Source organism: Acidobacteriota bacterium, from assembly GCA_016712445.1.
Taxonomy (GTDB): Bacteria; Pseudomonadota; Alphaproteobacteria; order Caulobacterales; family Hyphomonadaceae; genus Hyphomonas.
In genome coordinates this window covers 2275358-2387829 of sequence record JADJRB010000001.1, presented here as the reverse complement: position 1 = coordinate 2387829, position 112472 = coordinate 2275358, and the positions used below count along the sequence as shown (strand labels likewise).

Genomic DNA, 112472 nt, shown 5'->3' with positions numbered 1-112472 from the left:
GACGATGGTGCTGTTCGCGACCGTGCGGGCGAATGGACAGGTGCTCTGGCCACTGATCATCCTGTTCGTGTCGATGTTCCCGGTGCGCCTCGGCTTTGCCTACGGCCTGCAGGCATGGCTGGGCGCGGATGCGATCTGGCTGAGCTTTCCGGCGGGCACGATCGCGACGATGGTGCTGGCGGCGCTGCTCTACACGTTCGGCGACTGGCGCGAGGAACGCGACATGCGCGTGCCGGACGGGGATTCGGCCGAGGCGTCCGCGCTGGCGGCCGCCGCCTCGGGCGAGACGGCGGGTGCGCCGGGGGCGACCGTGGCCAGCCCGGCCCGGCGGCGCGAGGACTAGGCGGGCACAAGGGGCCTTGTCCGCCCTCGCCCCGCCCCTTAAACCTTGCGCCAACAGGGACGGGTGAGGACTTCGCACAATGCCGGAATGGGCCATCTTTGCGCTTGCCTCGCTGGCCGGCTACCTCGCCGGTTCGATCCCGTTCGGGCTGGTCATTGTCCGGGCCGCCGGGCTCGGGGACATCCGTGACATCGGCTCGAAGAGCATCGGCGCGACCAACGTGCTGCGGACCGGGCGCAAGGATCTGGCGCTCGCCACGTTCCTGCTCGACAGCCTGAAGGCGGGCCTGGCAGCGCTCGGCTTTTCGATGATGGCCGGCCCCGAGGCCGGGGTCGTTGCTGGCGCCAGCGCATTCATCGGCCATTGCTATCCGCTCTGGCTGGGCTTCAAGGGCGGCAAGGGCGTTGCGACCTACGCAGGGCTGCTGATCTTCATCACGCCGCTGAAGGGGCTGCTGATCGGCGCGCCGGTCTGGCTTGGCGTGTTCGCGCTGACGCGGATTTCGTCGCTGTCCGCGCTGTGCGCGGCGGTGGCGGTGCCGCCGGGGGCGTATCTGCTGGGTGAACGCAATCCGGTTGTGCTCGGCGGGTTGGCCTTGCTCTCGGTGCTCGTGTTCTGGACGCACCGGGCGAACATCAGCCGCCTGCTCAACGGCACCGAGCCGCGCTTCGGATCTGCGAAAGCCAAACCGGACGCATGAGGCTGAAGCGGCTGAGCGACGCCGAACGGCGCGACTGGGTCCGCCTCGTCCGCACACCGAATATCGGCCCCCTCACCTTCGCGCGCCTGATCGAGCGTTTCGGAAATGCGACCGACGCGCTTGCGGCCCTGCCCGACATTGCAGGCCGCGTTGCCAAGGGGCGGCACATCGCGCTGCCGCCGGTTGCGGTGATCGAGGACGAGATCGCGGCCACGCAGCGCCTCGGCGCCCGGCTGATCGCCAGTTGCGAGCCGGACTTCCCGAAACTGCTCACGGCACTCGACCCGCCGCCGCCCCTGCTCGTGCTGCTGGGCGACGCGGCGCTGGCGCGGCCGGAATCGGTGGCGATTGTCGGCGCGCGCAATGCGTCGGCGGCAGGCCGGAAGATTGCACGCGACATGGCGGGCGAACTCGGGCGCGCGGGGCTGGTGGTGGTCTCGGGCCTCGCCCTGGGTATCGACGGCGAGGCGCATACGGCCAGCCTCGCGACGGGGACGGTGGCGGTGCTGGGCGGCGGAATCGACCACATCTACCCGCCCCAGCACGAGCGCCTCTACCGCGAGATCGCCGAACAGGGCCTGATCGTCTCGGAGAGCCCGGCGGGCTACAAGGCGCGGGCGCAGGATTTTCCGCGCCGCAATCGCATCATCACCGGGCTGGCGCGCGGCACGGTCGTGGTGGAGGCGGCGGAGCGCTCGGGCTCGCTGATTTCGGCGCGGATGGCCGGTGAACAGGGGCGCGAGATCATGGCGGTGCCGGGATCGCCGCTCGATCCGCGCGCCGCCGGCACCAACGGGCTGATCCGCCAGGGCGCGGTGCTGGTGCGCCATGCGGCCGACGTGCTGGAAGTGCTGGCGGGCCTGCCGGCGCTGCATGTGGCCGCCCCGCCCCCGCCGGCGTTCCATGCAGACGGGCCGGACGGAGCGCTGCCGGAGGACCAGGTCGCCCGGGTGAGGCAGGCCCTCAGCCCGCATCCGATGCCGATCGACGAGATTGCGCGCGCCGCGGGGCTTACGGCTGCGCAATGCAGCGCCGTGCTGATGGAGCTGGAACTGGCGGGCGAAGCGCTGTCGTATCCGGGCGGGCTGGTGGCGCGGGCGGTCTGACGGCCTGTGGCCCGCAAGCACCGGCCTTCCAGCCAAAAGCAGGCGCCGGTTGCGGGATGGCTGGACGGCCCGCAGGATCGACTTTAAGCCTTCGTGAAAGCCGCACGGTCCTGCAGGGGAGGCAGGCCGCGCCGAACGACGGCAGATTGAGGGTCTTACTTTTGGCATTCTGGTCCCAGTACGCCCTGCTCGCCGGATTTTCGGCCGTGCTGCCGCTTGCCGCGCAGGCACAGGAATCGAATCCCGCCGAGACTGCACCTGCCGCTGAAGCAGCAGATGAGCGCGTGATCCTCGAAGCGGACACCGTCTACGAACTGAGCGAAGAGAACAGCATTGTCGCGGAAGGCAATGTGCAGGCGCTGTACCAGGGCCGCACGCTGCGGGCGGACCGGCTTGTGTACAATCGCACGACGGAAAAAGTCCGCGCCAACGGCAACGTCGTCATCATCGACACCGACGGCTCGCAGCAATACGCGGATGAAGTCGAAGTCGGCTCGAACCTGTCGGACGGCTATGCGATCGGCTTCTCGGCGCGGCTGGCGCAAGGCGCGAGCGTCGCGGCCAATTCGGCGATCCGCCGGTCGGACGGCGTCAACTCGCTGGACCAGGTCGTCTACACGTCCTGCGAAGTCTGCGCCGAGGACCGCACGCCGACCTGGACGATCCGGGCGCGCCGGGCCGTGCTGGACCAGGAAAGCCAGATGATCTCCTACCGCGATGCGGTGGTCGAGGTGGCGGGCATCCCGGTCTTCTACCTGCCCTATTTGGCGCACCCTGACCCGAACTCCGACCGCCGGTCGGGCCTGCTGATTCCGAATGCCGGTGTCTCCTCGAAGCTCGGCGCCTTCTACAAACAGCCCTACTACTGGGCGATTTCGGACTACTCGGATCTCACCATCGCGCCGATGGTCTCGGCCAACGTGAACCCGCTGATTGGTCTTGAATACCGCAAGCGGTTCTATTCCGGCGCGCTGAAGATCGACGCCAGTTTCACGCAGGAAGCCGATTTCGACAGCGAAGGCGTGCTGTTCGGCGAGGAAAAGTTCCGCGGCCACGTCTACGCCAATGGTGCGTTTGCCCTGTCGCCGGAATGGCTCTGGGGCTTCGCGGTCGAGAGCCAGACCGACGACCTGTATGACCGGCGCTATGACATCGACGGGCAGACCGACAAGCGCGGGCTTTATTCGAACCAGCCCCGCCGGTTGCTGTCGCAGCTTTTCGCAGTGGGCCAGGGCGATGACTATTACGCGGACGTCGCGCTTCTGAATTTCCAGGGCCTGCGCGGGCAGGACGATGCCAGCCGCCTGCCAGTGGTTTCACCGCTGCTGTACGCCGAGAAGAACTTCGATCTTGGCGATTATGGCTTTGCCAATGTGAACGTGTCGTCCGCCGTGCTGACACGTGATGTCGGCGCCGACAGCCACCGAGTGAGCGCGGGGGCGGACTGGCGCGACTTCAACCTGCTGCCCGGCGGGGCGACTTTCGAGCCGTTCGTGGAAGTGCGCGGCGATTTCTATGCGCTCGACGAGGCGGTGAGCGGCAAGAGCGACGTCTCGCGCGCCGTGGGCAATGCGGGCGCCAAGATTGCCTATCCGATGATCCGGACCGGCGAGACGGTCGACCTGATGATCGAGCCCGCCGTGATGGCCGCCTGGGGCTTCTCCAACGTCAACGATCCGGCCATTCCGGTGGAAGACAGCCAGCTCTACGAATTTGACGAGTCGTCGCTCTACGACCCCAACGGGTTCGGCAACTTCGACCTTTACGAAGGCGACGGAAAGCTCAGCGCCGGCCTGACTGCGCGGGCGATCTGGAAGAACGGCACCGAGCTCAGCACGACGGTCGGGCGCCGCTGGCGTTCGCGGCCCGATGCGGCGTTCGACGTGGCGTCGAACCTGGACGGCACTTCTTCGGACTGGGTGGCGTCCAGCACGCTGGACCTTGGCCGGGCGCTGCAGCTGTCCGGCCGCGTGCGGCTGGACGACGATGACCTCGCCCTCAACCGCCTCGACATGCGGGTCTCGACCTCGTTCAGCCGTTTCCGGGCGGTCGGGCAATACTACAAGATCGACCCGCGAATCAGCCCGACGGGCGATCCGGACGAGGGTATCTATCTTCGCGGCGAGATGAAGATGACGGACTCGATTTCCGTGATTTTCGGCCAGTTGCGCGACATTGCCGACGATATCGATGCCCGGCAGGAAATCGGCCTCGCCTATACCGACGACTGTTCGCGCTTCGAGCTGGTCTACAGCCGCAACGAGCTGCGCGACCGGACTTTGGGGCCATCGGAGAACTTCCAGTTCAGGTTTACCCTGAAGTCGCTGGGGAACTTCGGATCGGGCGATTTTGACTGACCCCCGGCCCCGGATGGTCCTGAAAACTGCAACAATACAGGCATTACTGTGCTGGTGCGTTGCGCGGCGGGCGGGGATTTGTATGGTCGGGGCGAAACGGTAACAGGGGTCCGGCTTGGCGGGATCCACGGAGGACGTGAATGGTGCGCGCAGTCTTGATGGCAGCCCTGGTAGCCCTGAGCGCGCCGGTCGCGCTGGCCCAGGCGCAGGAAGAGAACCGCCTGCAGCTTGAGGGCATCGCAGCGGTCGTCAATGACAAGCCGATCTCCTATTCGGACGTGCGCCAGCGGGCCCGCCTCCTGCTGTTGACGCTTGGCCGCCAGCAGCCGACGCAGGAACAGGTCCAGCAGATCACCAGCCAGGCGCTGGAGCAGCTGATCGACGAGCGCCTGCAGCTCGACCGCGTGGCCGAGTATGAGGTGAAGGTCGAGCCGGCCGAGATTGACTCCGAGCTTGCCGACATGGCCGCCCAGTCGGGCATTGGCGCCGATGGCCTGCGCCAGCAGCTTGCCGCCGCTGGCGTGAACCCGGTCAGCCTGGAAGAGCAGATCCGCGCCGACATTGCATGGAACCGTCTGATGAGCGGCCTGTTCGGCACACGTATCCGGGTCTCCGACAACCAGGTCGATGACCATCTTGAGCGCCTGCGCGCGGCTTCGAAGAAGACCCAGTTCCGCGTAAGCGAAATTTTCCTCTACGCTCCGGATGCCGAAACGCGCGCCGAAGCGCTGACGGCTGCCGGTTCGATCGTGCAACAGCTCAGCGAAGGCGCAGACTTCCGCGTCGCGGCGCAGCGCATCTCGTCCGCGCCGACGGCGGCGACCGGCGGCGACATGGGCTGGGTGACGGCCGACGATCTCTCGCCGGCCCTGTCGCAAGCCGTGCTGGCAGCGGGCGAGGCACCGACGCTGCTGCCGCCCATCGAAGTGGAAAGCGGCGTCTACATCCTGTCCGTTGTCGCCAAGCGCGAGCCGAGCCAGCCGACGACCAAGGTGGACCTGAAGCGCCTCGTCGCGACCGATGGCAAGGAAGCGACCCTCACCGATGCGATGGCGAAAATCACCTCCTGTTCTGATGTCCAGTCCGTCGCCAACGCGAAGTCTGAACTGCGCGCACAGGACCTGACCGACATCGACGTTGTCGAACTGGGCGAGGAAGGCCGCGGCCTGGTGCTCGCCACCGAAGTGGGCTCGCCGACGGATATCTTCGCCGTGGGCAGCGGCCTGGCCGTGATGTACGTCTGCCGCCGTGAAGACGGCGCCGAGGCCCTGCCTTCGAAGGAAGACCTCAAGAACTCCATCAAGGCGCGCGAACTGAACATGATTTCGGAGCGCGAACTGCGCAATTCCCGCCGCGACGCGACCATCATCTACCGTTAACAGCGAGAATCGCGCTTGCCTGACAGGCGTTTAGGCGCGACATCGCCGTCGTGACCGAAGCTGTTTCCCCACCCCTGGCCCTGACGATGGGCGATCCGGCCGGCTGCGGCCCGGCGATCACGGCGGCTGCCTGGAGCGCGCTGCACCACGACAACGGAGTTGGCTTTTACCTGATCGGTGACCCGGCCCTCATCAAGGACGTGCCCACGAAGGTCATTTCGTCACCGCTAGAGGCGGCCAGCGCGTTCAACAGCGCCCTGCCCGTGATGGCGCTCGGCGATGTGCCGGCGATCTCGCCCGGAAAGCCGGACGCAGCCGCGGCGCCGGCGATCATCCGGTCAATCGAATCCGCGGTGGCGGATGCCCTGGCCGGTCGCGCGTCCGGTGTGGTGACCAACCCGATCAACAAGGCGCTGCTCTATGGCGCGGGATTCCGCTTTCCGGGACATACTGAATTTGTGGCGCACCTGTGCGAAGCTGCGGGCCAGCGCGCGGCCCCGGTGATGATGCTGACCGGGGGCGGCCTGCGCGTGGCGCTGGCGACCATCCATATGCCGCATGCGGACGTTCCGGCTGCGTTGGGCGACGGGCGGCTTGAGCGGATCGCGCGCGTAGTGAACGCCGCGCTGGTGCGCGATTTCGGCATCGCCGCGCCGAAGGTCGCATTCTCCGGCCTCAACCCGCACGCGGGAGAAGACGGCACGATCGGACGCGAGGAAGTTGAATTGATCAACCCGGCGGCAGACCGTCTGCAGGCGGAGGGTATCAATATCTGCCGTGCGCGGCCCGGCGACACCGTATTCGCCGAAGCCCTGGGCGGAGCATATGACGCCGTGATTGCCATGACGCACGATCAGGGCCTGATCCCGGTCAAGACCCTCGATTTCTGGGGCGGCGTGAACTCAACATTGGGCCTGCCCATCGTGCGCACCAGTCCGGATCATGGCACCGCCTATGACGCCGCTGCCGCTGGCACCTGCCGGCCGGACAGCCTGATTGCCGCGATCCGGCTTGCAGCCGAGTTCGCCGCCAACCGCCGGAAGGCCGATGCATGACTGACGACACACCGCCGCTGACCGAAGCGCCCGCCCGAAAGGCGCTGGGCCAGCATTTCCTGTTCGATCCGTCGATCCTGAAACGCGCCGCAAACGCCGCCGGCTCCCCGGCGGGCCGCACGGTCATCGAAGTCGGCCCCGGCCCCGGCGGGCTGACCCGCGCCATCCTGAATGAGAACCCGGCCAAGCTGATCGCGGTCGAGACCGACCCGCGCTTTTCCGAGGCCCTGCTCGAATGGCCGGAAGCGAAGAGCGGACAGCTTGTCGTCATCGCCAGGGATGCCCGGAAGGTCCGTTGGGAGAAGGCACTGCAGGAAGCGGGCGCGACCGGCCCCGCGATGATCATCGCCAACCTGCCCTACAATGTCGGCACGCCTCTGCTCGTCGACTGGCTGAAGGCGGGCGACTGGCGCGGCGAGATGGCGTTGATGTTCCAGAAGGAAGTCGCCGAGCGCATCTGCGCAAAGCCGGATACGGACGCCTACGGACGATTGGCAGTGCTCGCGCAAGCAGTGACGCGGCCGTATATTTCGTTCACGCTGCCGCCGGGCGCCTTCCGGCCGCCGCCGAAAGTGGACAGCGCGGTCGCCGTGTTTGAACCGCTGCCGCCGGACAAGCGCTTCGCGCACATCGACCTGCTGGAACAGATTGCCGGCGCGGCATTCGGCCAGCGCCGCAAGATGCTGCGCGCGGCCCTGAAACCGTTCGCCAAGAAGCGCGGCATGAAAGCCGAGGAATGGCTCGAAGGGTGCGGGATCGACCCGACCGCGCGGGCCGAAACGCTGACACAGGCCGAGTTCAGGACGTTGGCGTCGAGCCTCGCCTGACTCAGCTTTCGCGGAGCAGCATCCGCACGTGGTCCTCAAGGTCCAGCTGGCGCAGGCGCTTCAGGCGCTCGACCAGCAGGATGCGCTTGAGGCGCTGGTAGGCGATGTTCAGGTCTTCGTTGATGATGACGTAATCGTAGCGCCGCCAGTGCATGATTTCGGCCTTGGCGCTCAGCATGCGGCGCGCGACCATTTCCGGTGTCGAGCCCGGTCGGTTCGACAGGCGCTCCTCGAGCGAGCTGATGCTGGGCGGCAGGATGAATACCGAGACGACATCGTTCGGCATCTGGTCGTGCAGCGCGTCAGCGCCTTGCCAGTCGACATCGAAGAGGACGTCCTCGCCCGCCTCGAGCCTTGCTTCGGTGTCGGCTTTCGGGGTGCCGTAGCATTTGTCGAATACCTGCGCCCATTCGAGGAACTCGCGGCGCTCGGCCATTTCCTGAAAGGCCTTGAGCGAGCGGAAGTAATAGTCCTTGCCATCGACCTCATTCGGCCGGGGTTCGCGCGTGGTGACCGAGACCGAGAGCTTCACATCGTGGAACTCGTCCAGCAACATCCTGGAGAGCGTCGTCTTGCCGGCACCCGACGGGCTCGACAGCACGAGCATCAGCCCGCGCCGGTGGCCCGTGTCTTTCGGGTGTCCGCTATTCGACATTGGCCGACTGCTCCTTGAACTGGTCGATCACCCCTTTGAGGCTGAGCCCGGCATTCGTCAATTCAAGGCTGGCGGATTTCGAACAGAGCGTATTGGCCTCGCGGTTCAGCTCCTGCGCCAGGAAGTCCAGCTTGCGGCCAGCGGGCGAGCCTGCATTGAGCAACTCGCGGCCTGACCGCACGTGGGCGCCGAGGCGGTCCAGCTCCTCGCGCACGTCCGCCCGCGCCGCCGACAGGGCGGCCTCCGCCGCGAATCGCTCGGCGTCGACGCGGCCTTCACGGTCGAGCTCTTCGAGCTGTTTGACGAGCCGCGCCTTGATCAGGCCGGGCTGCGTTGCGGCGAGGGCGGACGCCTCTGCCGCCAGCGATTCGATCTCGTCGAGATGGCCTGACAGGACACCGGCGAGGTCGCGCCCCTCAGCGCGGCGGGCCACCAGCAATTGGTCCAGCGCAGTGCGCACGCCTGCAGACAGCACCGCCACGACCGCCTCGTCGCCCGCGAGTTCGCGGGTTGAAGCGCTGCCGGTTTCCACGACGCCCTTGAGACCCATCAGGGCCACCACGGATTCGGCATTCAGTTCGCCGCCATGCGCCTTGCGCGCCGCATCCATCAGCATGCCGAGCAGGGCGTGATCGACCACTGCGCCGCTGCCACCGGAGGCAAGATCAATCCGCAGGCTGACCTGCAGCGATCCGCGATTGAAACGCTCGCCGGCAAGCGCCTTCACGTCGCGCTCGAAGGCATCGAAGCCGGGCGGCGCATTGACCCGCACATCCAGCGAGCGGCCATTGACGCTCTTGGCCTCCCAGGCCCAGGTGCCCCAATCCGCTTCCCCGGTGACCCGCGCGAAGCCGGTCATCCCCGACAATACCCCCATCAATTCGCCCGTTCCTTCTGGATTTCGCCGCGCTCATAGGCGCGGTAGGCCGCGACGTTGCGCTCGTGTTCGGCGTTCGTCCTTGCAAACAGGTGGCCGCCTTTGCCGTCCGCGACGAAGAAGATATACTCCGTCTCCGGAGGATCGAGCACGGCTGCGATGGCGTCGCGGCCCGGATTGCAGATCGGCGTCTTTGGCAAGCCGTCCACCTGGTAGGTGTTCCACTCGGTATGCCGGTCGATTTCCGAACGGTAAAGCGTGCGGCGCTGGCCAGCCTTGTTGTAGAGGGGCTCGCCCTTTGAAATGCCGTAAATGATCGTCGGATCGCTTTGCAGGCGCATCCCGCGTTTCAGCCGCGTGGTGAACAGGGCCGCCACCTGGGGGCGCTCGTCAGCGCGGCCGGTTTCCTTTTCGACGACCGAGGCGAGGATCACAGCCTCGTAAGGCGATGCGATAGGCAGGCCTTCCTGGCGGGCGGGCCACAACTCGGCGAGCAGGTCGGCCTGCGCCTTCTGCGTCTTGGCGATCAGGTCGGCGCGCGTCATGCCCCGATGGTACATGTAGGTATCCGGCAGCATCGTGCCCTCTTCGGGCAGGACTTCCGGCATGTCGCCTTCCAGCACATCATCCTGCTCGATCAGCTTCAGCAGCTGCGCGGTGGTGCGCCCCTCCGGCAGGGTGATCCGGTGCAGCACCGACCGGCCTTCGATCAGTATGCTGAGCACTTGTTGCATCGTCGCGCGGGGCTCGATGATGTATTCGCCGGTCTTGAGGTCGAGCTCGGTCTTGTCGAGACGCGCCTTCAGGCGCAGCAGGCGGGCGTCCTTGATGATGCCATCCGATTCCAGACGCAGGGCCACGCCGGCAAGTCCTTCGCCCGGCTCGACCTTGAAGACGACTTCCTCGGCCAGCGGGCCGGGACGGGTCAGCTCATTGTTGAACCAGACCCAACCGGCGGCCGCGGCCGCGCCGCCAATGAAGGCGAGGAAGACCAGCCAGAAAACCAGCGCTCTCAGGGTTCGCATCGGGGCCTCTTTACCGTGTCGTGTTGCCGATGTTCTACCGTGCCAGCCCGGGCCCGGAAATCAATCGTCAGCAGTCAGACTGGCCTTGCGGGCCGCCCCGGCATTAAAGTCAGGTTACCTGTTTGAGGATCAGCGAGGCGTTGGTGCCGCCAAAGCCGAAACTGTTCGACATCGCGGCCCGGACCCGGCCCTTCTTGGCCTTGTGCGGGATCAGATCGATCACCGTCTCGAAGCTCGGATTGTCGAGGTTCAGCGTCGGCGGCATCACCTGGTCGCGGATCGCCAGGGCGCAGAACGCCGCCTCGATTGCGCCTGCGGCGCCCAGAAGGTGGCCGACAGCCGACTTTGTCGACGACATCGACAGGTTTTTCGCGTGGTCGCCGAACGCGCGCTCGACCGCCCCGGCTTCGCCTTCGTCGCCTTTCGGCGTCGAGGTGCCGTGAGCGTTCACGTAGTCAACCTCGGTGGGGTCGATGCCCGAATTCTTCAGCGCCATCTTCATGGCGCGGTAGCCGCCCTCGGCGCCTTCGGCGGGCGCCGTGATGTGGTAGGCATCGCCGGTCAGGCCGTAGCCGGCCACTTCGGCATAGATCTTCGCGCCGCGGGCCTTGGCATGCTCGTATTCCTCGAGCACCAGCACCGCCGCGCCTTCACCCATCACGAAGCCGTCGCGGTCCTTGTCATAAGGACGCGACGCCTTCTCGGGCGTGTCGTTGAAACTCGTCGACATGGCCTTGGCCGCGCAGAAGCCTGCGATGCCGAGCTTGCCGATCACGGCTTCAGCGCCGCCCGCCACCATGACGTCGGCATCGCCATACTTGATGAGGCGCGCCGAGTCGCCAATCGCGTGCGCGCCGGTCGCACAGGCGGTCACCACGGAATGGTTCGGCCCTTTCAATCCGTGGCGGATCGAGACTTGGCCGGACGCCAGGTTGATCAGCGACGCCGGAATGAAGAACGGACTGACTTTGCGGGGGCCCTGCTCGTGCAGGATGATCGCCGTCTCGTAGATCGTCTCGAGACCGCCGATGCCAGAGCCGATCAGGACGCCTGCGCGTTCCTTCTGCTCGTCGGTTTCCAGCGGCAGGGCGGCGTCGGCAATTGCCTCGTCCGCCGCTGCAATGGCGTAGACCACGAACTCGTCCGTCCGGCGCTGCTCCTTGGAGGACAGCACCTTGTCGGGATCGAAGGCGTGCTCGTCGCCGGCGCCGCCGCCCCGTCCCGAGGCGTAGGGCACCTGGAAGGCGATCTTGCAGGGAAGGTCCGAAGCATCGAAATTATCGATCGGGCCTGCACCGGACTTGCCGGCGATCAGGCGCTCCCACGTGGCCTCGCGCCCGTTCGCCAGCGGCGAGACGATGCCAATACCCGTGATGACTACGCGACGTTCGGACATCCCAGCCAACGCGCCCTAGATGTGCGCCTTGATGTGCGAGACAGCGTCACCGACCGAGCGGATCGACTCCTGCACGTCATCAGGGATCTCGATGTTGAATTCTTCTTCGAAAGCCATGACCAGCTCGACCAGGTCGAGGGAGTCTGCGCCGAGGTCGTCGATGAAGCTTGCGCCTTCGACCACTTTGTCGGCTTCAACGTCGAGGTTTTCCACGACAATCTTTTTCACGCGCTCAAGAACGTCAGACATGAATACCTCTCTCGATATGCCTGTAGACTGGCCCTTTTCGAACCATTGTGTTGCGCCTAGCACACACTTTGACGAAGCGCCAAGCCCTTGTCTCTTTAGCAGCTGTAGCCGCTCAGATCATCGCCATGCCGCCGTTTACGTGCAGGGTCTGCCCGGTCATGTAAGCCGCCTCGCTGGAGGCCAGATAGACCGCAGCTGCAGCAATGTCGCTGCCCTGCCCGAGGCGGCCTGAAGGAATCTGCCCCAACAAGGCTGTTTTCTGAGCTTCCGGCAGCACGTCGGTCATCGGCGATTCGATAAAGCCGGGGGCAATCGTGTTGGCCGTGATGCCCCGGCTGGCGACTTCCTGGGCGAGCGATTTGGTGAAACCGATCATGCCCGCCTTGGAGGCGCAGTAATTCGCCTGTCCGGGGTTTCCGGTGACGCCGACGATCGAGGTGATTCCTATGATGCGGCCGTGGCGGCGCTTCATCATTCCCCTCACGGCTGTTTTGGCGAGACGGAAATAGGAGCCGAGGTTGACGTTGATGACGGCGTCCCAGTCCTCGTCCTTCATCTGGATCAGCAGCTTGTCCTTGGTGATGCCGGCATTCGCCACGAGGATGTCGAGCGGGCCGAGGGCGGCTTCGGCCTGGCCGACGAGGGCGTCGACAGCGGCGGGATCCGACAAGTTGCAAGGCACGATGGCGCTTTCGCCCTTCAGGGTGGCGGCGACCTCCTGCAGGACCGCTTCGCGCGTGCCCGAGAGGGCGACCTTGGCGCCGGCCTCCGACAGGGCCTGTGCGATGGCGCGGCCAATGCCGCCTGAGGCGCCGGTGACGAGGGCGGTGCGGCCGGTGAGGTCGAACATGCGGGGGCTCCCTGAATGGTTTTGTGTTGGCGCGGGACTTACGGCAGGTGCGGGCGCTCCGTCAAACGACGGTGCATCGCAGATGACTGCGGTTGCGGCCATTTCGGGGGCGGACATATACTGTCTGGTGTAGTCAGGAGCCCCGCCGATGACCCTCCGCACTATCTTGGTGACCTTGGTCGCCGGTCTCGCGGCAGCTGGTCAGGCGTTGCCGGCAGATGCCCAGGAGACGCAGGAAGAAGTGCAGGCGATCCGTGCCGAGATCGAGGCCGAGACACACTGCTACGTGTCGCCGGGACCCGAGGGTGGTGGCCGGCGCGCGATCTGCGTGTGGCGTCCGGCGAATGCAGGGGCGGAGGACTTGCCGACGCTCTACATGGTCGACGGCATGATGGGGATCTACGTGGCCGCGATTCCCCTGAAGCGGGCGATGGAGGCGGGCACAGTCGCACCGATGATGGTCATCGGCCTCGACCCCCAGGCCGATCCCGAAGATCGCGCCGCCGAATATGTGAGGCACTTCCACGGGTCCAAGACCTATGAGGCGCACAACAAGTGGTTCGTCGAGTACGTGATCCCGTGGGCCGAATCGAAGCGCCATGCGGCGGCCGATCCGGCGAAACGCTTTGTCGGGGGTTTCTCCAACGGCGCCGACTGGGCGGTGACGACCGCGTCGGAAAATGCCCCGCTGTTCGCGGGCGTGCTCGTGCATTCGCCGATGATGACGAAGAACAAGGGCGCGAAATACTGGACCGAGTCCGGCGCGTCGAGATTGCGATGGGTGGTGAGCGGGGGCACGGAGGAAGTGAGCGGCACGATCAAGCCCAAGGCAGACCTGCCGAAGAAGCTCATCCGGTCGTTGACGGCCAGCGGCGCGCCGGTGCGCGCCTGCGTCGGCAAGTGGGAACACGAGCTGCGCGCCTGGCGGAAGATTTCGGCCGGCTCGATTGTCTGGATGGCCGGGCTCGGCGATCCGGCGCTGGTGGAGAGCGAGGACGAAATCCGCTGGTGCGAAACGCCGGCCTGACGCCGCTCAGGCTTCGCCGCGCAGCGCTTTCGCGAAGGCTTCGAGGTCTTCCGGCGTTCCGAGCAGGAGGCCGTTGAGCGACTTCTCGATGCGGCGCTGCATGACGGTGAGAACCTTGCCGTTGCCGACTTCGCCGGTCATCGTGACGCCCTGGGCGACCATATACTGGATGCTTTCGGTCCAGCGCACGCGGCCGGTGACCTGGGTGACGAGGTTCCGGCGGATCGTTTCGGGATCGGTGACGGCCGAAGCCGACACGTTCGCGACGAGCGGGACCGCCGGGGCGTTGATCGTGGTGGTGGCCAGCGCCTCGGCCATTGCATCCGCTGCCGGCTGCATCAGCGCGCAGTGGAACGGCGCGGAGACGTTCAGCGCCATCGCCTTCTTCACGCCGTTCGCCTGCGACCAGACCACGGCGGCGTCGATGGCGGCCTTGGTGCCGGAGATGACGAGCTGGCCGGGCGCATTGTCGTTGGCAATATCGCAGGCGCCGCCGGTTTCGCGGCCGGCGGCGCAGGCGGCTTCGGCCTGCGCATAGTCTGCGCCGAGCAGCGCCGCCATGGCGCCTTCGCCGGGCTTCACAGCAGACTGCATGGCGTTGCCCCGGATGCGCAGCAGGCGGGCCGTGTCGGCCAGGCTGATCGCGCCGGAGGCGGCCAGCGCCGAATACTCGCCCAGCGAATGGCCGGCGACGAAGGCGGCATCCTTCGCACTGATGCCGAAATTGGCTTCGAGTGCCCGGTAGGCGGCCAGGGAGTGGGCCATCAGGGCGGGCTGGGTATTTGAGGTGAGCGTGAGTTCGGCGAGGTCGCCGCCCCACATCAGGCCTGAGAGGTCCTGGCCGAGAGCCGCGTCGACTTCCTCGAACACCGCCCGGGCCGTCGGGAAGGCCTCGGCCAGCGCCTTGCCCATGCCGATTTCCTGGCTTCCCTGCCCGGGAAAGATCAATGCAAGCGTCATGGGTTAACCAAGCCTCCCTGTTTTGCGCGTGGGTAAAGCGCGTGTTCCAGCCATGCAACGCTTGAATTCTGCCGCCAGATAGGCTTTAGACCCGCTCTTCACAGCAAGGTGCGGTCCTCAAGTACCCGGAATGAGCCGGAAAAAGAGGGGCCATCGCTGGCAGGGCTTCCCTCCCTACGGCGCCGCACCTTCGAATTTTGGGAATGAAAACATGGCATTCTACGAGCACGTCGTGATTACACGACCTGACATCTCGCCGGCCCAGGTTGACACCTTCGTCGAAGAGATGAGCGCTTTCCTCAAGGAAAAAGGCGCAACGGTCGGTCGGACCGAATACTGGGGCCTCCGCAGCCTCGCTTACCCGATCAAGAAACAACGCAAGGGTCACTATTCCTGCATCAACATCGATGCACCGGCTGAAGCGATCCATGAACTCGAACGCCGCCAGCGCATCTCGGAAGACGTGATGCGCTACCTGACCGTCCGCGTCGAAGCGATGCCCGAGGAGCCGTCCGTGGTTCTCTCGCGCAAAGAACGCCGTCCGCGCGACTAAGGGGAAGGAACAGATCCAATGGCACAGAAAATCAACATCACGAACATTCCTGCCCGCCGCCCCTTCGGCCGTCGGCGCAAGGTCGACCCGTTCACGGGCGAGCATGCACAGGAAATCGACTACAAAGACGTGAAGCTGCTGCAGCGCTACATCTCTGAAAAAGGGAAAATCGTGCCGAGCCGCATCACCGCCGTGAACCTGAAAAACCAGCGCAAGCTGGCTCAGGCGATCAAGCGCGCCCGCATGCTGGCGCTCATTCCGTTCGCGATCTAAGGAGAGCCCCAGATGCAAGTCATTCTCCTTGAGCGTATCGAACGTCTCGGCAAGATCGGCGACGAAGTGCGCGTGAAGAACGGCTTCGGCCGTAACTTCCTGATCCCGCAAGGCAAGGCGCTGGTCGCCAACGACCGCAACCGCAAGCGCTTCGAGCATGAGCGTGAGGCCATCGAGGCCCGCAACGCCGCTGCCCGTGACGCCGCAAAGACCGAAGCCGAGAAGCTGGAAGGCGAAACCTTCGTGCTGATCCGTCAGGCCGGCGAAACCGGCCAGCTGTACGGTTCGGTCTCGGCTCGCGACGTGGCTGAAGCTGCCGAAGCAACCGGTCACTCGGTGCCGCGCAACTCGGTTCGCCTCGACAAGCCGATCAAGGCCATCGGCCTTTATGACGTGTCGATCCGCCTGCACGCCGAAGTCGCCGTGAAGGTCCAGGTCAACGTGGCCCGGTCGCCGGAAGAAGCTGAACGCCAGGCCAAGGGCGAGAACATCGCCGAGGCGCTGCAAGCTGCCAACGCGGCGTTTGCTGCCGAACAGGCCAGCGAACTCGCCGAAGCAGCAGCCGAGCGCGGCCCGGCCGGCGACGACGAATAGTCGTCACGCCTGTTGCACTGAAATCAGGGGCCGCGACTTTGTGAAGTCGCGGCCCTTTTTTTCTGTGATTCGTCAGGCGAAAGGGCCAGCCGTCCCTCGCGCATTAGGTTAATATACCGGCATGAACCAGCCGCTCACGCCCTCACAGACACCTGTTGTCTCGCCGCACAACCTCGCCGCGGAAGCCGCCGTGCTGGGCGCGATCCTGTTCGACAACAACGTCTATCAGTACATCGCCGACATCCTTCGCCCGCAGGACTTCTACGCCCCCGCCCACCAGCTGTTGTTCGAAGTCTCGTCGAACATGATCCAGACCGGCCGGGTGGCCGACGGCGTGACGTTGCGCGAGCATTTCGAGCAGAAGGAAAAGCTGACCGAAATCGGCGGCGGCAAGTACCTCGTCGACCTGCTCGACGCGGCCGCCTTCGGCCCCGAAGTGAAGGACTATGCGAGGATCATCCGTGACCTCGCGATCCGGCGCGAGCTGATCCGCGTAGGCGGCGGCATCCAGTCACAATCGCTGGCGCCGGAGGATGACGACACCGGCTCCACGCTGATCAACAAGGCGGAACGCGCGCTGTTCGAACTCGCCGAGCGCGGCAGTTCGGAGCGCGGCTTCTCGACCTTTGCCGATGCGCTTGCGGAATCTCTGGTCACCGCAGAAGCGGCGTTCAAGCGCGGCGGCAAGATCGCCGGCATCCCTACCCTGCTGCGCGATCTCGACGAGCAGCTCGGCGGCTTCCACCGCTCGGACCTTCTGATCCTTGCGGGACGCCCTTCGATGGGGAAGACCTCGCTTGCCACCAACATCGCCTACAACGTCGCGAAGTCCTATCGCTACGAGAAGCAGGAAGACGGCTCGCGCAAGACGATCGACGGCGGGATAGTCGCCTTCTTCTCGCTGGAGATGTCGAGCGAGCAGCTGGCAACACGTATCCTGGCGGAACGCACCGGCATCAACTCGCACGACATCCGGCAGGGCAAGCTGTCAAAGGCCGACTTTGAGCGTCTGTCTGAAGGCACGGCCGAGATGCAGAACCTGCCGCTCTACATCGACGATACGGGCGGCATCTCGATCAGTGAGCTGACGGCTCGGGCGAGACGCTTGAAGCGGTCCGAAGGGCTTGACCTGATTGTCATCGACTATCTGCAGCTGATCACGGCTTCCGGGTCCGGGTCCAACACGAACCGCGTTCAGGAAGTCACCCAGATCACCACCGCGCTGAAGGCGCTGGCGAAGGATCTTGCTGTCCCGGTCCTCGCGCTGTCGCAGCTTTCGCGCGCGGTGGAACAGCGCGACGACAAGCGCCCGCAACTCTCGGACCTGCGCGAATCCGGCTCGATCGAGCAGGACGCCGATATCGTGATGTTCGTGTTCCGCGAGGAATACTACCTTGCGCGGACCGAGCCGCCGGCAGACCCGAATGATCCGTCCTCGAACGAAAAGTGGAAAGCCTGGAGGCAACGGATGGACCAGGTGTTCGGGACGGCCGAAGTGATCGTCTCCAAGCAGCGCCACGGCCCCATCGGTACGGTGAAACTCGCGTTCGACGCGCGCCTTACGCGGTTTGGCGACCTTGCCTACGACGCCGCGAAGTCCGATCCGTTCGAGTAGGCGATGCAGCTCGTTTTCGTATACGGCCCGCCGGCTGCCGGGAAATATACGGTGTCAAAGCTGGTGGCCGCGCGCACCGGACTCGCGCTGTTCCACAACCATCTCATCGTCGATGCCGTGCACGCCGTTTTCCCGTTCGGCTCGCCGAGCTTCGTGCGGCTGCGCGAGCAGTTCTGGATGGACGTTGTCGGCGCCGCTTGCGCCGAAGATCGCTCGCTGATCTTCACGTTCCAGCCGGAAAGCTCTGTTTCACCTGATTTTGCGCAGTCGGTGATCGACCTTGTGCGGAGCAAGGGCGGCGATGTGCTGCTGGTCTATCTCAAACTTTCCAGCGAGGGTCAGTCCAGCCGGATCGCCAACGACGATCGCGCCCGGTTCGGAAAATTGCGCGACAAGAATTTGTTGCAGGCATTGCAGGCGGAATTTGCAGCCTGCGAAGCCGCGATGCCGGAGCCCGATCTGGTGATCGACACTGGGGCGGTATCGGCGGAAGCGGCGGCGAGCCAGATCGTCGCCCGGCTTGAGGGCTGAACGGGCTCAATCCAGCGCGGCGTGCAGGAACTCGAGGGCATCCCTCGCAAACAGGCGCATGTTTTCCGCGCGGTCGCTGAGACCGGTTTCAAGCGTACGGGACGCTTCGAATTTGCCGGGCCCTGCGAGCCCGACGCAGGTGTGCCCGGCGGCGTCGCCGTACGGATTGCCATCCGGGCCGGCCGCGCCCGTTTCGCTGAGCCCCCAGTGCGCATCGAGCTTGCCGCGGATCGTGCGGGCCAGCAGACGCGCGTAGGGCTCGGTCGACGAGCGCATGTCGCCGAGGTCTTCCTTGCCGAGGCCGAGCAGGCCGCGGAAGGCTTGCCGCGTGTAGATGACCCCGCCGCCGCGGTACCAGTTCGAGGCACCGGGCGCGGCGAGGATGGCGGCCGAAATCAGTCCGCCTGCGGAGGATTCCGAGATCGCCACGGTCTCGCCGCGCGCCTTGAGGCGCGCGCCGATCTCCGCAGCCAGGGGCAACAGGGACTGCATCCGCCTACTTGTTGCCGATCCATTCGAATTCCGGCTCGTCCCACCACGGGAAGAAGCCCGGCATGCCGTCAGACACCTTCACGGGATAGACCGGAGTGCGCTTCTCGAGGAAGCTCATCACACCTTCCTTGGCATCCGGTGTCTTGCCGCGCGTGTAGATGGCGGCGGAGTCGACGATGTGGGCTTCCATGGGGTGCGAGGCGCCGAGCATGCGCCACATCATCTGGCGCGTCAGGGCGTTGGAAACCGGAGCGGTGTTGTCGGCAATCTCCTTGGCGAGGGCGCGCGCCGCCGTCATCAGCTCCGCATGCGGAACGACCTTGCTCACCAGGCCGCCCTTGAGCGCCTCATCCGCCGGAAAGACGCGGCCGGTGTAACACCATTCGAGCGCCTGCTGGATGCCGACGAGGCGCGGCAGGAACCAGCTGGAAGCGGCCTCCGGGTTGATGCCGCGCTTGTTGAACACAAAGCCGAAGCGCGCCTTGTCGGACGCGATGCGGATGTCCATCGGCAGCTGCATCGTCACGCCGATGCCGACGGCCGCGCCGTTGATGGCGCCGATCACCGGCTTCAGGCTCTGGAAGATGCGCAAGGTGAGCCGGCCGCCGCCGTCGCGCTGGATGTCAATGCTCTCGGTGCGGCCCTTCTCGCCGTCGCCGGCGCGGGCGTCATAGTCGAACGTCTTGGCGCCTGCCGACAGGTCGGCGCCGGCGCAGAACGCACGGTCGCCGTGCCCGGTGACGATCACGGCCTTCACGCGGTCGTCGGCGTCGGTGATGTCGAACGCCTCGATCATCTCGTACATCATCACGCCGGTGAAGGCGTTCATGTTGTCCGGGCGGTGGAGGGTCAGCGTGGCAATGCCATCCTCGATGTCCAGAATGATTTCCTTGAACTCTTTCGGGCGGGCCATGCGTATCCTCCTGTGAATGACTAGCCCCGAGAACAAGCCCCTTCCCCGACGTCCGTCAAGCGTTGCCCGCGCGGCGGGTTGGGGGTGACGCGGCCGTCATTTTTCGCTAGCGATTCCGGTATGGACCTCGCCGAACTGCCTCCCGTCACAACCCTGGCCGCCCCTTTCTTCGTGGTGTCGGTGGCGCTGGAATGGTGGGCCGTGAAGTCCGGCCGCGCCAAGGGGCGCTACGAGACGAAGGATGCCTTCGCCTCCATGGCCATGGGGATCGGCAATGTCGTGGTGAACACCGCCACGGGCGTGATCGCGTTCTGGATGATGATGCTCGCCTGGCCCTACCGGATCGGCGAGATCCCGTTCACCTGGTGGAGTTTCCTCCTCGCCTTCGTGCTTTACGATTTCGTCTATTACTGGAAGCACCGCTTTGCGCACCGCATGCGCTGGTTCTGGATGGAGCATGTGACGCACCATTCGAGCGAGCATTACAACCTGACCACAGCGCTACGCCAACCCTGGTTCGGGCCGTTCACCGGGCTGATCCTGCTCGGCCTGCCGATGGTCTGGATCGGCTTCCACCCCTACATCATCGCCTTCGTCGGCGGACTCAACCTGCTCTACCAGTTTTGGATCCATACCGAGGCGATCGACAAGATGCCCCGCTGGTTCGAGGCGGTGTTCAACACGCCGAGCCATCACCGTGTGCACCACGCGACCAATCCGCGGTACCTCGACGCCAACTATGCCGGCGTGTTCATCACCTGGGACAAGATGTTCGGCAGCTTCGTGCCGGAACTGGAACGCGACAAGCCGGTCTATGGCATCGTCAAGCCGGTGGGCACGTATAACCCGTTCGTGATTGCCTTCCATGAGCTGGGCGGCCTGCTGCGCGATTGCGCGCGCGATGGCCTGCGGCCGTGGCGTTGGGTGGGCCGCGCGATCAATGCGCCGGGCTGGAGCCCGGACGGGCAGCACAACCGCTCGATCGAACTGAAGCGCGCCTTCGTGGCGCAGAACCCCGCCGAGGCGGGGCAAGCAGGACTGCCGAAATGAACACTTCCGACCTCATCACCCGTTACTACGCCGCCTTCAACGCGAAGGACTGGGCGAAGATGGCCGGCTGCGTGGCGGAGGACATCAACCACTTCGTCAACGAGGGCGACAAGCGCGGCGGCCGCAAGGCGTTCGCTGAGTTCATCGCGCATATGGATGATTGCTATGACGAGACGCTGACCGATATCGTCGTGATGCCGTCCGCAGACGGATCACGCGCGGCAGCCGAGTTCATCGTCAACGGCGTGTACAAGAAGACCGATGCTGGACTGCCCGAAGCGCGCGGCCAGACCTACAAGCTGCCGGCGGGTGCGTTTTTCGACGTCAGGGACGGCGCCATCCAGCGGGTGACGACCTACTACAATCTCAAGGAATGGATCCGGCAAGTCTCGTGAAGACACGGGCGCTGACCGGCGACGAACTCGAAGCGGCCCTGCCCGCGCTCGCAGCGCTGCGCATCGAGGTGTTCCGGGCGTTTCCGTATCTCTACGCCGGCTCCGAAGATTATGAACAGGGCTACCTGCGCGAGTTCGCTGGGGCGAAGGACAGTTTCATCATCGCCGCTGAAGCCGATGATGGCCGCATCGTCGGCTGCGCTACCGGCTCGGCGCTGACCGGCCATCACGGCGAGTTTGCTGCGCCGCTGGCCGAGGCCGGGTATGACCTTGCCTCGACGTTCTATTTTGGTGAGTCTGTCCTCCTGCCCGCCTATCGCGGTCACGGGCTGGGGCACGCCTTTTTCGACGCCCGTGAAGGCCACGCCCGCGCACGGGGTTATGCCCGCACCTGCTTTTGCGCCGTCGAACGAGCGCAAGACCATCCTGCCCGGCCGGCCGGCTATTCACCGCTCGACGCGTTCTGGGAAAAGCGGGGCTATCGCAAGCTGCCCGGCCTGGTAACGACCTTCAGCTGGCCGACAAAGCCAGGGGGACCAAGCGAAACGCACCAGATGGGCTGCTGGATGCGGGCCTTTTGACGCCTTCCCGCAAGGTCAAACGTGGACAGCGCGGCGGGCGGCGATAGAACTGGATTTCATTCCCGAACCTGCCTGGAGCTGCGCCCATGCCTTTCTCTCGTCTGGCCGTGTTCTGCCTCGCGGCCATGTGGCTCGCCGCCTGCACGCCCGCGCCTGAAGCGACGAAAGAGCTGCCGCCTCCCGACGCCGCGGCGATCGAGGCGCACATGGCCTATCTGGCATCAGATGAGCTGGAGGGACGCGAAGCGGGCACACCGGGTTACGATCTGGCGGCCGACTATGTCGCAAAGCAATTCACCGAGATGGGCCTTGCCCCGACAGGCAATGACGGCACCTATTTCCAGGACATCACGTTCCGCCGCTCGGTCCGCGAGGCTGACGGACGCGCATTTGAAGTGAAGGACGCAGCGGGCAATGTCCTGCCGCTGACCGAGAACGTGAATGCGGTCGTCTACAACTCGATCCAGGGAACCGAAGCCACCATCGAAGCTCCCGCAGTGTTTGTCGGCTTCGGGCTCGTTGCGCCCGAACTTGACCGAGACGACTTTGCCGGCGTCGACCTCACCGGCAAGATTGCGGTCGTGTTGGGCGGGACGCCGAAAGGCATCCAGAACGAAGAGCGCGCCTTTTACGGCAACCGCAAATACAAGAACCTGTCGGACCGCGGCGCGATCGGCGTCATTTCTGTTGAAACGCCGACGCGCAAGGCGATCTACTCGTTCCAGCGCCTGCTCGCTGAGGGCCGGCTGGAGGGCGCGAGCCTCGCATGGCTTCAGGAGGATGGTACGCCGTACACTGACGCGCCGGCCCTGGAAGCATATGCGGCGGTCTCGCTCGAAGGTGCGCCAGCGCTGTTTACCGGCGCGCCGGTCAGCTGGGCCGAGATCGAAACCGCGGCCGAAGCCGAAGGCGCCGCCGTGCCGAGTTTCGAGATGCCGATCACCATCAAGATCACGCAGCGGTCTGCGCACGACACGGTCAAATCGGCGAACGTGGTCGCAATGATCGAAGGCAGCGATCCGGACCTGAAAAACGAAGTGATCGTCATCAGCGCCCACCTCGACCATATCGGCATCTCCAAGACCATGGAGGACGACAAGATCAATAACGGCGCGCTGGACAACGCGGCCGGCGTCTCGACCATGCTCGACGCCGCCCGGATGCTCAAGAACGGCCCGCCGCTGAAACGCACCGTTGTCTTTATTGCGCTCACGGCCGAGGAGAAGGGCCTGCTCGGCGCGCAATACTTTGCCAAGAACCCGTCCGTGTCCGGAACGATTGTCGCCAACGTCAACCTGGACATGCCGGTGCTGACCTATGACTTCACGGACGTGATCGTCTACGGCGCGTTGCGCTCGACGATTGCTCCCAGCGTCGAGACGGCGCTGAAGGCCATGAACATAACGATGAGCCCCGACCCGGCGCCGGAACAAGGTATCTTCACGCGCTCTGACCATTTCCGTTTTGTCGAGGCCGGGATCCCATCCGTGTTCCTCGCGACCGGCTGGCAAAATGGCGGCGACAAGGCGATCGCCGAGCACCAGGCCAAGAACTATCACCGCCCCTCGGACGACATGTCCAACAATCTCAATTTCGATGCCGCCGCCCGGTTTGCCGAACTGAATGCGCGCATTGCCCTGACGCTCGCCAACGCAGACCAGCGTCCATTGTGGAAGAAGGACGACTTCTTCGCGCGCCAGTTCAACGGCCCAATGGAACCCTGAACCAAACACAAAATTCCCGGAGGAAACCATGCACCCCTTTCATCATGCAAAATCGCGCCCCGATACGCCGGCTATCATCATGGCCGGCTCGGGCGAAGTGATCACCTTCAAGCAACTCGATGACCGCTCCAACCAGATCGCGCAGGCGCTGCGCGCTGCAGGCTGCGCACCGGGCGACACGATCGCGATCTTTGCGGAGAACTCGCCGCGCTATTTCGAGATCTGCTGGGGCGCCCAGCGTGCCGGGCTCTACTACGTGGCGGTGTCGTCGCGCCTGACAACGCCGGAGGTCACCTACATCATCGAGGATTCCGGCGCGAAGCTGCTGATCGCCAGCGCCTCGAAGGGTACGATTGCGAAGGAAGTAAAAACCGCGACCGGCCTGAAGGATTGCTGGTCCATCGACGGCGCCATCGACGGCTTCACACCGCTCGAAGCCCATCGCGCCACGTTCCCGGCGACGCCGGTGGCGGACGAGATGGCGGGCACCGACATGCTCTATTCGTCCGGCACGACCGGGCGGCCGAAAGGCATTCGCCCGCCGCTCGAGCCCGGCCTGCCCATCGACGGCGACAATGCGCTGATCCAGATCGCGCGCGTGATGTCCGGCGCCACCGACACGTCGGTCTACCTGTCGCCGGCGCCGCTGTATCACGCCGCGCCGCTGCGCTGGTGCATGGCGTTCACGCGCATCGGCGCGACGCTGGTGATCATGGAGAAGTTCGATCCCGAGGCTTACCTCCAGCTGGTCGAGAAATACCAGGTCACCCATTCGCAGCTTGTGCCGACGATGTTCGTGAAGATGCTGAAGCTGCCTGAGGATGTGCGCAAGAAATACGACGTCTCGAGTATCAAGTTTGCGATCCATGCGGCTGCGCCCTGCCCGGTGCCGGTGAAGGAGCAGATGATCAACTGGTGGGGTCCGGTGATCGACGAGTATTACGCGGGCTCCGAAGGCAACGGCATGACGTGGGTGAAGAGCCCTGACTGGATGACCCACAAGGGCACCGTCGGCCGGCCAGTGCTGGGCGAACTGCACATCTGCAATGAAGAGGGCGATGAAGTGCCCGTCGGCGAAGAGGGGCAGGTGTATTTCGGAGGCACCACACCGCCGAATTATCACAACGCGCCGGAGAAGAACAAAGCGGCGCTGAACCCGAAGCATCCCGACTGGTCGTCGCTGGGCGATGTCGGCAAGGTTGACGCAGACGGCTTCCTCTACCTGACCGACCGCAAAGCCTTCATGATCATTTCGGGCGGCGTGAACATCTACCCGCAGGAAACCGAGAACATCCTGATCACCCACCCGAAAGTGGCCGATTGTGCCGTGATCGGCGTGCCGGACGAGGACTTTGGCGAGGCCGTGAAGGCCGTGGTGCAGCCTATGCCGGGTATCGCGCACTCACCGGAACTGGCCGCAGAGCTGATGGAATTCTGCCAGGCGAACCTTTCTAAGATCAAATGCCCGAAGAGCATCGACTTCGATCCCGAACTGCCGCGCCACCCGACCGGCAAGCTGTACAAGCGCCTTATCCGCGACCGGTACTGGGGCAACAAGGACAGCCGCATCGTCTAGGGCCTCACTGTTGCCAGCCCCACCCTAACCCTCCCCAAGATGGGGGGGGACAGGTCACTCTTCGGGGAGCGCAACCTCTGCAAAGCAGCGCTACAGGTCCCCTCCCCCTTGTGGGAAGGGTTAGAGTGGGGCCATGTCGCCTTGCGGCCCCGTCTCAGACATCGCATCCTTCCGCAAAACCCCCGGGAGGCCACCATGATCCGCCGCAGCGACTTTCCCACCGACTTCGTCTGGGGCGCCTCCACCGCGTCCTACCAGATCGAGGGGGCGCATGATGCGGACGGGCGGGCGCCCAGCATCTGGGACGCCTTCAGCGCAGAGCCCGGCCGGGTGAAGAATGGCGACACCGGAAATGTCGCCTGCGACCACTATCATCGGTACAAGGAAGACGTCGCGCTGATGAAGGCGGCGAATTTCAGCGCTTACCGGTTCTCCACTTCCTGGAGCCGGGTCTTGCCGGAGGGCCGCGGGCAACCGAATGAGGCGGGGCTCGACTTCTACGACCGCCTCGTCGACGAGCTTCTGCACAATGGCGTCGCGCCGTGGCTCTGCCTCTACCATTGGGACCTTCCCCTCGCCCTGCACAAGGCCGGGCTTAGCTGGACGAACCGCGAGATCGTTCCCCTGTTTGCGGACTATGCCGGGCTGCTCGCGCGCCGGCTGGGCGACCGGGTCACGCATTGGGCGACGTTCAACGAACCCAACATGTTCACCATGCTCGGCTATGGCGCAGGCGTGCACGCGCCCGGCATCCGCGACCGGGAGGCCTGGCTTGACGCGGTCCACCATGTGAACCTCGCGCATGGCGCCGCCGTACGGCGCCTGCGATCAGGCCTACCGGCTGGCGCGAGGATCGGATCGGTCCCGAACCTGCAGCCGGTTCGTCCGGCCACGGACAGCGACGCCGACCGCGAGGCCGCCGCAAGAATGGACGCCGCGATGAACCGGGCGACCGCTGATCCGGTATTTCTCGGGAAATACGATCCCATCACGCGCGGCTGGATGGGCGACCGGATCAAGCCCGGAGATGAAGCCGCAATCCATGCGCCGCTCGACTGGCTGGGGCTCAACCACTATTCGCCGCAGTATGCATCGGCGCGCGCGAGCGCCTGGGGCTATCGACCGGCGGCTCCGCCAGAGGGCGCGGAGAAGACCCTGATGGGCTGGCACGTCGATCCGGGCGCCTTCCGCGACATGCTGGTCGAGACATCCAGCCGCTACGGCCTGCCGGTCTATGTGACGGAGAACGGCATGGCCGACGATGTCGAGCCGGACGCCAGCGGCACGGTGAACGACGAAGCGCGCGTGTCCTACCTGCAGCGCTACCTGGGCGCCGTGAAGGACGCCCGGGAAGCGGGCGCGGACATTCGCGGTTACCTTGTCTGGTCGATGCTCGACAATTTCGAATGGGCGATGGGGTACGGGCCGCGCTTTGGAATTGTGCATGTCGACTACGCCACACAGAAGCGGACCCCCAAGGCCTCCTATCGCCTGCTCGCAGACCTCGCCGGGGCGGCGGCCACCGCATGACCCTCATCCCGGACCAGCGCCACCTTTTCGACATCCCGGACGACGTCGCCTACCTAAACGTCGCCACGATGGGTCCCCTGCCATTGGCCGCCTCCGAGGCAGGCCAGCGCGGGCTCGCGCGCAAGCTGCGACCCTGGAACATTCCGGATACGGACTTCTTCACCGACACGAAGCGTCTTCGCCCCTTGCTGGCCGAACTGATCGGCGCGGACGAAGCCGGCATCGCGTTCGTACCGTCCGTCAGCTACGCGCTGGCGACGGCAGCGCAGAACCTGCCCTTGGCGAAGGGACAATCGGTCCTCTTGCTGGAAGACCAGTTCCCGTCGAACGTTTACACATGGCGCGCGCACGCAGGCGCTGCCGGCGCACGGGTCATCACGGTCAAGGCGCACGGAAACGCTGACTTGTCTTCAGCCCTTCTCGACGCCATCGGGCCAGATACCGGCCTTGTCGCCTGCCCCCAGGTGCGTTGGACGGATGGCGCACGGATCGACCTTGTAGCGGTGGGCAAGCGGTGCCGCGACGTTGGCGCCGCCCTCGTGCTCGACCTGACGCAAAGTTGCGGCGCCATGCGCTTCGACGTGCGCGAAGTGCAGCCGGATTTTGTCGCCGTAGCAGGCTACAAATGGCTTCTCGGGCCCTACGCGATGGGCTTCCTTTATGCGGCGCCCCACCGGCGCAACGGCCGGCCGCTTGAGCAGAACTGGATCACCCGGAAGGGCGCCGACGACTTCTCCCGCCTAATCGACTATACGGATGAATTCGCTCCGGGTGCGGAACGTTACGACATGGGAGAAAGGTCGAACTTCGCGCTGCTTCCCGCCTTCGAGGCCTCCATCAGGCAGGTGCTCGACTGGGGCGTTGCCAATATCGAGGCGACCCTCGCGCACCGCAATCGAAGCCTGGCTGCGGAGTTGGAGAAGCGCGGCCTGCCGGTCATGCCGGAAGCGGAGCGCGGACCGCACTATCTCGGCGCCCTGCTGCCGGACACCGCGCCCGCGGACCTGACCGCGCGGCTCAAAGCGGAAGGCATCTATGTGTCAAAGCGCGGCAACCGCCTGCGGATCACGCCGCACCTGTTCACGCGAGACAAAGATATCGCGCGCTTCCTTGAGGCGCTGGACCGGCATCTCACCTGAGGCCGGTCAGAACAACCAGCTCTCCGGATTGTCGGGCGGCGCGTTCCGCGCCAGCGCCTGCAGGCCTTTGGTGATGCGCAGCATGTACCACACGATCGCCGCCATGATGATCAGCACGCCGAATAGGAAATAGGTCAGCACCAGCCCGATGAGCACGTAGACCACGCTCTTGGCAAAGATGTGCAGCTGGTTCTTCACATGCGCCTGGAAGAGCGCGTCGCCCGCATCCCGGGCAAGGTAGGCCACGACGGCAGCGACGACGTTCAAGCCGGGCACGAACAAGCCCAGCAGGAGGCCGGCATAGACCAACCGCGCATAGCCCGGCGTGCCCTTGCTGAACGAGAAGAGGGTCGAAATCGTCATGGCTGTCATGTTCGCGTGTCCACATGTCCAGATTGAGGCCGCGCGCGCGCCAGTCAAGCGGCCTACAATTGACGCGCCGTTACCCTTGCGGAAGCGCCGTGGCCGCGCCAGAACAGGCAAAAGCATTCAAGCCAATTCAAGGAGGACCGCATGGCCAATCCCCGCAAAATTTCTTACGCCGACCTGGAATCGCTCGCTGGCCAGGAAGTCGGCGTGTCCGACTGGCACACCATCGACCAGGACCGCGTCAACAAGTTTGCCGACGCGACCGGCGACCATCAGTGGATCCACGTCGACGTTGCCCGTGCTACGAAGGAAATCGGCGGCCCGATCGCCCACGGCTTCCTCACCCTGTCGCTGCTGCCAATGCTCGGTGCTGAAGTGCTTCGCGTGGAAGGCACGACCCGCGGCATCAACTATGGCTCGGACAAGGTGCGCTTCACCAACATGGTGCCGGTCGGCTCCAAGGTCCGCCTGCGCCAGAAGTGCCTGTCGGTCGAATCGAAGGCGGGCGGCAAGACCATGAAGATGGAAGCCACCGTCGAAATCGAAGGCAAGGACCGCCCCGCGCTCGTCGCTGAGTCGATCACGGTTCTCTACGGCTGATCCGGCACTATATTGGGGGCGAGCCACTGAATGGAGCGCCCCCGATGTCCAAAACCAAGATCAAACGCACCGATGCGGAATGGCAGGCTTTGCTTGACCCTGAAGCCTACCGCGTAGGCGTCAAGGAAGGCACCGAGCGCGCGTTCACGCCCGGCAATTTCCAGGACGAAAAGCGGCCCGGCATCTACTATTGCAAGGGCTGCGGCACCGCGCTCTGGTCGTCAGAGCACAAGTTCGAGTCCGGCACCGGATGGCCGAGCTACTGGCAGCCGGTCTCCCCGGATGTTGTGGCAACCAAAACCGACTTCAAGATGGTGATTCCGCGCACGGAATGTCACTGCGCCACCTGCGGCCTGCACCAGGGTCATGTGTTCCGCGACGGCCCGCCGCCGACAGGAGAACGCTGGTGCATCAACGGCGCCGTGCTGGATTTTCGCCCGGCCGAATAAGCGCTGGACAGTTCGCGCCGGGCTGCTCCACTATCGCACAAAGAGATTTGCGGAGCTCCCGATGCGCCTTGCTGCCCACTTCGCCGGCCTTGCGGCCGTCACAACGCTTTTTTCCGGATGCATGATGACCCCCGACGCGCCCCTGACTGACGCCCTGACGACCAGTGCAGCCCTGCCGCCGGCGCCTGTTGCTGCGCGCGTGGACCACGAGACGAACCAGCTCGGGCGCACCCGGAACGACCCGTACAACTGGCTGAAGGATGACAACTGGCAGGAAGTGATGCGTGAGCCGTCACTGCTCAAGCCGGATATCCGCGGCTACCTCGAAGCCGAGAACGCCTTCACCAAGGCCCGTCTCGAAGACACGACGGCGGCCCTGCGCGAAGAACTGTTCAACGAGATGCGCGGCCGCATCAAGGAGGACGACAGCTCGGTGCCGTCGATCCATGGCGGCTGGGCCTATTACACGCGCTTCCGCGAAGGCGGCGAATATGCGGTCTATGCCCGCCGCGCTGCGGCTGACGCATTCAATCCGGAGGGCGCGGAAACGATCCTGCTCGACGGTGACGCGATGGGCAAGGACCAGGACTATTTCGCTTTCGGCGAGGTCGATGCCTCCCCTGACCATACCCAGCTCGCCTACGGCACCGACACCAAGGGCAGCGAGTATTACGAAATCCGTGTAAAGAATATCGAGACAGATGCCGACACCGGCGTGCTGATCGAGAACGCCTACGGCGATTTCGAATGGAGCGCGACCGGCAAGGCGATCTTCTGGGTGTTCCGCGATGCGAATGGCCGGCCGAGCGCCGTCTACCAGCGCGACCTGGCGACCGGCGCGGACACGCTGGTCTATGAGGAAAAGGATCCCGGATTCTTCGTCGGCCTCAGCGCCAGCGAGAGCGAGGAAGTGATCTTCATTTCTGCTGGCGGCCACACGACTTCGGAAACCTACTGGTTCCCCGCCGGCGAGTTGAACCCGAAGCTGCGCCTCGTGGCGCCGCGGCTTGAAGACACCGAATATTCGGTCACCCATTGGGACGGTGCGTTCTACATTTCCACCAACTATGGCGGCGCGGTCGACTTCAAGCTGGTGAAGGCGCCCATGACGTCGTCGTCGCGCGACGACTGGGAAGATGTCATCCCCTATCGTCCGGGTACCTTGCTGCTGGGCGTGCATGCCCAGAAGGACTACCTCACCGTGATGGAGCGCGAAGGCGGCTTGCCGCGCATCGTGATCCACACGCGCGGCCTCGCCGAAAACCACACCATCAGGTTTGACGAAGCTGCCTACGATCTCGGCCTCGACGGCGGCTATGAATATGACGTGCCGGTCCTGCGGTTCGACTATGCGTCGCCCTCCACGCCCGACCAGGTCTATGACTACAATCTCGATACCCGCGAGCGCGTGCTGCGCAAGACCCGCGAAATTCCGTCCGGCCATAATCCGGCGGACTATGTGGTCGAACGCATCATGGCCCCGTCCTGGGACGGCGCGGAAGTGCCCGTCACCTTGCTGCGCCACAAGGACACGCCGGTCGACGGCACCGCGCCGGTCCTGCTTTACGGCTACGGCTCGTATGGCATCACGATTCCGGCAGACTTCCGCACGGGCCGCCTCAGCCTCGTGGACCGGGGCTTCATCTACGCCATCGTCAATCCGCGCGGCGAGATGGCCAAGGGCTACCAATGGTACCTCGATGGCAAGCTCGACAAGAAAACCAACACGTTCAAGGATTTCGTCGCCGCCGGCCAATACCTCGTCGACAAGGGATACACGAAGCGCGGCCACCTGATCGCGCAGGGCGGCTCCGCTGGCGGCCTGCTGATGGGCGCCGTGGCCAACATGGATCCGACGTTGTTCGGCGGCATCATTGCGGCCGTGCCCTTCGTCGATGTGCTCAACACGATGTCGGACGAGAGCCTGCCGCTGACGCCGCCGGAATGGCCAGAATGGGGCAATCCGCTCACGGACGAAGCGGCCTATGACACGATCCTCGCTTACAGCCCGTATGATAATGTCGGCGCACTGCAATACCCGCCGATGCTCATCACCGGCGGCGTGACGGATCCGCGCGTGACCTATTGGGAGCCGTCCAAATGGGCCGCGAAACTCCGCCATGAAGCGCCGGGCGCCGGCCCGTATTTCCTGCGCATCAATCTCGACTCCGGACACTTCGGCGCGTCTGGCCGGTTCGAGGGTCTGAAGGAAGTGGCGATCGAGTATGCCTTTGCGCTCGCGGCGGCCGGCAAGATCGACAGCGTGGAACTCACGCCGGGAGCGGGCGCGCCGGAGTAGCGCCGGTGCTCTATTTCCTCGACTGCGAGTTCAACGGCTTCGGCGGCGAACTGATCAGCCTCGCGCTCTCGGGCGAGACCGGTGAACTCTACCTGTCGCGGCCCGAGAGCGAACTGAACGCGCTCGCCGATCATGACTGGATCGCGGACCATGTGCTGCCTCACCTGTCGCTCCCGGATGCGCGGCCCGACATCATGCCGCTCGACCGCTTCGGCCGGGCCATCCAGGCTTTCCTGACGAATGATCCTGCGCCGGTCATCGTTGCAGACTGGCCGGAAGACCTGATGCACCTGATGCAATGCCTGATCATTGCGCCGGGACAGATGGTGCGGATCCCTGACCTCTCACTGCGCCTGCTCCATGCGTCGGCCTATCCGACCGACATGGAAGAAGCCGTGCAGCACAACGCGTTGTGGGACGCGCGGGCTCTGAGACGTGCCGTGATGGGGTGACGGAAATCCGGAGCTTGGGATTCATTGAATTCCTGAAATCGATCCCCCGGATCGATTTCTGCTGCGAAGCAGCACCAGAATTCAATGGTCGGAGCGGCGGGATTCGAACCCACGACCCCTAGTCCCCCAGACTAGTGCGCTAACCGGGCTGCGCCACGCTCCGACCGAACGCGCTGTATAGGCAAACCCCTATCCGGCTGCAACCGGGATAATCCCGGCGCCTGCTTTGCGTGCGGACCGCAAGAATCGGGTCGATCCGCGCCGCATCCCGGCGGAAACTGGCGCAAACCCGAAAGGCCTCCCAGATGTCATTCCGCATCCTTCCCCTGAACATGGCCGAGTTTGCGCCGCTGTTCCGCCTGAGCGACGAGGAACTGGCCGCCCGCCGCGCCCGGCGCATGGCCAAGGGCACCGGCATGCCCTGCCGCGTCAGCCTCGCCGACGCAGAAGAGGGCGAAACAGTCCTGCTGCTCAACTACACCCATCTTGACGTCGATACGCCCTACCGCGCCAGCCATGCCATCTGCGTGCGCGAAAACGCCCGCGAAGCAAACCTTGCCATTGACGAAGTACCGGCCGCCATCCGCCGGCGCCTGGTTTCCGCCCGTCTTTTTGACGAAGAGGGCAACATCGTCGGAAGTGACGTGTTCGAGGGAACTGAACTGGCCGGCTTCCTGACGCAAGGCTTCCAGCGCGCCGATGTCGGCTTTGCCCACATCCACTACGCCCGCAACGGCTGCTTTGCGGCGAAAGCCGTGCGCGCCTGATCAGGCGGCGCGGCGGGCCCGGGCGGCGTCGATACGGCTCTTGATATCGGTCAACTGGTTCAGCGCGCCCTCAAGACGAAGCTGCTGCGCGCCGGCGTCCGGCGACGCAGCGAAGGCGCGCGCGACGCTAGCCTGCAATTCGCGCGCGGGGCTTGAAACGGGTTCCAGCGCGGCAGCCGACAGCTTCGCTGATCCATCCAGCACGGCGTCGATGCCCTGCTCCGCCAGCATCGCCTTCGCGCCTTTCAGCGTCATGCCGCGCTCATGCACCAGCAGGCGGATCGCGCGCAGGGCATTCATGTCTTCCGGCCGGAACATGCGCCGGCCGTCATCGCGCTTGATCGGCCGCACGTCCTTCGGGAAACGGGTCTCCCAATAGCGCAGCACATGCGTTTCGAGACCAAGCTCGCTCGCAGCCTCACCAATCGACCTGAACGCAGCCTGGGATTTTTCGATCCGGGATCTGAGTGCGGTCATGCGGGCATCCTGTGCAGGTTCAGTCGCGTCCGACGAGCGTCTTCAGCATCGGCGAAGGGCGGAAGGTGACAACGCGGCGAGCGGCAATCGGCGCTTCTTCGCCGGTTTTGGGATTGCGGCCTTCGCGCGCAGATTTCGAACGGACGACGAAGTTGCCGAAACGGGCGAGCTTCACCTCTTCCTCGTGTTCGAGCGCTGCGCCGATGAGTTCGAGTGTGCGGTCCAGCAGGTCAGCCGATTCCTGACGTGTCACACCGACTTCGCGAACAATGGCGTCGGTAACTTCAGCCCGGGTAACGGTCGCGTTGCTCATTTGCCTGATCGCCTTTCGTCAAAGCCTAAGCCCGGTATCTTAACGAATTCCTAGCGGTCGCGTTAGTGAAATCTCGGGCAGGCTGCGGTCAAAGGCGGAAAAGGCTGGCGCCCCAGGAGAAGCCGCCCCCCATCGCTTCCGACAGGATCAGGTCGCCCTTCTTCGCGCGGCCGCTGCGCACCGCATGGTCCAGCGCGAGTGGAATCGAGGCCGCTGACGTATTGGCGTGCTGGTCGACCGTGATGACGACCTTTTCTTCAGGGATGTCCAGCTTCTTCGCGACGCCGTCCAGGATGCGCTTGTTGGCCTGGTGCGGCACGAACCAGTCAATGTCCGCCGAGGTGAGCCCTGTCTCGGCCAGCACCGCTTCGATTGCCGCCGAAATGTTGGCCACCGCGTGCTTGAACACCCGGTTCCCCTCCATCCGGACATGCCCGATGGTTCCAGTCGAGCTGACGCCCCCATCAACATAGAGCAAGTCGGATTTCGACCCGTCTGTGCGGATGTGGTGGGTGATGACGCCCTCGTCGGCCGCGAATTCGCCTTCGGCAGATTCCAGCACCACGGCTCCGCCGCCATCGCCGAATAGCACGCAGGTGCCCCGGTCAGACCAGTCGATGATGCGCGTGAACGTCTCAGCGCCGATGACCAGCGCGCGCTTGAACAGGCCCTGCTGCAACATCGAATCGGCTGTCGCGAGCGCGAACAGGAAACCGGAGCACACCGCCTGAACGTCAAACGCAGCACCCTGCGTGATGCCGAGTTTCGCCTGCACGGCGGTCGCCGTGGCAGGAAAGGTGCGATCCGGTGTGGTCGTCGCCAGCACGATCAGGTCGATCGAGGACGCGTCAATGCCGGCGGCCTCCAGCGCGCGGCGCGCGGCTGCCGTGGCGATGTCGGAGGTCAGCTCGCCATCGGCGGCAATGTGGCGCCGCTTGATGCCAGTGCGTTCCTGTATCCATTCGTCGGAGGTCTCGACCATCGACGACAACTCGGCGTTGGTCAGAACACGCTCGGGCAGGTAACTCCCGGTTCCGCGAATGAAACTGCGTCGCGCCATCCTCAATATCCTTTCCGACAAGCCAGCGCGCGGGATCAGGCCGCGACGCCGCCGGTTCCTATCCTTGCGAGGTTGGCCGCGATCTCGCCCTGGAAATCGCTCGCGGCAAGGTCTGCCGCCACTTCGCAAGCGCGTGCAAATCCGCGCGCATCGGCGCTGCCATGGCTCTTCACCGAAATGCCGCCAAGGCCGAGCAGCACGCCGCCGTTCACGTTGCTCGGGTCCATCAGCGACTTCAGTCGCTTCAGACCGCTCATCGCCAGCACAGCGCCGGCTTTCGACATCAGGCTTTCGGTGAACGCCTCGCGCATGTGGCTTGCCAGCATGCGTGCGACGCCCTCCCCGGTCTTCAGCGCCACGTTGCCGGTGAAACCGTCAGTGACCACGACATCGACCGCGCCGCTCGAAATGTCGTCGCCTTCGATAAAGCCGCGATAGTCGAGATCGAGCGCTGCGGCGCGGATCCACTCATGCGCTTCGCGCACTTCCTCATGGCCCTTCATTTCTTCCGAGCCGATGTTCAGCAGGCCGATCGTCGGCCGCGCGATACCGAGCGTGGCGCGGGCAAACGCCTCGCCCATGATCGCAAAGGTGACGAGCTGCTGCGCATCGGCTTCGACGTTCGCGCCGACATCCAGCACCACCGTGCGTCCGCGCAGCGTCGGCCATACCGCCGTCATCGCCGGGCGGTGGACACCTTCCATCTTGCGAAGGATCAGCATCGACAACGCCATCAGTGCGCCAGTATTTCCCGCCGACACGGAAGCGCCGGCCTTGCCATCCCTGATGGCCTCGACCGCATTCCACATGGAGCTGCCTTTGCCGCGGCGCAGGGCCTGGCTCGGTTTCATGTCGCTGGTGATCTTGGTGTCGGAGTGAACGATGGTCGCGCGGGCTTCCAGCACGCTGTTGCCGGCGACCATCGGAGCGAGCACGGCTTCATCGCCATGCAACAGCGCCCGCATGTCGGGGCGCCCGGCCAGGAACTGCGCCACGCCGTCGATGACCACGCGGGGCGCGTTGTCCCCGCCCATGGCATCGATCGACAGTGTCTGCGAGACTTGCATCCTGTCCTGCGCCTCTCTTGACTGGCCAGATTCTAGGTATTTTTGCGTGGTTTAAGCGTCGCCGGGGGGCAAGGCAACGGGCGACATGCGGCGGATATCAGCCTTGCAAGGGCGCAATGGCGCCCCAGTCGAACCGGCCTTCCAGTATCTCCTCGTCCGGTTGACGCGCCTGATCTGCCTGCAGGCGCAACAACAGCGCCGCCATATCGCCCTCGCGGCCCGCGGCCACAACGCCGTTGCGCCGCAGCACGTCGGTCAATTCCGCCACCGAATCTGGCGCCGAAAACGCCGCAAACAGGGCTTTCCCCAGCCCCGTATGCCCTTCCGCGAGCTTGCGCACCTTGCGCGCGATCGAGGCGTCGCCAACGCCCTTTTCCCGGTAAGCCGCGTCAAACCCGTCCAGCACCAGGCTGCCGAGCCGCTGGACCAGCCAGGCGGTGTCCTTGCCCGGGATCAGCGACCAGCGCACGCAGGCGAGGCTTGCGAGCACGGTCACCATCCGGGCCCGTCCCTCGAAAGTGTCGGGAACGCCGCCAGCCAGATAATGCACGGGCGCCAGCGCCTGTGCCAGCATCCCGCGATAGGCCTGCGAAGCCGCCTTGCGCCGCGCCGCGGCCCGCTGGAACCAGTTGCCCGAAAATGGCGCCAAGGGTGCACTCCCATGCTTGCCAAGCCCGGTTACCTGCCGCTACTTCGTTGGTCAAAGCCCAACTGGAGCGACTCCATGCGTAAAAGTGCCCTTCTGGCAGCCAGCCTCATCGCGCTGCCCTTGACCGCGTGCGTTACGCCGGCCCGTGACTTCCACGGCTATATTCCCGACGAAGTGCAGCCCTACGACATCAAGCCGGACGTCGACACCCGCTCGTCGGTGGTCGCCCAGCTCGGCTCGCCCTCGACCGAGGGCCTGTTCGACACCAATACCTGGTTCTACATTTCGGACGTTCAGGAGCGCTTCGCTTTCTACAATCCGAAAGTCGTCGACCGCAGCATCACTGCCATCCGGTTCGGCGAAGATGACAAGGTCGATGAAGTGCTGCGCTACACCGCCGCCGATGGCCAGGTGATCAGCTATTCCGCCCGCGAAACCGCCACGCGCGGCCGCGAACTCGGCCTGTGGGAACAGATATTCGGCACGGTTGGCAACGTCCGCCTGCCGAACTCCAACGAAGCCACGCCGGACAACCCGACGGGCCGCAACCGCTAGTCCGTTTCGGCGCCTCGAGCCGGAGAACAAAAAAAGCCCCGGAACCGAAGTTCCGGGGCTTCTGTTTGATCCGTATCCGGAGATTACATTCCGGCCAGCACGGCGAGCATCAGCAGCGCGACGATGTTGGTGATCTTGATCATCGGGTTCACGGCCGGGCCCGAGGTGTCCTTGTAGGGGTCACCGACGGTGTCGCCGGTTACGGCAGCCTTGTGGGCTTCCGAGCCCTTGCCGCCATGGTGGCCGTCTTCGATGTACTTCTTGGCGTTGTCCCATGCGCCGCCGCCCGAGGTCATCGAGATGGCAACGAACAGGCCGGTCACGATGACGCCGAGGAGCATGGCACCGACCGAAGCCAGCGCCGCGCCCGTGCCGGCGATCAGCCAGATGGCACCGAACAGAACGATCGGCGACAGCACCGGCAGAAGCGACGGCACGATCATTTCCTTGATCGCAGCCTGCGTGAGGATGTCCACGGCGCGGCCGTAGTCAGGCTTCACTTCGCCTTTCATGATGCCCGGCATTTCGCGGAACTGGCGGCGGACCTCTTCGACCACCGACTGAGCCGCGCGACCAACGGCCATCATCGACATGCCGCCGAACAGGAACGGCAGCAGGCCGCCGAACAGCAGGCCGACCACGACGTACGGGTTGGCGATCGAGAAATCGACCGTGACGTTGTAGAAGAACGACCCTTCGCTGGCCTTGCCCGCGAAGTATTTCAGGTCTTCCGAGTACGCCGCGAACAGCACCAGCGCGCCGAGACCGGCGGAGCCGATCGCGTAGCCCTTGGTCACCGCTTTCGTGGTGTTGCCGACAGCGTCCAGCGCGTCGGTCGTCTTGCGGACTTCCGACGGCAGTTCAGCCATCTCGGCAATACCGCCGGCATTGTCCGTCACCGGACCGAACGCGTCGAGCGCCACGATGATACCGGCAAGCGCCAGCATGGTCGTGGTGGCGATCGCGATGCCATAGAGGCCGGCGAGGTTGTAGGTCAGCAGGATGCCGCCGATGATAGTCAGGGCCGGCAGCGCGGTGGCTTCCAGCGAGACGGCGAGGCCCTGGATGACGTTCGTGCCGTGGCCCGACTCCGAGGCTTTCGCGACCGACCGCACCGGACGGTATTTCGTCTCGGTGTAGTAGGCCGTGATGACGACGATCAGCAGCGTGACGAACAGGCCCGCGATACCGCAGGCAAACAGCTTCCAGCCGGTGATGTCGGCCGCAGCGCCGGTGACCGGATCGACGAGGCCCAGAAGGGCGCCCGCGCCGTCCAGGGTGCCGGCGAGGCCGCCCGGGAGGACCGTCTCGATGGCAAGCGCAAGACCGCCGATCGACAGGACGCCGGTGACGATGAGCGCCTTGTAGAGCGCGCCCATGACATCGGTGGAGCCCTTCGACAGCGTGGCGAAGAAGGTGCCAACGATCGAGGTGACGATGCAGACTGCGCCAATGGCGAGCGGCAGCATCATGATCTCCCCGATATACGGCGTGGAGGCGAAGTAGATGCCGCCGAGCACCATGGTCGCGACGAGCGTCACCGCATAGGTCTCGAACAGGTCAGCCGCCATGCCGGCGCAGTCGCCGACGTTGTCGCCGACGTTGTCGGCAATCGTGGCAGCGTTGCGCGGATCATCTTCCGGAATGCCGGCTTCCACCTTGCCCACCATGTCGCCGCCGACATCCGCACCCTTGGTGAAGATACCGCCGCCGAGACGGGCGAAGATCGAGATCAGCGAAGCGCCGAAGCCGAGCGAGACCAGCGCGTCGATGATTTCACGCTTCTGGCCTTCGTCGGTGAGCGACAGGCCCATGACGTTCGTAAGCAGGCCGTAGTAGCCGACGATGCCGATCAGCGCGAGGCCGACCACGAGCATGCCGGTCACGGCGCCCGATTTGAACGCCATCTGCAGGCCTTCGTTGAGCCCTTTGCGGGACGCTTCAGTCGTACGCACGTTGGCGCGGACCGATACGAGCATGCCGATGAAACCGGCTGCGCCCGAGAGCACGGCGCCGATCACGAAGCCCAACGCAGCCTTCCAGCCGAGCAGGGCGAACAGCACGATGCCGACGCCCACGCCGACGATGCCGATGGTGCGATATTGGCGGCTCAGGTAGGCGTTGGCCCCTTCCTGGATGGCCTGCGAAATTTCAATCATCCGCGGGTTGCCCGCGGGCGCTTTCATGATCGAGTTGATCTGCCAGTAGCCATAGGCGACCGACAGGAAACCCGCTCCAAGTGCGAGTAGATACCAAGTCATTGGCAGTTCCTTCCTTTACCCCTTTTGCCAGACAGCCCCGCAAATGCAGGGCTGTGGCGGTCTTTTTCCGACGGTCCTGCCTGCCAGCCGCCCCCCGGGGGTGCAACCCGGCTCGCTTCAGGGGCGAGTCGCAGGCATTCCGATTCTGCCATGCTCGAAGGCGACGGTTTCCGGGAGGTTAACGGCTAGGTTATTTAGTGTTGCGGTCAGGCCCGCCGCCGCGCGGATTTCGCCGATCCGGGTGACCCTGACGCCCTCATTGCCTGCCGCTGCCAACAGGGCGTCGCGGCGCGCCGCCGGGGCCGTGAAGAGGATCTGGTAGTCGTCGCCCCAGGTCGAAAGTTCAATCATTTCAGCAAGATCCGCCGCCCCGCCCGCAAACGGCACGCGGCCGAGGTCGATGCTGACTCCCGCCCCAGAGGCTTCGGCGAGCGAGGCGGCATCGCCCAGCAGTCCGTCTGAGACGTCCATCGCCGCGGTTGCCGCCTCGGCCACAAGCTGAGCCGCCGCCAGCGGCGGAAGCCGGGGCACCCGCAGGGCGTCGGTCCACGCATTCTCGGTACCCTCAGCGCGCGCAGCGAAACCCCGCCGCGCCGCGCCGATCTCGCCGGTGACCCATACGTCGTCGCCCACACCTGCCCCGCCCCGCCGCACGGGCGCGGGTCCGGCGCACCGGCCTGTCAGGGTCATCGAGAGGAACAATCCACCCGGGCTGGAAACCGTATCCCCGCCAATCAGCGACGCGCCCCAAACCTCCAGCTCCTCGCCCAGCGCGGCGGCGAAAGCGGCAAGGTCTGCTTCCGGTCGCGCCGCCGGCCAGCCGAGAGTGAGCAGCGCTTCGGACGGCACAGCGCCGCTCGCAAGAATGTCGGACACATTCACCCGCACCAGTTTGCGGGCCACCGTCTCGATCGGATCGCTGGCGAGGAAATGCACGCCTTCAACTATGGCGTCCGTGGTGATGACAACGGGCTCGGTCGCGGGCGACAGCTCGGCCGTATCGTCCGTGAGATTGGCCGCACCGGGCGCGCGCGCCAGCGGCGCGAAGTAGGACCGTATCCATGTGCGCTCAGCCATTTTCCGGCTCCGCGCCTGCGGGCGCCTCAGACGCCTTCACGGCCGATGGCGTAGAATCGGTCGCGGCGCTGCCGGCGCAGTTCCGCCGGCGTCATGCCTTCGAGGTCGCGCAGCGCCGCGTCGAGCGCTTTTGCAGCCGAGGCCATTGCCCGCTGCGGATCGCGGTGCGCCCCGCCGACGGGCTCTTTCACAATGCCGTCGACAATCTTGTGCTTAAGCAGATCCGGCCCGGTGATCCCCATTGCTTCGGCCGCGTCCTTGGCCTTGGCCGAGTCGCGGTAGAGGATCGAAGCGCAGCCCTCCGGCGAGATCACCGAATAGATCGCATACTCCATCATCAGCACGCGGTTGGCCGCCGCGATGCCGATCGCGCCGCCGGACATGCCTTCACCGATCACCAGCGTCACGAACGGCACACCGAGCGACAAGCCGCGCTGGGTGCCGCGCGCGATTGCTTCGGCCTGTCCGCGCTCCTCGCCGCCCTTGCCGGGATAGGCGCCGGCAGTGTCCGGGAAGCTGAGCACCGGCATGCCGAACTTCTCGGCGAGGTCCATCAGGCGCACGGCCTTCCGGTAGCCTTCCGGGTGCGCCATGCCGAAATTGTGCTTCAGGCGCTTCTCGGTGGTGCGGCCCTTCTCGTGACCCATGATCACGACAGAGCGGCCGCGGAACCGGGCAAGGCCGCCGATGATCGCCTCGTCATTGCCGAAATGCCGATCGCCGGCGAGTTCCTCGAAATCCTCGAAGATGTTCGCGATGAAATCGGAGAAGTGCGGCCGCTCCGGGTGGCGGGCGACTTGCGTGATGCGCCAGGCGTCGAGATCGGAATAGATCTGCTTCAGCTGCTTGGCGGACTTTGTCTTCAGTTTCGTCAGCTCGTCGGTGATCGACGGGCCGTCCTTGCGGGCAGCGAGGGCTTCAAGCTCGGCGATCTTGGAATCAAGTTCGGCGATCGGCTTTTCGAATTCGAGATAGGTCGGCATGGGCGTTCCCTAGCAATCCGCTGCCGCTTCGCCTAGCCGGTTATGACGGAAGTGTCTTTCCGAGCATCACCACGGCCGGCAGCGTCAGCACGCCCAAAAGGACCGGAAACACGAAGAAAATCAAGGGCAATGTCAGCTTGGCCGGCAAAGCCATCGCCTTCTCTTCGGCGTAGAGGATGCGCCGCTGGCGCATGTCGGACGAGAAAACCCGCAAGGTCTGGCCGAGACTCGTGCCCATTTCCTCGGCCTGGCGCAGCATGGTGGCCAGCGATCCCGCCTCGTCCAGCGCCATCCGGTCAGCGAAGGCCCGCCACGCCGTCTTGCGCGCCCTGCCCGCCCGCAGCTCCAGCGACAGCGTGCGCATGTGGCCGGAAATGATCGGGTGGCGCAGCTCCAGTTCCTCGCCGACGCGCTGCACGGCGGCGTCGAGGCTGAGCCCCGCCTCCACGCAAGCGACCATCAGGTCCATCATGTCCGGAAAGCCCAGCGAGCAGGCCTGCTTGCGCTGGGTGATCCGCATGTCGAGATACTTGCCGGGCGCCGCGAGCCCGGCGAGGACCAGCAGGATCGACACGCCCACCGGCACGTATTTCGGATAGCCCGCAAGATAAGGCAGCGCAAAGAACAGCGCGACCTGCGGGACCACCACGCAGACGAAACGCGCCGCGAAGTACCGGGCCACCGCATTCTGCTGCGTGAACCCGGCGAGGTTCAGCTTTGCCCGCACGGCGTTGACTTCCTCGCCCTCGGTCGGTGCCGCGCTGTCGGCCAAGCCCATGACCGCCTTGCCGATCCGGCTCTCGTTCCGGCGCGGCGTCTCGGCCTCGTTGGGCGTGCGGCGCGTCAGGCGGCGGCTGACTTCATCCGCAGCCTGCCGGCTTCGCAGGAACGACACCAGGGGCGGAATCGCCGCGAGGACCGCGAGGAACACGAGCGCGGCAGGAATGATCGGGCCGGAGAGGAAAGACATGTCGATGATCGCCGCGCTACATCTTGAAATTGATCATCTTGTTCATGACGAGGTTGCCGATGCCCATCCACACCAGCAGCCCGCCGAACCCGTACCGGATGAGGGGTTCATCCATCACGTTGCCGTAGAATTCCGGGCGCATCAAGTGGATCGCAGCCATCACGAGGAAGGGCGCCGACGTCAGGATCATCGCCGACACCCGCCCCTCCGATGACGCGGCGCGCACCTTCAGGCGCATGATCTGCCGTCCACGGATCGTATCGGTATTCGATTTCAGAAGCTCGGTGAGGTTGCCGCCGGTCTTCTCCTGCAGGCGCACTGTGGCCGCAAACAGCTCTACGTCCGGATCGCCCGCGCGCTCGGCCATGCGCTGCACCGCATTGGTCAGCGACATGCCGTAGGACACCTCGTCCGCCGTCATCCCGAATTCGGTGCCGATCGGATCGGGCATCTCGCGCGCCACCAGCGACACCGCCGTGGCGACCGGGTGTCCCGCCTCGAGGCTGCGGCAAACGATCTGCAGCGCATCCGGCAACTGGCCGGCCATCTTCTTCGCCCGCGAACTGGCGAGATGCTTGATCACGCCCAGCGGCGCGACCAGGAAGACGACGAGATAGACCGGCACGGCAACCCAGATGCCACCTGCGTAGATATAGGCCGCGACCGCCGGCACCAGCGCGCCCACGGCCGACATCAGCGCCCACTTGGCCGGTTCGAACTTGAGGCCCGATCGCACGATCATCTGGTTGAGCCAGCGCAGCGACATTGCGAGGTTACCCTCCTTGTCGAGGCCCCGGCTCTTGCGCAGCTCGATCATCGCTTCGTTGTGCGTTGCGTAGCGTTCCTTGAACTGCAGGCGCCGGTTGACGATCTGCTGGGTGCGCGCGTTGGACACCAGTCCGAGCACGGACTGGATCGCCATGAAGATGGCGCCGATGGTCATCACTGCCGGGATCAGCAGCGTGGCATCCATTCCGGTCAGGTCGGGCAGCCCAGGCACGTCGCGCTTCCTGTCAGAACTTGGTCGATGGGTCGAACAGGCCGGGCGGCATGAACACCCCCTTGCGCTCCATTTCCTCGACGAATTTCGGCCTCAGGCCGGTCGCCACGAAATGCCCCTGCACCTTGCCATCCGGCGCGGTGCCGGTGCGCTCGAACTTGAAGATTTCCTGCAGCTGGACGACCGAGCCTTCCATACCGGTGATCTCGGCAATCGAGACCACCTTGCGCGAGCCGTCCGACAGGCGCGTTGCCTGCACGATGAAGTTCACGGCCGAAGCGATCTGCCCACGGATCGCCTCCTCCGAGATCTTCATGCCGCCCATCATCACCATCTGTTCCAGACGGGTGAGCGCATCGCGCGGATTGTTGGCGTGGATGGTCGCCATCGAGCCTTCGTGGCCCGTGTTCATCGCCTGCAGCATGTCGAACGCCTCTTCCGAGCGCACCTCGCCGAGGATCACCCGGTCAGGCCGCATCCGCAGCGCGTTTTTCACGAGTTCGCGCTGGCGGATCTCGCCCTTGCCCTCGATGTTCGGCGGGCGCGTCTCCATCCGCGCCACGTGCGGCTGTTGCAGCTGCAGCTCGGCCGCATCCTCGATGGTGATCATCCGCTCATCCGGGTTGATCGCCGACGAGAGCGCATTCAGCAGTGTCGTCTTGCCCGAACCCGTACCGCCCGAAATCACGGTCGAGGCCCGGCATTTCACGGCGCCGAGAATGAAATCCGCCACCGGGCGCGGAATGGCGCCGAACGCGACCAGCTTGTCCATCGTCAGCGGCGACTTGGAGAACTTCCGGATCGAAACCAGCGGCCCGTCGATCGCAATCGGTAGCACCGCCGCGTTCACCCGGCTGCCATCCAGCAGGCGCGCATCGACCAGCGGCTGGCTCTCGTCCACCCGGCGGCCGACGGCAGCCACGATGCGTTGCACGATGCGCAGGAGGTGGTCATTATCGGCGAAGCGCACCGGCGCAATCTGCAGCTTGCCGTGGCGCTCGACATAAACCTGATTGTAGCCGTTGATCAGGATGTCGGCGATCGAGTCGTCCTTCAGCAGCGGCTCGATCGGGCCGAGCCCGGTCATCTCGTCCATCACCGCGTCAGCAAACGAGGCCTCTTCGGCAGACGATAGCGCCATCTCTTCCTTCCGGATGATTTCGCCGATGATGCCGCGCACGCGCCGGCGCATCGTGTCGTCATCCATCTTGTCGAGTGCGGACAGGTCGAGTTCGTCGATCAGCTTTGCGTGCACACGCAGCTTGGCGTCGAGAAGGTCGAAGCCAGCCGGTTCAGGCTTGGCGCGCGGCGCCGGCGCCGACGCCTGCGCTGGAACAGGCGAGGCGGCGGGCGCCTCGGTCTTCACCGCGGGAGAAAATCCGAAACGGCTCATGCGCGTGCCTTCTTCCCGACCTTGCCGGACTGCGATGTCTCGATCATGCCTTCCGGCGCGAACTTGCGCACCAGCCCGTCAACGTCCTGCACCAGGGCGCTCTTCGGCTTCACGGTGGCGATGGGTTTGCCAAGGTTGACCGCGGTGCGCGCCGCATCCCAATCCGACGTCACCGTCACATCGATCTTGCGTTCGATGGCCTTCTCGGCCGTATCGACCGGGAAACCCGCCCGGAACTGCTTCTTCTGGAACATCCGGTTCAACACGAGGCGCGCCTTGGCGCCGTCCTTGCGCAGGGCGTCCACGTCCCGGCACATGTCGGCAGCGGCGTGAAGGCTGGGCACCGTCAGCTCACTGACGATAACCGCCTGATCGACGACCGCCATGACCGACTTCGTCCACGGCATCATGTGCCGCGGCATGTCGAGAATGACATAGGGAAAAGCCGCGCAGGTAACGTCCAGCAGGCGCAGGATCGCCGCTTCGCTCGCCAGGGCGTCGGCTTCCGGATTGCGCGGCGAGGCGATGATCGACACGCCCTCCTCATGCTGCCAGCACCAGGCCGCCAGCAGGCGCGCATCCAGCCGCTCCGGTTCATGCGAGAGCGCCGGCAGGTCGAGTTTCGGCACAGCTTCCAGGAAGGAGGCTGTCATGCCATCGGCGAGGTTCAGGTCAACCAGGCATACCTTGCCGGGTCCGACCAGCCGGGCCAGCGCGAACGAACTTTCGATCGCCAGCGTCGAGACACCCGCCCCGCCGACCGCGCCCCGGAAAGCCCAGCAGACCGACGTCGCCGGACTACCCTTGGTTTCGGTCCGCACGTCGCTCAGGCGCGCCGCCGTGTCCATCACGTCGGCAGCATCGGCCGCGACCGACAGCACGTCCCACGCCTCGAGTTTCATCAGGGCCCGGACCATGTGTGCCGGCAACTGGTCCGACACGACCACCAGCGCCGTGGCCGGGCGCTCGACCGCCAGCATCAGCAGCAACTGGTCCCATCCGGGCTGTCCCTGCTCCACGAGGATAAGCCCGCCGCCATGGCGCATGACGATATCGGGCGCGGACATCTGCGACAGGTCCTGCACGTCCGGGCAAACAGCCTTCAACGAAGCGATGCGCGCCTCTCCCGCGAGCACCGCGATCGACGGCACAGTACGCCCCGAAGGCGCGGGCGCCGGATCCGTCTGCATCTGAACAGCCGCCTGCATCACTCGGTGCCCCCGGTGGAGTTGTTCGCAAGCTCTTTCGTCTGGCCCTCGTTGAGTGCCTTCACGGCCGCAACGGCGCGCACGCCCGAGGTCGATTCCACCTTGCGGGCGTTAGGCACGTCGACCCCGCGCTCGGACTGCGCCGCAATATTAGCGCGGTTGGCCTCGCCCAGCACATACCGGTCCTGCGCGTCGAAGGAGGCACAGGCGGACAGCAGGCCGGCGGCCATCAGGATACTGACTTTTGCGGAGGTTCTCATGGCGTCTGTCCCTCATTCATGGCGATGGCACCGCCCGCCGTCTTGCCCAGCAGGAACAGCTCGCTTTCGGAGGGCTCGTCGAACGCGTCGAGCGGCGAAGCGAGCTGGTCCGGATGCGGCGCAGGCTGGACCAGACGCGGCGTGATGATGATAACGAGTTCGCTCTCGTTGCGCTGGAAGCGCTTGGACGAGAACAGCGATCCAAGGATCGGCACATTGCCGAGCCAGGGTGTCTGGCGCACGTCGTTGGAATAATTGTTCTGCAACAGGCCGGCCACGGCAAAGGCTTGTCCGTCATGCAGTTCCACGGTCGTGTCCGCGCGGCGCACAGAAATGCCGGGGATTTCGATATTGGACGCGCGGATGCCGTTCGCCCGGTCGAGCGCCGAGACCTCCGGGCGCACGCGCAGGTTCACGAGGCCATCGCCCAGCACCGTCGGCGTAAAATCCAGGCTGACGCCGAACTTCTTGAACTCGATGGTGATCTGGTTGTCCTTGCTGGCCACCGGGATCGGATACTCACCGCCCGCCAGGAAGCTCGCCGTATCGCCGGACAGCGCCACAAGGTTCGGTTCCGCCAGTGTACGGATCACCCCCTTCTCTTCCAGCGCCCGGATCTGCACGTCGATGTTCTCGCCGCCCACATTGGTGAACAGGGCTACCGTCTTCGCCGCAAGACCGGAAACCGTTCCGCTATCCGTCACGGTCTGGAAATCGTTCGCATCGATGCTGTTGCCAAAGCCGATCTCGCGCACCGCGCTGCGGCTCGCCTCGAGGAAGCGCACCTCCAGCAGCACCTGCTGGCTCTGGCCCACCGACAGGCCATTGGCGACGCCGCCCGGCACATACCGCTCGGCCACCTGCAGCGCCATTTCTGCCGCCGATGCCGTCGTCACGCGCCCGTCGAGGAACACCCCGTCATGCACCGGGTACACATCAATCGGCTCTCCCGGCAGCAAGCGCTTCAGGTCGGCGCGCAGCTCTTCGAGGCCGAGTTTCACCTCCACCTCGAACAATTCCGCAATCGCGCCGGCCGAGTTGTAGACTAGCACCGTCGTCGTGCCCGGCAGCTTGCCGCGCAGGAAGAACGACCGGTTGGACGTGGCCATCGCTTCGGCGATTTCGGGATCCGCCACCACGATCGTCGCGAAGGCGGCATCCGCCTCCACCACAGCCGACTGGCCGCGGCGCACTTCAAGGCGTTCCGCGCCCGGCGCGGCGGTCCGCTGCGTCCAGGCCGCCGCCGGCAGGGTCAGGCTGAGGCACACAAGTGCAGCCGCCGAAAAGATCCGTGCAAGGCGCATCAGCGTTTCTCCAGCTTCTTCGGTTCGGATTGGGAAATCGGCGCTGTCACGCTGACATCGCTCGCGCCATTGATCACGCGCACCGTGGTGTTCACCGCCGCGCGGCGTCCGGTTCCCGGCTGCACGACCTTCTTCACTTCAACCGGCGCCTCCGGCGTGATGGCGGCCACCATCGCCTCCTCGTCCCGGCTGATCAGCGCAAGGCCGAGCGCCGCGCGCTGGCTGGCTGCGCCCAACACCAGCGCATCCTCCGGCGAGACTTCCAGTGTCACGGTCTGGGACGGCACTGCGCCTTCCAGGTTCGGATCAAACGACTGGTCAACCGCCAGTACCTTGACATGCCGCAGGACCGGACGCGCGAGGATATTCGCCGACATCCGTCCGCCCTCGGAGCGTCCGCCGGAATCCTCGATGTCCATGAACTCGTTCACATCGACCCGGTCGCCCGGCAGCACGAAGCCTGAAACACCCGTATCGTTGCGCACAACAATCGACACCGCGCGCTTGCCCGGCGTGATCGCCGAGGCGAGTGTCAGCACTGAACCCGTCGTGTCGATCTTCGGCTCCAGCAGCGGCTCACCCGGCACCATCAGGCCGCGCGAATACGCCTTCGGCCCCAGTTCGGACACGTTGCGCAGCGCGCCTGCCGGCACAGCCCGCTCGGGCCATTCCGCTTCCTTGACGAATTTCGGGTCGATCACCGCGCCCGGCTCGACGGTCGATGTCATCACGAGAACGGTCGTCATCGCCACCGCTGGCGCGGCGCTTGCATGCGCGTCGGGTGCCTTGTCGGACATGAACGTCCGGCCGAAGAAGATGGCGCCCGCGCCAAGGGCGACAGAGACGCCAAGGCTGATCAGCGGTGCAGCTTTCATTCTGAATGCCCTCCAGCAGACAGCATTCGGCTGTCTTCAGGCTGCAGGCTAAACTGCAGGGTGATAAGGGCGCTTGAAGGTTAGCGGGCGAATCTCGTCCGGGGACGGAAGGCCATGTTAACCAAGCAGAAAGGCCGGGTTTCCGCTTGGTTGACGCGCCCTTTACAAACCCGCCGGAAATCTTCGCATTCAGGCGTGGAAGAACAGATCCGGCTCACCCGGCCGCAGGATCACCGCCGTCAACCGCCCGCCATACACCGCGCCGGTGTCGATATTCAGCCGGCGTCCATCCCCGGAAGCATCCGGCCTGGAATCGCGGGTCGGCGTGTGCCCGTGTACCACGCGCACGCTGCGGAGGTCCGGCGCGGTCCAGCAGCGCGTGTCCATGAACTCGCGCCGCCGCGTCCACAGCCGCACCTGGTCGCCGCAGGCCGGGAACCGGTCAGGATCGATCCCCGCATGCACGAACACCAGCCCCGCCTCCGGCGCGCGGTAGATCGTCGGGCATTGCGCCAGCCAGTCGAGGTGCCGGTCGAGCACGTCCGCCGGCCTGCGCGCATAGCTCTCCAGCGTCGTATCGCCGCCGTTCGAGCACCAGATGCGCCTGTCCACGCCCGCTCCGTCGCCGTCATACGCATTCAGCATCATCTGTTCGTGATTGCCGCGCAGCGTCACCGGCTTCGGCGAGACCGCCGTTTCAAACGCCATCAGATACTCGACCACACCGCAAGACTCCGGTCCCCGGTCGACCAGGTCGCCGAGGTGCACGAAGCGGATGTCCGCCTGCGGAAAAAAATCGCGCGCATGGCGGCGCACCTGCTGGTGCAGGTCCTTCAGGCGCTCAAGCTCGCCATGTATGTCGCCGATGGCGCAGTGGATGGTAGTGGTCATCTTGCTGACTTAAGGCGCGAAACCGGCGGATTTCAGGCCAGCGTCAGCTGGCCGCACCAAGAATCGCGGCGAACTCCGCCGCATCCACGTTTCCGCCCGTCACCAGCACGCCGACACGCTTGCCTTTCAGGCCCGCCGGCAGCCGGAATGCAGCCGCCGCCAACGCGGCCGCCCCGCCCGGCTCCGCCACGATCTTCAGGTGCCGGAACGCCAGCCGCATCGCGGCGCGCACCTCGTCGTCGCTCACGCGCAGGCCGCCCGCGAACAGGCGCTGACCGATGGCAAAGGTCAGCTTGCCCGGCTGCGGCGTCAGGATCGCATCACAGATCGAGCGCGTGCCCGGCGCGTTCGCCACGACCTTGCCGCCCTCCAGCGAGCGCGCCCAGTCATCATGCGCCTCCGGCTCAGCCGTCCAGATCGCCGTCTGCGGCGAAAGCCGCTCGAAGGCGAGCGCGATGCCGGAAATCAGCCCGCCGCCGCCCGTGCAGCAAACCAGCGCGTCCAGCGTCACGCCCGCCGCCTGCATCTGGCGCGCAAATTCCAGCCCTGCCGTGCCCTGCCCGGCGATGATGTCGCGGTCGTCATAGCTCGGCACCACGACCGCGCCCCGCTCGGCGGCGATCCGCGCGCAGATCGCCTCGCGGTCCTCGGTGTTGCGGTCATACAGCACCACCTCGCCGCCATCCGCCTCAACCCCGGCGATCTTCACCTTCGGCGCATCCGACGGCATCACGATCACCGCCGGCATGCCCATCAGCCGGGCCGCCCGCGCCACACCCTGTGCGTGGTTGCCGGACGAGAACGCGACGACACCCGCTTTGCGCCCCTCCGGCGATATCTGCGCCAGCCGGTTCGATGCGCCGCGCATCTTGAAACTGCCGGTCACCTGCAGGCATTCCGCCTTCACGAACACCTGCGCGCCGGCCGCCGCATCGATCGCACCATGCGTCAGCACCGGCGTCTCGCGCACATAGCCGCGCACGCGCTCGGCCGCCGCGCTCACATCGTCAAATCCGGGAAGGGAAACCGTCTCAGTCATGCGCGCCAGTTAATCCGCGCGCCGGACGCACACAATCGCGAAATCGCGCCGCCAGGTCACGCTTTGCGACGAATTGCGATAACGGTCGCGGGGCACAAAAAAGCGGCCACTCGCAGGGAGTGGCCGCAGATCCTGGGTATCAGTTGGCGAAAGGGTCAGGCGGCCGCGCTGACGGCGTCCTCCGAGGCTTCGTAGAGTTCGCCGTGCACCACATCGTCCGGCTCGGCGGCGAGACGCGCGATGATGTCCTTGCCTTCGGCTTCGCCCTCGGCGTCTTCCCATTCCATCTTCGCGGCTTCCGACATCCACTCAATCTCGACCAGCGCATAGCCCTGCTCTTCGAAATCAGCTTCGATCTTCGTCACGGCTTCCTCGTCGCTGGACGCGTTCACGCCCACCACCATGAAGGCGCGTTCCAGACCGGCCAGGGCGCCATCGCTCCCCTCGCCGCACAGCACTTCGCACGAAACCAGATAAGCAGTTTTCGACACAGACATTCTCCAAAAATTTGATTGCGGGGTGCCAGCCCTCCGCGCGGATTTCGCCGGGTGAAGCGAAACCCGTCAGCAAGCCAACGGTAATCCTCGCAGGACGCGGCATAGCCATATAGAACCGGCCAGGCATGCGCGCCAGACCACCCGTTTCCGCATGCTTCCTGCTGTCTGTGAAAGTCGCAGGACTCTGTTAAGGACCCGCTAATTCCTTAAGGGTCCCCGCCGCATTTTCGGGCGAATCCGGGCCAAAAGTCTTAACAAACGCGCTTTTTTCTGCCGGCCCGCAGTGCGGCGGTCAGAGCTTGCCGGCGGCCCGCTTCACCAGCTCACGCGCGAAGCTGGCGGTATCCGGATTGTCGAGCGCGTGGGCCAGCACCGCTTCGAAGTATCCGGTCTTGTTGCCGCAATCATGCACCGTGCCTTCGAACTCATATGCATAGAACGGCTGCAGCTCCATCAGCCGCGCCATCGCATCGGTCAGCTGGATCTCGCCGCCTGCGCCCGCGCCCTGCTTTTCCAGCAGGCCGAAGATTTCCGGCTGCAGGATGTAGCGGCCCGTGATCGCCAGGTTCGACGGCGCCGTCGCCCGCGGCGGCTTTTCCACCATGCCCGACATCGCGATCAGCCGCCCGTCGCGCGACTTCGGCGCGATCACACCGTACGACGACACGCGCTCTTCCGGCACTGGATCGACCGCAATGATATTGCCGCCCACCTTGCCGAACGCATCCGCCATCTGCTTCAGGCTCGACGGCTTGCCCTTCACGATCACGTCCGGCAGCAGCACCGCGAACGGCTCGTTGCCGATCACGTCGCGCGCACACCAGACGGCGTGGCCCAGCCCCAACGGCGCCTGCTGGCGCACGAAGCTCGCGGCCCCCGCCGGCAGGCGCGAGGCCTCGACAGCGGCGAGGATGTCGCCCTTGTTCTTTGCCTTCAGCTGGGTTTCCAGCTCATAGGCGTGATCGAAATAGTCCTCGATCGCGCCCTTGCCCCGGCCAGTCACGAAGATGATGTGCTCAATCCCCGCTTCCAGGGCCTCATCCACCACGTATTGGATCACCGGCCGGTCCACGACCGGCAGCAGTTCCTTCGGAATGGCCTTCGTGGCGGGCAAGACCCGTGTGCCAAGCCCGGCCACCGGCAAGACGGCTTTCCTGATACGCATCAAATCGCTCCTGATTGGCGCGGGGCTATAGCGGCTGTTGACGGTGTCTGGCAATTCACCTGCCAGCTGGCGCGGCGCCTGCCCACTTAAAGAGAGGCGTTAAGTATCACGCCTGCCGCCCAAAGCGACAACAGCAACACCAGAACCAGCCCGGTCGAATGCCACAGCCACGGCTTGCGCGCCCGCGTCAGCTCGCGCAGCAGCCGGGCCTGCAGCGCCCGGGCGGGCGAGGCATGCGCGTCCCGTTCAAGATCGGCCTGCACCGCAACTCCCTGCGCCGCCGGCGCGGCCGCCGGTGCGGCTGGCGTTTCGCCCTCACTGGGCTTCGGATTGGCTTGCATGGCAAAAACCTCGATTTCTGCCGCCAGTCCTAGCGCAGCCATTCCTAAACCTTGACTAACGCGGCTGAAATCGGCCTACCGCGACCGCTGCAGCGCCCCGCCCGGCCCGCGCGCCACGCCGAACACGGTGTCCAGCGTTGCGGCCGACAGGGCCACTTCCGGCGCGGCGTCCGCCACCACGCGCCCCTCGTTCATCACGATCACCCGTCCGCAAGCGCGTGCCGCCAGTTCGAGGTCGTGCAATACCACGATCACCGCGCGGCCCGCCCGGGCCTCCGCCGCCAGCGTCTCCATCAGCGACAGCTGGTGGGCAATGTCGAGCGCCGCGCAAGGCTCGTCCAGCAACAGGCACGGCGCCGGGCTCGCCAGCAGCCGCGCCAGGTGCACCCGCGCCTGTTCGCCGCCCGACAGCGCCTGGAAATCCCGCCCCGCAAGGTGGGCCGCATCCGCCTTCCTGAGCGCCGCATCCACCGCCCGGCGCCCGTCGGCGCCCATCCGGTCATACGCCGCCGGCGCTTCGGCAAACCGGCCCAGCGCCACGACATCCTCGACCCGCAGGTTCCACGCCACCGGCCGCGTCTGCGGCAACCATGCAAGCCGCCGCGCCCGCGCCGCCGCCGTGAGGTCCGCCGCGCGCGCGCCGCCTATCTCGATCTCGCCAGCCTCGATCGGCACGACACCCGCCATCGCCTTCAGCGCCGTACTCTTGCCCGCCCCGTTCGGTCCGGTCAGCGCCGCAAACTCGCCCGCCGCCACCGAAAACGTGACGCCGTCCACCACTCGCCGCCCTGCCAGCGACACCGAGAGGTCGCGCACCGCAATCATGTGCCCGCCCGCCCGAGCCGCGCGGCGATCCAGATGAACACCGGCCCGCCGACCAGCGCCGCCGCCACGCCCAGCTTCAGTTCCTGCTGGAAAGGTAGCACGCGCACCGCGAGGTCCGCCGCCAGCAACACGATCCCCGCCAGCAGCGCCGAAGGCACCAATAGCCGCTGCGGGTCATGCCGCACGAATGGCCGCACCACATGCGGCGCCACGATCCCGACAAACCCGATCGCGCCCGCCGACGCGACACTCACCCCCGCCAGCAGCGAGGTGCCAGCGATCACCAGCAGCCGCGTGCGCTTCGGGTCTGCGCCGAGGCTCGCCGCCGTCTCCTCACCAAGGCTCAGCGCGCGCAGGCCCGGCCCCGCCACCAACACCAGCGCCGCGCCAATGGCGAAGCCCGGCGCCGCCAGCCACACGTCCGCCCACGAACGATTGGCCACCGAGCCCATCATCCAGTTCACGAGGTCCGACAGGCTGTAGGGGTTCGGCGCCATGTTCATCGCCAGCGACATCAGCGCCCCGGCAAAACTCGAGAGGCCGATACCGATCAGCAGCAACGTCACGCTGCCCGCGCCGCGCACCGCCGCCACGGCGAGCAACAGCGTGGCAACGCCTGCGCCGAGAATCGCCGCCAGCGGCACGGCAAAACTGCTCACCGTCGCAAGGCCGAAGAAAATTGCGACCACCGCCCCCAGCGCCGCAAAGGCCGACACCCCCAGCACGCCGGGCTCCGCCAGCGGGTTCTGCAACAGCCCCTGCAACCCCGCGCCGGCGAGCCCGAGCGCCGCGCCCACCAGGAAAGCCGCCGCCGCCCGCGGCAGGCGGATTTCCCAGACAATCGTGCGCGCCGCCGCCTCGCCCTGCCCTGCCAGCGCCGCCAACGCATCGCCAAGTGGCAAGGGCGCCGTGCCCGCCAGCGCCGACAACGCGAACAGCATCACCGCCGCCGCAACCAGCCCGCCCGTCACCCGGCTCATCGCGCCGCCTCCAGCGCGGCCGCAATCGCCGCGCCCTCGTCCGCCACCAGCCAGGCCGCACACGAGACGCGCGACTCGTCCATCGCAATCACCTCAGCTTCGCGCATCAGCCGCTGCATCACCGGATGGCGCGACACCGACCAGCGATCCGTCGCATCGTCGTCAAACCCGAAAAACGCTGTCAACATCAGCGACGGCGGCGCCCGCACCAGCTGCTCGAGCGGCAACCCGGTCCAGCCTACGCCCGGATTGGCATTGGTGAGACCGGCCTGCCGGAAGATCGCGTCGATCATCGTGCCCTTGCCCGCGCTGACGCCGCCCGGCGTCACGTAGAGCGCGCTGCGGCCCGTCGCCGGCGCCGGCTTCGGCATCGCGGCGATCAGCGCCTCGCCCCGCGCCGCCTGCCCGATCTCGGCCGCGACCGCCCGGGTCACATCCGCCGTACCCTGAATATCGTCCGCATAGCCGAGCTGCACGGTGCGGATGCCGAAACGCTCATAGAAAGCCAGCGCCCGCGCGTCCCCGCCCCAGCTGCGCACTACCACGTCCGGGCCGAGCGCAATCACGTCTTCCGCCGCGGCGCGCACCTTGGGCAGGCCCGCTGCCTTCGCCCGCAGGTGACTGAACTGGCGTTCTGCATCCTTCGAGACCGCCAGGATCTGGTCGCGGTCGGCCAGCGCCAGCACGAACTGGTCCGCACAATAGTCCAGCGACACAACGGTCGGCCTCGCCGGCCCTGCGAATGCAGGACCGGCCAGAACCATCATCCACAGGCAGAGAAGCCCTCGCTTCACTTCACCTTCAACCCCACGAACACGCCGGCGCCCGGCCCGGTATAGCCGAACACGTCCACCGCTGTCTCGTCCAGCAGGTTCTCCCCCCGCAGGGTCAGTGCCACACGGTCCGTGAGCGGATATTCAACCGTCAGGGAAGCCAGCGTATAGGCATCCAGCGCAACCAGTTGTGCCGGGAATGGCCCGAAATTGAAATCACCCTGTGCGCCGACATAGTCCAGCGCCGCGCCGAGGCGCAGCCCGTCCTCGCGCACCCGCCAGTCAACGCTCAGCGAGGCCGTCTCTTCCGGCACGCGGATTTCGTCCGCGCCGGCATCGTCCTGCGAGTCGAACACGCTCGCCTGCCCGGCCAGGGCAAGTCTTTCCAGCACCTGCCAGCGTGCTGCTAGTTCAACGCCCATCCGCTCGCTCTTGCCGGCGCGGTTCAGCGCGGTGGAGGTGAAGTCCGGATTGAACGCGGTGTAGATCTCGTTCTCGAGATCCGCCTCGAAATACGTCGCCGACCAGCTGAAGTCGCCGATCGTCTGGTCCCAGCCAACCTCCCAGCTGGTGGACTCTTCCGGTTTGAGGTCCGGGTTGCCGACGAAACTGCCTGGGAAGAATCCGAAAAGCTCCGTGAACGTTGGATTCTTAACACCGGTGCCCACCGACGCACGCACCCGTCCGCCGACCGGCGCAATCGCGTATCCGGCACCAAGGCGCCAGGTGTCTGCATCCGCAAACCGCCCCTTGTTGTCGTCATGCCGGGCCGAGGCGGCAAAATCGAACGCGCCCAGCGCCAGCCGGTATTCGCCCGCCAGCCCCAGCGACTCGAATGCCTCGGACGCATCCGTCAGTCCGCCATACTGAATGTCCGAACGCTCATAAGTCTCGCGCTCGAAGTCCACGAGACCGGTCACCGAGTGACCGCCCGCGACAAAGCCCGGCGACCAGCTGAGCTTGGTGCGCCGCCCGGTATAATCGTCCGAGAGCGAACCATCCGCGAAATTGTCACGCTGCACCTCGCTGAAGCTCGCCTTTACCACATGGTCGAGCGGCCCGAGCGCGCCAGTGAGCGCCGCGCCCGCAACGCGCTGCTCGGCCTCTGTGCGCCGGTCCTCATCGTCCAGCAGGCCGTCGAAATCCGTATCCGCATCAAAGTCGGCGTCCGCCTTGCGCGCCAGCCCCACCAGCGACAGCGACCAGTCCGCCCCCAGATCAAAATTCGCCGTCAGCAAGCCTGACAACGCGTCCGATCCATCCTTCGCGCCGCCGGTGCCTGACGTGTCGACGCCCTCGGTCGTGAACCCGTTCACGGCCGCGCCGAAGCGCTCGCCGCGCCAGCCGGCGCCGCCGTTCAGTGTTTCAAGGCTGCCCGTCTCCGCAAAGGCGGACATGCCGCGCGTATCGCCTGCCGAAATCGACACAACCCCGCCGATCGGGTCCGATCCATGGATCGCCGAGGCCGCGCCGCGGAGCACCTCGATCCGCCCCGCCGGCAAGGCGGTCAGCAGGCCGAAATCGGTATCGCCCGTCACCGGGTCGGACACTTCGATTCCCTCGAACAGCACCAGCGTATGGTTCGCCTCCGCGCCGCGTAGGCGCACCTGCGTCAGCCCGCCGACGCTGCCGGAGCGCGATACCGCCACGCCGGGCACCGCGCGCAGCTGGTCAGCCGGGTTCGGCGACAGGCGAACCGCCAGATCGTCCGGCGTCAGCACGGACACCGACACCGTTGCCTTGCCGGCCTCCACAGGGCGCAGCCCGGTCACTTCGACCGGATCGAGCACGCGCGCGTCTTCAGCGTGGGCGAGGGATGAATTGAGTGCCAGCGCGGAGGCGCTCAGCAAAGTCAGTCTGAGGATCATGTCCACAGCTCCTTCAAATGCCGGGGCATGGCCCGCGGCGGGTTCATGACATGTCGCATGAACGGAAGGATGCCTTCCGCAGCCCTACGCCTGGTCCCGGGCGGCGAGCTCACGACGGCGACAGGCAGGTCTCCTGGCTTTGCGGATCGAGGCCGGTGCGAGCTGCCTTCCCGGTTTCCCAGTGGCGTATGGCTCGCGCGGCTCCCCGCTGACAGTTACGGGCATAGCGCCGGATTCCCACCGGCTTCCCTTTTCACCCGGGCTGTTGACCCGGGCACCTTTCGCGTACTGCTCGTCTAGAGCCTCTTTCAGGCGGCGGCAAGCGCCTTCGCGGGTTTCGCGCCGGGGCGGACTTACGCAACGCTTTTGCCCCCTCCCGAAAACAAAATAGCTAAGCGCGCCAGCGGGTTATAAAATAGTTGTCCAAAACTTACGCCACCCCTCCGCACGCGGAGTTATACTGCGCGGCATGTACTCCATCGCCCGCCTTCGCAGCCACCCGCACTTCGCGCCCTTCTTCGCGCATGTGCATCCGCTGTGCTGGCTGATCCTCTGGTGGGAACTGAACCGCCTGATGCGCTGGTTCAAAGCACACGGAATCGGCAACGCGCTCTATTCAGTCAACGAATGGGGCTTCGTCGACATCCACTGTGTCGTCGCCAAGCCAGACCCCAACGCCTATAAGCCCGCCCAGAGAACCTTCCGTCCCCTGACGGACCCCTCGTGGGAGTCTGCCGTTCCGGCCTGCCTCGACCTTGAGGCGCTCGCTGCCGCCATTCTCCCCCGCACTTCGGGCGAAGTGTCACCGAAGGTGACGGAGGGGACTTGTGCCCTCGTCACGCCCAACACCTCCTAGACGCCGCTCATCCCGACGAAAGCCGGGACCCAGTGCATCAATCTGCACCCTCTCCGCAGATGCCTGCGAAGGCAGGCATCCAGACTTCGCCTCCGCCGCAAGAACTGGCCCCCTGCCTGCGCAGGGGTCTGCGGAGAGCTCAACCAGAAACCGGCCGGCTCACCCCCGCGTCCGGCCGCACGTGCTTGCCCTAAAGCGGGATCAGCAAATGCCCGCCGTCGACCACCAGGGTTGAGCCCGTCATGTAGCTGCCCGCGTCCGACGCCAGCAGCAGCAGCGCCCCGTCGAGTTCCTTGTACTCCCCGAACCGCCGCATCGGCACGCGCTTGCGCATCGCCTCACCCGCCTCCGAGTCGAGATACTCGTCATTGATCGCCGTCTTGTAATAGCCCGGCGAGATTGCGTTGACCCGGATGCCATAGCGCGCGCTCTCCAGCGCCATGTGCCGCGTCAGATGGTCGACCCCCGCCTTCGACACGCAATACGCGGTCGTCATCAGTTGCGTCCGGTGCGCGGTGATGGAGGCGATGTTGATGATCGACCCCTTCACCTTGGCATCGATCATGGCATTGGTCGCATGCTTGCCGACCCGCCAGACGCCGGTCAGGTTCGTCTCGATCACCGCGTCCCAGTCTTCCTCGCTCTGCTCGCGGAACCAGCCCTCGCGCGACATGCCGGAATTGTTGACGAGGATGTCGCACGGCCGCCCAAGCGCTTCCTTGATCGAATCGAACGCCGCCACGACGCTGCCCTCGTCCGTCACGTCCATCTCGACCGGAAGGGCCTGCCCGCCGGCCCGCGAGATCGCCTCGGCAACGCCTTCCAGCCTGTCCATCCGCCGCGCCGCCAGCACGACCGTGGCACCGGCCCCGGCCAGCACATGCGCAAAATGTTCGCCAAGGCCGCTTGACGCGCCCGTCACGAGGGCTGTCCTGTTAGCCAGACTAAACAAGCTCATGCCCCAAACCTCCAAAATAACGGTTGCACTGCGCAACGTTTAACCTAATCCAAGGCGCCATGAAGATATCAGTGCTCAAAGAACGGCGACCCGGCGAAACCCGCGTGGCGGCAACCCCGGAGACAGTCAAGAAGCTTGTGGGTCTCGGCCACACGATCACGGTGGAATCCGGGGCCGGCACGGTCGCCGGTTTTCCTGATCCGGCCTTCACGGATGCCGGCGCGGCCATCGCCGCCTCACCGGCCGAGGCCGCCAAGGGCGCCGATATCGTCTTTAAGGTGCGCCGGCCCGAGCCGGGCGAGATCGATGCCCTGCCCGAAGGGTCGGCCCTGATCGCCCTGATGGAGCCGTTCGCCTACCCGGCCGGCGAAGTCGCCGCGCTGAACGCCCGGAAGATCGCCGCGCTCTCTATGGAATTCACCCCGCGCATCACCCGCGCCCAGTCGATGGACGCCCTCTCGTCCCAGTCCAACCTCGCCGGCTACCGCGCCGTCATCGAAGGCGCTCAGATCTATGGCCGCGCCATGCCGATGATGATGACCGCCGCAGGCACCGTCGCCCCGGCCAAGGTCTTCGTCATGGGCGCCGGTGTGGCCGGCCTCCAGGCCATCGCCACCGCCCGCCGCCTCGGCGCGGTCGTCACCGCCAACGATGTCCGCCCCGCCGCCAAGGAACAGGTCGCCTCGCTCGGCGCCAAATTCATCGCGGTCGAGGATGACGAGTTCAAGGCCGCCGAAACCGCCGCTGGCTACGCCAAGGAAATGTCGGCCGAGTACCAGGCGAAACAGGCCGCGCTCACCGCCAGCCACATCGCCAAGCAGGATATTGTCATCACCACCGCCCTGATCCCCGGCCGCGCCGCGCCCGTCCTGATCACGGAGGAAATGGTGAAATCGATGAAGCCGGGCTCGGTGATCGTCGACATGGCGGTCAGCCAGGGCGGCAACTGCCCGCTCTCGAAGGCGGACGAGATCGTCGACGTGAACGGCGTCAAGGTCGCCGGCTTCTCGAACCTGCCCGGCCGCCTGCCGGCTGATTCGTCCTCGCTGTTTGCGAAGAACCTCCTGTCCTTCCTTCCGCTGATCACAGCCGAGGGCGGCGCGCTCAATCTCGATACGGACGACGAGATCGTCAAAGCCATGCTGCTCACCCGCAATGGCGCCACCGTCAGCGAAAGGCTCAAGTGATGAAACGCGCCCTGTCCATCCTCGCCCTCGCGGCGCTCGCCCTCCCCGCCTATGCTGACGCGGGCGGCATCAACTCCACGGTCTTCCTCGCGGCCATCTTCGCGCTCGCCTGCTTCGTCGGCTATTACGTCGTCTGGTCGGTCACGCCTGCCCTGCACACGCCGCTGATGGCCGTCACCAACGCCATCTCCTCGGTCATCGTCGTCGGCGCGCTCGTCGCCGCCGCCGCCCACGGTCTCTCGTCGGAAGGCTGGATCGCCAAGATCCTCGGCGCGGTCGCCGTGATGCTGGCCAGCGTCAACATCTTCGGCGGCTTCCTCGTCACCCAGCGCATGCTGGCCATGTACAAGAAGAAGGGGCAGTAGCCTTGGAACAGTTCCATTCGACCTGGGCGCCCCTGCTTTATCTCGCCTCGGGCATCCTCTTCATCCTGGCGCTGCGCGGCCTCTCCAGCCCCGCGACCAGCCAGAAGGGCAACCGCAATGGCATGATCGGCATGGCCATCGCGGTGGCCACCTCCATCGTCCTCATCTGGGACCAGCTTGATCCGACCACGTGGGCGCTGATCCTCGGCGCCGTCGCCATCGGCGGCACCATCGGCGCCTACATCGCCCGCAAGATCCCGATGACCGACATGCCGCAGCTCGTCGCGGCCTTCCACTCGCTCGTCGGCCTCGCCGCCGTGCTCGTCGCCTCCGCCGCGCTCTACGCGCCGGAAAGCTTCGGCATCATGGGCATTACCGGTATCAAGTCGGCCTCGCTGATCGAACTCGGCCTCGGCTCCGCCATCGGCGCCCTCACCTTCACCGGCTCGATCATCGCCTTCGCGAAACTCAACGGCAACATGAGCGGCGCGCCGATCCTGCTGCCCGCCCGCCACCTGCTGAACCTCGCCCTCGCAGGCGGTGTTGTCGCGCTGACGGTCATCCTGATCATGTCCGGCGGCCAGGCCCACTGGGCCTTCTGGGGCCTCACCGTCCTCGCGCTGATCCTCGGCATCACGCTGATCATCCCCATCGGCGGCGCCGACATGCCGGTCGTCGTGTCGATGCTGAACTCCTATTCCGGCTGGGCCGCTGCCGCCCTCGGCTTCACGCTCGGCAATTTCGCGCTGATCATCACCGGCGCGCTCGTCGGCTCGTCCGGCGCGATCCTTTCGTACATCATGTGCAAAGGCATGAACCGCTCCTTCATCTCGGTGATCCTCGGCGGCTTCGGCGGCGAAGATGCCGCCGCCGCTGCCGGCGGCGCGAAGGTGGATCGTCCGTACAAGAAGGGTTCTGCCGAAGACGCCGCCTTCATCATGAAGAACGCCTCCAAGGTCATCATCGTCCCCGGCTACGGCATGGCCGTCGCCCAGGCCCAGCACGCGCTGAAGGAGATGGCCGAGAAGCTGAAGGAAGAAGGCGTCGAAGTGAAATACGCCATCCACCCCGTCGCGGGCCGGATGCCGGGTCACATGAACGTCCTCCTCGCCGAAGCGCAGGTGCCGTATGATGAAGTCTTCGAACTCGAAGACATCAACTCGGAATTCTCCGCCTCGGACGTCGCCTTCGTCATCGGCGCCAATGACGTGACGAACCCGGCGGCCAAAACCGACAAGACCTCGCCGATCTACGGCATGCCCATCCTCGACGTCGAGAACGCCCGCACGGTGCTGTTCATCAAGCGCTCGATGGGCTCGGGCTATGCCGGCATCGAGAACGAACTCTTCTTCCACGACAACACGATGATGCTGCTCGCGGACGCCAAGAAGATGGTCGAGGACATCGTCAAGAACTTTTAGGGCCTCGTAGGGTGGGTTAGCCGAAGGCGTAACCCACCACTCAGCCCTCCGCATACGCACTACCCCTAACCTGTCATCCCGGCGAAAGCCGGGACCCAGTGAAGTCGCTTTGCTGCAAAGATGGGTCCCGGCTTTCGCCGGGATGACAAGGTTGGTCAGGTGAGGATCACACCCCCACACCCCGCTCCCCGAACACCACAATCTTGTTTTCCACATCGTGGCCGATATCCGCGCGACCGAGATAGGCAATGCCGCCCCGCGCGCACCAGTCCCGCACGATCTCCTCCTCGTCCCGGCCAAAGTCGATATCGTTCACCGGGATCGCCCCGCACCGCCCCAGCCGGATGCCGGCGACCTTGCGCACTTCCGGGTTAGACGTGATGGTGAACATCATCCGGTCCAGCCGGTAATGATACTCGCCCACATCCTCCAGCATCAGCACATGGCCCGTAAGGTCCGGCAGCCAGCCGGTGCCGATCAGGCTCGCGAACACCGAAATGTTGAACGCCGCATACTTGCCCGGCGCCAGCGTCACAGGGTCAATCCCTGCACCATCATCCGTACCCGTCAGAAAGCCGAGCGACCGGCGCACCGCCGCCTCGCCGCCCTCGCGCAGGATATCCGCCGGCATCGGCCCATGCGCCACCCGCCCGATCCCGTCGCGCGCCAGCCGCGCGAGCAGGTTGCCCGCATCGCTATAGCCCAGATAGGTCTTGCGCCGCGCCGCATCGCCGAGATTGCCAAAGGCGCGGTCAAGGATCCGGCAGGCGCCATAACCGCCACGCGCAAACCAGACCGCATCGAGCGAGGACTCGTTCGCAAACTCCTCGAACGCTGCCGCCCGCGCCTCGTCAGGCCCCGCGAAATGGCCCTGCCGCAGGAAACATTGCGGGTGCCAGACCAGCTCCGCCGCCTGCCCCGCCAGCGCGGTCACCCGGTCCGCCAGCGACCGATCAACCGCCCGCCCGGGCCCGACAATCCCGATCCGTGTCACCTTCGCGCCCATGTCACTCTCCCGGAATTGCCGATGCACTTAAAGCGGCATTCTCGAATATTGGAAACAAGGGCTGAATGACTTGTCTGAGGATCAGAACGCAGGAATTCACGCCCCAATCCACCACCCAATCCGGGCGCTAGACGAGCATCAACAAGCGGCCAGATATCACCAGCATCGCAGCAACGGCGAAGTTTGCGACGTTACCATCGATACTGCCGAGCCGCGTTCCGGCAAATCCCTGCCGGGCATTCACCTCCCCGCCAAACCGCCGGGATGTCAAAGCACTGACGAAGAAACCGCCGAGGACGATGCCGCTGACGATCATGGCAATACAGGCGCCAAGATCTCTTTCCACTCTCCCCGACCAAAGAAAGAACAGGGCGGCGGCGCCCAACGCCGAAGTCGTCAGGACCTGGGTCACAACGTGGAACCTCGCATGAGGAGGCCAGTCCGGATTGAGAGCGTGGGTCCTGTTCAGATCGGCAACCGGCGGAATGACCGTGAACTGGAGTATTCCGATCGTCATCAGCACGAGTCCCAGATCCGGCATCTCGCAATCCTCCAAAGTCGTCGTCTCAAGTCAGCATACGCCTGAAAACAAGCGAAGCAACTAACGACCGGAGCCGCTGTGAATCCGAACATTCCCCGCTAAGGAAAATACGACATACATCGACGCAGATATTGGCCTTCGTGCGATTCAATCCCCCTGCTATAGAACGCCCACCATGACCAACAAGACTCGCTACTTCTTCTGCGGCATCGGCGGCTCCGGCATGTTGCCGTTGGCGTTGATCCTTCTTGACCAGGGCCACATTATCGAGGGCTCGGACCGGTCGCTAGACCAGGGCCGCACGCCCGCGAAGTTTGACTATCTCCGCAGCAAGGGCATCCGCCTCTTCCCGCAGGATGGCAGCGGCGTGACGAGCTCCGAGCAGATCGTCGTCGCCTCCGCCGCCGTGGAGGACACTGTGCCGGATATTGCCGCCGCGATCCGCGTGGGCGCGCAGCGGATGAGCCGGGCGGACATGCTCTCGGCGCTGTTCAATGCCGCGCCCTTTGCAATTGGCGTGGCGGGCACCAGCGGCAAGTCGACCGTTACCGGCATGATCGCCTGGATCCTGCACCGCACCGGCAAGAGCCCGACCGTGATGAACGGCGCGGTGATGAAGAATTTCCGCACGCCCGAGGCGCTGTTCTCCAGCTCGCTTGTTGGCACCAGCGGAATCTTCGTCTCGGAGGTCGATGAGAGCGATGGCTCCATCGCCGCCTACAATCCCCGCGTGGCTGTGCTGATGAACATCGCGCTCGACCACAAGACGATGGAGGAGCTGCGCGCCCTGTTCGGCGGCTTTGCGGGCCGCGCGCAGACGCAAGTGCTGAACCTCGACAATGGCGAAACCGCGCGCCTTGCCGAAGGCTTCCCCGCCGCGATCACCTACAGTCTCGACAACCCGGCCGCGCAGCTGACAGCCAGCAGCATCTGGCCAGGCCCCACGATGATCAAATTCTCCGTACACGACAGGAAATCCGGCGAGACGGCGGCAATTCGGCTGGCGACGCCCGGCCTGCACAATGTGTCGAACGCGCTCGCCGCGATTGCTGCGGCGATGACCTGCGGCGTGCGCCTTGGCGAGGCCGCCGCTGCGCTGGGCGAGTTTCAAGGCATTGCCCGGCGTTTCGACATTGTCGGCACGGCGGGCGATATCGCTGTGATCGACGATTTCGGGCACAACCCGGACAAGATCGCCGCGACGCTGCGCACGGTGAAACAATATCCCGGCCGGGTGCTGGTGATGTTCCAGCCGCACGGTTTCGGGCCGATCAAGAAGATGCGCCGCGAGTTTGCCGAGTGTTTTGCGGATAATCTGGCTGCGGAGGATATCCTCCTGATGCCGGAACCCGCCTATTTCGGCGGCACGGTGGACCGCTCCGTCGGCAGCGCAGACCTCGCCGCCGATATCCGCGCGCTCGGCCGCAGCGCAGAAGCGCTGGGCGACCGGGCCGCCTGCGGCGCGCGCCTGCTGGAACTGGCAAGGCCGGGCGACACGATACTGGTGATGGGCGCGCGGGACGATACGCTGACGCTGTTTGCGCAGGCAATCCTGGCCAGCCTCAAGGCGCGCTGAGCAGGGCCTGCACACGCGCTGATTCCGGCTCATCCCATTCGCACAGGTCGTCCGCTCCGAGCTCGACAGCGTGCTCGGCAATTGTCCGCTCGCCGACAATCCAGTCCGGCACAAGGTCGGCCAGCGGTGCCAAAACGAAGCGCCGCTGCAGCATGCGCGGATGCGGCAGGGTGAGTTCAGGTGTCTGCATCTCCACATCTGCGACGAGCAGCACATCCACGTCGATCTCGCGCGGGCCCCAGCGCTCGCGCGCCTGCCGGCCCATTGCCGCCTCCACCGCCTTGCAGGCGGCCAGCAGCGCTGGCGGTGAAAGCTCCGTCTCGATCCGTACGCAGAGGTTCAGGAAATCCGGCTGGTCTTCCACGCCCCAGGGCGCGGTGCGGTAGACCGGCGAGACCGCCAGTAGACGTATCCCCTCGACGGCATCGAGGCGCAGCAGCGCCTCGGCCAGTTGCGCCGCCCGGTCGCCGAGGTTGGCGCCGAGCCCGAGGCAGGCTTCAGTCATCCCGGCTGCGCACAATCGACACGCCGACATGATCGACAAAGTGCCGGATCGGCGCCGAGGGCTTGCGCACGGTGATCGACACACGCGCGACCAGCGGCTGGGTGTCGAGCACGGCCTGCGCGATACGCTCGGCGAAGGTTTCGATCAGGTTGAACACCGTCTCGGCCGACAGTTTTTCGGCAAGGTCGCACAGCGCGCCATAGTCGACTGCGTCGCGCATCAGATCGGTGCGCGTCGCCTTGGCGGCGAGTTCGCAGTCGATGTCGATGTAGAATTTCTGGCCAAGATTCTTTTCCGCCGTGTGCACGCCGTGAAAGCCGTGCAGGCAGAGGTTCGAGACGAAAACACGGTCAGCCATCAGAAATTCGCCAGTTCCGAATACATGTCGAGCGCGTCGCGGTGATGGGCCACATCGTGAACGCGCAGAACCTTTGCGCCCATCTGGACCGTTTTCAGGCCGACCGCCAGCGTGCCGGACAGCCGGTCCTCGACCGGTCGGCCCGTGAGACGCCCGATGAAGGACTTGCGCGACACGCCCACGAGGACGGGCCGGCCCGTATCGACGAGGACATCGAGGTTGGCGAGCGCTTCGAGGTTCTGCTGGTAGGACTTGCTGAAGCCGACGCCGGGATCGAACAGGATGTGCGTGTGCGGAATACCGGCAGCGTCGGCCCGGGCGTAGCTTTCGCTGACAAAGGCGGCGAGGTCGGCGCGCAGGTCGAGACCGTCGGTGATGGCGCCGCGATTGTAGGTGACCACCGCGAGGCTGCCGGTGTCGGCTATCGCGGCCGCCATGCCGGGATCGCGCGTCATGCCCCAGACATCGTTGATCATCACGGCGCCGGCCTCAGCGGCGCGCCGGGCGACGTCGGCCTTGTAGGTGTCGACCGAGACCGGCAGGCCGCCTTCCGCGGCCAGCGCCGACAGCGCGCCTTCAAGGCGGCGCCATTCTTCATGGCTTTCCACTTCCAGCGCGTCCGGCCGGGTCGACTCGCCGCCAATGTCGATGATGTCGGCGCCGTCCTCGTCCATCTTCGCGGCATGCGCGAGAGCGGCGTCGAGACGGTCGAACTTGCCGCCGTCCGAGAAGCTGTCCGGCGTGACGTTGAGGATGCCCATGACCAGCACGCGGGGACCCGCCAGCTGCTCCAGCAGGGCGTCGCGCATGCGTTCCCGCGCTTTCTGGTCCATGACTTCCCCCTCTGATAGCGCCCCTGTAGCAGCCCTCATCTTGCGGGAAAACCGCCCATGGCTACGGAAAGCTGTATCGGCCCGGATTGCTCATTTGTCGACAAAACTTGCCAGTATTTCAGCCTGAACGCGAAACGCTTCGGTGTCCGGAGCAACCAGTTCGATATGCCCGGTGGCCGGCAGCACGACCAGCGAGGCGGTATCGCCGGCCGCCTCGGCCTTGCGCGTCAGCGCATCGCCGAGCATGGGCGGGGCGATCCGGTCCTCGGCGCCATTGACGCTGACGACCGGCACCCCCGCCGGCAGCAGCCGGGCGGGAGACGTGTCAGACAGGGGATCCGGACGCTCGGGCGACGGCGGACCGGTCAGCTGGTCGTACACGGCGTCGAGGCAACTTGGCAGCGTGACCGGGCGCGAGGCCTCGAGGTCCGCCAGGCCGCCGGAGACGACGACGCCCCGGAAGGCCAGTGGATCGGAAACGGAAAGCGGGCTGCCTTCCGGCAGGCGGGACCGGGCCGCCAGCCAGAGGATCAGGTGGCCGCCGGCGGAATGGCCGATGCCGGTGATGCGCGCCAGGTCGAGATTGTATTCGGCGGCATGCAGCGTGAGCGCGTCCGTAGCCGCACCCGCATCGAGGAAAGTGCCCGGATAGCCACCGCCGGGCTCGTCGACGCCGCGATACTCGATGTTCCAGACGGCCCAGCCTTGCTGGCGCAAGGCGTCGGCCATCCAGTCCATGAGCGACTTATCGGCGATGGATTTCTGCCAGCATCCGCCATGCACCATCACGACAACGGGATGCGGTCCGGTGCCGTCCGGCAGCCAGAGGTCCACGACATCCGTGTCGCCCTCGCCCCATCGGACCTGGTGGGTCGGGACGGGATGGACGCGGCTGGTCAGGTCGTCCCAGGTCATGAGCGTCGCGGGCGCCACCTCAGCCGGCTCCGCGGCCGGAGCGGCGGCCTCTTCCCGTGCCGGGGCGCACGCCGCCAACAGGACAAGCGCGAGACAGGCCGGCTGAAATTTCCACACACCGTTCTCCCTTGCCGCGGTGACCTTCGGGCCTACTGTCGCAGTTTCCCTTGAAGAGGCAACCGTTCCGAATGACCGCTGTGCCCACCTCCCGCGCTGACGCGGAGCTGCTTGACCGCCAGGACCCGCTGGCGACGCGGCGCGGGCTGTTCGACCTGCCCGAAGCGGGGGCCTATCTGGTCGGTCACTCGCTTGGTCCGCCGCCGCGCAGTGCGCGTGCGCGGCTGGACGCGGCGGCGGCAGACTGGCACCGCGACCTCGTGCGGGCATGGAACACCGCCGGCTGGATCGACCTTGCCGAACGTGTCGGCGACCGCATCGCCGGGCTGATCGGCGTGGGCGCAGGCGAGGTAATTGTTGCCGACAGCGTGTCGGTGAACCTGTTCAAGCTGGCGGCCGCCGCGCTGCCGATGGCGCGGACTTATGCCTTGTTCGTCGAGGAGGACGAGTTTCCGACCGACCAGTATATCGCGGGCGGGCTGGGTGCGGTGTCTGGTGCCGAGGTGCGGCTGCTGGCACCGGGCGGCGCCTTTGACGCGCTGAAGGCGGGCGGTGTGGTGATCAAGAGCGCTGTGAACTATCGCTCGGCCGAGGTGGTGGACATTGCGGCGCACGAGCGCGAGGCGGCGCGGCACGGGGCGCTGATCGTCTGGGACCTCAGCCATGCGACCGGGGTGCTGAACCTCAATATGTCCGTTGACGGAGCAGTGCTGGCGGCGGGGTGCACCTACAAGTATCTGAATGGCGGCCCCGGCGCGCCGGCGTTCGCCTATGTTTCCGCGGCGATTGCGCCGAGGCTGCTTAATCCCCTGCCCGGATGGATGGGGCACGCCGCCCCGTTCGCCTTCGAATCCGCGTACGCCCCGCGCAGCGGCGCCGCGCGGTTTGCGAGCGGCACGCCGCCGGTGCTGTCGCTGGCGGCGCTCTGCGGCGCGCTGGACGCGCTGGACGGGGTGGACCTTGGCCAGCTGCAAGCCAAGGCGCGCGGGCTGGGCGCGCTGGCGATCGCCCGCGCGGCGGCTCTCGGCCTGGAGATCCTGTCGCCCGGGGACGATGCGCGGCGGGGCGGGCATGTCAGCCTGCGCATCGCGGAGGGCTATCCGGTGGTGCAGGCGCTGGCCGAACGCGGCGTGATGGCGGATTTCCGCGCGCCGGATACCGTGCGGCTGGGATTCTCGCCGCTGTTCCTGAGCCATGCGGCGGTCTGGGACGCGATGGACACCCTGCAAGACATCCTGGCCACGCGAAGCTGGGACGCGCCGCGTTTCCATGCGCGCGCCAAAGTAACCTGAGTACGCATTGACGAAACCATGTATTGGCACTAATCGTGCCAATTACAAGTTTCATCATGCCGGAGCCCGCCCCCTTGCAGACGCTGAGAACGCCCGACGACCAATTCGAAAACCTGTTTGAGTACGGATTTTCGCCGCACTATCTCGAGATCAAAGGCCCGGAGGGCGCACCGCTTCGGATGCACTATCTCGACGAGGGGCCGAGGGACGGCGAGCCGGTGCTTTGCCTGCATGGGCAACCTTCGTGGAGCTATCTCTACCGCAAGATGATCCCCCTGCTGACGAACGCCGGCTACCGGGTGTTGGCGCCGGACCTGATCGGTTTCGGCCGGTCAGACAAACCGGCCTCGATGGATGACTACACCTATTCCGGGCACGTGGACTGGCTGGGCCAGTGGCTGACGCAGCTGGACCTGTCCGGGCTGACCCTCGTTTGCCAGGACTGGGGCGGACTGGTCGGCCTGCGGGTGGCAGCCGGCCAGATCGAGCGGTTCAGGCGGATCGTGGTGGCGAATACCGGCCTGCCGAGCACGGCGATGATCTCTGACGAGATGTCTGCGTTCCTGGGGCAGATGTATCCTGCGGTGCCGGTGCCGGACGCCGCCATGGTGCGCGAACAGTTCCAGTCGGGCGGCCCCGGCGCATTCCTCTACTGGGTGAAGTATGCGAGCGAGTCGCCGTCCTTCTCGGTGCGCGACGTATTCGGCATGCTGTCGGGCGTGACGGACACGCGCGTGCTTGACGGCTATGTCGCGCCGTTCCCGGACGACCGCTACATTGCCGGGGCACGGAAGTTTCCCGCGCTGGTGCCGCTGCTGCCGCAGCACAAGGCTGAGCGGCTGGCGAACGACCGCGCCTGGGCGGTGCTGGAGGCCTTCAAGGGACGAACGCTGATTGCCTTCAGCGACAACGACCCCGTGACCAAGGGCGGCGACGCAATTTTCAAGGCGCGCATTCCTGGCGCTGATTGTGTGACCATCGAAAATGGCGGACACTTCCTGCAGGAAGACCAACCGGCCGCATTCGCTGGCGCGATCATCGCGTTCATGCGGCAGGGATAAAAAGAGGGGAGCAGACGATGAAACGGATTGCACTGATCATACTTGCACTCGTGCTCGGCGCGGGCGCGCTGGCGTATCTCAACCGGAAGGAAATCGTGCTGTTCCTAGCGACGCGCGCGGACCGGCCGGAGATTGCCCCGAACCATCCGATTGACTGGCAGCAGGGGCCGGCCGAAGCCTCGGTGCCGGCCAGCGAGCGGCCGCCGAACATCGTGTTCATCCTCGTGGACGACCTCGGCATCAATGACCTGTCGACCTTTGGCGGCGGTGTCGCGGGCGGACGGGTGCCCACGCCGAACATCGACGCACTGGCCGCGCGCGGCGCCATCTTCTCGACGGCCTATTCCGGCACCGGCACCTGCGCGCCGTCGCGCGCGATGCTGCTGACCGGACGGTATCCGACGCGCACGGGGTTCGAGTTCACGCCGACGCCGAACGGCATGGGCCGGATCGTCTCGATGTTTGCCAATGACGAAGACAATGGCCTGCCGGACGTGCATTATGACCGCAAGGCCGCCGCCGCGGCGCCGGACTTCGAAGACCAGGGCCTGCCGGGTTCGGAAGTGACGATTGCCGAAATGCTGAAGGGCGCAGGCTATCACACCGTGCATATCGGCAAATGGCACCTCGGCAATACGGGCGAGTTTCACCCCAACGCCCAGGGCTTTGACGAGAGCCTGCTGATGACCGGACTACTTCATCTGCCTGCGGATGACCCGGATGTGGTCAATGCCAAGCTGGACTTCGACCCGATCGACAAGTTCCTCTGGGCGCGCGGCGATTTCTCGACATCGTACAACGGCAGCGACGTGTTCGCGCCGGGCGGGTATCTCGCGGACTACTGGACGCAGGAATCGCTGAAAGTGATCGAAGCCAACAAGAACCGGCCATTCTTCCTCTACCTCGCTCATTGGGGCGTGCACACCCCGATGCAGGCGACGAAGGAAGATTATGAGGCGGTGGGCGATATCGAGCCGCATCACCTGCGCGTCTATGCGGCGATGCTGCACGCGCTGGACCGGAGCGTGGGTGAAATCGTCGCCAAGCTGGAAGAGGAAGGCCTGGCGGACAATACGCTGATCGTGTTCTCGAGCGACAATGGCGGCGCCGGTTATATCGGACTGCCGGGGATCAATGATCCCTATCGCGGCTGGAAGATCACCCTGTTTGAAGGCGGCATCCGTGTACCGATGTTTGTCAGCTGGCCGGCGCGGATTGCCCCGGGCACGGCGGTCGACACACCGGTGGCGCATATTGACGTGATGCCGACCTTGGCATCGGCGGCCGGCGTGCCGCTGCCGGAGGGCGTGATCATCGACGGGCGTGACATGCTTCCGCTGGCAGACGGCAGCGGCGGCCTGGAGCGCGAGGATGACGCGATCTTCTGGCAGAGCGGGTATTATCATGTGGTGCGCGCCGGCGGCTGGAAGCTGCAGGTCGACGGCAAGCAGGGCAATGACTGGCTGTTCAACCTGAACACCGACCCGACGGAGGAGACAAACCTTGCTGCCACGCAGCCTGAGAAACTGGCCGAGCTGAAAGCCCTGCTCGAGAAACACCAGGCCGGTGCGCGCGCGCCGCTCTACGCCTCGACGACCGACATTCCGATTGCCATCGACAAGACGGGCGCGGACAAGGTGGGGCCGGAGGACGAATACGTCTGGTGGCCCAACTGACGGGTCAGCCGGGCGACGGCAGGTCGCGCACGATCCGGAAGCCGATATGGCTGGAGGAGAAGTCGCGTTCCTGCGGTTGGCGGGCGGCGGGCCGGTAGCGGCGGCAGAAATTGTCCGCACACAGATAGGAACCGCCCTTGATGGTCTGCATGGCCGGATTGTAGGGCGTATCGGTCCACTCCCAGACGTTGCCGATCATGTCATAGAGACCGATCTCGCTGGGCGCGAAGCAGCCGACCGGGGCGCGTCCGGCGAAGCCGTCGGCCGCCTCGTTCACGAGCGGGAAGATGCCCTGCCAGGTGTTTGCGCGCGGGGCGCCGCTCGCGCCATAAGCCCCGGATTGCGGGTCTGCCGGATTCGGCAGGCCGATGGCGGCGGCATATTCCCATTCTTCCTCGGTCGGCAGGCGCCCGCCGGCCCATTCAGCATAGGCGCGCGCATCTTCCAGCGCCACATGCACCACCGGCCGGGCCGACTGGCCGTCCACGGACGATCCCTTGCCGTTCGGTGTGCGCCAGTTTGCACCGGGATCGAAGCGCCAGACTTCGGCAGGATTGGAGCGGTCTTCCGGCATGTCGAACACGGCAGACCCGCCGCCGCGCTCGGCCAGTGTCACGTAGCCGGTGGCGTCAACGAAGGCAGCAAATTCGCTATTCGTGACTTCGTGCGCCAGCATCCGGAAAGGCTGCACGTGGATGATGCCGCCCGCCGTCTCCTCCGGGTAGACGGGATAGGCGCCCTTCAGGAACTGGCCGCCCGGCACGTCGACGAACGTACCGATGGCGTCGTCCGGCAAGCCGCACGAAGCGGCTGCTTCATCTGCAGGCGGACGAACAGGCTCGCCGCCGCAGGCCGCCAGGAGGCAGGCCGCCAGCAACGGGGCGGGCCACTTCATGGTCCGACGATGCGCTCCAGCATCAGGCGGAAGACCTCGGCGGCCTCTTCCACCGGCAGGTCGGAATCCTGACGCAGACGGCGCCAGGTCTGGAAGCTGGCCGTCGTCTCGATCGCGGCGAAGAGTTTTGCATTCTCGACGATCTCCGCCGGCAGCACGGCCTTCAGGCTTGAGCGCTCGATCAGCAGGTTGCGGCGGTATTCCTCCATGAGGAAGCGCGACTGGAACCGGCGCAGGTTCGCTGAAACGCGCACCGGCATGATGTATTCATAGATCTCGATCCGGCGATCGAGGTGTTCGAAGAAGCGGCCGCGCCAGTCGCGCGCCTCGAACGGGGCCAGCACTTTCGGCATGACTTCGCTGGAGATCCGCTCAGCCATCTCGACATAGAGACTGTCCATGTCCTCGAAGTGGCGGAAGACCGTGCGCAGCCCGACCTTCGCCTGATCGGCCACCTTGGCTGCGCTCGGGCTCATGTCGCCTTCCCGGATCAGTTCGAACATCGCCTCGATGATCTGGGCGCGGCTGCGCTCGCTGCGCTGGCGGCGGCCGTCCGAAGGCTCGCCAGCCTGCAGGGACACAACTTTCGACTCACTCATTCAGAAGGCCTTTTCAACATCAATGGACCGGCTGCCGGCCGGCAGGGAGTAGATGAGGCCATCTTCTGCAACCTCCATCGGCCCGTCAAACATTCCTTTCGCATCCTTCATGAACAGCGCGTTGAGCATGGGCGACGGCATGGGTGGGATCGTATGGTAAAAAACGAGCTGCGAAACGCCGGCTTCAGAGGCCGCGCGCGCCGCATCTTCGGGAGTCGCATGGTAATCGAGGATGTCGTGCAGGATCTGCGCGATGCCTGTGCGGCCAGCGGCAGCGGCGGCTTCGCGCATCTTGTCGACCATTTGCACATTCAGCGCGTCATGCAGCAGAAGGTCGGCGCCCTTGGACGCAGCGACGAGATTGGGGTTGTAAACCGTGTCGCCACTGAGCACGACCGAGCGGTCCTTGTAGTCGATGCGGTAACCATAGGCGTTTTCGACCGGGTGATGGTCGACCCGGAACGCGGTCACCGTGACACCCCCGGACTCGTAGACGACGGCCTGGCCGCCCGGCCCGGCGGCCATCTGGATGGGCTGCGGCGCCCCGCCCCGGCCTTCCGGATTGGCGATATCCAGCCCGTGATGGGCCGCGCGATAGGTCGAGTCGATCCGATAGGCCGCGTTGAAGCCTGACACGAGTTCGTCGACCCCGGGCGGGCCATAGACGGGCATCGGCACGTCGCGGCCGCCCGTGACCCAGGCTTGCATCAGCAGCTCGCCGAGTCCGTCCATGTGGTCCGAGTGCAGGTGAGTGAGGAAGACGGCGTCAATGTCGCCGACCGGATAGGTCATGCGCGTCAGCGTGCGCGCGCCGCCCGAGCCGGCATCGAAGACGAGGTGTTGCTCGCCCGCGATGACCGCGACGCAGGGGCCATTGCGCAACGGATCCGGCAGCGGCGTGCCCGCGCCGCAAACATAGACGTGCAGACCGTCGGGAAGCGCAGCGGCGGTATCCCGGCTGAAATTCTGCTTCACGGCGCGGTCGAACACGAACTGGGCGATCTGCACACGCAGCAGGCTGCCGGCGATGAAGACGCTCGCCGCAATCAGGACGACCAGCAGAACGGACCAGCGAAGCACGCGCACCGGCTCAGCCTCCGGCCTGGGTGATGAGGTCGCGAAACACCGTCGAGCCAGCCGTCTGCGGCATGACGGTTTCGATATTCAGCTGGCCCTTCAGCCCGGCCGAGCGGTGGACGGCGATGGCGCGCCACTCTTCCGAAAGCGACATGCGCACCATCGCGGCGCGGTCCGGGTACATTGCAATCGCGACTTCGTCCCAGAGTTCCTCGACCTGGCCCAGCGCGAGGAAGGTCACGTCGCCGGCAAACAGCGCGCGACCCTCGAACTTCGGCAATAGCTCGGCGACCGCGCGGCCATAGATCATGTATGCATCCCGGCCCGAAAGGTCGGTCGGACGGCCATCGTCATACTCGGCCTTGTCCTTGAACTTCAGCAGATTGACCATGAAGATCGGGCCGTCCGGCCCCTTCTCCATCATCTGCTGGAGGCGGGCGGGATCCTGCGGAAAAACTTCATTGGTGACCTGCATCGTACACACTCCGTATCCTGATCAAGTGGTCTGCCGTTTGAGTTCGTCTTCGATGACCCAGAGGCGGTCCTGCCCCCAGGTGATGACGTCGCCGACGCGGAAGCTGGGCACGCCCCAGACGCCGAGCTGCATCATTTCGGCGCGGTTGGCTTCCGCCTCGGCGCGCCAGCTATCTGTTTCAAGCTGCGCGCGGGCGCCGTCCCAATCGAGGCCGGCTGCCTCGACGATCTGCCTGAGGCCGGCATCGCTGCCCGCATCGATGCCCTGCGACCAGACGCCGGCGAGAAAGGCGTGGCAGAATTCGTAGCCCCGCCCCTGCGCGCGCGCCCAGGGCAGGATGGAATAACCCCGCTCCACCGGCTTGCCGACTGGATCGGCGATCTTTCCGAAGGGTACGCCAATGCGGCGCGCTTCCCGGGCCGTGTCGAGCGTGATGTAGCGCCCCTTCATGCGTGGGACCGGCAGGCCGCGCATCACCATCGGCAGGACGAAGCGCAGCTTCAATTCGGCGCCGTAAGCTTCGGCCAGCGCTTTCGCGCGCTCGGCGACAATGTATGTGTACGGACTTCTGAACGAGAGATAGTAGTGCAGTTCCAGACCGGGCCTGCCGCTGGCGCGACCGGCCGGTGCGACCGGCGGGGGAAAGATATACGCGCTGGCGGCGCCATCCTTGCGCGCGCCCAGTTCGGCGAGGCGTGCCTCCAGATAGTGAAGCCGGTCGACGCCCCAATACCATTCGCCGGCATAGTGGAACATGCCGCCGAGATAGTGGCCGAGCTCTTCGCGCCGGGCGCTGCCTGCGGCGAGGCGTGCATCGAGCTGGTCCTCACGGGCCGCCTGCCCGGCCGGCGTGCCGCGCCACAGGGCCTCACTGATGGCAGGCGCGTCAGAAACAAAAGTGCCTGCGTCAATGGCGGCTGCGAGACGGGCCGCGGCCTGCCGCGCGTCTGTCTCGGTGGGCTGGCGGGCATCGGCCGGGAAGCTGAGCCCGGCCTTGGCAGCGAGCCGGGCGGCATCCTCCCGCGCGTAGGCCTGCAGGCGGCCGCGTTCCGGCGCGGCCCAGTCCGGCGGCGGGGCGACGAGGTTCACGGACAGGGCGATGTCGTAGCGTGCAGCGAGGTCGGCGAGCACCTGGACGCAGAGGTGGGAATACGGGTCCGTGACGTCGTGGAAATAGTCGACGGTATGCGGCGCGGCGGAGGCGGCCCGGCGGGTTTCCTGCATTTTGCGTTTCCGGTTCAATCGCGATTCACTGGTGATAAGGGCCGCGATCCGCGAGACCAGGAAGGACTTCAGGGACATGCGGCCGCGAGCTCCTCTCCGGGCTGAACGCTGATTATGGCACGTTATGTGTCATATTATTCCGCCCGCCTCAAGCCTTGCGTTTCCGGCGGCGCCACAGCGCGATGACCAACACGATCATGGCGAGCAGGCCTGCCCCGGCAGCGAGCAAGTAAGGCCCATATTGCTTGCGCTGGCGTTCCAGCGTGTGGCGGGTGATCTCGTCCAGCGAGTTGTAGCCTTCCGGCACTTCAAGCACGCCGACCCGCGCGCTGTAGGCGGCGTACTCGGACATCAGGTCGTCGTAGATCTCGGGGAAAGCGGCGCTCAGGTCTTCCGTCTCGCCGGGGTCTTTCGAAAGGTCGTAGAGACGCCAGCGCGCGTCGCCGTGCGGTTTCTGGTTCCGGGTCAGCTTGTAGTCGCCCTTGATGACGCCGGTATTGCCGGACACTTCGATGACGATGGCATCGTCGGGCCCGTAGATCGCGTCCGTCTCGCCGCGCAGCAGCGGAAGGAGATTGCGACCGCTCATCGGCTTGGCGCCCTGCAGCGATTGCGGCGCGCCCGCGAGCGCCAGCAGGGTTGGCGCGATGTCGGTGACGTGCGCCCGCGCGTCGATGCGCTCGCCGCTGGCGAGGCCCGCGCCGGCCATGATGAAGGGGACGCGGATGCCGCCTTCGGAGCCGAGGAACTTGAACATGGCATGCGGCGACGCGGCGGCCATCGCCCATTCCGGCCCGATGAAGGCCCAGCTGCCCTTCTCGCCGATACCTTCCGCATCCAGATGGTATCCGTTCATCTGCATCCAGAACTTCAGCCGGTCGTCAGTGTCGCCGCGCGACGGCTCCGGACCGTTGTCGGAGGTGACGACGAAGACCGTGTTCTCGTACTGGCCGGTCGCCTTCAGATGCTCGATCAGGCGGCCGACATGGAAGTCCATGGCTTCCAGCATGCCGGCATTGGCCTGCATGCGCGCGGCATAGACACGCTGGTCTTCAGGCGTCAGCGACTCCCATTTGCGCAGGTGCGGCGGTAGCGGCGCAAGGGCGGCGCCTTCGGGCACGAAGCCCTTGGCCTGCGCCCGCTCCCAGCGGGCCGTGCGCACCGCGTCCCATCCGGCATCGTAGACGCCGGCATAGTTGGCGGTGAATTCCGGAGGCGCCTGAACCGGGATATGCACCGCCATGAACGCGAGGTACGCGAAGAACGGCTCGTCGGCCGGGCCTTCGTCCATATAGTCGATCATCTTGTCGACGATGAAGCGCGAGGAATAGAAGTCGTCCGGCAGCTTTGCCCGCTCGCCGTCTTCGTACCAGGGCGCGAAGGCGTAGAAGGGCATGTAGGGCTTGTCTTCCCAGTTGTCGGCGCCGGACGCGTCCAGCGCGAAGGAATGATCGAACCCGTGCGCATTCGGCAAATCGCCATGCTCGCTGCCGAGGTGCCATTTCCCGGTCATCAGTGTACGGTATCCCAGCGGCTTCAGGCGATCCGCAAGGGTCGCCACACCGGGCTCGAGGCTCATCGTGTAGCCAGGTTGGCCCTCGTGCGCCTTGGGCAGCACTTCGGGAATCGTCGACACGCCAGTCTGGTGATTGTCGAGGCCTGTCAGCAACATAGCCCGCGACGGCGAGCAGAGGGGCGATGTATAGTAGTGCGTCAGCAGCGCGCCCCGGGCCGCGAGCGCGTCGATGTTCGGCGTACGCGCTTCGCCGCCATAGACGCCGAGGTCCATGAAGGCGGCGTCGTCGATCAGCATGACGACGAAGTTCGGCTTCGACGGCGTCTCTGGTGTTTCCTGCGCTTGTGCGAGGGCCGGCGTGCCCGAGACAATTGCGGCTATGAGCAGCGCGGCTGCGGTACGAAACATGATTGCCCTCCCGGCGGAGCCTTCTTGACGCACGAACAGCAACTCGGGCCGGACACGGCTGAAGACTTTGGTTCGCTATCGAATGGGACGGAATGAACCGGCGATCAAGGGGCTGCCGGGGCGCCGCGGCGCGCGCCACACGCCGGCACGCGTCGGCGCATCGCTGGCGAGGCAGCGAGCATGACCTTGAAAAAGCTTGAAAGAATTGGTGTGCCCAACAGGGTTCGAACCTGTGACCTACTGATTAAAAGTCAGTTGCTCTACCAGCTGAGCTATGGGCACCACCGGACGGCCTGAATCGACCGAAGCGGCCATTTAGGCTGCGCGAAGGGGCCGGTCAACCGCTACCTGCATGGCAATGCTTGATGGCGCGCGCTTTTTGTCGTTCCCTTTGGCCATGAAGGTATTTTTCGCTTCCGCCCTGCTGTTTCTGGCTGTTTCCGCCTGCGCCAGCCGCGACAAACCGGAGCCGGCGAAGGCCGAAGGGTCATTGTCGCAAAACGTTGGAGAGGCCGCCGGAAGCACCGTGACCCAGACGCGGGACGGGCTTGCGGACGCGGCGCTGTCGCCGCTGGAGGACCTGAACCTGCGCCGTGAGGAAATCCCGCCGCTGCTTGCCGGCATGAAGACCCCCTATGACCTGAAACCGGACCTCACCTGCGAGGAAATCGCGGCCATGGTCGGCGAACTCGACGCCGTGCTCGGACCCGACTGGGACACCGCCTCCCCAGACGAGCGGCTGAACACTGAAAAGCTGGCAGACGAGGCGGCAGATGCGGCGCTCGGCGCGGTCGAATCCGGTGTCACGGGCTGGATCCCGTACCGCGGCCTGCTGCGCGAAGCGACCGGCGCGGCCGCCCACCAGCGCAAGTACAACCAGGCCTACAAGATCGGGGCGCAGCGGCGCACCTACCTGAAGGGCTATGGCCTCGCGATGCAGTGCGAGCCCCCTGCCCGGCCCAATCCGGCGCCGCCGGAAGACGAGACGATCGTCTACAAGTGATCAAGCTTCGCGCGGGCTCGACCGCGTGCCCGCCCATGCAGCGGCCAGGCGCATGCGCAGCGCATCGAACCGGCCTTCAGCAATCGCCGAGCGGATTTCCGCCATCAGCGCCTGGAAGAAGGCGGTGTTGTGCCAGGAGAGCACCATCGGCCCGAGATACTCACCAGCCTTGAACAGGTGGTGCAGGTAGGCGCGCGAATACTCGCGGCTGGCGGGGCAATCGACCGCTTCGTCCAGCGGCGAGAGGTCTTCGGCGAACTTCGCGTTCGACACGTTGATCGGGCCGCTCCACGTCCAGGCTTGTCCATGACGGCCGGAGCGCGTGGGCAGGACGCAGTCGAACATGTCGATACCGCGCGCAACGCTCTCGACGAGATCAATCGGCTTGCCGACGCCCATCACGTAACGTGGCAGGTGGGCCGGAAGGTGCGGGACGGTGAAATCGATCGTGTCACACATCTGCTGGTGGCCTTCGCCGACAGCGAGGCCGCCGAGCGCAATACCGCCGAAGCCTTGCGCAACGACGCCCCTCGCAGACCGCTCACGCAAGGCCGGGAAGTTCGAACCCTGCACGATGCCGAACAGGGTTTGCGTCTCACGCGCGCCAAACGCGTCGAGGCTGCGTTCGCCCCAGCGCAGGGAGAGCTGGAGGCTGCGTTCGGCTTCTTCAGCTGTGCAGGGGAAATTGGTGCATTCGTCGAGCTGCATCGAGATGTCGGCGCCGAGGAGGTCGGCCTGGATCTCGATGGAGCGGGCGGGTGTCAGGCGGTGGATTGAGCCGTCGATATGGCTCTGGAAGGTGACGCCGTCGGGGTCCATCTTGCGCAGCTGAGCGAGTGACCAGACCTGGAAGCCGCCCGAGTCGGTCAGCATCGGGCCAGACCATTTGGCGAACTTGTGCAGCCCGCCGAGCGCCTTCACGCGCTCGGCGCCGGGGCGCAGCATCAGGTGGTAGGTGTTGCCGAGGATGATGTCGGCGCCGGTGGACGCGACCTGATCCATGTAGAGCGCCTTGACCGTGCCGGCGGTGCCGACCGGCATGAAGGCCGGCGTGCGGATTTCGCCGCGCGGCGTGCGCAGGCGCCCGGTGCGGGCGGCCCCCTCTGTGGCGGTGATTTCGAACGGGAAAGTGGTCATGCGCGGGCCTATAGGGGGCCAGCCCGCGCAAGCCAAGCGCCGCGTATCAGGCGGCCATTGCGCCCCAGGCCGCCATCAGGATGGCGAAGGCGCGCATATCGCCTGTTGTCGTGGGCGCCATCTTGTTCATGGCGTAGGCGTAGGTGGCACGGGCGTCCATGTCGCTGACGACGAGCGAGCCACCATAGCCGCCCCAGTAGATCGTGTTCGGATTGGGGAACGGCACCATGCCGCCGGACAGGCCGAAGCCGAGACCGTAGCGCACCGGAATGCCGAGGATCAGGTCGGTGCCCTCGATCTGGAGTTCGAGTGCCTTGCGGCAACCGCCTTCGGACAGGATCTGCTTTCCGCTCATCGCGCCGCCATTCGCGAGCAGCGACTGGACGAGCGCAACCGAGCGGGCATTGCCTGTGCCGCCAGCCGCCGGAATTTCGGCGCCGCGCCAGGCGCGGGTGCGGGTGTCGAGCGGGTTGAGCGGCGGATTGTTCGACATGTTGGCGACCAGTTCGTCGGTCGTGCCCTGTCCCAGACCCGCACCGGGCGGCGGCGGCGTCAGGTCCGCAACCCGGTGGTCTTCCGTAGACGGAAGGCCGATATGGAAATCGGCGCCCAGCGGCTCGGCAATCTGCTTGCGGAAGACGGTGCCGACGGTGTCACCCGCGACGCGGCGGATCACTTCGCCGACAAGGTAGCCCTGCGTCATCGCGTGATAGCCGGGCGCCGTGCCGGGCTTCCAGTAAGGCGCCTGCGCGGCGAGGAGGCTCGTTGCCTTCTCCCAGTCATAGAGGTCTTCGCGCACCAGCGGCTCTTTCCAGCCGGACAGGCCGGCCGAGTGGCTCATCAGGTGGGCGACCGTGACATCCGCCTTCCCGTTGGCCGCAAACTCGGGCCAGTATTTCGAGACCGGCGCGGCAAAGTCGAGCGCGCCCTTGTCGGCGAGGTAGAGTGCGGTCAGCGCCGTCATGGTCTTGGTGGTCGAATAGACGTTGACGATGGTGTCGCGTTCCCAGGGCCTCGTCTGCGCTTCGTCGGCGTAGCCGCCCCAGATGTCGACGACGGTCTTGCCGTCGACCGTCATGCAGAAGCCTGCGCCGTTTTCCTGGCCGCTCGTGAAGTTCGACTCGAACGCCTCTTTGACCGGCGCAAACCGGTCATCCACGAATCCGTTGATCTTGACGCTGCTCATTCTTTCCTCCCGCCCCGCCCGCGTCCGGTTTTCCGGCATCTGTCGAACAGGATCGGCAAGGCTTTACGCAGGGGCCATGCGCCTGACAATACCTTCCGCAGGGGCGGCCGGGCCGCGCGGTCAGAACGGGATTTCGACGCCTGCCAGTTCGGGCAGCTGCAGCACGATGACAAGGTCACGCAGTTCCTGGCGCGCGGCCTTGTGGCTCATCGTAAAGGCGACGTTGGCGGACGTCTCCGTCAGGTCGAGCAGCGTCAGGCCAGCGGGGAAGAGTTCGCGGTAGATGACGCGCTCCGACAAGCCAGGCGCGAGGCGGAAGCCGATACGTTTCGAGAGGTTTTCAAGCGCACCGCCGACGCGTTCCTTGTTGCGGGCCGCCAGCGGCGACATGCGGTTGCGCATGACTACCCAGTCGATCGGCCGGCGCGAGGTCTGGGCCTTCTTCTTGCGGCAGTTCCAGACCATTTCGGAATAGAAGCTTGGGCGCAGCACTTCCAGCGTCTGCGGGTTCACATCGCCCAGGAGATCGAAGTCCACGAAGCTGTCGTTCAGCGGCGTGATCAGCGTGTCGGCATACATGTGCGCGAGGCGCGACAGGAAGGTGTCGCCGCCGGGGGCATCGATGATGATGAAATCGCAGTCGCGCTTCAGGCGCGCCAGCGAGGAAAGAAAGCGCTGGCTCTCTTCGGCCTCGGCCTTGTCGAGGTCGCGTTCCTGGCTCGCTTCGACGCGCACGATCTCGGGCATCGCGAGCTTCGCGTCCGTGTTCTGCATCCAGCGGGTGCGGTTTTCGAGATAGCGGGTCAGCGAGCGCTGGCGCACATCAAGATCGATGACGCCGACTTTCTTGCCGATGCAGAGAAGCGCGACGCTGAGGTGGATCGAGACGGTGGACTTGCCTGCCCCGCCCTTCTCGTTGCCGATGACAATGACGCGCGCCTCGGCAACTTGCTGGGAGATGTCAGCCAAGCCCGTCCGGCTCAAGGAAGACACCCCATCGGCGGGCATGCAGTCTACTCCACACTCTGCGCGGCCTCAGGCCGGCGAATCCAACACATCACGCAACGCGTGAGAGTGATTCAATAGACGCGGAGGGTTTCTGAAGTGTTAGGCTGCTTTCGATGAACAGGTCATCTTCATCGAATGCCACAACGTTTGTGAGAACTGGAACCGGCGCGGCCACTTCTTCGAACAGCATCGGATCGAACGAGACCGCCGGCGTGGCTGCCGCCATCGGCACGTAGGGTTCGTCGACCGCGAGCGGCATCTTGGTGAGGTTCGACAGCACGGCGCGCAGACCAGCCAGGGCGCCGGAGACACGTCCGTATTCCTGGTCCAGCATGTAGGCTTCAGACGAGACGGCCCCGCCGGCACGATCGAACATCCAGCTGTCGTTAACATCTTCCGGCTCGGCGCTGCTGCGCCTCGGATCCGGCTCGCGTACGCTGATGCGGGCCTGACGCAGACCCAGCGAAACGGCCCCATACATGGCCAGCGAACGAACAGTGTTAACGATGCGATGTGTCATGGCTATGAAATTCCGGCGTATGAGTTAACAACCCGTTTACTTCAGCCTGATGCGGGACCGGATCAAAGTGAATTTCAAGACAGGAAAGGCGCCCCTGGTGGTGCGCTCGCGTGTGGCCTTGCAGCAACAGGTGGCGGCATGGAAACGCGACGGTGAGACGGTCGGATTCGTGCCCACGATGGGGGCGCTGCATGCGGGTCATATCTCGCTCGTTGAAAAGGCGAAGGAAAACGCCGCGCGCACCGTGACGAGCATATTTGTTAACCCGGCGCAGTTCGCGCCCGGCGAAGACTTCGACACCTATCCGCGCCGCGAGGAAGAGGATCTGGCGCTGCTCGGCGCCGCCGGATGCGATGTCGTTTATTTGCCCACTGTTGCAGAAATGTATCCCGATGGTTCGGTCACGGACGTTCGGGTGAATGGCCTGTCCGACCTGCTCGACGGACTCTACCGGCCGCACTTCTTCTATGGAGTCGCAACGGTGGTCGCGCGCCTGTTCCTGCATGCCCAGCCGGATGTCGCTGTCTTCGGGGAGAAAGATTACCAACAGCTGCAGGTCATCCGCCGCATGGTGCGCGATCTCGGCTTCCCCATTCGAATCATTGGCGGCGAAACCCGCCGTGATCACGACGGGCTCGCGCAGTCTTCCCGCAATCTTTATCTTTCAACGGATGAACGCCGCGCCGCCGGCGCGCTTTACGCCGCGTTGCACCGCGCCTCCGTACGCCTGTCGGTTGGCGCCTTGCCTGCGGACGTGCGGGCCGAAGCCCATGCCCTGCTGATGGCGGCGGGCTTCAAAAGCGTGGATTACATTGCCCTGGTGGATCCGGACACGCTCGCCGCCCTGCCCGACGATGCGCCGATGGCACCGGGGACCGCCCGCCTGCTTGGCGCCGCCTGGCTTGGCCGCACGCGGCTGATCGACAATATCAGCGTGTCGCGGTGAAAGCCTTCAGGGCGTCGAGGCAGCGTGTATTGTCGCCGGCGCTGCCCACCGTGATGCGCAGCTTCGTCGGCAGGCCGTAGCCGGCGATCGCTCGCACGAGGATCGACTGGTCCTTGAGGTACTGGAACGCGGCCGCTGCGCGCTCCGCGGTGCCGAACTCGGTGACCACGAAGTTCGCGTGAGACGGGGGCGTGGCGAGCCCCATGGCGTTCAGCGCCTCCGTCAGGATAGCGCGCCATTCGGTGTTGTGGTCGCGCGACATCTTCAGGAACGCCGTGTCGCCGACACTTGCAATGCCGGCCTCAGCCGCCAGCGTGCTGACATTGAACGGGCCGCGGATGCGCTGGAAGGTGCCGGCAATCGCAGCCGGCATGTAGGCCCAGCCGAGCCGCACTGCCGCAAGGCCATATATCTTGGAGAACGTGCGCATCATGACCGTCGTGTCGCGCCGGTCGACCAGGTCGCGCAATTCAGCCTCGTAATCCGGGCCGAGGTATTCCGAGTACGCACCATCCACCACAAACAATACATGCGGCGGGAGTGCGTCCTGCAGGGCTTTCAGCGCTTCGACGGACATCATGGTGCCCGTGGGATTGTTCGGGTTCGCGAGGAACAGGATTTTCGTCCGCGGCGAGACCGCGCCGAGGATGGCATTGACGCCGGCGGTCATGTCGGTTTCCGGCGCCTTGACGGCCGCCGCGCCATGCGCGCGCGCCGAGACTTCGTACATGGAGAAGGCGTGCTCGGTGAACAGCACTTCATCGCCGGGTCCGGCATAGCACTGGGTGAGCACGTGGATGATCTCGTCGGAGCCTGCCGACGTGACCACACGGGACGGGTCTGCGATCCCCTTGGCGGCTGCAATCGCCGCGCGCAGGGCGCCGTAATCAGGATCGGGATAGACCTGCAGACCGCCGCCGGCCGCGTTGCGGATCGCTTCGATCGCCCGCAGGCTCGGACCGAACGGATTTTCGTTCGACGCCAGCATGGCCGGCGTGCCCACCGCGCCATGCAACTTGCCGCCGGGCACATAGGGTTTCGTGTTCGAGATATGGTCGAGCGGCTTGATCGTGTTCATGTTTCGCGCGCTTACACCAAACGCGGGAGGCCGGGAATGCCCTGCCCGGCCTGTATCAGGGCTTTTTCCGGCCCGTGCTTTCGCGCGTCACCAACTTGTAGGGCAGCACGAGGGCAGAGCTCGCCCCGCTGTCCGTCCGGTCGAACAGCATCCCTGCGGCCGCCGCCGCTATTTCGCGGATCGGCTGATAGATCGTGGTCAGCGACGGCGACACGGCCGACGCGAGCGGCGTGTCATCGAAACCGGCCACCGACAGGTCATCGGGAACGCGCAGGCCTTTCCGGTAAGCTGCGGCCAATACGCCTGCCGCCATGTCGTCATTGCTCGCAAAGATTGCGGTGGGTGGCTCGGCGAGCGCCAGCAGCCGCTCCGCTTCGCGGCGTCCGAATTCGACCTGGAAATTGCCCCCGGCCATAAGGGCAGGATCCGGCGCGATACCGTGGCGCGCCAGCGCGCTGCGGAACCCCGCTTCCCGCAGGCGCGCTTGGGGGTGGTCCCGGTCGCCCGCGATGAACCCGATGCGGCGATGGCCAAGCGAGATCAGGTAGCTCGTCAGTTCATCGGCGGCCCGTTCGTCGTCCATGCTCACATTGCCGGTTTCCCCGTCGACGGACGACTGTGCGAGGCGGACGAACGGGATGCCGGCTGTCCTGAGGCGATCAAGCAAGGCGGCGTCCTCGGTCAGCGGCGGAACAAGGATTACACCCGCAAGGGAGGGCTCGCCCCGCAGCGAGACGAGGCTTTCGAGCCCGCCAGTCGCGTGTTCGAAGATCGCATTGAAGCCTTCGGCGTTGCACCGTTCCAGTACGCCGACCTGCAATTCGGCCGTGTAGTTGCGCGACGGATTGGAAAAATAAACCGCAATCAGGCGGCTCTGCGTAGCGCGCAGGTTGCGTGCATACGGATTGGCGCGGTAACCGAGCGCGCGCACAGCCTCCATAACACGCGCGCGGGTGGGCTCGCGCACATTCGGTTCGCCGTTCAGAACCCGGCTGACGGTCTTGAACGACACGCCCGCCTCGCGCGCGACGTCGACAATCGTGGCAGGCCGGCGGTCATGCGTGTCTATGGTCAGTCCCCGTATCGGTCAGCTCCGGTCGCGCGCGCCACGACATCGTTGACACTACCATATGGAGACTGCCGGGCGCCGCAAGACTGCCGTGCCGGAAACGGCTACTTGTCGCGCCGCACCTGCGGGCGAAGCTCGCGCACCTTTTCCAGATAATCGCGCGGATGCACGAACTCGTCTGAAAACCAGATTGCCTCGGGCATATCGAACAGCTTGCGCAGCCAGTCGATCAGCAACTTGCCTTGCGGCAAGCGGCGCACGCGCTCGGTATAATTGATCCAGAACTTGACCGGCGCGGTCTCCGGCAGGTCCAGCGCCACCAGACGGGGATCCAGGACGGCCATGTAAGATGGAAGGATCCCGATGCCGCCGCCGCGCGCGCAGGATTCGGCGATTGCGGTGCCGGAATTGGTCACGAAGGCGAAATCGACCATCTTGCGCATTTCCGACATGCGCGGCGCCCAGCGCTCGACCTGGTTCACATACGACGTGTGCAGGATGCACCGGTGCTTGTGGTATTCGTAAAGGCTTTCCGGCCGTCCGTGATCGTCGAGATAGGACTGTGAGGCGAAGGCCACATAGTGCTGGACGCCCAGCTTGTGTGCGATCACGCCGGGCTGGCGATTGTCGACGAAAGAAATCGCGATATCGGATTCGCCTGCGTCGAGGTCCGGCACGTGCTCACCGACCACCAGCTTTACCTGAACCTTGGGGTGTTCCCGATGAAACTGGTACAGGCGCGGCGCCACGTAGTACGGACCAAGGCCATCACCCGTGCTCAGCGTGATGGTGCCACTGACGGGCGCGCCGGCGTCGGAGGTTTCCCGCCGAAGGGTTTCGGCCGCATCGGCCATGGAATGGACGTGCCTCAACACCTGCTTGCCGATATCGGTCAGTTCGACGCCGCGCGTCGAGCGCAGGAATACCTGCGTGCCGAGCGACTTCTCGAGTTCGTCGATCTTCCGGCCAATCGTCGGGGGCGACTCCCCAAGCCGCGCTGCGGCCGCGCTCATGCTCGAAAGCTCAGCCACGACGCGGAAGACGCGCAGCGTGTCCCAATCAAGGCGATCGATCGACATTGAAGCCCACTCATCAGGCCGGCCCGACGGCGCGCCTGTAGGTAGTCAGGTCTGACCTTATCCCGTTAGACGGTCAACTCAAAAATGCAGAGATCTTGTAGACATCGACTTCCGGTTGACTTTTTTAGACCTTTCGAGGGCCTATTCGGCCGCCATCTTGCCGGCGAGCATGCCATCGAAATAGGCAATGGTCTTGGTCAGGCCGTCGCGCAGCTGCACGCGCGGCTCCCAGCCCAGCACCTGCTGCGCCTTGTCGATGATCGGCTTGCGCTGTTTCGGGTCGTCCTGCGGCAGCGGCATGAAGACGAGTTTCGACTTCGAGCCAGTCAGGTCGATCACTTGTTCAGCCAGCTGGCGGATCGTGAACTCACCCGGGTTGCCGATGTTGATCGGCCCCGTGACGTGGTCCGGCGAGTCCATAAGGGCCATCAGGCCGCGCACCAGGTCGTCGACATAGCAGAAGCTGCGCGTCTGCTGGCCGTCGCCGTAGAGGGTGATGTCTTCGCCCTTCAGCGCCTGGACGATAAAGTTCGAGACCACCCGGCCGTCATTGGGATGCATGCGGGGGCCGTAGGTGTTGAAAATACGGGCGACCTTGATGCGCAGGTTGTGCTGGCGGTGATAGTCGAAGAACAGGGTTTCGGCGCAGCGCTTGCCTTCGTCATAGCAGGAGCGCGGGCCGATCGGGTTGACGTTGCCCCAGTATTCTTCCGGCTGCGGGTGGACCGCCGGGTCGCCGTAGACTTCCGAAGTCGAGGCCTGGAGGATCTTCGCTTTCACGCGCTTGGCGAGGCCCAGCATGTTGATGGCGCCGTGAACCGAGGTCTTGGTCGTCTGGACGGGGTCGAACTGGTAGTGGATCGGGCTTGCCGGGCACGCCATGTTGTAGATCTCGTCGACCTCGACATAGAGCGGGAAGCAGACGTCGTGGCGCATAAGCTCGAAGCGCGGATGGTTCATCAGGTGCGCCACGTTGGTGCGCGTGCCAGTGAAGAAGTTGTCGGCGCAGATGACGTTGGCGCCCGCCTCGAGCAGGCGCTCGCAGAGGAACGAGCCGATGAAGCCGGCTCCGCCGGTGATGAGAATGCGACGCTCGAGGTGCATGACAATTGTCCTTTAACTATACGGGCGGCTTCCAGCGCCCTGCCGCGCCAAATTCTGCAAGTTCCGTGCAAGCCGGAGCCAAACTTCGCCTGACAGCGTGTGAACCACAACTTGATGGCGAGTGAAACAGGCAGCCAGCCGCAAACCGCAGCCGTTTCCGGTGGCGCCTGTGGGCGGAGGTAGCGACGCTGGCAGCGGCCCGTACTGCTACATCTGCGCCAGTCTGGGTCGGTCGGGTGCGGCAGCCTCCCCTACGCGCGCCGGCATTCGTTAACCCTGTTCCGGGCAGGTCAGCTCGCCCCGCCGGGGAAGATGCCCTTCGCCCTGCCCCAACCGGCGATCAGGTCTGGCCAGAGTGCCAGCGGCGTTCCGGCAATGCCGCGAAGGCCGAACCCGTGTCCGCCCGTCTCAAACAGATGCATGGCCGCCGGCACCTCGGCGGAGCGCAGGGCGGCGTAAACCATGAGCGCATTTTCGACCGGGACGGCCGGGTCATCTTCAGCGTGCATCAGGAAAACGGGCGGCATGCCGGCATGCACCCGCGACTCGATCGACCAGCGTTTCACCGCATCCACGGAGGGATCAGCCCCGACGAGGCAGAGACGCGAGCCCTCATGGGCGAAAGGCCGCGTCATGGTGGCGACGGGATAGATGAGGGCGGCGGCATCCGGCCGCGCCGAAAATGCGTCTGCGGCATCGACAGACTCGTAGACCTTCGCGTCGAACCCCGTCGCGAGGTTGCCTGCCAGATGCCCCCCGGCCGAGAAGCCCATGACCATGACCCGGCCCGGGTCGATGCCGTCAGCGGCAGAACGTGAACGGATGAGGCGTATCGCCCGCTGTGCGTCCTGGAGCGGCGCTTCAGAGCCGGCAACCCATCCCTGGTGCGGGAGGCGGTAGCGGAGCACGTACACGCAGGCGCCGCGCGCGCTGAACAGGCGGGCGCCTTCGTAGCCTTCCTTGTCGATGACAACCCATTTGTAGCCGCCGCCGGGTATGATCAGGATCGCCGATCCGTCCGGCTCGGCCGGGCGGAACATGGACAGGATAGGCGTGGTGACATCATGTGCGGCTCGGTCGAGCAGGCCGAACGGATTGTCGCGCAGGACGATGGACTCCGCGAGGCCCGCCGGAACGCCGCCGGGCACACCCTTTGGCCAGAGCGGCAGGTCAAGGTTCGGATCGCGCGGATCTGGCGCCGCATCACCAGCCGGCAGGCTCACCGAACTCGCGCAGGCGGCCAGCGGCAGGCTGGCTAGCAGCGCCATGAGATCACGTCGGGACGGCATGATCAGGTCATCCGTTTACGGAGCAACTAGGCGTCACTTGAAAAGACCCGGCAGCGAGAGGGACAAGGCAGGAATGTACGTGATCAGCAGCAACGCACCGATCAGGGCGAGGTAGAATGGCCAGATCGTCTTCACTGCCTTCTCGACTGACAGGCCGCCGACCGCCGCGCCAACGAACAGCACCGAGCCGACCGGCGGCGTTACGAGGCCGATGCCAAGGTTCAGCATCATGATGATGCCAAAGTGGACCGGGTCGACGCCGACTTCCATCACCACCGGAAGCAGGATGGGCGTCGTGATGACGATCAGCGGCGACATGTCCATGAACGTGCCGAGCACGAGCAGCATGACGTTGATGATGAGCAGGACCAGCAAGGGATTGCGCGTGATCGACGTGATCAGCTCCGCAAGCTGCGACGGCGCCTCGAGCACAGCGAGCGCGTAGCCGAACGCGGTCGCCGCGCCGATGATCAGCAGCACCATCGCGGTGACCTTCACCGATTGCATCGACGCTTCGACAAACCGGCTCCAGCCCAGCGAGCGGTAAACGAAAGCACCGACCAGGATTGTGTAGATGACCGCGATGGCTGACGATTCAGTCGCGGTAAAGATGCCGGACAGGATGCCGCCCATGATGATGACCGCCGCCATGAGGCCGGGAATGGCGACCAGCAGCGCCCGCGCGAAGGCGCGCCAGCCGGGGAATGAACCGGCTGCGTATCCCCGCTTCACGGCCACCAGCCACGTAACGACCATCAGGATCGCCGCCGTCACGAGCCCCGGCACCACGCCGGCCAGGAACAGGTCGCCGATCGGCACGCCGATACCGGACGCGGCCGAGTAGATGATCATGTTGTGCGAAGGCGGAATGAGAAGGCCGACGATGGCAGACGTCACGGTGACGTTCACGGCATAGTCGGCGTCATACCCCTTCTGCTTCATCAGGGGCATCAGCGTTGACCCCATCGCCGACGCGCTGGCGATGGCGGATCCCGAGACCGCGCCGAACATGGTGGACGCGCCGACATTGACGAGGCCCAGCCCGCCGCGCGTGCGCCCGAGCATGGCTTCGGCGACTTCCACCAGCTTCTGCGCGATGCCGGACCGGTACATGAGGTCGCCCGCAAAGATGAAGAACGGGATGGCCATGAGCGTAAAGACGCTGACGCCCGCCGCAAGGCGCTGGAAGACGACCACCAGCGGAATGTCCATCGCCAGGAAAGTCGCGATCGACGCGCCGAGCAGCGAATAGGCCACCGGCACGCCGAGCGCGAGCAGCACGAACAATGTTCCCATGAGGATGATCAGTTCCATCGCGGGTCTTCCTCATCCTTGAGCGGTTTGGCCGCGAGCACTTCCAGCGTCCGCTCCAGCGCAAACAGCGCCATCAGTGCGCCGGCAATCGGCAGACCGAGGTAGGCGAGGCCGCGCGAGATGCCGAGCGAGGGAATAACGTGGTCCCACGTGAGCATCACCAGCTCCCCGCCCCAGACCAGCATGGCAAGACCGCAGGCGCCGACGACGATGTTCGAGAAGACCTGCATCGCCTTGCGCACCGGGGGCGGCACCGCCTCTTCCAGCGCCACGATGCGAATGTGGAAGCCCTGGCGCACACCGGCGGCGGCCGCGAGCGACACATACCAGATCATCAGCGTCAGCGCCGCCTGCTCCGACCAGGACGGCGTCGAGTTCAGCACGTAGCGCCCGAACACCTGCCAGCCGACGATCGCGGTCATCAGTACAAGGCCGAACGCCGCGACCTTCACGAGGCCATCGGCAATCACGTGCGTGATGCGCGACAAGCTTTCCATCAGCCGGCCTCCGCCATTGCTTCAATCTCGCGCACGAGGCGCTTCTGCTCGTCCGTCACGACATACTTGTCCCAGACCGGCCGCATGGCCGCCGCGAACTCGGCAGGATCGTTGATCTCGTTGACCTTAACGCCGGCCGCCAGGATCTTCGCGCGCGACTCGTCCACGCGCGCGTCCCATTGTGCACGCATGAACGGCACCGAGTCCTTCGCCGCCTGCCGAACAAGGTCGCGATCGCCTGCATCCAGTTTCTCCCAGCGGCGGCGAGACATCACCAGCACTTCCGGTGCGATCACGTGGCGGGTCAGGCTGTAATAGTTGGCGACCTCGAAATGCCGGCCGCTCTCGTAGGACGGCCAGTTGTTCTCGGCGCCATCGATGACGCCCTGCACCAGCGCCTGGTAGACTTCGGCAATACTCATCGGTGTCGCGTCGGCACCGAGCGCCTTGATCATCGAGACATAGAGGTCGGAGTTCGGTACACGGATCTTCAGGCCCTTCATGTCGGCGGGCGTGAAGATCGGACGCTTGGTATTGTAGAAATTGCGGTCGCCGCTGTCATAGAAACAGAGACCGATCAGGTTATGCTTGGTCAGCGACTGGAGGATCTCGTCCCCGATGGCACTGTCGAGCGCACGCCGCATGTGTTCGTTCGAGCGAAACAGGAAGGGCAAGGCCGGGATCGTGGTGACGGGCTCGATCGCGTTCAGCGGCGCGAGGTTCACCCGGTTCAGGTCAAGCCCGCCGAAGATGGTGATCTCGAGCGTGTCGCGCTCCGAACCGAGCTGGCCGCCGGCATAGGTCTTGATGTCCAGCCGCCCGTCCGTCCGCTCACGGAGGAGACGCGCCATTTCGTCCACAGCAGTGACGGTGGGGTAGTCGGCGGGATGGGTATCGGAAGAAAGAAAGGCGCGCCCGCTGCGCTGGCCGCAAGCCGCCAGCAAGCCGGATGCCACGCCGGCGGCCAGCACGCTGCGGCGGCTCAGCCCCTTGCGAGGGTTCTCGGGCGCGATCCTCATGTCCGTTTCCCTACTCCGGCCTTGTGGCTGCCAGAGCTCCGACTTGTTCTTCTTGTCGGCCCATACTCACGCTATGGTAACCGGTGTCAATACTAATCTGGTGCGCACCGGTCAGCGCCGGACGTCCAGGCTGCCCCCGGCCATCGCGCTCTCAACTTCGGCAACTGAAACACGGTTGAAGTCACCCGGTATCGAGTGTTTCAGGGCGCCGGCGGCGACGGCAAAATCGATGATGTACTGGGGATCGCGCCCGGTCAGGATCGCGTGCAGCGCGCCCGCCGCAAACGCATCGCCTCCCCCAATCCGGTCGACCACGCCCGGAAGGTCGTGGACGGGAGACACCCAGCGCCCTGCGCGCGTGACGAATTCGCCCGCAATCGCCTGGTCGTCCACCGACGCCTGCTGGCGGGTGGTCGCGGCAATCTGCTTGAGACGCGGGAAAGCCTCGAAAGCCGCCGCATACGCTTCGGCGCGCGAAGCGAAGCTGCGCCCGAGGATCAGCGCGAGATCGCGTTCGTTGATGAAGGCCGTGCTTGCAGCCGACAGGATTTCTCTCAGGATGTCCGGTCCATTGCCTCTCCACGCCTCCCAGAGCAATGCCCGGTAGTTGCCATCGAACGACACCGAGACGCCGGCCGCATTGGCCGCCTTCACGGCCCGGATCGCAGCGTCTGCGCCATTCCGGCCGATGGCCGGCGTGACGCCGGAAATGTGGAGGAGATCCGTCCCCGGAAGGATTTCGTCCCAGTCGAGACAATCCGGAGCTGTCTGCGCGAAGGCCGAGCCTGCCCGGTCATAGGTGATGCCCGACGGCCGGCGCACCGCGCCCGGTTCGAGGAAATAGAGGCCCATCCGCTCCGGCCCGCGGCGTACATCGCCGGTGCCGACATTGTGCCGGCGCAGCTCGCCGAGCGCAGACGAGCCGAGCGGATTGTCCGCCACCACGCTCGCAAAGCGAACATCATGGCCGAAATTTGCCAGCGAAACGGCAACGTTCGCCTCGGCGCCGCCGACGCAGACCTCCAGCGTGTGGGATTGCAGCAGGCGTTCGCTGCCCGGCGCCGTAAGGCGCAGCAGCAACTCGCCGAAACAGACTACCCGAGCACCCATCCCGCGATTCTCCCCCTGCCCTGCCTACCGCGCGAGCCAGCCGCCGTCCACGGCGAGCACCGTGCCATGGACATAGTCGGCGGCCGACGAAGACAGGAATACCGCGGCGCCCGCAAGGTCCGACGGACGGCCCCATCGACCGGCCGGAATACGGCCGAGGATTTCGGTGTTGCGCTTTTCATCCGCCCGCAGAGCATCGGTGTTGTTGGTTTCGAAATAGCCCGGCGCAATGGCGTTTACGTTGATACCGTGCTTGGCCCATTCGTTTGCAAGGATGCGGGTCATGCCGACGATGCCGCTCTTGGATGAGGTATAGGACGGCACGCGGATGCCGCCCTGATAGGAGAGCATAGACGCGATGTTGATGATCTTGCCGCCCTTGCCCGCATCGATCATCGCGCGGGCCGCTTTCTGGCTGAGGAAGAAAGGCGTGCGCAGGTTGGTGTTCATCACGCTGTCCCACTCCTCGACGGTGAAATCGATCGAGTCGTTGCGCTTGATGATGCCGGCATTGTTGACGAGGATGTCGATGCCGCCGAGCGCCTCGCGGGTTTCGTCCACAATCGCGTCAACCCGTTCCAGGCTGCCGAGATCGGCCATGATGACATGCGCCTTGCGGCCCGCTTTCTTCACAAGCTCAACCGTCTCCTCGGGCGAGGACCGTCCAACAAGCGCGAGGTTGGCGCCGGCTTCCGCAAGCGCTACGGCGATGCCCTGCCCGAGGCCCGTATTGGCGCCGGTGACGATCGCGGCCTTGCCTGCAAGACTGAACGAATTGAGGCTCATGGATTCCTCCGGAACATTGTTTCGATCCCGCGGGCTCACGCCCTGCTTCAGGACGCAAGCACGCCCTTCACATAGTCTGAGATCGCCGCATCCTGCGAGTTCGCGAAAAAATACTCCTGGAACTTCTCCCCGGAGATCGCGGTCTTCAGCAATTCCTGGTCGATGGTCTTCAGTACCGTGAGCATATCGTGGCAAGACGCCTTCTTCAGATCACTGAGGATACCGCGGTTCTTGGCCATGACGGCCGCGCGCTCTTTCGGGTAACCGACACCGCGCTCGACCTCGAACAGCTTGCGATAGCAATCCTGCAGGTTCAGCTCAGCCGCCCAACCGAAGCCCTTGGCATAAGGCATGGAAATGGCGTTGCCGTCATTGATCTGGCCGAACAGGTAGGCATCCGTCGGATCGATCACGAGACCGCAGAAGATGCCCGGCATCGAGTTGCAGGCGAGGTTCGAGCCCATGCCCGTGCCGCAGCCGGTCACGATGAAGTCGGCGGCTTTCGAATTGATCAGGATGCCGGCAAGGATGCCGATCATCGGATAGGTCAGGTGCGCTTTGTCCTCTGGCGTGTACATGCCGTAGTGGAACACCTGGTTGCCAAGCGGTTCGGCAACCGTCGTGAGCGCCTCATGGACGAGGCTGCTTTTCGCGGCCTGGCTGTTCTCGATGATGAGCGCGATTTTCATGGTGGCGTCCTCCGCAGTGTCTCATTTGGTAACCGGTGTCATATCAACCCGACCGCGGGTCCGCAAGTGGTTCGCGGCGGCGGGATGGATCAATTCGCCGGCGGCGGCGCTGTCGACTCGCGCACCACGATCTCGGGCTGGAAACTGATGATTTCCTTGGGCTCCTTCCCGGCCGCCTGGTCGAGCAGCAGCTGCGCGGCGGCGCGCCCCATGTCGCGGATCGGCAGGCGCACGGTTGTCAGTCCTGGCCAGAGCCGCCCCGCAATCGGCGTGTCGTCGAAACCGACAATCGAAATGTCTTCCGGGATGCGGAGCCCAGCCTTGCGCACGGCGACATAGGCGCCGGTCGCCATCTCGTCGTTGCCCGCGAACACAGCCGTGGGCCGCCGTTTGGCATAGAGAAGGCGCTCCATCGCCTGCAGGCCCGAATCGAATGTGTAACCGGCTTCGGCGATCATCGCCGGCGGCAGGCTCCGGCCAGCCTCCACGAGGCCGCGCACGAATCCTGCCCGGCGCTCATGCGCCGAGCGGAAGGTTTCCGGCCCCTGGATGTGGGCGATGTCAACGTGCCCCTGTGAACAAAGGTGCCGCGCGGCCTGGGCCGCGCCTTCCGCGTCATGCGTGCGGATCATCCGCCCCGGCGTGTCCAGTTCCACCGACGCGATGCGCACATAATCGACCTCATGCTCGCGCAGCATGTCGACCAGTTCTTCATCCTCGGAGACCGATGGCGGCAGGATCAGGCCGAACGGCTTGTGCTGCTGGATGAAGGTGCGCAGGCGGTGCCAGTAATTGGCGTCTCCCCGGTTCACCGGCCGCAGCACCAGCTGGAAGTCGGTATCCTCCAGCCCGTCGAGGATGCCCCGCTGCATGTTCACCACGTATTGCGGGCTGGGATTGTCATACACCATGCCGACGAGGAACGACCGGCGCAGCGCCAGTGCCCGCGCCTGCGGGTCAGGCGTGAAGCCAAGCTCGGCGATGATCGCCTTGACGAGGTGCCGGGTACGCGGCTTGACCAGCGGACTCTCGTTGATCACCCGCGACACGGTCTTCTTGGACACCTTCGCAATACGAGCGATGTCGTTGATGGTGGCCCGGCCCGTCGCCCTGAAAGCCGCCGCCTCGCGCAAGGCGTCTGCGATTTCGGCTTCATGCTCGGAGTCGGGAATGTCGGTCACTGAAAGCCCTTGATGCAACGCGGAAACTTGCCAAAAGCCTGTCTCGCGCGGCGACCGGCTTTTGGCAAGTTCTGCCCGCGATCACCCGGCGATCAGGTGCCCCGGCCCTTCTGGCTCGAATCGAGCGCGTCGGGCGATGTCGGCAGCATGGTGTTTAGATCCCAGAGTGCCGGATCGAACGGCCGCGCCGTGGGCTCCACCTTTGGATAGCCGCCCACTTCGGACTGGCTGTCGATGATCTCGCCGCGCCCTTCGGCCGCGTTTGCGAGCACCCGCACATCGTGGCCGTCGCGGTCCCATGGCCGGGCGCCGGCATTGGCGAGCACGAACTTCTCAACATCGGTGGCCGCCAGCACCGGCAAGCCTTCCGGAAGCGGAAGCGGCGCACTTGCGTCAACGATCTTCGCCCGGCCGGTGGTATAGCGTCCCCGCTCAGGCAGCGCGTCGCCCTTCCAGTCGACCGCGATGTTGTCGCGCGCATAAAGCTCAAGGTCGCCGTCGCCGCCAATCATCACGAGCGGAAGACCCTGGTGGGTCGACTGGCCGCCGCGCATGACGTTTCCGATCAGGTCCATCCGCCCCACTTCATAAGGCACTGCGCCCCATTCGAGACCTTGCAGGTTGTAGTGCACCGCGCGCTGGCCGGGATCATAGATGAAGTTGTTGACGATCTGTCCGTGTACGCCCCCCTTGAACAGCGGATTGCGCTCGTAATTGTGCGCATACAGATTGGCGTAGATGAGGATGCCGCTGACATTGTCATGGATCAGCGACCCTTTGGAATGCTCGAATTTCGGGTGCGTGGCGTCTGCCAGGCCTTCGGCCACGAGGTTGTGGCTGTAGAGAATGTTGTGCGAGGTGCCGGCCCGCCAGTCGTCGGGCGTCTCGCCGGTGAAGCGCGGGCCGGACGCCGACATGTTTTCGTCAACCGCCCAGGTCAGCGAACAATGGTCGAGAATGAGGTTATAAGCGCTGGCCGTCGAGATCGAGTCCTCCGCAAAGCCGCTGCCGCGCGCTTCGCCGTTGTCTCCCGGCCGCACGCGCAGGTGCTGGATGATCACATCGTGGGTCTTTACGTCGATGCCGCCGCGGATCAGCGTGATGCCGGGTGACGGCGCTGTCTGCCCGGCGATCGTGACATCCGGGCTCGAGACCACCAACGTTTCCTTGCCGAGATCGATCACGCCGCCCACTTCAAACACGATGATCCGCGCGCCCGGCTTCGCCACCGCTTCGCGCAGCGAGCCGGGGCCCTCATTCGCCAATGTCGTTACACGGACGATCTCGCCGCCCCGGCCGCCATCGGTGATGGCCTGCCAGTCGATGGCGGGAAAAAACCATTCCGGCCCAGCCGCCGGCGCGGCCCTGGACGCGGCCTCGGCCACCGACTCCGCTTCGCCAGCGCCCGCCGGTGTCGCGCAGCCCGCCATCGGCAGGCAAACCGCGATCACCAAAGCTGCCGCAACCCTCTGGAGTTGTCCCGTCATGCATTCCTCCCGATTTCCGATTTTCGTCATTTTCTGAGCTGAGGCGACGAGAAACTGATTGACACGTCGCCAATTCGCAAGATTATGACACCGGTTTCCAAAGGTGTCTACCAGACCTTGGAAGAAAACAATTCGGCAGGCGGGCCCGCGACGGTCACGCCGCCATCAGGGGTCGAGACGGCATGGCGGATACGAATTCTCCCGGAAGGACCGGCTCGCCGGCAGCCGACGCGCGCGCTTCCGCGTTCGTCGGCGCGCGCCGTGCCGGCGCCTCGCTTCCGGCCTATCCCGGGTCCCTGCCCTCGACGATGGCGGAGGCGTATGCCGTCCAGACACAGGCCATCAGCCTGTGGCCCGACCGGATCGCCGGATGGAAGGTCGGCCGCATCAATGCGCCCTGGGACGCACAATACGGCACCGACCGCCTCGCCGGCCCGATCTTCGCCGGCCAGCTTGCAAAGGCCGGTGACGCCCCGAGCCCCATCCACCTCTTCGCAGGCGGGTTCGGCGCCGTAGAAGGCGAGATCGTTATCGAGGTCGGACAGGACGCGCCCGCATCCAAACTGGAATGGACCCTCACCGAAGCCGCTGAAATCGCAGGCGTTTTCCGCCTGGGTATGGAGATCGCGTCCAGCCCGTTTGCTGGCATCAACGATTTCGGTCCGCTCGTGACCGTGTCGGATTTCGGCAACAATAACGGTTTGATCCTCGGCGAAGAAATTCGTGAATGGCGCGCCGCCTCGCCGACCGAATGGCGCCTGCGCACCCTCATTGACGGCGTTGAAGTCGGCCAGGCCGACGCCGCCTCGATCCCCGGCGGCCCCCTCGAATCCTTCCGCGCCGTGCTCGAAATCTGCGCCCGGATCGGCCATCCGCTGCGGCGCGGCATGCAGATCACGACCGGCGCCGTGACCGGCGTTCACCCTCTTCGTCCGGGCCAGACCGCCTCCGTTGAAATGGCGGGGCTTGCTCCCATCACCTGCAGCGCCGCGCGCGCGCCCAGCTCACAGAACCAGTCGAATCCGGCCTGAGCCGCGAGACGAAAATGCAACACATGTCGGGAATGGACCACAAGATGACAGGATCGACATATTAAGAATTGCTACCGGTAGCACAAACAATTATGCTACCGGTGACATAACGAGTGGCTTCCCTTGGAGGAGGCGACCAATGACAAACGCTCAATCCTGGGAGGAGAGCAATGATGCGTTTCAAGGACACCCCCTTCAACTTCCGGCTGCTCATGGGCGCAGCTGCGGTCAGCCTGATTGCAAGCGGCGCATCCGCACAGGAACAGGAAGCTCCGGACGACAATGAAAGCCGTCAGGAAACGGTCGTCGTGACTGGCTTCCGCCAAAGCCTCCAGCAGGCCATCGCGATCAAGCGCAATGAGTCGGCCATCGTCGATGCGATCAGCGCGGAAGACATCGCCGACTTCCCCGATCTCAACCTCGCCGAATCCCTGCAGCGCATCCCCGGCGTGTCGATCGACCGCGTCGGCGGCGAAGGCCGCCAGATTACGGTGCGCGGCCTCGGCGCCGACTTCACCCGCATACGGATCAACGGCATGGAAGCCCTCGCCACAAGCGGCGCTTCCGATGCCTCCGGCGGCTCGAACCGCGGCCGTGGCTTCGACTTCAACACCTTCGCCTCGGACCTCTTCAACGAGCTGAAGGTCACCAAGACCTCGTCCGCCTCGATCGACGAAGGCTCGCTCGGCGCAACAGTCGACCTGCGCACCGCCCAACCGTTCGACTATGACCCGGGCATGACCGCCGCGGGCTCGGTCCAGCTCGGTTACAATGACCTCTCGGAAGAATCGAGCCCACGTTATGCCGGCCTCCTCTCCTGGAAAAACGACTCGGGCACCTTCGGCGCGCTCGTCTCGGTCGCCTATTCCGACCGGACGATCATCGAAGAGGGCTTCTCCACGGTGCGGTGGCAGGACGCGAACTTCGCAGCCGTCAACGGCGCCGCCTGCCCGGCCGGCCCGGACTGCTCGCTGATCGACGTCAACTCGAGCATCTACCACCCGCGCATCCCGCGCTATGGCCGCCTGACCCACGAACAGGAGCGTCTCGGCATCACCGGCTCGCTGCAGTTCCGTCCGACCGACGCGACCACCGTCTCGCTCGACGTCCTGCACTCCGACTTCGAAGGCACACGCGAGGAATCCTACCTCGAAGTGTTCATGCGGAGCCAGGAGAACCGGTTCTCGGTAACCGATTTCTCGATCAACCCGAACAACAACACGATGGATTACGGCGTCTTCGACGTGACGCCATTGGCGAACGGCACACACCCCATCCGTTCGGAAAACCGGTTTGACGAACTGCAAACCACGTTCACTCAGTATACGGTCGATGTGGATCACGAATTCACCGATCGCCTGCGCGGCGACTTCGTCGCCGGACAGGTCATCTCCGAATTCGACAACCCCGTCCAGACGACGATGTTCTTCGATGCGCTCGGCACGGTCACCGGCTACTCGTATGACTTCCGCGGCAATTCCGAAACGCCGTTCATCGATTTCGGTTCGCTCGACGTCACCGATCCGACCGAGTTCGCGCTGACCGAATACCGCGACCGTCCGCAATACGTCGACAACAAGTTCGAAACGGTTGCCGGCTCGCTCGCCTACGATCTGAACGACAGCCTGACGCTGCAGGGCGGCGCCAGCCTCAAGCAGTTCGAATTCCGCACGACCGAGTACCGCCGTGAATCGACTTTCGGCTCGCTCGTCTGCGGCCTCCCGACCGTGTCTTGTCCGGTCGGCGCAGTCGGCCTGCCGATCACGCCGGATCTCGTCACGCTCGTCAGCGGCTTCGGAAGCGGCCTCGGCGCACCCGGCGGCATCGACACGAGCTGGATTGCACCGGACGTTCTCGCGGCTGCCGACCTGCTTGGCATCTACAGCATTCCCGGCGTCCTGCAGGCCGGCAACGACCGCAAGGTTGAAGAAGAAGATCTGGGCGCATTCGCCCAGCTCGACTTCCGCACCGAACTGGGCACCATCCCGGTTCGCGGAAACGTCGGTGTACGGTATGTCGAAACGACCACGACCTCCACGGGTCAGGTCAGCGGCACGCCGGTCACGGTCGAGCGCACCTATGAAGATACGCTGCCGTCCGCGAACGTGACCTTCGAACTGCGCGACGACTTCCTGCTCCGCGTTGCGGCCGCCAAGGTGATGGCACGTCCGTCCCTCGGCAACCTGACGCCGGGCGGCTCGCTCGACAGCTTCAACGGCCCTCCCTACCGCTACAACTCGGGCAACCCTGCCCTCGATCCGTTCCGCGCAACCACCTACGATGCTTCGTTCGAGTGGTACTTCCAAGATGAAGGCCTGCTTGCCCTTGGCCTGCCCCTCAGCAGTGGTCCGCCAGATTTGTTAGCCCGGCGGTTTCACGGTAGCGGCGTTCATGCTGCCACCTCCCCATAGTAAGGCGGCATGAACGCCGCGGGCAAGATGGCTTTTGGGGCGGGTGGTTTGTAGCCGAGGGACGAGTGCGGCCGGGCGGTGTTGTAGTGTTGCCGCCACGCTTCGATCAGGATCTTTGCCTCGCGCAGATCGAAGAAGATTTCCCTCGCCAGCAACTCGTCGCGCAGCTTGCTGTTGAAGCTTTCGCAATAGCCGTTTTCCCATGGGCTGCCAGGCTCGATGTAAAGCGTCTTCACGCCGATGCGTTCGAGCCATTCGCGCAGAGCTTTAGCAATGAACTCGGGGCCGTTGTCGGATCGTATGTGCTCGGGTGCCCCGTGATGAACGAACAGCTCGCCCAGCGTGTCGAGGACATCCCTGGAGGAGAGCTTGCGCTCAACCCGGATAGCGAGGCACTCGCGTGTGTACTCGTCGATCACGCACAGCATACGGAACACCCTTCCATCGTGGGTGCGGTCCTGGACGAAGTCATAGGACCAGACATGGCCTTTGTGCGCCGGCCGCAGCCGCACACACGAGCCATCATTCAGCCAGAGACGGCCGCGTTTTGGTTGTTTCATCGGTACTTTCAGCCCCTCTCGCCGCCAGATGCGGTAAACCCGCTTCTCGTTCACATGCCAGCCATCGTCCCTGAGCAGGGCCGTGATCCGCCGGTAGCCGTACCGACCAAACCGCTCTGCCAGGCGAGTGATCGCCGTTGTCACGGCGTCTTCATCGTCTCGCCGGATGTGCGGCTTACGCTGGGTCGAACGATGCTGGCCGATCACGCGGCACGCCCGGCGCTCAGTCACGCCAAGCTCTTCCACCACATGATCGACCGCAGCGCGCTTGCGGGAGGGGCTCAGAACTTTCCCTGAGCAACCTCCTTGAGGATCTGGTTATCAAGCGTGAGGTCGGAGACCGCCCGGCGCAGACGCTGGTTCTCCTTCTCAAGGTCCTTCATGCGCTTCGCCTGGTCGACCTGCAGGCCACCATACTCTTTGCGCCAGCGGTAATAGCTCTGCTCCGTCACACCCACGGCACGCGCCGCCGCAGCAGCTGTCTCACCGCGGGCAAGGCGAACCTCCACCTCCCGCAGCTTCGCAATGATCTCTTCAGGCTTGGCTCTCTTGCCCATGTCTCAACTCCATAATCGGAGCCGGGACTAACTCAAATACTGGACCACTTTGCGGGAGGCAGACCAAGGTAGAGGCTGAGATAAAGGAGCGGTTCGTCGAGGATTCCCTGCTCGCAGAGATACAGCGTGATCAGCAGGCGCCCGAGCCTGCCATTGCCATCGAGGAACGGATGGATCGTTTCGAACTGAACATGCGCGAGGCCCGCCTTGATTAGAGGCGGCAGGCCGGAGTCCGTTTCGTGCAGGAAAGCCTCGAGATTGCTCATGAGATCCAGCACATGTTGCGGCGGCGGCGGCACGAACAGGGCGTTTCCGGGCCGTGTCCCGCCGATCCAGTTCTGCGAGCGGCGGAACTCGCCTGGCTGCTTCGTGCTTCCCCTGCCCGACGACAGGAGGATGGCGTGCATTTCCTTCAGCAGGCGGAGCGATAGCGGGAACGCTCCGCGGATGCGGTCGAGGCCATGCGTCAGCGCCGCCACATAGGTCGAGACTTCCTCGACGTCATCGAGCGGTACGCCGGGAGCGGCCTCATCTTCGTAGAGGAGCAGGTCCGACAGCGAAGACTGCGTCCCTTCGATCTGGGATGAAAGCAGCGCTTCCTTGCGCACGTACATGTAGAGGAAGAGAGAGGTGTCGGGCGCAACGCTGCGCACGCCGTCCAGCCGGCCGAGGGCAAGCATGGCCTCGCTGGCGAGGACCGACAGGCCGGCCATGTCGATCGGGGGCCGCGGCGGCAAGTCCGGCGGCAGGAAGGCGCGCACGGTCTCGCCGGTGACGGTGCTCGTCACCCATTTGCCTTTCCGGCCGGAGTCCTGCGGTGCTGCCATGATTCATCCTTTAATAGCGCCCAATCGTTATTAAAGGATAACTCTGTACGCTTTAATAGTCCGCAGGTGCAGCTAAAGGCTCGCGCCTTGTCGGGCAACGAGAAAATCGCCGAGTTCAGCCCATACCGCTAGGCGAAAAGCTTTAGCGTCCCAATAAGCCGGGCCCAGATCTTAAAGACTCGCGCCCGTTGCCCGAATCTTTCCATGACGGATGTGTCATGGCGCTACATATCCGCGATTTCCGTCAAAGCGACGCGGCCGGGCTCTCCCGGCTGAGCGAGACCGGGCACCTGCTCGGCGCCTTGCCCGCACCTGACGCCGAACTGCGTATCCTCGCAGGCCTCCGCGACAGCCAACTCGCAAGCGCGATCTGGCTCAGCCTGGATGCCGACACGGGCATCATCCCAGCCATCCTTGTGGACCACACTGCCGGTTGGCAATCGGACGTGCGCGAGCTCGCCGCAGAAGCAAGCCTCTGGCTTGCGTCGCGCGGCGCAGCCCGAATTGAGTTCCGGATCATCCCGCGAGACGAGGACCTGCTAGCCGGGCTGCTCGATATGCAGTTCAAGGCCGACGACCGCGCCGGGATCATGCAGCGGACAATGCGGGTTCGCAGCGCCGCCTGAACCCGGCTTCCGATCAAGCGCCCGCGACCCCTCTGGCCGCAATCGCTTCAGACGCCCTCGATCCAGAACACACTCGCGGCCAGTGGGAAGCGCGCGGCGCGCGCGTCCGCCGGCGAGTCCCAGCCCTAGGCCTGCAGACGGGCAACCGGATCCTCAGTGAGCCTCGCCGGGCAGGCCGCCAGGCCGGACAGACCCGCGCGACCGCGCGGGCGGACCGCGAAGAAGCTGGGCCTCTTCAGGCCAGGATACGCTGTGGCCCGACGTTCGCGCCAAGAAGTTCCATCAGGTATCCGCCATCCTTCAGGGCCTCAGCCTTGCGGACCAGATACCTGAGCGTGTCCTTCATCGAGCCCCGGTCGTCATTCCATTGCTCCGCGACCTTTTCCCGGCCGTAGATGGTCTCTGCAATCTCGCGCCGGTTCATACCGCAGGCGATGCCATCGAGTGCGATGAGACCGTCGCGCAGGATCTGGGTCGTCTTGGTCCAGAGGGGTTGGGAGAGATCAGGCCCGTCGCCATAGATCTCAAGCGCCGCTTTCTGGACCTTGAGCTTGCGCTCGTAGGCCGTGATGTCGGAGATTGTCAGTTTCATGCGCACAGGCTCGAGCCCGATCAGCGACATACCGGTACACCTGACCTGCACAACGCAGCCCTTGCCGCGCGTGAGCAGAAACTCCCGGCCCTGATGATCACTGATATGGGTCATCTGGCAGAAGGGCATGCTCCGCTCCCAGATATCGCAGGTCTGGTCGGCGGCGCGCGGGCTACAATTGATTTCGACCTGGTCCGGGAAGGCTGCGCGGTTCCAGACGACATCGGCGTCAAAGCCATTCTTGCTGGGGTCCGGCATCAGGACCAGTCCCCAGCGCTCAGCGAGCGTCTGGCTGGTTCGTGCCTTCAGCATACGGATGGGTGCGCATGGCGCCATGCGCTCGGAAATGTCATCGTTGCTGCGCACGGATGCATCCCGGCGGAACTCTTCATTGCGCCGCAGATATTCCCAGGCCCATCGATCCATAGAGAGCCGCGAGAGATAGTCGTAGTCCGCCAGAATTCCTGAGGATTCGAGAGTGAAAATTTTCATCGGCATTGCCTCCACGGCGCATGCCAAGCAAATATGATTCCACTTAAGCGATTTACTATTGCTCTCCAAGGAAGTTAACATCGATTGCTGATTTGTTAAGGCTTGAGCCGTTTGGGATCATCTTCGCCCTTCAGTGTTCATCAAGACAACCATTTTGCACCCGTATTCCGCGCATAGCGCCCGGCTGCATAATATGGCCCGCGCTCCAACTCCCCAAAAGCGTCCGTTCCCGGAACAATAGAGCCTGGAATTGAAGCCAAGGTTTGATCCAATGACGGACACATATGAGACAGAAAGCACCCGGCGCCGCCTGAGCGCGATGCTGCGAACGGCTTTTTGCCCTGTCGTGCGCGCAGCTCTTGAATCTGATGCGACGATCGAAGTCATGGTCAATCCCGACGGGTCTGTCTGGATTGAAGAAGCCGGACGCGGCCTCATCCCGACGGCGCATGTCCTTTCGGCCGGCGACCGCGAACGGGTGATCCGGCTTGTCGCGTCCAGCGTTGGTGCTGGGAATTCCCCGACCGCGTCAATTGTCTCGGCCGAGCTTCCAGGGACCGGCGAGCGCTTTGAAGGCGTCCTGCCGCCTGTGTCTGCGGCGCCTTGCTATTCGATCCGAAAACTCGCCTGCACGCCGTTCACGCTTGCGGACTATGTGCGGCAGGGCGCGCTGTCGCCGGCGCTTGCGGGCGCGCTCAAGGCGCTGGTCGCGGAACGTGCCAATATCGTCATCGCGGGCGGCACCTCTTCGGGCAAAACGAGCTTTGCCAACGCCCTGCTGGCGGAGGGTGGCTTTAGCGGCGAGCGGATCGTCATCCTCGAAGATACACGCGAACTCGCCTGCTCTGCCGCCAATCTGGTTGCCCTGCGCACGCAGGAAGCCCGTGTATCGCTGCGCGACCTCGTGCGCTCGACACTTCGTCTGCGCCCTGACCGAATCATTGTCGGCGAAGTACGCGGGGCCGAAGCGCTCGATCTCCTAAAAGCCTGGAACACCGGCCATCCGGGCGGTCTTACAACGCTCCATGCAAATTCTGCCCTCGGCGCGCTCAGCCGTCTCGAGCAGCTCGTCAGCGAAGCGACAGCGCGCGCGCCATTTGAGCTGATCGCGGAAGCCGTCGACGTGATCGTGTTCATGTCCCGCGCCGGCGGCCAACGCCGCGTCGAAGACGCGGTTCGCGTGCTTGAGTTCACGGGAGACGGCTACCGCACCGAGCCTGTGCTTTGCCGCTCCCTATCCCTCGTCAGCCAAGGAGATGCCTCATGACGCTTTCTCGTTCACCGACCCTGTCCCGGAGGGGCATTCAGGCCCTCAGCCTCGCGCTCGCACTTGGGCTCGCCCTGCCGGCGCATGCCGCTGGCACCGGCATGCCCTGGGAAGGACCACTCGACCAGATCCTCTCCTCAATCGAGGGACCCGTTGCCCGTATCGTGGCGGTGATCATCATCACGATTACCGGCCTTACACTTGCCTTCGGCGAGACGTCCGGCGGCTTCCGCAAGCTTATCCAGATCGTGTTCGGCCTGTCGATCGCGTTCGCGGCGACGAGCTTCTTCCTGACCTTCTTTTCGTTTGGCGGCGGGGCGCTGATCCAGTGACAGAGGGGTTCGAGATTCCGCTGCACCGCTCGCTGACCGAGCCCGTCCTGTTGGCCGGCGCCCCGCGCAGTCTCGCGATCTCGATCGGCACGCTCGCGGCCGCTGTAGGTCTCGGTCTGCAGCTCTGGATCCCCGGCCTCCTCATCTGGCTCCTCGGGCATTCGGCGGCTGTCTTCCTCGCCCGGCACGACCCGGACTTCATGGCGACGCTCATCCGCGCGCTCCGGCACAAGGAACACCTCTCATGCTGAACCTGCGCGAATACGCTGCTGCGCCGCGCCTCCTGGCCGACTACCTCCCCTGGGCGGCGCTTGTCGCGCCGGGCGTTGTCCTCAACAAGGACGGCGCCTTCCAGACGACGTTCCGCTATCGCGGCCCCGACCTTGAAAGCTCAACGGGATCCGAACTCGTCGCCGTCATGGCACGGGTCAACAATGCGCTGCGCCGGTTTGGCTCCGGCTGGGCCCTCTTCTTTGAAGCGGTAAGAGAGGAAGCCGGCGATTATCCGTCCTCGGATTTCCCGGATCCTGTCTCCTGGCTGATTGATGAGGAGCGCGCCGTCGCCGCCGAGGAAGCAGGCACAAGATTTGAGAGCGCTTACTATCTGACTCTGCTTTGGCTGCCGCCGCCGGACAGCAATGCGCGCGCCGAGAAGGCGCTGATCGAGCGCCCTGAGCGCCCGGAAGGCGCAGGCTGGCGCGAACGCCTCCTCGTGTTCCAGCAACAAGGGGAGCGCACCTTTGATCTCCTGTCGATGGCGCTTGCCGAGATTGCGCCGCTCTCGGACGGCGAGACGCTGACCTATCTTCACGCCTGCATTTCGAGCCGGCGGCACACGGTCGCCGCGCCGGAAATCCCCGTCTTCCTGGACGCGGTCCTCGCCGATGAGCCGTTCACGGGCGGGCTCGAACCTATGATCGGGGATACACACCTCCGCGTCCTGACAATCCTCGGCTTTCCCGGATCGACGGTGCCGGGGTTACTCGACGAGCTGAACCGCCAGGGTTTCGCCTATCGCTGGGCGACGCGGTTCATCGCCATGGACAAGGCAGAGGCCGAAAAAGTCCTCGGGCGCAAACGCCGGCACTGGTTTGCCAAGCGCAAGTCGGTGGCCGCCATCCTGCGCGAGACCATGTTCAACGAACCATCAGCGCTGCTCGACAGTGACGCCGACAACAAGGCGCTCGATGCGGACGCCGCGCTCCAGGAACTCGGGAGCGATCTCGTGGCCTATGGCTATGTCACGGCAACCCTCACCGTCAGCGACAACGACCCGCGCGTCGCTGACGAACACGCCCGCCACGCCGAACGCATCATCAATGGCAAGGGCTTCACCGTCATCCGGGAATCCCTCAATGCGGTCGATGCCTGGCTCGGAAGCCTACCCGGCCATGTCTATGCCAATATCCGCCAGCCGATCCTCAATACGTTGAACCTCGCGCACATGGTGCCGCTCTCGGCGGTCTGGGCCGGCGAGCAGCAGAACAGGCACCTTCGCGCTCCGGCACTGATCGAGGCGCGCACCGACGGGTCAACGCCTTTCCGGCTGAATCTCCATGCCGGTGATGTCGGCCATACGCTCATCCTTGGGCCCACCGGCGCAGGTAAGTCGGTCCTGCTCTCGATGCTCGCCCTCCAATGGCAGCGCTACGGTCGCGCGCAGGTCTTTTTCTTTGACAAGGGACGCTCCGCCCGGGCGGCCGTGCTCGGCATGGGCGGTGTCCATCTGGATCTCGGCGGCGCCCGGCGCCCCCGGCTCCAGCCGCTGAAAGACATCGACCAACCAGCAGAGGCGAGCTTTGCGGCGGACTGGCTGGCAGGCCTGATTGCTGGCGAATGCGTCAGCCTGACGCCGGAGCTCAAGGCCCGCCTCTGGCAGGGGCTCAACTCGCTCGCATCAGCGCCGCAATCTGAACGTACACTGACGGGTCTTATCCTTCTGCTGCAGGATGAGGCGCTCAAGACCGCGCTGCATCCGTTCACGCTGGCAGGGCCCCATGGCCACCTGCTCGACGGGGACGAGGAAGATCTCGCCCTCGCCTCCGTCACCTGTTTCGAGATGGAAGAGCTGATGCAGCAAAGCGCGGCGGCGACCGCCGTGCTCACCTATCTCTTTCACCGGCTCGAGGCGCGCTTTGACGGGCGCCCCACGCTGCTGATGCTGGACGAGGCCTGGCTGTTCCTTGATGCGCCGGTCTTCGCGGCGCGCCTGCGCGACTGGCTCAAGACACTGCGCAAGAAGAATGTCGCGGTGGTGTTCGCCACTCAGTCGCTTTCCGACATCAGCGCGAGCGCGATCGCTCCGGCGATCCTCGAAAGCTGCCTGACCCGGATATTCCTTGCCAATGAACGCGCGCAGGAGCCAGCTCTCAGGGAGACCTATGAGCGGTTCGGGCTGAACGCACGCCAGATCGAGATCATCGCGCGGGCGACGCCAAAGCGGGACTATTATTTCCAGTCGCCCAAAGGCTGCCGCCTGTTCGATCTCAGCCTAGGCCCGGTCGCGCTCGCCTTCGCAGCCGCCGGAACGCCGGAAGACCAAGCCACGCTCGACCGCGTGATGGCCGAGACCGAAGGCGAAGGATTTGCCGAAACCTGGCTCCACGAAAAGGGCCTCGCCTGGGCGGCAGGCCTCCTAAGCCGATGGCCGGGCCGCCCGTCCGAGCGACCGCAAAGCCAACCCTTCCGTCCACAGATTCTCGCTGCCGAATGAGCCGCCCCATGCGCCGCCGCCTTGCCTGCCTGCTGATGACAACCGCGCCCCTGATGGCCATACCGGTTGCCGGACTCCTCGCGCCGCCCGCGATGGCGCAGCTCGCCGTCTATGATCCGGCAAACCATGCCCAGAACATACTGCAGGCTGTCCGCGCCCTGCAGGAACTCGAAGGCCAGGTCCAGCAGCTCGCCCATGAGATCGAGATGCTGGAGAACATGGCCCGCAATCTCGAAACCCTCCCCGTTTCCGTGGCCGAGAGCATCATCGGCCAGCGGGTCCTGCGTATCCAGGAATTGCTGCGCCGCGCGCAGGGCATCGGCTACTCTGTCGATGAGATCGAGCGGGACTACGAGACCGCCTATCCGGAAGACTATGGCGCCACGACACCGGGCTCCGTGCTTGTCGAGGATGCCCGGGCCCGCTGGCGCCAGTCGCGGGACGCATTCCGCGAAACGCTGACGGTGTCAGCCGCCGCACTCGAAGACAACGAGACGGATGCGGGCGCGATCCGCAGCCTCGTCACGCAAAGCCAGGACGCCGTCGGCGCGCTCCAGGCGGCGCAGGCCGGCAATGAGTTAAGCGCGATGACCAACCAGCAGCTGATGCAGATCGAGGCGATGCTCGCCGCTCAGCACCGGGCCGAAGCGCTGGAAGAGGCCCGCAAGCTCGCGGAAGCCGAACGGGGCCGTGCCCGCCTGCAAACATTCCTCGGCACCGGAGACTAACGCCCATGGAAGAGATGGATGTCATCGACCGGTTCCTGGAAACCTTCATCCGCTACATCGATAGCGGGTTCGGCCTGCTGCAGGGGGATGTGGCCTACCTCACCTCCACGCTGATCGTGATCGACATCACGCTGGCCGGCCTCTTCTGGGCCCTCTCACAGAATGCCGACGTGATTGCCGGGCTGATCAAGAAAGTCCTCTATGTCGGCTTCTTTGCGTTCCTGCTCGGCAATTTCGCCGGGCTCTCCCAGATCATCTTCGACAGTTTCGCCGGGCTCGGCCTGAAGGCGGGCTCCAGCCTGATCACCGCCGAGGACCTGATGCGGCCCGGCTATATCGCCGGCGTTGGATACGGCGCCGCTCTACCGCTGCTTGAAGAGGCCAGCGAGATGATGGGGCCCATCGCCTTCTTCGAGAACTTCATCCTGATCGCGGTGCTGCTCATCGCCTGGGCCGTGATCCTGATCGCCTTCTTCGTGCTGGCGGTGCAGCTGTTCGTCGCGATCCTCGAGTTCAAGCTGACGACGCTGGCCGGGTTCGTGCTCGTGCCCTTCGCGCTCTGGAACAAGACCTCATTCCTCGCCGAACGCGTCCTCGGCAATGTCATCACCTCGGGCCTGAAGCTCATGGTGCTGGCCATCATCATCGGCATCGGTTCGACCCTGTTCGCCACCATCACCGATGCGTTTGCAGGCACTGAAGATGTGACGCTTGCCGAAGTCATGGGCACGGTACTGGCGGCGACCGTCTTCCTATGGATGGGCGTATTCGGCCCCGGCATGGCGGCGGGCCTGATCACCGGCGCGCCGCAGCTCGGCGCAGGCTCGGCGGTCGGCGCCGCTGCAGGCGTGGCAGCCGGCACGGTCGCCGCGGGCCTTGGCGCGAAGGCCGCACTCGGCGCGGCCGCGGGCGGCGCGGTGAGCGCCGTCAAGGCCGGGGCCTCGATGGCGGGCGGGGCGCGCACCGCATTCGATCTCGGGAGCGCAGCCTCGGGCAAGACAGGCGCTGCCGGCTTTGCCGCCGGTCTCGGCGGCGTCGCCCAGGCCGCTGGTGACACCGCACGCCGCGCCGCCTCCGGCCCGGTCAACGCCGTGCGCGAGGCCTACCGGCGCGGCTCCCGCGGCACGTTCGAGGCGACCGGCGGATCAAGTTCATCGCCCTCAGAGAACCCATCCCCCTCACCACCCGAGAAGAGCCCCGGCTGGGCCCGCGGCATGCGCGCCTCCCAGCGCCTCGGCGAGGCCCGCCAGCTGGCGATGCATGCCCTGCGCGACGGTGATCGCGGCTCCTCCGGCGCAGCCCCCTCCCTGAATGACAAGGACGAGTAATCTCATGCGCTTCAAACGCCCCACAGCTCATTATGGCACTTCGCCCTATCCCGAGACGCCCTACCAGAAAGCCGGGCAGGTCTGGGACGAGCGTATCGGCTCGGCCCGGGTCCAGGCAAAGAACTGGCGGCTGATGGCACTCGGTTGCCTTGCGCTCTCGTTTGCCACGTCCGGCGCCCTGAGCTGGCGGAGCCTGCAGTCGGCAGTGACCCCCTATGTCATCGAAGTTGACGAGACCGGCGCGGCCAAAGCCATTGGCCCGGCGACAGAGGCCTTCACGCCCTCAGACGCCCAGATTGCGCATCACCTCGCCGGGTTCATCACAAATGTCCGTAGCCTGTCGATCGATCCGGTCGTCGTTCGGGACAATTGGCTCAAAGCCTACACCTTCGCCGGGCCTGCCGCCGCCGCGACGCTTTCCGACTATGCCCGCGAGAATGACCCGTTCGCGGCAATTGGCCGGCGCTCGCGCACGGTGGATGTCATCAGCATCTTGCGCGTCAGCGAGGAGAGCTTCCAGGGCCGCTGGCTCGAGAAGACATACGAGGCCGGCGCATTGACCGGCGCGAAGCGGTTCACCGGCGTGTTCACGCTCACGCTCCAGCCGCCGAAAGACGCCGAAACACTCCGCGCCAACCCCCTCGGCCTTTATGTCCGCTCGCTCAGCTGGAGCGAGGACCTTGTCACAGGAGACCCGCAATGAGCCGCATCCTCACCGCCACATCGGCAATCGCCCTGCTTGCCGCCTGCGCGAGCGCGCCGCCGCCAGAGCCCGTAATTGAAGCCAGCGGATTTATCGCGGCGATCCCTCAGGACGACCCAAAACCCGGACGTATCGAGATTGTCGAAACCGCCATTGCGCTGCCCCTGCCCGGCCAGCTGAAACCCGTTGAACCAGAGGCCGCGAAGAAGACTGCCAAGACGCCGACTGCCGCTATCCAGGAAGGCCGCGCCGGCGCCGTAATCGAGCCTTCGGCGGACGGCTTCGTCAACGCCGTCCAGATCTATCCCTATACGGAAGGCGCTCTCTACCGGCTCTATGCAAGCCCGGGACAGGTCACGGATATCGCCCTTCAGCCCGGTGAGGCGCTGGTCTCTGTCTCGGCCGGCGACACGGTCCGCTGGGTTGTCGGCGACACGGCCTCCGGTTCAGGCGCAACGGCCCGGGCGCATATCCTGGTCAAACCTGTTGCTGCGGGTCTTCGCACCAACCTGATGATCGCGACCGACCGGCGGACCTATCACCTCGAACTGGAATCGACCGCAGCCACCTACATGGCCGCGCTATCCTGGCGCTATCCGCAGGATGAACTCGCGGGGCTCACAGCCCGCAACGCAGTCGCCGTTACTGAGGAGGCTGTCTCAATCGAAAGCGGCCTCAGCCTTGAAAAGCTAAACTTCGACTACCGGGTCACAGGCGATGCGCCGGACTGGAAACCCGTGCGGGTGTTCGATGACGGCCGCCAGGTTTTCATCCAGATGCCGGCATCGATTGCGGCATCCGAGATGCCGCCGCTGTTCGTGCTGTCGCCGGCCGGAGACGCAGAACTCGTCAACTACCGGGTCAGAGGCAGCTACTACGTCGTCGACCGGCTCTTTGCCTCCGCTGAGCTGCGTCACGGCACAAAGCCCCAGTCGGTCGTGCGGATATCGAAAGCGTCAGCCCGCAAGGCGAAATCCCGCTGGTTCGGAGGCTGAAGTGATGACCGCGCCGCCCCCGTTCACGGAAGCTGCAAAGCAGCTGCAGATCCGCTCGGCGCCGAGGCCCGCCGCACGGATCAACCGCAAGCTCCTGATGGCCGGCGCTGGGCTCGGCGCGCTGGGCCTCTTCGCGGCCGCCACGATCGCACTCGCCCCGCCGCGCCCGAAAGAGCCTCCCCAGCAGGAAGAGCTTGTCGCTGCTGGCAAGCGCAGGCCCGACGGGTTCTCGTCGCTGCCGGCTGACTATACGGCGCTTGCAGATGTGCCGGTGCTCGGGCCGCCGCTCTCGGGCGATCTTGGCTCGACCATCCTTGCTGCCGAGCAAGCCTACGGGATCGAGACGGAGTTCCAGACCGAGTACCAGACAGACTTTCGTACACGCCCGGAAGACGAGGCAGTCCGCAG

Annotated in this window: 115 protein-coding genes, 2 tRNA genes and 1 riboswitch (2 of these 118 running past the window's edge); of the genes, 48 read left to right on the top strand and 69 right to left on the bottom strand. The window is 65.2% G+C overall.

The genetic code is table 11. The features are described from left to right. The 7 genes from IPK75_12150 to rsmA all read left to right on the top strand — a co-directional run. Positions 1-343, top strand: the 3' portion of a protein-coding gene (locus IPK75_12150; protein MBK8199108.1) for an MATE family efflux transporter. Its footprint begins 1133 nt before the window's first position; the window shows 343 of its 1476 coding nt (coding positions 1134-1476); the start codon falls outside the window, past its left edge; it ends in the stop codon at positions 341-343. 79 nt (positions 344-422) lie between these two features. Next, positions 423-1043, top strand: a complete 621-nt coding sequence (gene plsY / locus IPK75_12145; GenBank protein MBK8199107.1) for a glycerol-3-phosphate 1-O-acyltransferase PlsY — start codon at positions 423-425, stop codon at positions 1041-1043. Further along, complete coding sequence (gene dprA, locus IPK75_12140) at positions 1040-2149, top strand: DNA-protecting protein DprA (protein ID MBK8199106.1); 1110 nt, start codon at positions 1040-1042, stop codon at positions 2147-2149. Before plsY ends, dprA begins: the two co-directional genes overlap by 4 nt. Before the next feature lie 161 nt (positions 2150-2310). Continuing rightward, the gene (locus tag IPK75_12135; protein MBK8199105.1) at positions 2311-4506 is read left to right on the top strand and encodes an LPS-assembly protein LptD; all 2196 of its coding nucleotides are present in this window, start codon (positions 2311-2313) and stop codon (positions 4504-4506) included. A gap of 140 nt (positions 4507-4646) precedes the next feature. Next, positions 4647-5885, top strand: coding sequence for a SurA N-terminal domain-containing protein (locus IPK75_12130; GenBank protein MBK8199104.1), 1239 nt, complete (start codon positions 4647-4649; stop codon positions 5883-5885). An 86-nt stretch (positions 5886-5971) separates the two neighbouring features. Beyond that, the gene (gene pdxA, locus IPK75_12125) at positions 5972-6940 is read left to right on the top strand and encodes a 4-hydroxythreonine-4-phosphate dehydrogenase PdxA (protein ID MBK8199103.1); all 969 of its coding nucleotides are present in this window, start codon (positions 5972-5974) and stop codon (positions 6938-6940) included. Continuing rightward, positions 6937-7767, top strand: coding sequence for a 16S rRNA (adenine(1518)-N(6)/adenine(1519)-N(6))-dimethyltransferase RsmA (gene rsmA, locus IPK75_12120; GenBank protein MBK8199102.1), 831 nt, complete (start codon positions 6937-6939; stop codon positions 7765-7767). Before pdxA ends, rsmA begins: the two co-directional genes overlap by 4 nt. 1 nt (position 7768) lies before the next feature. On the opposite strand, the gene gmk is transcribed toward rsmA, so the two are convergent. From gmk to fabG, 6 genes are all read right to left on the bottom strand, one after another. Next, on the bottom strand, positions 7769-8422 hold the full coding sequence (gene gmk / locus IPK75_12115; protein MBK8199101.1) for a guanylate kinase: 654 nt from the start codon (positions 8420-8422) through the stop codon (positions 7769-7771). Next, positions 8412-9299 (bottom strand): YicC family protein, encoded by an 888-nt coding sequence (locus tag IPK75_12110; protein ID MBK8199100.1) that lies wholly within the window; start codon positions 9297-9299, stop codon positions 8412-8414. The genes gmk and IPK75_12110 overlap by 11 nt, the downstream gene beginning before the upstream one ends. After that, a complete protein-coding gene (mltG, locus tag IPK75_12105; protein MBK8199099.1) occupies positions 9299-10324 on the bottom strand; it encodes an endolytic transglycosylase MltG in 1026 nt (341 codons plus the stop codon). The genes IPK75_12110 and mltG overlap by 1 nt, the downstream gene beginning before the upstream one ends. A gap of 109 nt (positions 10325-10433) precedes the next feature. Continuing rightward, on the bottom strand, positions 10434-11720 hold the full coding sequence (gene fabF / locus IPK75_12100) for a beta-ketoacyl-ACP synthase II (protein MBK8199098.1): 1287 nt from the start codon (positions 11718-11720) through the stop codon (positions 10434-10436). Between the two features lie 15 nt (positions 11721-11735). Beyond that, entirely contained in the window at positions 11736-11969 is a 234-nt protein-coding gene (locus tag IPK75_12095) for an acyl carrier protein (protein ID MBK8199097.1), read from the bottom strand. A 112-nt stretch (positions 11970-12081) separates the two neighbouring features. Continuing rightward, positions 12082-12819 carry a 3-oxoacyl-[acyl-carrier-protein] reductase gene (fabG, locus tag IPK75_12090; protein MBK8199096.1) on the bottom strand — a complete coding sequence of 246 codons (738 nt, stop codon included), beginning with the start codon at positions 12817-12819 and terminating at the stop codon, positions 12082-12084. A 148-nt stretch (positions 12820-12967) separates the two neighbouring features. Here fabG and IPK75_12085 point away from each other — a divergent pair, with 148 nt between their 5' ends. Then, positions 12968-13846, top strand: coding sequence for a hypothetical protein (locus tag IPK75_12085; protein ID MBK8199095.1), 879 nt, complete (start codon positions 12968-12970; stop codon positions 13844-13846). Between the two features lie 6 nt (positions 13847-13852). On the opposite strand, the gene fabD is transcribed toward IPK75_12085, so the two are convergent. Beyond that, entirely contained in the window at positions 13853-14806 is a 954-nt protein-coding gene (fabD, locus tag IPK75_12080) for an ACP S-malonyltransferase (protein MBK8199094.1), read from the bottom strand. Positions 14807-15017: 211 nt separating this feature from the next. Here fabD and rpsF point away from each other — a divergent pair, with 211 nt between their 5' ends. The 5 genes from rpsF (at position 15018) to IPK75_12055 (ending at position 18372) form a co-directional block, all read left to right on the top strand. Next, positions 15018-15359, top strand: a complete 342-nt coding sequence (rpsF, locus tag IPK75_12075) for a 30S ribosomal protein S6 (GenBank protein ID MBK8199093.1) — start codon at positions 15018-15020, stop codon at positions 15357-15359. A gap of 18 nt (positions 15360-15377) precedes the next feature. Then, positions 15378-15632 (top strand): 30S ribosomal protein S18, encoded by a 255-nt coding sequence (locus IPK75_12070; GenBank protein ID MBK8199092.1) that lies wholly within the window; start codon positions 15378-15380, stop codon positions 15630-15632. 12 nt (positions 15633-15644) lie between these two features. Continuing rightward, the gene (gene rplI, locus IPK75_12065) at positions 15645-16226 is read left to right on the top strand and encodes a 50S ribosomal protein L9 (protein MBK8199091.1); all 582 of its coding nucleotides are present in this window, start codon (positions 15645-15647) and stop codon (positions 16224-16226) included. 121 nt (positions 16227-16347) lie between these two features. Further along, complete coding sequence (locus IPK75_12060; protein MBK8199090.1) at positions 16348-17841, top strand: replicative DNA helicase; 1494 nt, start codon at positions 16348-16350, stop codon at positions 17839-17841. A gap of 3 nt (positions 17842-17844) precedes the next feature. After that, a complete protein-coding gene (locus IPK75_12055; GenBank protein MBK8199089.1) occupies positions 17845-18372 on the top strand; it encodes a shikimate kinase in 528 nt (175 codons plus the stop codon). Positions 18373-18378: 6 nt separating this feature from the next. Here the strand turns inward: IPK75_12055 and IPK75_12050 are convergent, their stop codons facing one another. Further along, positions 18379-18864 carry a CinA family protein gene (locus tag IPK75_12050; protein MBK8199088.1) on the bottom strand — a complete coding sequence of 162 codons (486 nt, stop codon included), beginning with the start codon at positions 18862-18864 and terminating at the stop codon, positions 18379-18381. Positions 18865-18868: 4 nt separating this feature from the next. Continuing rightward, complete coding sequence (locus IPK75_12045; GenBank protein ID MBK8199087.1) at positions 18869-19777, bottom strand: crotonase/enoyl-CoA hydratase family protein; 909 nt, start codon at positions 19775-19777, stop codon at positions 18869-18871. Between the two features lie 120 nt (positions 19778-19897). Between IPK75_12045 and IPK75_12040 the strand changes: the two genes are divergently transcribed. From IPK75_12040 to IPK75_12010, 7 genes are all read left to right on the top strand, one after another. Next, entirely contained in the window at positions 19898-20827 is a 930-nt protein-coding gene (locus tag IPK75_12040; GenBank protein ID MBK8199086.1) for a sterol desaturase family protein, read from the top strand. Then, positions 20824-21222 (top strand): nuclear transport factor 2 family protein, encoded by a 399-nt coding sequence (locus IPK75_12035; protein MBK8199085.1) that lies wholly within the window; start codon positions 20824-20826, stop codon positions 21220-21222. Before IPK75_12040 ends, IPK75_12035 begins: the two co-directional genes overlap by 4 nt. Next, complete coding sequence (locus IPK75_12030) at positions 21201-21803, top strand: GNAT family N-acetyltransferase (GenBank protein ID MBK8199084.1); 603 nt, start codon at positions 21201-21203, stop codon at positions 21801-21803. Before IPK75_12035 ends, IPK75_12030 begins: the two co-directional genes overlap by 22 nt. Before the next feature lie 86 nt (positions 21804-21889). After that, positions 21890-23527, top strand: coding sequence for a M20/M25/M40 family metallo-hydrolase (locus tag IPK75_12025; protein MBK8199083.1), 1638 nt, complete (start codon positions 21890-21892; stop codon positions 23525-23527). A gap of 28 nt (positions 23528-23555) precedes the next feature. Beyond that, positions 23556-25103, top strand: a complete 1548-nt coding sequence (locus IPK75_12020; GenBank protein MBK8199082.1) for an acyl-CoA synthetase — start codon at positions 23556-23558, stop codon at positions 25101-25103. Positions 25104-25298: 195 nt separating this feature from the next. Beyond that, a complete protein-coding gene (locus tag IPK75_12015; protein MBK8199081.1) occupies positions 25299-26633 on the top strand; it encodes a beta-glucosidase in 1335 nt (444 codons plus the stop codon). Further along, a complete protein-coding gene (locus tag IPK75_12010; protein ID MBK8199080.1) occupies positions 26630-27772 on the top strand; it encodes an aminotransferase class V-fold PLP-dependent enzyme in 1143 nt (380 codons plus the stop codon). The genes IPK75_12015 and IPK75_12010 overlap by 4 nt, the downstream gene beginning before the upstream one ends. A gap of 6 nt (positions 27773-27778) precedes the next feature. On the opposite strand, the gene IPK75_12005 is transcribed toward IPK75_12010, so the two are convergent. Then, positions 27779-28135 carry a DUF4870 domain-containing protein gene (locus IPK75_12005; protein ID MBK8199079.1) on the bottom strand — a complete coding sequence of 119 codons (357 nt, stop codon included), beginning with the start codon at positions 28133-28135 and terminating at the stop codon, positions 27779-27781. Positions 28136-28285: 150 nt separating this feature from the next. Here IPK75_12005 and IPK75_12000 point away from each other — a divergent pair, with 150 nt between their 5' ends. The 4 genes from IPK75_12000 (at position 28286) to IPK75_11985 (ending at position 31941) form a co-directional block, all read left to right on the top strand. Continuing rightward, on the top strand, positions 28286-28741 hold the full coding sequence (locus IPK75_12000; GenBank protein ID MBK8199078.1) for a MaoC family dehydratase: 456 nt from the start codon (positions 28286-28288) through the stop codon (positions 28739-28741). A gap of 44 nt (positions 28742-28785) precedes the next feature. Continuing rightward, complete coding sequence (gene msrB, locus IPK75_11995) at positions 28786-29190, top strand: peptide-methionine (R)-S-oxide reductase MsrB (GenBank protein ID MBK8199077.1); 405 nt, start codon at positions 28786-28788, stop codon at positions 29188-29190. 61 nt (positions 29191-29251) lie between these two features. Next, a complete protein-coding gene (locus IPK75_11990; GenBank protein ID MBK8199076.1) occupies positions 29252-31489 on the top strand; it encodes a S9 family peptidase in 2238 nt (745 codons plus the stop codon). A gap of 5 nt (positions 31490-31494) precedes the next feature. Then, complete coding sequence (locus tag IPK75_11985) at positions 31495-31941, top strand: hypothetical protein (GenBank protein MBK8199075.1); 447 nt, start codon at positions 31495-31497, stop codon at positions 31939-31941. Positions 31942-32026: 85 nt separating this feature from the next. Here IPK75_11985 and IPK75_11980 read toward each other — a convergent pair. After that, positions 32027-32104 (bottom strand) — tRNA-Pro (locus tag IPK75_11980). Positions 32105-32246: 142 nt separating this feature from the next. Here IPK75_11980 and IPK75_11975 point away from each other — a divergent pair. Next, the gene (locus IPK75_11975; protein ID MBK8199074.1) at positions 32247-32708 is read left to right on the top strand and encodes a DUF1203 domain-containing protein; all 462 of its coding nucleotides are present in this window, start codon (positions 32247-32249) and stop codon (positions 32706-32708) included. On the opposite strand, the gene IPK75_11970 is transcribed toward IPK75_11975, so the two are convergent. From IPK75_11970 to IPK75_11950, 5 genes are all read right to left on the bottom strand, one after another. Next, positions 32709-33185, bottom strand: coding sequence for a MerR family transcriptional regulator (locus IPK75_11970; protein ID MBK8199073.1), 477 nt, complete (start codon positions 33183-33185; stop codon positions 32709-32711). 19 nt (positions 33186-33204) lie between these two features. After that, on the bottom strand, positions 33205-33498 hold the full coding sequence (locus tag IPK75_11965; protein MBK8199072.1) for an integration host factor subunit alpha: 294 nt from the start codon (positions 33496-33498) through the stop codon (positions 33205-33207). A gap of 88 nt (positions 33499-33586) precedes the next feature. Continuing rightward, the gene (locus IPK75_11960; GenBank protein MBK8199071.1) at positions 33587-34558 is read right to left on the bottom strand and encodes a ketoacyl-ACP synthase III; all 972 of its coding nucleotides are present in this window, start codon (positions 34556-34558) and stop codon (positions 33587-33589) included. A 35-nt stretch (positions 34559-34593) separates the two neighbouring features. Then, positions 34594-35625 (bottom strand): phosphate acyltransferase PlsX, encoded by a 1032-nt coding sequence (gene plsX, locus IPK75_11955; protein MBK8199070.1) that lies wholly within the window; start codon positions 35623-35625, stop codon positions 34594-34596. 97 nt (positions 35626-35722) lie between these two features. Further along, the gene (locus IPK75_11950; protein MBK8199069.1) at positions 35723-36274 is read right to left on the bottom strand and encodes a ubiquinol-cytochrome C chaperone family protein; all 552 of its coding nucleotides are present in this window, start codon (positions 36272-36274) and stop codon (positions 35723-35725) included. A gap of 75 nt (positions 36275-36349) precedes the next feature. Here IPK75_11950 and IPK75_11945 point away from each other — a divergent pair, with 75 nt between their 5' ends. Further along, the gene (locus IPK75_11945; GenBank protein MBK8199068.1) at positions 36350-36829 is read left to right on the top strand and encodes an outer membrane protein assembly factor BamE; all 480 of its coding nucleotides are present in this window, start codon (positions 36350-36352) and stop codon (positions 36827-36829) included. Positions 36830-36912: 83 nt separating this feature from the next. Here IPK75_11945 and IPK75_11940 read toward each other — a convergent pair whose 3' ends face one another. From IPK75_11940 to IPK75_11850, 19 genes are all read right to left on the bottom strand, one after another. Further along, positions 36913-39090 (bottom strand): sodium-translocating pyrophosphatase, encoded by a 2178-nt coding sequence (locus tag IPK75_11940; GenBank protein MBK8199067.1) that lies wholly within the window; start codon positions 39088-39090, stop codon positions 36913-36915. A 117-nt stretch (positions 39091-39207) separates the two neighbouring features. After that, positions 39208-40167 (bottom strand): thiamine-phosphate kinase, encoded by a 960-nt coding sequence (gene thiL, locus IPK75_11935; protein MBK8199066.1) that lies wholly within the window; start codon positions 40165-40167, stop codon positions 39208-39210. 26 nt (positions 40168-40193) lie between these two features. After that, complete coding sequence (locus IPK75_11930) at positions 40194-41150, bottom strand: acetyl-CoA carboxylase carboxyltransferase subunit alpha (protein ID MBK8199065.1); 957 nt, start codon at positions 41148-41150, stop codon at positions 40194-40196. 40 nt (positions 41151-41190) lie between these two features. Beyond that, the gene (locus IPK75_11925; protein MBK8199064.1) at positions 41191-42120 is read right to left on the bottom strand and encodes a type II secretion system F family protein; all 930 of its coding nucleotides are present in this window, start codon (positions 42118-42120) and stop codon (positions 41191-41193) included. A 16-nt stretch (positions 42121-42136) separates the two neighbouring features. Further along, complete coding sequence (locus IPK75_11920) at positions 42137-43093, bottom strand: type II secretion system F family protein (protein MBK8199063.1); 957 nt, start codon at positions 43091-43093, stop codon at positions 42137-42139. 40 nt (positions 43094-43133) lie between these two features. Beyond that, positions 43134-44513, bottom strand: coding sequence for a CpaF family protein (locus tag IPK75_11915; GenBank protein ID MBK8199062.1), 1380 nt, complete (start codon positions 44511-44513; stop codon positions 43134-43136). Continuing rightward, a complete protein-coding gene (locus IPK75_11910; GenBank protein MBK8199061.1) occupies positions 44510-45703 on the bottom strand; it encodes a hypothetical protein in 1194 nt (397 codons plus the stop codon). The genes IPK75_11915 and IPK75_11910 overlap by 4 nt, the downstream gene beginning before the upstream one ends. 17 nt (positions 45704-45720) lie before the next feature. After that, positions 45721-45981: a hypothetical protein gene (locus IPK75_11905; GenBank protein ID MBK8199060.1), complete on the bottom strand. Its 261-nt coding sequence runs from the start codon at positions 45979-45981 to the stop codon at positions 45721-45723. Continuing rightward, the gene (locus tag IPK75_11900) at positions 45978-47285 is read right to left on the bottom strand and encodes a type II and III secretion system protein family protein (GenBank protein ID MBK8199059.1); all 1308 of its coding nucleotides are present in this window, start codon (positions 47283-47285) and stop codon (positions 45978-45980) included. The genes IPK75_11905 and IPK75_11900 overlap by 4 nt, the downstream gene beginning before the upstream one ends. Then, the gene (cpaB, locus tag IPK75_11895) at positions 47285-48160 is read right to left on the bottom strand and encodes a Flp pilus assembly protein CpaB (GenBank protein MBK8199058.1); all 876 of its coding nucleotides are present in this window, start codon (positions 48158-48160) and stop codon (positions 47285-47287) included. Before cpaB ends, IPK75_11900 begins: the two co-directional genes overlap by 1 nt. 189 nt (positions 48161-48349) lie before the next feature. Then, positions 48350-49051, bottom strand: coding sequence for a serine/threonine protein phosphatase (locus IPK75_11890; protein ID MBK8199057.1), 702 nt, complete (start codon positions 49049-49051; stop codon positions 48350-48352). A 43-nt stretch (positions 49052-49094) separates the two neighbouring features. After that, entirely contained in the window at positions 49095-50090 is a 996-nt protein-coding gene (locus IPK75_11885; GenBank protein ID MBK8199056.1) for a threonine/serine dehydratase, read from the bottom strand. Between the two features lie 155 nt (positions 50091-50245). Beyond that, positions 50246-50581, bottom strand: coding sequence for a hypothetical protein (locus IPK75_11880; protein MBK8199055.1), 336 nt, complete (start codon positions 50579-50581; stop codon positions 50246-50248). 298 nt (positions 50582-50879) lie between these two features. After that, on the bottom strand, positions 50880-51752 hold the full coding sequence (gene galU, locus IPK75_11875) for a UTP--glucose-1-phosphate uridylyltransferase GalU (protein MBK8199054.1): 873 nt from the start codon (positions 51750-51752) through the stop codon (positions 50880-50882). An 86-nt stretch (positions 51753-51838) separates the two neighbouring features. Beyond that, the gene (locus IPK75_11870) at positions 51839-52093 is read right to left on the bottom strand and encodes a hypothetical protein (protein MBK8199053.1); all 255 of its coding nucleotides are present in this window, start codon (positions 52091-52093) and stop codon (positions 51839-51841) included. A gap of 75 nt (positions 52094-52168) precedes the next feature. Continuing rightward, positions 52169-52918 carry an ABC transporter ATP-binding protein gene (locus tag IPK75_11865; protein MBK8199052.1) on the bottom strand — a complete coding sequence of 250 codons (750 nt, stop codon included), beginning with the start codon at positions 52916-52918 and terminating at the stop codon, positions 52169-52171. Further along, positions 52915-53898: an iron ABC transporter permease gene (locus IPK75_11860; protein MBK8199051.1), complete on the bottom strand. Its 984-nt coding sequence runs from the start codon at positions 53896-53898 to the stop codon at positions 52915-52917. Before IPK75_11860 ends, IPK75_11865 begins: the two co-directional genes overlap by 4 nt. Beyond that, entirely contained in the window at positions 53895-54665 is a 771-nt protein-coding gene (locus IPK75_11855; protein MBK8199050.1) for an ABC transporter substrate-binding protein, read from the bottom strand. Before IPK75_11855 ends, IPK75_11860 begins: the two co-directional genes overlap by 4 nt. Positions 54666-54688: 23 nt before the next feature. Further along, positions 54689-56518 (bottom strand): TonB-dependent receptor, encoded by a 1830-nt coding sequence (locus IPK75_11850; GenBank protein ID MBK8199049.1) that lies wholly within the window; start codon positions 56516-56518, stop codon positions 54689-54691. Positions 56519-56644: 126 nt separating this feature from the next. Next, positions 56645-56836: riboswitch (cobalamin riboswitch) on the bottom strand. Positions 56837-57008: 172 nt separating this feature from the next. Here IPK75_11850 and IPK75_11845 point away from each other — a divergent pair. Next, the gene (locus IPK75_11845; GenBank protein MBK8199048.1) at positions 57009-57395 is read left to right on the top strand and encodes a hypothetical protein; all 387 of its coding nucleotides are present in this window, start codon (positions 57009-57011) and stop codon (positions 57393-57395) included. Positions 57396-57585: 190 nt separating this feature from the next. On the opposite strand, the gene IPK75_11840 is transcribed toward IPK75_11845, so the two are convergent. Continuing rightward, the gene (locus tag IPK75_11840) at positions 57586-58353 is read right to left on the bottom strand and encodes an SDR family oxidoreductase (protein ID MBK8199047.1); all 768 of its coding nucleotides are present in this window, start codon (positions 58351-58353) and stop codon (positions 57586-57588) included. Positions 58354-58412: 59 nt separating this feature from the next. Between IPK75_11840 and IPK75_11835 the strand changes: the two genes are divergently transcribed. From IPK75_11835 to IPK75_11825, 3 genes are all read left to right on the top strand, one after another. After that, on the top strand, positions 58413-59540 hold the full coding sequence (locus IPK75_11835; protein ID MBK8199046.1) for a Re/Si-specific NAD(P)(+) transhydrogenase subunit alpha: 1128 nt from the start codon (positions 58413-58415) through the stop codon (positions 59538-59540). A 68-nt stretch (positions 59541-59608) separates the two neighbouring features. After that, positions 59609-59905 carry an NAD(P) transhydrogenase subunit alpha gene (locus IPK75_11830; GenBank protein ID MBK8199045.1) on the top strand — a complete coding sequence of 99 codons (297 nt, stop codon included), beginning with the start codon at positions 59609-59611 and terminating at the stop codon, positions 59903-59905. A 2-nt stretch (positions 59906-59907) separates the two neighbouring features. Then, positions 59908-61326 carry an NAD(P)(+) transhydrogenase (Re/Si-specific) subunit beta gene (locus IPK75_11825; protein MBK8199044.1) on the top strand — a complete coding sequence of 473 codons (1419 nt, stop codon included), beginning with the start codon at positions 59908-59910 and terminating at the stop codon, positions 61324-61326. A 166-nt stretch (positions 61327-61492) separates the two neighbouring features. Here IPK75_11825 and IPK75_11820 read toward each other — a convergent pair whose 3' ends face one another. Beyond that, positions 61493-62332, bottom strand: coding sequence for an LD-carboxypeptidase (locus IPK75_11820; GenBank protein MBK8199043.1), 840 nt, complete (start codon positions 62330-62332; stop codon positions 61493-61495). A gap of 127 nt (positions 62333-62459) precedes the next feature. Next, positions 62460-62873, bottom strand: coding sequence for a hypothetical protein (locus IPK75_11815; protein ID MBK8199042.1), 414 nt, complete (start codon positions 62871-62873; stop codon positions 62460-62462). A gap of 175 nt (positions 62874-63048) precedes the next feature. Between IPK75_11815 and IPK75_11810 the strand changes: the two genes are divergently transcribed. Continuing rightward, positions 63049-64449, top strand: coding sequence for a UDP-N-acetylmuramate--alanine ligase (locus IPK75_11810; protein MBK8199041.1), 1401 nt, complete (start codon positions 63049-63051; stop codon positions 64447-64449). On the opposite strand, the gene folK is transcribed toward IPK75_11810, so the two are convergent. The 4 genes from folK to IPK75_11790 all read right to left on the bottom strand — a co-directional run bounded on the left by folK (position 64436) and on the right by IPK75_11790 (position 67060). After that, the gene (folK, locus tag IPK75_11805) at positions 64436-64954 is read right to left on the bottom strand and encodes a 2-amino-4-hydroxy-6-hydroxymethyldihydropteridine diphosphokinase (GenBank protein ID MBK8199040.1); all 519 of its coding nucleotides are present in this window, start codon (positions 64952-64954) and stop codon (positions 64436-64438) included. The genes IPK75_11810 and folK overlap by 14 nt on opposite strands. Further along, positions 64947-65312 carry a dihydroneopterin aldolase gene (gene folB, locus IPK75_11800; protein ID MBK8199039.1) on the bottom strand — a complete coding sequence of 122 codons (366 nt, stop codon included), beginning with the start codon at positions 65310-65312 and terminating at the stop codon, positions 64947-64949. Before folB ends, folK begins: the two co-directional genes overlap by 8 nt. Beyond that, positions 65312-66073 (bottom strand): dihydropteroate synthase, encoded by a 762-nt coding sequence (gene folP / locus IPK75_11795; GenBank protein ID MBK8199038.1) that lies wholly within the window; start codon positions 66071-66073, stop codon positions 65312-65314. Before folP ends, folB begins: the two co-directional genes overlap by 1 nt. A 162-nt stretch (positions 66074-66235) precedes the next feature. Then, positions 66236-67060 carry an alpha/beta hydrolase gene (locus tag IPK75_11790; GenBank protein MBK8199037.1) on the bottom strand — a complete coding sequence of 275 codons (825 nt, stop codon included), beginning with the start codon at positions 67058-67060 and terminating at the stop codon, positions 66236-66238. A 188-nt stretch (positions 67061-67248) separates the two neighbouring features. On the opposite strand from IPK75_11790, the gene IPK75_11785 reads away from it, so the two are divergent. The 3 genes from IPK75_11785 (at position 67249) to IPK75_11775 (ending at position 71206) form a co-directional block, all read left to right on the top strand. Further along, a complete protein-coding gene (locus IPK75_11785) occupies positions 67249-68469 on the top strand; it encodes an aminotransferase class V-fold PLP-dependent enzyme (protein MBK8199036.1) in 1221 nt (406 codons plus the stop codon). A 74-nt stretch (positions 68470-68543) separates the two neighbouring features. After that, positions 68544-69530, top strand: a complete 987-nt coding sequence (locus IPK75_11780) for a haloalkane dehalogenase (GenBank protein MBK8199035.1) — start codon at positions 68544-68546, stop codon at positions 69528-69530. Between the two features lie 17 nt (positions 69531-69547). Beyond that, positions 69548-71206 (top strand): sulfatase, encoded by a 1659-nt coding sequence (locus IPK75_11775; GenBank protein ID MBK8199034.1) that lies wholly within the window; start codon positions 69548-69550, stop codon positions 71204-71206. A gap of 4 nt (positions 71207-71210) precedes the next feature. Here the strand turns inward: IPK75_11775 and IPK75_11770 are convergent, their stop codons facing one another. The 7 genes from IPK75_11770 to IPK75_11740 all read right to left on the bottom strand — a co-directional run bounded on the left by IPK75_11770 (position 71211) and on the right by IPK75_11740 (position 77682). Then, positions 71211-72101 (bottom strand): formylglycine-generating enzyme family protein, encoded by an 891-nt coding sequence (locus IPK75_11770; protein MBK8199033.1) that lies wholly within the window; start codon positions 72099-72101, stop codon positions 71211-71213. Then, positions 72098-72700: a TetR/AcrR family transcriptional regulator gene (locus IPK75_11765; GenBank protein MBK8199032.1), complete on the bottom strand. Its 603-nt coding sequence runs from the start codon at positions 72698-72700 to the stop codon at positions 72098-72100. The genes IPK75_11770 and IPK75_11765 overlap by 4 nt, the downstream gene beginning before the upstream one ends. After that, complete coding sequence (locus tag IPK75_11760; GenBank protein MBK8199031.1) at positions 72701-73786, bottom strand: MBL fold metallo-hydrolase; 1086 nt, start codon at positions 73784-73786, stop codon at positions 72701-72703. It lies immediately after the preceding gene. Between the two features lie 4 nt (positions 73787-73790). Beyond that, a complete protein-coding gene (locus IPK75_11755; protein MBK8199030.1) occupies positions 73791-74252 on the bottom strand; it encodes a DUF1330 domain-containing protein in 462 nt (153 codons plus the stop codon). Positions 74253-74273: 21 nt separating this feature from the next. Beyond that, complete coding sequence (locus IPK75_11750; protein MBK8199029.1) at positions 74274-75476, bottom strand: DsbA family protein; 1203 nt, start codon at positions 75474-75476, stop codon at positions 74274-74276. Positions 75477-75624: 148 nt separating this feature from the next. Continuing rightward, complete coding sequence (locus tag IPK75_11745) at positions 75625-77400, bottom strand: arylsulfatase (GenBank protein ID MBK8199028.1); 1776 nt, start codon at positions 77398-77400, stop codon at positions 75625-75627. 206 nt (positions 77401-77606) lie between these two features. Then, positions 77607-77682, bottom strand: a tRNA-Lys gene (locus tag IPK75_11740). A 244-nt stretch (positions 77683-77926) separates the two neighbouring features. On the opposite strand from IPK75_11740, the gene IPK75_11735 reads away from it, so the two are divergent. Beyond that, the gene (locus IPK75_11735) at positions 77927-78403 is read left to right on the top strand and encodes a hypothetical protein (GenBank protein ID MBK8199027.1); all 477 of its coding nucleotides are present in this window, start codon (positions 77927-77929) and stop codon (positions 78401-78403) included. On the opposite strand, the gene tgt is transcribed toward IPK75_11735, so the two are convergent. From tgt to IPK75_11715, 4 genes are all read right to left on the bottom strand, one after another. Further along, on the bottom strand, positions 78404-79540 hold the full coding sequence (gene tgt, locus IPK75_11730; protein MBK8199026.1) for a tRNA guanosine(34) transglycosylase Tgt: 1137 nt from the start codon (positions 79538-79540) through the stop codon (positions 78404-78406). A gap of 46 nt (positions 79541-79586) precedes the next feature. Continuing rightward, positions 79587-80726 carry a beta-lactamase family protein gene (locus IPK75_11725; protein ID MBK8199025.1) on the bottom strand — a complete coding sequence of 380 codons (1140 nt, stop codon included), beginning with the start codon at positions 80724-80726 and terminating at the stop codon, positions 79587-79589. A gap of 120 nt (positions 80727-80846) precedes the next feature. Beyond that, complete coding sequence (locus IPK75_11720) at positions 80847-81734, bottom strand: AAA family ATPase (GenBank protein MBK8199024.1); 888 nt, start codon at positions 81732-81734, stop codon at positions 80847-80849. 49 nt (positions 81735-81783) lie between these two features. Beyond that, the gene (locus IPK75_11715) at positions 81784-82254 is read right to left on the bottom strand and encodes a hypothetical protein (GenBank protein ID MBK8199023.1); all 471 of its coding nucleotides are present in this window, start codon (positions 82252-82254) and stop codon (positions 81784-81786) included. Between the two features lie 49 nt (positions 82255-82303). Here IPK75_11715 and IPK75_11710 point away from each other — a divergent pair, with 49 nt between their 5' ends. Next, on the top strand, positions 82304-83200 hold the full coding sequence (locus IPK75_11710) for a pantoate--beta-alanine ligase (GenBank protein MBK8199022.1): 897 nt from the start codon (positions 82304-82306) through the stop codon (positions 83198-83200). On the opposite strand, the gene IPK75_11705 is transcribed toward IPK75_11710, so the two are convergent. The 13 genes from IPK75_11705 to IPK75_11645 form a co-directional block, all read right to left on the bottom strand. Beyond that, the gene (locus IPK75_11705) at positions 83184-84278 is read right to left on the bottom strand and encodes a histidinol-phosphate transaminase (GenBank protein MBK8199021.1); all 1095 of its coding nucleotides are present in this window, start codon (positions 84276-84278) and stop codon (positions 83184-83186) included. The genes IPK75_11710 and IPK75_11705 overlap by 17 nt on opposite strands. A gap of 55 nt (positions 84279-84333) precedes the next feature. Then, positions 84334-85347 (bottom strand): LacI family DNA-binding transcriptional regulator, encoded by a 1014-nt coding sequence (locus IPK75_11700; GenBank protein MBK8199020.1) that lies wholly within the window; start codon positions 85345-85347, stop codon positions 84334-84336. Between the two features lie 104 nt (positions 85348-85451). Next, positions 85452-86426 (bottom strand): LysR family transcriptional regulator, encoded by a 975-nt coding sequence (locus IPK75_11695; protein ID MBK8199019.1) that lies wholly within the window; start codon positions 86424-86426, stop codon positions 85452-85454. A gap of 141 nt (positions 86427-86567) precedes the next feature. Next, on the bottom strand, positions 86568-87530 hold the full coding sequence (locus tag IPK75_11690) for an SDR family oxidoreductase (protein MBK8199018.1): 963 nt from the start codon (positions 87528-87530) through the stop codon (positions 86568-86570). Positions 87531-87820: 290 nt separating this feature from the next. Beyond that, a complete protein-coding gene (locus IPK75_11685) occupies positions 87821-88819 on the bottom strand; it encodes an alpha/beta hydrolase (GenBank protein MBK8199017.1) in 999 nt (332 codons plus the stop codon). A gap of 33 nt (positions 88820-88852) precedes the next feature. Then, a complete protein-coding gene (locus tag IPK75_11680; GenBank protein ID MBK8199016.1) occupies positions 88853-90133 on the bottom strand; it encodes a TRAP transporter large permease in 1281 nt (426 codons plus the stop codon). Next, the gene (locus tag IPK75_11675) at positions 90124-90630 is read right to left on the bottom strand and encodes a TRAP transporter small permease (protein MBK8199015.1); all 507 of its coding nucleotides are present in this window, start codon (positions 90628-90630) and stop codon (positions 90124-90126) included. Before IPK75_11675 ends, IPK75_11680 begins: the two co-directional genes overlap by 10 nt. After that, positions 90630-91649: a TRAP transporter substrate-binding protein gene (locus tag IPK75_11670; protein MBK8199014.1), complete on the bottom strand. Its 1020-nt coding sequence runs from the start codon at positions 91647-91649 to the stop codon at positions 90630-90632. Before IPK75_11670 ends, IPK75_11675 begins: the two co-directional genes overlap by 1 nt. 111 nt (positions 91650-91760) lie before the next feature. Then, positions 91761-92759, bottom strand: coding sequence for a sugar kinase (locus tag IPK75_11665; GenBank protein MBK8199013.1), 999 nt, complete (start codon positions 92757-92759; stop codon positions 91761-91763). 24 nt (positions 92760-92783) lie between these two features. Further along, positions 92784-93545 (bottom strand): 2-dehydro-3-deoxy-D-gluconate 5-dehydrogenase KduD, encoded by a 762-nt coding sequence (gene kduD, locus IPK75_11660; protein ID MBK8199012.1) that lies wholly within the window; start codon positions 93543-93545, stop codon positions 92784-92786. A gap of 47 nt (positions 93546-93592) precedes the next feature. Continuing rightward, positions 93593-94234, bottom strand: coding sequence for an RpiB/LacA/LacB family sugar-phosphate isomerase (locus IPK75_11655; protein ID MBK8199011.1), 642 nt, complete (start codon positions 94232-94234; stop codon positions 93593-93595). 89 nt (positions 94235-94323) lie between these two features. Then, positions 94324-95367 (bottom strand): LacI family DNA-binding transcriptional regulator, encoded by a 1044-nt coding sequence (locus IPK75_11650; protein ID MBK8199010.1) that lies wholly within the window; start codon positions 95365-95367, stop codon positions 94324-94326. 140 nt (positions 95368-95507) lie between these two features. Beyond that, positions 95508-96902, bottom strand: a complete 1395-nt coding sequence (locus IPK75_11645) for a pectate lyase (GenBank protein MBK8199009.1) — start codon at positions 96900-96902, stop codon at positions 95508-95510. A 182-nt stretch (positions 96903-97084) separates the two neighbouring features. Here IPK75_11645 and IPK75_11640 point away from each other — a divergent pair, with 182 nt between their 5' ends. Together IPK75_11640 and IPK75_11635 are read left to right on the top strand one after the other, a co-directional pair. Beyond that, complete coding sequence (locus tag IPK75_11640; protein ID MBK8199008.1) at positions 97085-97933, top strand: 2-keto-4-pentenoate hydratase; 849 nt, start codon at positions 97085-97087, stop codon at positions 97931-97933. A 170-nt stretch (positions 97934-98103) separates the two neighbouring features. After that, on the top strand, positions 98104-100344 hold the full coding sequence (locus IPK75_11635) for a TonB-dependent receptor (protein MBK8199007.1): 2241 nt from the start codon (positions 98104-98106) through the stop codon (positions 100342-100344). Here the strand turns inward: IPK75_11635 and IPK75_11630 are convergent. Together IPK75_11630 and IPK75_11625 are read right to left on the bottom strand one after the other, a co-directional pair. After that, a protein-coding gene (locus IPK75_11630) for an IS3 family transposase (protein MBK8199006.1) occupies positions 100323-101461 on the bottom strand; the annotation gives its coding sequence in 2 pieces (ribosomal slippage) (positions 100323-101200 and positions 101200-101461; 1140 coding nt in all). The two genes, IPK75_11635 and IPK75_11630, sit on opposite strands and share 22 nt — an antisense overlap. A 32-nt stretch (positions 101462-101493) precedes the next feature. Beyond that, on the bottom strand, positions 101494-102288 hold the full coding sequence (locus IPK75_11625) for a Fic family protein (GenBank protein MBK8199005.1): 795 nt from the start codon (positions 102286-102288) through the stop codon (positions 101494-101496). Between the two features lie 218 nt (positions 102289-102506). On the opposite strand from IPK75_11625, the gene IPK75_11620 reads away from it, so the two are divergent. After that, a complete protein-coding gene (locus IPK75_11620; protein MBK8199004.1) occupies positions 102507-102914 on the top strand; it encodes a hypothetical protein in 408 nt (135 codons plus the stop codon). Positions 102915-103149: 235 nt separating this feature from the next. Here IPK75_11620 and IPK75_11615 read toward each other — a convergent pair whose 3' ends face one another. Then, the gene (locus tag IPK75_11615) at positions 103150-103998 is read right to left on the bottom strand and encodes a DUF2285 domain-containing protein (protein MBK8199003.1); all 849 of its coding nucleotides are present in this window, start codon (positions 103996-103998) and stop codon (positions 103150-103152) included. Positions 103999-104317: 319 nt separating this feature from the next. Here IPK75_11615 and trbB point away from each other — a divergent pair, with 319 nt between their 5' ends. The 9 genes in view from trbB to IPK75_11570 are tightly spaced (at most 14 nt apart) and all read left to right on the top strand, a layout consistent with a single transcriptional unit that may run on beyond the window. After that, on the top strand, positions 104318-105265 hold the full coding sequence (trbB, locus tag IPK75_11610; protein MBK8199002.1) for a P-type conjugative transfer ATPase TrbB: 948 nt from the start codon (positions 104318-104320) through the stop codon (positions 105263-105265). Continuing rightward, positions 105262-105597 carry a TrbC/VirB2 family protein gene (locus tag IPK75_11605; GenBank protein MBK8199001.1) on the top strand — a complete coding sequence of 112 codons (336 nt, stop codon included), beginning with the start codon at positions 105262-105264 and terminating at the stop codon, positions 105595-105597. The genes trbB and IPK75_11605 overlap by 4 nt, the downstream gene beginning before the upstream one ends. Further along, the gene (locus tag IPK75_11600; protein ID MBK8199000.1) at positions 105594-105848 is read left to right on the top strand and encodes a VirB3 family type IV secretion system protein; all 255 of its coding nucleotides are present in this window, start codon (positions 105594-105596) and stop codon (positions 105846-105848) included. The genes IPK75_11605 and IPK75_11600 overlap by 4 nt, the downstream gene beginning before the upstream one ends. After that, on the top strand, positions 105842-108310 hold the full coding sequence (locus tag IPK75_11595; GenBank protein MBK8198999.1) for a conjugal transfer protein TrbE: 2469 nt from the start codon (positions 105842-105844) through the stop codon (positions 108308-108310). The genes IPK75_11600 and IPK75_11595 overlap by 7 nt, the downstream gene beginning before the upstream one ends. A gap of 8 nt (positions 108311-108318) precedes the next feature. Next, entirely contained in the window at positions 108319-109038 is a 720-nt protein-coding gene (gene trbJ, locus IPK75_11590; protein ID MBK8198998.1) for a P-type conjugative transfer protein TrbJ, read from the top strand. Positions 109039-109052: 14 nt separating this feature from the next. Next, the gene (trbL, locus tag IPK75_11585) at positions 109053-110366 is read left to right on the top strand and encodes a P-type conjugative transfer protein TrbL (protein MBK8198997.1); all 1314 of its coding nucleotides are present in this window, start codon (positions 109053-109055) and stop codon (positions 110364-110366) included. A gap of 4 nt (positions 110367-110370) precedes the next feature. Continuing rightward, positions 110371-111069 carry a conjugal transfer protein TrbF gene (locus IPK75_11580; GenBank protein ID MBK8198996.1) on the top strand — a complete coding sequence of 233 codons (699 nt, stop codon included), beginning with the start codon at positions 110371-110373 and terminating at the stop codon, positions 111067-111069. Continuing rightward, positions 111066-112064 (top strand): P-type conjugative transfer protein TrbG, encoded by a 999-nt coding sequence (gene trbG, locus IPK75_11575; protein MBK8198995.1) that lies wholly within the window; start codon positions 111066-111068, stop codon positions 112062-112064. The genes IPK75_11580 and trbG overlap by 4 nt, the downstream gene beginning before the upstream one ends. 4 nt (positions 112065-112068) lie before the next feature. Then, on the top strand, positions 112069-112472 hold the start of the coding sequence (locus IPK75_11570) for a TrbI/VirB10 family protein (GenBank protein MBK8198994.1). Its footprint extends 841 nt past the window's final position; only the first 404 of its 1245 coding nucleotides appear in the window; it begins with the start codon at positions 112069-112071; its stop codon lies off the right edge, out of view.

Bases quoted from the DNA above. Each gene is read 5' to 3' on its own strand.
- plsY (MBK8199107.1), top strand. From the start codon at position 423: ATGCCGGAATGGGCCATCTTTGCGCTTGCCTCGCTGGCCGGCTACCTC.
- dprA (MBK8199106.1), top strand. From the start codon at position 1,040: ATGAGGCTGAAGCGGCTGAGCGACGCCGAACGGCGCGACTGGGTCCGC.
- IPK75_12130 (MBK8199104.1), top strand. From the start codon at position 4,647: ATGGTGCGCGCAGTCTTGATGGCAGCCCTGGTAGCCCTGAGCGCGCCG.
- pdxA (MBK8199103.1), top strand. From the start codon at position 5,972: ATGGGCGATCCGGCCGGCTGCGGCCCGGCGATCACGGCGGCTGCCTGG.
- rsmA (MBK8199102.1), top strand. From the start codon at position 6,937: ATGACTGACGACACACCGCCGCTGACCGAAGCGCCCGCCCGAAAGGCG.
- gmk (MBK8199101.1), bottom strand. From the start codon at position 8,422: ATGTCGAATAGCGGACACCCGAAAGACACGGGCCACCGGCGCGGGCTG.
- IPK75_12110 (MBK8199100.1), bottom strand. From the start codon at position 9,299: ATGGGGGTATTGTCGGGGATGACCGGCTTCGCGCGGGTCACCGGGGAA.
- mltG (MBK8199099.1), bottom strand. From the start codon at position 10,324: ATGCGAACCCTGAGAGCGCTGGTTTTCTGGCTGGTCTTCCTCGCCTTC.
- fabF (MBK8199098.1), bottom strand. From the start codon at position 11,720: ATGTCCGAACGTCGCGTAGTCATCACGGGTATTGGCATCGTCTCGCCG.
- IPK75_12095 (MBK8199097.1), bottom strand. From the start codon at position 11,969: ATGTCTGACGTTCTTGAGCGCGTGAAAAAGATTGTCGTGGAAAACCTC.
- fabG (MBK8199096.1), bottom strand. From the start codon at position 12,819: ATGTTCGACCTCACCGGCCGCACCGCCCTCGTCACCGGCGCCTCAGGC.
- IPK75_12085 (MBK8199095.1), top strand. From the start codon at position 12,968: ATGACCCTCCGCACTATCTTGGTGACCTTGGTCGCCGGTCTCGCGGCA.
- fabD (MBK8199094.1), bottom strand. From the start codon at position 14,806: ATGACGCTTGCATTGATCTTTCCCGGGCAGGGAAGCCAGGAAATCGGC.
- rpsF (MBK8199093.1), top strand. From the start codon at position 15,018: ATGGCATTCTACGAGCACGTCGTGATTACACGACCTGACATCTCGCCG.
- IPK75_12070 (MBK8199092.1), top strand. From the start codon at position 15,378: ATGGCACAGAAAATCAACATCACGAACATTCCTGCCCGCCGCCCCTTC.
- rplI (MBK8199091.1), top strand. From the start codon at position 15,645: ATGCAAGTCATTCTCCTTGAGCGTATCGAACGTCTCGGCAAGATCGGC.
- IPK75_12060 (MBK8199090.1), top strand. From the start codon at position 16,348: ATGAACCAGCCGCTCACGCCCTCACAGACACCTGTTGTCTCGCCGCAC.
- IPK75_12055 (MBK8199089.1), top strand. From the start codon at position 17,845: ATGCAGCTCGTTTTCGTATACGGCCCGCCGGCTGCCGGGAAATATACG.
- IPK75_12050 (MBK8199088.1), bottom strand. From the start codon at position 18,864: ATGCAGTCCCTGTTGCCCCTGGCTGCGGAGATCGGCGCGCGCCTCAAG.
- IPK75_12045 (MBK8199087.1), bottom strand. From the start codon at position 19,777: ATGGCCCGCCCGAAAGAGTTCAAGGAAATCATTCTGGACATCGAGGAT.
- IPK75_12040 (MBK8199086.1), top strand. From the start codon at position 19,898: ATGGACCTCGCCGAACTGCCTCCCGTCACAACCCTGGCCGCCCCTTTC.
- IPK75_12035 (MBK8199085.1), top strand. From the start codon at position 20,824: ATGAACACTTCCGACCTCATCACCCGTTACTACGCCGCCTTCAACGCG.
- IPK75_12030 (MBK8199084.1), top strand. From the start codon at position 21,201: ATGGATCCGGCAAGTCTCGTGAAGACACGGGCGCTGACCGGCGACGAA.
- IPK75_12025 (MBK8199083.1), top strand. From the start codon at position 21,890: ATGCCTTTCTCTCGTCTGGCCGTGTTCTGCCTCGCGGCCATGTGGCTC.
- IPK75_12020 (MBK8199082.1), top strand. From the start codon at position 23,556: ATGCACCCCTTTCATCATGCAAAATCGCGCCCCGATACGCCGGCTATC.
- IPK75_12015 (MBK8199081.1), top strand. From the start codon at position 25,299: ATGATCCGCCGCAGCGACTTTCCCACCGACTTCGTCTGGGGCGCCTCC.
- IPK75_12010 (MBK8199080.1), top strand. From the start codon at position 26,630: ATGACCCTCATCCCGGACCAGCGCCACCTTTTCGACATCCCGGACGAC.
- IPK75_12005 (MBK8199079.1), bottom strand. From the start codon at position 28,135: ATGACGATTTCGACCCTCTTCTCGTTCAGCAAGGGCACGCCGGGCTAT.
- IPK75_12000 (MBK8199078.1), top strand. From the start codon at position 28,286: ATGGCCAATCCCCGCAAAATTTCTTACGCCGACCTGGAATCGCTCGCT.
- msrB (MBK8199077.1), top strand. From the start codon at position 28,786: ATGTCCAAAACCAAGATCAAACGCACCGATGCGGAATGGCAGGCTTTG.
- IPK75_11990 (MBK8199076.1), top strand. From the start codon at position 29,252: ATGCGCCTTGCTGCCCACTTCGCCGGCCTTGCGGCCGTCACAACGCTT.
- IPK75_11975 (MBK8199074.1), top strand. From the start codon at position 32,247: ATGTCATTCCGCATCCTTCCCCTGAACATGGCCGAGTTTGCGCCGCTG.
- IPK75_11970 (MBK8199073.1), bottom strand. From the start codon at position 33,185: ATGACCGCACTCAGATCCCGGATCGAAAAATCCCAGGCTGCGTTCAGG.
- IPK75_11965 (MBK8199072.1), bottom strand. From the start codon at position 33,498: ATGAGCAACGCGACCGTTACCCGGGCTGAAGTTACCGACGCCATTGTT.
- IPK75_11960 (MBK8199071.1), bottom strand. From the start codon at position 34,558: ATGGCGCGACGCAGTTTCATTCGCGGAACCGGGAGTTACCTGCCCGAG.
- plsX (MBK8199070.1), bottom strand. From the start codon at position 35,625: ATGCAAGTCTCGCAGACACTGTCGATCGATGCCATGGGCGGGGACAAC.
- IPK75_11945 (MBK8199068.1), top strand. From the start codon at position 36,350: ATGCGTAAAAGTGCCCTTCTGGCAGCCAGCCTCATCGCGCTGCCCTTG.
- IPK75_11940 (MBK8199067.1), bottom strand. From the start codon at position 39,090: ATGACTTGGTATCTACTCGCACTTGGAGCGGGTTTCCTGTCGGTCGCC.
- thiL (MBK8199066.1), bottom strand. From the start codon at position 40,167: ATGGCTGAGCGCACATGGATACGGTCCTACTTCGCGCCGCTGGCGCGC.
- IPK75_11930 (MBK8199065.1), bottom strand. From the start codon at position 41,150: ATGCCGACCTATCTCGAATTCGAAAAGCCGATCGCCGAACTTGATTCC.
- IPK75_11925 (MBK8199064.1), bottom strand. From the start codon at position 42,120: ATGTCTTTCCTCTCCGGCCCGATCATTCCTGCCGCGCTCGTGTTCCTC.
- IPK75_11920 (MBK8199063.1), bottom strand. From the start codon at position 43,093: ATGGATGCCACGCTGCTGATCCCGGCAGTGATGACCATCGGCGCCATC.
- IPK75_11915 (MBK8199062.1), bottom strand. From the start codon at position 44,513: ATGAGCCGTTTCGGATTTTCTCCCGCGGTGAAGACCGAGGCGCCCGCC.
- IPK75_11910 (MBK8199061.1), bottom strand. From the start codon at position 45,703: ATGCAGACGGATCCGGCGCCCGCGCCTTCGGGGCGTACTGTGCCGTCG.
- IPK75_11905 (MBK8199060.1), bottom strand. From the start codon at position 45,981: ATGAGAACCTCCGCAAAAGTCAGTATCCTGATGGCCGCCGGCCTGCTG.
- IPK75_11900 (MBK8199059.1), bottom strand. From the start codon at position 47,285: ATGCGCCTTGCACGGATCTTTTCGGCGGCTGCACTTGTGTGCCTCAGC.
- cpaB (MBK8199058.1), bottom strand. From the start codon at position 48,160: ATGAAAGCTGCACCGCTGATCAGCCTTGGCGTCTCTGTCGCCCTTGGC.
- IPK75_11890 (MBK8199057.1), bottom strand. From the start codon at position 49,051: ATGACCACTACCATCCACTGCGCCATCGGCGACATACATGGCGAGCTT.
- IPK75_11885 (MBK8199056.1), bottom strand. From the start codon at position 50,090: ATGACTGAGACGGTTTCCCTTCCCGGATTTGACGATGTGAGCGCGGCG.
- galU (MBK8199054.1), bottom strand. From the start codon at position 51,752: ATGCGTATCAGGAAAGCCGTCTTGCCGGTGGCCGGGCTTGGCACACGG.
- IPK75_11870 (MBK8199053.1), bottom strand. From the start codon at position 52,093: ATGCAAGCCAATCCGAAGCCCAGTGAGGGCGAAACGCCAGCCGCACCG.
- IPK75_11865 (MBK8199052.1), bottom strand. From the start codon at position 52,918: ATGATTGCGGTGCGCGACCTCTCGGTGTCGCTGGCAGGGCGGCGAGTG.
- IPK75_11860 (MBK8199051.1), bottom strand. From the start codon at position 53,898: ATGAGCCGGGTGACGGGCGGGCTGGTTGCGGCGGCGGTGATGCTGTTC.
- IPK75_11855 (MBK8199050.1), bottom strand. From the start codon at position 54,665: ATGATGGTTCTGGCCGGTCCTGCATTCGCAGGGCCGGCGAGGCCGACC.
- IPK75_11845 (MBK8199048.1), top strand. From the start codon at position 57,009: ATGTACTCCATCGCCCGCCTTCGCAGCCACCCGCACTTCGCGCCCTTC.
- IPK75_11840 (MBK8199047.1), bottom strand. From the start codon at position 58,353: ATGAGCTTGTTTAGTCTGGCTAACAGGACAGCCCTCGTGACGGGCGCG.
- IPK75_11835 (MBK8199046.1), top strand. From the start codon at position 58,413: ATGAAGATATCAGTGCTCAAAGAACGGCGACCCGGCGAAACCCGCGTG.
- IPK75_11820 (MBK8199043.1), bottom strand. From the start codon at position 62,332: ATGGGCGCGAAGGTGACACGGATCGGGATTGTCGGGCCCGGGCGGGCG.
- IPK75_11815 (MBK8199042.1), bottom strand. From the start codon at position 62,873: ATGCCGGATCTGGGACTCGTGCTGATGACGATCGGAATACTCCAGTTC.
- IPK75_11810 (MBK8199041.1), top strand. From the start codon at position 63,049: ATGACCAACAAGACTCGCTACTTCTTCTGCGGCATCGGCGGCTCCGGC.
- folK (MBK8199040.1), bottom strand. From the start codon at position 64,954: ATGACTGAAGCCTGCCTCGGGCTCGGCGCCAACCTCGGCGACCGGGCG.
- folB (MBK8199039.1), bottom strand. From the start codon at position 65,312: ATGGCTGACCGTGTTTTCGTCTCGAACCTCTGCCTGCACGGCTTTCAC.
- folP (MBK8199038.1), bottom strand. From the start codon at position 66,073: ATGGGCATCCTCAACGTCACGCCGGACAGCTTCTCGGACGGCGGCAAG.
- IPK75_11790 (MBK8199037.1), bottom strand. From the start codon at position 67,060: ATGACCTGGGACGACCTGACCAGCCGCGTCCATCCCGTCCCGACCCAC.
- IPK75_11785 (MBK8199036.1), top strand. From the start codon at position 67,249: ATGACCGCTGTGCCCACCTCCCGCGCTGACGCGGAGCTGCTTGACCGC.
- IPK75_11775 (MBK8199034.1), top strand. From the start codon at position 69,548: ATGAAACGGATTGCACTGATCATACTTGCACTCGTGCTCGGCGCGGGC.
- IPK75_11770 (MBK8199033.1), bottom strand. From the start codon at position 72,101: ATGAAGTGGCCCGCCCCGTTGCTGGCGGCCTGCCTCCTGGCGGCCTGC.
- IPK75_11765 (MBK8199032.1), bottom strand. From the start codon at position 72,700: ATGAGTGAGTCGAAAGTTGTGTCCCTGCAGGCTGGCGAGCCTTCGGAC.
- IPK75_11755 (MBK8199030.1), bottom strand. From the start codon at position 74,252: ATGCAGGTCACCAATGAAGTTTTTCCGCAGGATCCCGCCCGCCTCCAG.
- IPK75_11750 (MBK8199029.1), bottom strand. From the start codon at position 75,476: ATGCAGGAAACCCGCCGGGCCGCCTCCGCCGCGCCGCATACCGTCGAC.
- IPK75_11745 (MBK8199028.1), bottom strand. From the start codon at position 77,400: ATGTTTCGTACCGCAGCCGCGCTGCTCATAGCCGCAATTGTCTCGGGC.
- tgt (MBK8199026.1), bottom strand. From the start codon at position 79,540: ATGACCACTTTCCCGTTCGAAATCACCGCCACAGAGGGGGCCGCCCGC.
- IPK75_11725 (MBK8199025.1), bottom strand. From the start codon at position 80,726: ATGAGCAGCGTCAAGATCAACGGATTCGTGGATGACCGGTTTGCGCCG.
- IPK75_11720 (MBK8199024.1), bottom strand. From the start codon at position 81,734: ATGCCCGCCGATGGGGTGTCTTCCTTGAGCCGGACGGGCTTGGCTGAC.
- IPK75_11715 (MBK8199023.1), bottom strand. From the start codon at position 82,254: ATGACACATCGCATCGTTAACACTGTTCGTTCGCTGGCCATGTATGGG.
- IPK75_11710 (MBK8199022.1), top strand. From the start codon at position 82,304: ATGCGGGACCGGATCAAAGTGAATTTCAAGACAGGAAAGGCGCCCCTG.
- IPK75_11705 (MBK8199021.1), bottom strand. From the start codon at position 84,278: ATGAACACGATCAAGCCGCTCGACCATATCTCGAACACGAAACCCTAT.
- IPK75_11695 (MBK8199019.1), bottom strand. From the start codon at position 86,426: ATGTCGATCGATCGCCTTGATTGGGACACGCTGCGCGTCTTCCGCGTC.
- IPK75_11690 (MBK8199018.1), bottom strand. From the start codon at position 87,530: ATGCACCTCGAGCGTCGCATTCTCATCACCGGCGGAGCCGGCTTCATC.
- IPK75_11685 (MBK8199017.1), bottom strand. From the start codon at position 88,819: ATGCCGTCCCGACGTGATCTCATGGCGCTGCTAGCCAGCCTGCCGCTG.
- IPK75_11680 (MBK8199016.1), bottom strand. From the start codon at position 90,133: ATGGAACTGATCATCCTCATGGGAACATTGTTCGTGCTGCTCGCGCTC.
- IPK75_11675 (MBK8199015.1), bottom strand. From the start codon at position 90,630: ATGGAAAGCTTGTCGCGCATCACGCACGTGATTGCCGATGGCCTCGTG.
- IPK75_11670 (MBK8199014.1), bottom strand. From the start codon at position 91,649: ATGAGGATCGCGCCCGAGAACCCTCGCAAGGGGCTGAGCCGCCGCAGC.
- IPK75_11665 (MBK8199013.1), bottom strand. From the start codon at position 92,759: ATGGGTGCTCGGGTAGTCTGTTTCGGCGAGTTGCTGCTGCGCCTTACG.
- kduD (MBK8199012.1), bottom strand. From the start codon at position 93,545: ATGAGCCTCAATTCGTTCAGTCTTGCAGGCAAGGCCGCGATCGTCACC.
- IPK75_11655 (MBK8199011.1), bottom strand. From the start codon at position 94,234: ATGAAAATCGCGCTCATCATCGAGAACAGCCAGGCCGCGAAAAGCAGC.
- IPK75_11645 (MBK8199009.1), bottom strand. From the start codon at position 96,902: ATGACGGGACAACTCCAGAGGGTTGCGGCAGCTTTGGTGATCGCGGTT.
- IPK75_11640 (MBK8199008.1), top strand. From the start codon at position 97,085: ATGGCGGATACGAATTCTCCCGGAAGGACCGGCTCGCCGGCAGCCGAC.
- IPK75_11635 (MBK8199007.1), top strand. From the start codon at position 98,104: ATGATGCGTTTCAAGGACACCCCCTTCAACTTCCGGCTGCTCATGGGC.
- IPK75_11625 (MBK8199005.1), bottom strand. From the start codon at position 102,288: ATGGCAGCACCGCAGGACTCCGGCCGGAAAGGCAAATGGGTGACGAGC.
- IPK75_11620 (MBK8199004.1), top strand. From the start codon at position 102,507: ATGGCGCTACATATCCGCGATTTCCGTCAAAGCGACGCGGCCGGGCTC.
- IPK75_11615 (MBK8199003.1), bottom strand. From the start codon at position 103,998: ATGAAAATTTTCACTCTCGAATCCTCAGGAATTCTGGCGGACTACGAC.
- trbB (MBK8199002.1), top strand. From the start codon at position 104,318: ATGCTGCGAACGGCTTTTTGCCCTGTCGTGCGCGCAGCTCTTGAATCT.
- IPK75_11605 (MBK8199001.1), top strand. From the start codon at position 105,262: ATGACGCTTTCTCGTTCACCGACCCTGTCCCGGAGGGGCATTCAGGCC.
- IPK75_11595 (MBK8198999.1), top strand. From the start codon at position 105,842: ATGCTGAACCTGCGCGAATACGCTGCTGCGCCGCGCCTCCTGGCCGAC.
- trbJ (MBK8198998.1), top strand. From the start codon at position 108,319: ATGCGCCGCCGCCTTGCCTGCCTGCTGATGACAACCGCGCCCCTGATG.
- trbL (MBK8198997.1), top strand. From the start codon at position 109,053: ATGGATGTCATCGACCGGTTCCTGGAAACCTTCATCCGCTACATCGAT.
- IPK75_11580 (MBK8198996.1), top strand. From the start codon at position 110,371: ATGCGCTTCAAACGCCCCACAGCTCATTATGGCACTTCGCCCTATCCC.
- trbG (MBK8198995.1), top strand. From the start codon at position 111,066: ATGAGCCGCATCCTCACCGCCACATCGGCAATCGCCCTGCTTGCCGCC.